General features: G+C 59.1%; 103 protein-coding genes and 1 tRNA gene (2 of these 104 running past the window's edge). 64 read left to right on the top strand and 40 right to left on the bottom strand.

The annotated features are described in order from the left end of the window. The 4 genes in view from HEP89_RS06480 to HEP89_RS06465 are tightly spaced (at most 19 nt apart) and all read left to right on the top strand, a layout consistent with a single transcriptional unit that may run on beyond the window. Positions 1 to 662, top strand: partial view of an N-6 DNA methylase gene (locus tag HEP89_RS06480; RefSeq protein WP_168691576.1) — the final stretch only. 871 nt of this gene lie to the left of the window's left edge; the window shows 662 of its 1,533 coding nt (coding positions 872–1,533); the start codon falls outside the window, past its left edge; its stop codon occupies positions 660 to 662. Next, entirely contained in the window at positions 659 to 1,978 is a 1,320-nt protein-coding gene (locus HEP89_RS06475; RefSeq protein WP_168691575.1) for a restriction endonuclease subunit S, read from the top strand. The genes HEP89_RS06480 and HEP89_RS06475 overlap by 4 nt, the downstream gene beginning before the upstream one ends. 19 nt (positions 1,979 to 1,997) lie before the next feature. After that, positions 1,998 to 2,618, top strand: a complete 621-nt coding sequence (locus HEP89_RS06470; RefSeq protein ID WP_209014466.1) for a hypothetical protein — start codon at positions 1,998 to 2,000, stop codon at positions 2,616 to 2,618. 13 nt (positions 2,619 to 2,631) lie between these two features. Then, positions 2,632 to 4,149, top strand: a complete 1,518-nt coding sequence (locus tag HEP89_RS06465; protein ID WP_168691573.1) for a GIY-YIG nuclease family protein — start codon at positions 2,632 to 2,634, stop codon at positions 4,147 to 4,149. 2 nt (positions 4,150 to 4,151) lie between these two features. Here HEP89_RS06465 and HEP89_RS06460 read toward each other — a convergent pair whose 3' ends face one another. Beyond that, complete coding sequence (locus HEP89_RS06460) at positions 4,152 to 5,237, bottom strand: site-specific integrase (protein ID WP_168691572.1); 1,086 nt, start codon at positions 5,235 to 5,237, stop codon at positions 4,152 to 4,154. 539 nt (positions 5,238 to 5,776) lie between these two features. Between HEP89_RS06460 and HEP89_RS06455 the strand changes: the two genes are divergently transcribed. Then, positions 5,777 to 10,456 (top strand): DUF3320 domain-containing protein, encoded by a 4,680-nt coding sequence (locus tag HEP89_RS06455; RefSeq protein ID WP_168691571.1) that lies wholly within the window; start codon positions 5,777 to 5,779, stop codon positions 10,454 to 10,456. Between the two features lie 85 nt (positions 10,457 to 10,541). After that, the gene (locus HEP89_RS06450; RefSeq protein WP_168691570.1) at positions 10,542 to 11,477 is read left to right on the top strand and encodes a restriction endonuclease; all 936 of its coding nucleotides are present in this window, start codon (positions 10,542 to 10,544) and stop codon (positions 11,475 to 11,477) included. A gap of 61 nt (positions 11,478 to 11,538) precedes the next feature. On the opposite strand, the gene HEP89_RS06445 is transcribed toward HEP89_RS06450, so the two are convergent. Next, entirely contained in the window at positions 11,539 to 12,522 is a 984-nt protein-coding gene (locus HEP89_RS06445; protein WP_168691569.1) for a site-specific integrase, read from the bottom strand. Positions 12,523 to 12,624: 102 nt separating this feature from the next. Next, positions 12,625 to 12,701 (bottom strand) — tRNA-Arg (locus HEP89_RS06440). 309 nt (positions 12,702 to 13,010) lie between these two features. Here HEP89_RS06440 and HEP89_RS06435 point away from each other — a divergent pair. Further along, positions 13,011 to 14,567 (top strand): cryptochrome/photolyase family protein, encoded by a 1,557-nt coding sequence (locus HEP89_RS06435; RefSeq protein WP_168691568.1) that lies wholly within the window; start codon positions 13,011 to 13,013, stop codon positions 14,565 to 14,567. Between the two features lie 358 nt (positions 14,568 to 14,925). On the opposite strand, the gene HEP89_RS06430 is transcribed toward HEP89_RS06435, so the two are convergent. Then, on the bottom strand, positions 14,926 to 15,342 hold the full coding sequence (locus HEP89_RS06430; RefSeq protein ID WP_075281742.1) for a septal ring lytic transglycosylase RlpA family protein: 417 nt from the start codon (positions 15,340 to 15,342) through the stop codon (positions 14,926 to 14,928). Between the two features lie 341 nt (positions 15,343 to 15,683). Here HEP89_RS06430 and HEP89_RS06425 point away from each other — a divergent pair, with 341 nt between their 5' ends. After that, positions 15,684 to 17,777, top strand: a complete 2,094-nt coding sequence (locus HEP89_RS06425; protein WP_077291061.1) for a GGDEF and EAL domain-containing protein — start codon at positions 15,684 to 15,686, stop codon at positions 17,775 to 17,777. Positions 17,778 to 17,840: 63 nt separating this feature from the next. On the opposite strand, the gene gyrB is transcribed toward HEP89_RS06425, so the two are convergent. The 8 genes from gyrB to mutM form a co-directional block, all read right to left on the bottom strand. Further along, on the bottom strand, positions 17,841 to 20,294 hold the full coding sequence (gene gyrB / locus HEP89_RS06420; RefSeq protein WP_055657055.1) for a DNA topoisomerase (ATP-hydrolyzing) subunit B: 2,454 nt from the start codon (positions 20,292 to 20,294) through the stop codon (positions 17,841 to 17,843). Positions 20,295 to 20,426: 132 nt separating this feature from the next. Then, positions 20,427 to 21,575: a DNA replication/repair protein RecF gene (gene recF / locus HEP89_RS06415; protein WP_168691567.1), complete on the bottom strand. Its 1,149-nt coding sequence runs from the start codon at positions 21,573 to 21,575 to the stop codon at positions 20,427 to 20,429. A gap of 38 nt (positions 21,576 to 21,613) precedes the next feature. Then, a complete protein-coding gene (gene dnaN, locus HEP89_RS06410; RefSeq protein ID WP_022999149.1) occupies positions 21,614 to 22,732 on the bottom strand; it encodes a DNA polymerase III subunit beta in 1,119 nt (372 codons plus the stop codon). A gap of 260 nt (positions 22,733 to 22,992) precedes the next feature. Further along, complete coding sequence (gene dnaA / locus HEP89_RS06405; protein ID WP_077291058.1) at positions 22,993 to 24,468, bottom strand: chromosomal replication initiator protein DnaA; 1,476 nt, start codon at positions 24,466 to 24,468, stop codon at positions 22,993 to 22,995. Between the two features lie 154 nt (positions 24,469 to 24,622). Beyond that, complete coding sequence (locus HEP89_RS06400; protein ID WP_197923155.1) at positions 24,623 to 25,033, bottom strand: rhodanese-like domain-containing protein; 411 nt, start codon at positions 25,031 to 25,033, stop codon at positions 24,623 to 24,625. Positions 25,034 to 25,707: 674 nt separating this feature from the next. After that, positions 25,708 to 25,974, bottom strand: coding sequence for a 30S ribosomal protein S20 (gene rpsT, locus HEP89_RS06395; protein WP_022999146.1), 267 nt, complete (start codon positions 25,972 to 25,974; stop codon positions 25,708 to 25,710). Between the two features lie 175 nt (positions 25,975 to 26,149). After that, complete coding sequence (locus HEP89_RS06390) at positions 26,150 to 26,923, bottom strand: enoyl-CoA hydratase (protein WP_022999145.1); 774 nt, start codon at positions 26,921 to 26,923, stop codon at positions 26,150 to 26,152. Positions 26,924 to 27,078: 155 nt separating this feature from the next. Next, positions 27,079 to 27,972, bottom strand: coding sequence for a bifunctional DNA-formamidopyrimidine glycosylase/DNA-(apurinic or apyrimidinic site) lyase (gene mutM / locus HEP89_RS06385; protein ID WP_077291057.1), 894 nt, complete (start codon positions 27,970 to 27,972; stop codon positions 27,079 to 27,081). A gap of 241 nt (positions 27,973 to 28,213) precedes the next feature. Here mutM and ubiE point away from each other — a divergent pair, with 241 nt between their 5' ends. Continuing rightward, positions 28,214 to 29,017, top strand: coding sequence for a bifunctional demethylmenaquinone methyltransferase/2-methoxy-6-polyprenyl-1,4-benzoquinol methylase UbiE (ubiE, locus tag HEP89_RS06380; RefSeq protein WP_022999142.1), 804 nt, complete (start codon positions 28,214 to 28,216; stop codon positions 29,015 to 29,017). 3 nt (positions 29,018 to 29,020) lie between these two features. Beyond that, the gene (gene ubiB, locus HEP89_RS06375) at positions 29,021 to 30,601 is read left to right on the top strand and encodes a 2-polyprenylphenol 6-hydroxylase (RefSeq protein ID WP_168691566.1); all 1,581 of its coding nucleotides are present in this window, start codon (positions 29,021 to 29,023) and stop codon (positions 30,599 to 30,601) included. Between the two features lie 23 nt (positions 30,602 to 30,624). Here the strand turns inward: ubiB and HEP89_RS06370 are convergent, their stop codons facing one another. Then, complete coding sequence (locus HEP89_RS06370) at positions 30,625 to 31,245, bottom strand: GntR family transcriptional regulator (RefSeq protein WP_168691565.1); 621 nt, start codon at positions 31,243 to 31,245, stop codon at positions 30,625 to 30,627. A gap of 82 nt (positions 31,246 to 31,327) precedes the next feature. Here HEP89_RS06370 and HEP89_RS06365 point away from each other — a divergent pair, with 82 nt between their 5' ends. Next, the gene (locus tag HEP89_RS06365) at positions 31,328 to 31,798 is read left to right on the top strand and encodes an OsmC family protein (RefSeq protein WP_168691564.1); all 471 of its coding nucleotides are present in this window, start codon (positions 31,328 to 31,330) and stop codon (positions 31,796 to 31,798) included. A gap of 61 nt (positions 31,799 to 31,859) precedes the next feature. Here HEP89_RS06365 and HEP89_RS06360 read toward each other — a convergent pair whose 3' ends face one another. The 3 genes from HEP89_RS06360 to HEP89_RS06350 all read right to left on the bottom strand — a co-directional run bounded on the left by HEP89_RS06360 (position 31,860) and on the right by HEP89_RS06350 (position 33,745). Then, positions 31,860 to 32,150: a hypothetical protein gene (locus tag HEP89_RS06360; protein WP_168691563.1), complete on the bottom strand. Its 291-nt coding sequence runs from the start codon at positions 32,148 to 32,150 to the stop codon at positions 31,860 to 31,862. A gap of 118 nt (positions 32,151 to 32,268) precedes the next feature. After that, a complete protein-coding gene (locus HEP89_RS06355; protein WP_168691688.1) occupies positions 32,269 to 32,892 on the bottom strand; it encodes an alpha-ketoglutarate-dependent dioxygenase AlkB in 624 nt (207 codons plus the stop codon). A gap of 19 nt (positions 32,893 to 32,911) precedes the next feature. Beyond that, a complete protein-coding gene (locus HEP89_RS06350) occupies positions 32,912 to 33,745 on the bottom strand; it encodes a hypothetical protein (RefSeq protein WP_168691562.1) in 834 nt (277 codons plus the stop codon). 355 nt (positions 33,746 to 34,100) lie between these two features. On the opposite strand from HEP89_RS06350, the gene dnaK reads away from it, so the two are divergent. The 30 genes from dnaK to pnp all read left to right on the top strand — a co-directional run bounded on the left by dnaK (position 34,101) and on the right by pnp (position 65,853). After that, the gene (gene dnaK / locus HEP89_RS06345; RefSeq protein WP_022999135.1) at positions 34,101 to 36,023 is read left to right on the top strand and encodes a molecular chaperone DnaK; all 1,923 of its coding nucleotides are present in this window, start codon (positions 34,101 to 34,103) and stop codon (positions 36,021 to 36,023) included. Positions 36,024 to 36,185: 162 nt separating this feature from the next. Continuing rightward, a complete protein-coding gene (gene dnaJ, locus HEP89_RS06340) occupies positions 36,186 to 37,316 on the top strand; it encodes a molecular chaperone DnaJ (protein ID WP_022999133.1) in 1,131 nt (376 codons plus the stop codon). A gap of 105 nt (positions 37,317 to 37,421) precedes the next feature. Beyond that, positions 37,422 to 38,084, top strand: a complete 663-nt coding sequence (locus HEP89_RS06335; protein WP_083660359.1) for an rRNA adenine N-6-methyltransferase family protein — start codon at positions 37,422 to 37,424, stop codon at positions 38,082 to 38,084. A 125-nt stretch (positions 38,085 to 38,209) separates the two neighbouring features. Then, on the top strand, positions 38,210 to 38,785 hold the full coding sequence (locus tag HEP89_RS06330; protein WP_055657064.1) for an NAD(P)H-dependent oxidoreductase: 576 nt from the start codon (positions 38,210 to 38,212) through the stop codon (positions 38,783 to 38,785). A 174-nt stretch (positions 38,786 to 38,959) separates the two neighbouring features. Next, the gene (gene hslV, locus HEP89_RS06325) at positions 38,960 to 39,520 is read left to right on the top strand and encodes an ATP-dependent protease subunit HslV (RefSeq protein WP_022999130.1); all 561 of its coding nucleotides are present in this window, start codon (positions 38,960 to 38,962) and stop codon (positions 39,518 to 39,520) included. Between the two features lie 6 nt (positions 39,521 to 39,526). After that, entirely contained in the window at positions 39,527 to 40,045 is a 519-nt protein-coding gene (locus tag HEP89_RS06320; protein WP_168691561.1) for a GNAT family N-acetyltransferase, read from the top strand. 3 nt (positions 40,046 to 40,048) lie between these two features. Next, positions 40,049 to 41,353, top strand: a complete 1,305-nt coding sequence (gene hslU, locus HEP89_RS06315) for an ATP-dependent protease ATPase subunit HslU (protein WP_022999128.1) — start codon at positions 40,049 to 40,051, stop codon at positions 41,351 to 41,353. A gap of 89 nt (positions 41,354 to 41,442) precedes the next feature. Continuing rightward, complete coding sequence (locus tag HEP89_RS06310; protein ID WP_031268712.1) at positions 41,443 to 41,937, top strand: universal stress protein; 495 nt, start codon at positions 41,443 to 41,445, stop codon at positions 41,935 to 41,937. A 190-nt stretch (positions 41,938 to 42,127) separates the two neighbouring features. Beyond that, entirely contained in the window at positions 42,128 to 42,685 is a 558-nt protein-coding gene (locus tag HEP89_RS06305; RefSeq protein ID WP_031268711.1) for a NifU family protein, read from the top strand. A gap of 180 nt (positions 42,686 to 42,865) precedes the next feature. After that, positions 42,866 to 43,543, top strand: coding sequence for a tRNA (adenosine(37)-N6)-threonylcarbamoyltransferase complex dimerization subunit type 1 TsaB (gene tsaB / locus HEP89_RS06300; protein ID WP_062492022.1), 678 nt, complete (start codon positions 42,866 to 42,868; stop codon positions 43,541 to 43,543). Next, positions 43,540 to 44,028 (top strand): ribosomal protein S18-alanine N-acetyltransferase, encoded by a 489-nt coding sequence (gene rimI / locus HEP89_RS06295; RefSeq protein WP_022999124.1) that lies wholly within the window; start codon positions 43,540 to 43,542, stop codon positions 44,026 to 44,028. Before tsaB ends, rimI begins: the two co-directional genes overlap by 4 nt. Before the next feature lie 54 nt (positions 44,029 to 44,082). Next, positions 44,083 to 44,532 carry a Fur family transcriptional regulator gene (locus HEP89_RS06290; RefSeq protein WP_031268709.1) on the top strand — a complete coding sequence of 150 codons (450 nt, stop codon included), beginning with the start codon at positions 44,083 to 44,085 and terminating at the stop codon, positions 44,530 to 44,532. After that, on the top strand, positions 44,525 to 45,391 hold the full coding sequence (locus HEP89_RS06285) for a lysophospholipid acyltransferase family protein (protein WP_077291048.1): 867 nt from the start codon (positions 44,525 to 44,527) through the stop codon (positions 45,389 to 45,391). The genes HEP89_RS06290 and HEP89_RS06285 overlap by 8 nt, the downstream gene beginning before the upstream one ends. Positions 45,392 to 45,625: 234 nt before the next feature. Next, on the top strand, positions 45,626 to 47,041 hold the full coding sequence (gene miaB, locus HEP89_RS06280) for a tRNA (N6-isopentenyl adenosine(37)-C2)-methylthiotransferase MiaB (RefSeq protein ID WP_286201031.1): 1,416 nt from the start codon (positions 45,626 to 45,628) through the stop codon (positions 47,039 to 47,041). A gap of 84 nt (positions 47,042 to 47,125) precedes the next feature. Next, positions 47,126 to 48,187, top strand: coding sequence for a PhoH family protein (locus HEP89_RS06275; RefSeq protein WP_022999120.1), 1,062 nt, complete (start codon positions 47,126 to 47,128; stop codon positions 48,185 to 48,187). Between the two features lie 16 nt (positions 48,188 to 48,203). Continuing rightward, positions 48,204 to 48,719, top strand: a complete 516-nt coding sequence (gene ybeY, locus HEP89_RS06270) for an rRNA maturation RNase YbeY (protein ID WP_168691686.1) — start codon at positions 48,204 to 48,206, stop codon at positions 48,717 to 48,719. A 35-nt stretch (positions 48,720 to 48,754) separates the two neighbouring features. Continuing rightward, the gene (locus HEP89_RS06265) at positions 48,755 to 49,951 is read left to right on the top strand and encodes a hemolysin family protein (protein WP_022999118.1); all 1,197 of its coding nucleotides are present in this window, start codon (positions 48,755 to 48,757) and stop codon (positions 49,949 to 49,951) included. A gap of 157 nt (positions 49,952 to 50,108) precedes the next feature. Further along, positions 50,109 to 51,725: an apolipoprotein N-acyltransferase gene (gene lnt, locus HEP89_RS06260; protein WP_209014464.1), complete on the top strand. Its 1,617-nt coding sequence runs from the start codon at positions 50,109 to 50,111 to the stop codon at positions 51,723 to 51,725. A 190-nt stretch (positions 51,726 to 51,915) separates the two neighbouring features. Continuing rightward, entirely contained in the window at positions 51,916 to 52,320 is a 405-nt protein-coding gene (locus tag HEP89_RS06255) for a helix-turn-helix transcriptional regulator (protein WP_023014432.1), read from the top strand. A gap of 112 nt (positions 52,321 to 52,432) precedes the next feature. Continuing rightward, complete coding sequence (metK, locus tag HEP89_RS06250; protein WP_022999115.1) at positions 52,433 to 53,605, top strand: methionine adenosyltransferase; 1,173 nt, start codon at positions 52,433 to 52,435, stop codon at positions 53,603 to 53,605. 80 nt (positions 53,606 to 53,685) lie between these two features. Beyond that, on the top strand, positions 53,686 to 54,372 hold the full coding sequence (locus HEP89_RS06245; RefSeq protein ID WP_062490913.1) for a tRNA (guanine(46)-N(7))-methyltransferase TrmB: 687 nt from the start codon (positions 53,686 to 53,688) through the stop codon (positions 54,370 to 54,372). A 301-nt stretch (positions 54,373 to 54,673) separates the two neighbouring features. Further along, positions 54,674 to 55,267, top strand: coding sequence for a ribosome maturation factor RimP (gene rimP, locus HEP89_RS06240; protein ID WP_031268707.1), 594 nt, complete (start codon positions 54,674 to 54,676; stop codon positions 55,265 to 55,267). Between the two features lie 67 nt (positions 55,268 to 55,334). Next, positions 55,335 to 56,990, top strand: coding sequence for a transcription termination factor NusA (nusA, locus tag HEP89_RS06235; RefSeq protein ID WP_022999112.1), 1,656 nt, complete (start codon positions 55,335 to 55,337; stop codon positions 56,988 to 56,990). Between the two features lie 140 nt (positions 56,991 to 57,130). Next, positions 57,131 to 57,766, top strand: a complete 636-nt coding sequence (locus tag HEP89_RS06230; RefSeq protein ID WP_168691560.1) for an RNA-binding protein — start codon at positions 57,131 to 57,133, stop codon at positions 57,764 to 57,766. A gap of 29 nt (positions 57,767 to 57,795) precedes the next feature. Continuing rightward, the gene (gene infB / locus HEP89_RS06225; protein WP_022999109.1) at positions 57,796 to 60,528 is read left to right on the top strand and encodes a translation initiation factor IF-2; all 2,733 of its coding nucleotides are present in this window, start codon (positions 57,796 to 57,798) and stop codon (positions 60,526 to 60,528) included. A gap of 245 nt (positions 60,529 to 60,773) precedes the next feature. Next, positions 60,774 to 61,199, top strand: a complete 426-nt coding sequence (rbfA, locus tag HEP89_RS06220) for a 30S ribosome-binding factor RbfA (RefSeq protein WP_055657070.1) — start codon at positions 60,774 to 60,776, stop codon at positions 61,197 to 61,199. A gap of 163 nt (positions 61,200 to 61,362) precedes the next feature. Then, positions 61,363 to 61,839, top strand: coding sequence for a DUF4198 domain-containing protein (locus HEP89_RS06215; protein ID WP_139314051.1), 477 nt, complete (start codon positions 61,363 to 61,365; stop codon positions 61,837 to 61,839). A 108-nt stretch (positions 61,840 to 61,947) separates the two neighbouring features. Continuing rightward, positions 61,948 to 62,892 (top strand): tRNA pseudouridine(55) synthase TruB, encoded by a 945-nt coding sequence (gene truB / locus HEP89_RS06210; protein ID WP_168691559.1) that lies wholly within the window; start codon positions 61,948 to 61,950, stop codon positions 62,890 to 62,892. A gap of 209 nt (positions 62,893 to 63,101) precedes the next feature. Further along, positions 63,102 to 63,371: a 30S ribosomal protein S15 gene (gene rpsO / locus HEP89_RS06205; protein WP_022999106.1), complete on the top strand. Its 270-nt coding sequence runs from the start codon at positions 63,102 to 63,104 to the stop codon at positions 63,369 to 63,371. Between the two features lie 352 nt (positions 63,372 to 63,723). Then, positions 63,724 to 65,853, top strand: coding sequence for a polyribonucleotide nucleotidyltransferase (gene pnp, locus HEP89_RS06200; protein ID WP_031268705.1), 2,130 nt, complete (start codon positions 63,724 to 63,726; stop codon positions 65,851 to 65,853). 81 nt (positions 65,854 to 65,934) lie between these two features. On the opposite strand, the gene HEP89_RS06195 is transcribed toward pnp, so the two are convergent. Continuing rightward, a complete protein-coding gene (locus HEP89_RS06195; protein WP_168691558.1) occupies positions 65,935 to 68,691 on the bottom strand; it encodes an EAL domain-containing protein in 2,757 nt (918 codons plus the stop codon). 501 nt (positions 68,692 to 69,192) lie between these two features. Here HEP89_RS06195 and dapB point away from each other — a divergent pair. The 6 genes from dapB to HEP89_RS06165 all read left to right on the top strand — a co-directional run bounded on the left by dapB (position 69,193) and on the right by HEP89_RS06165 (position 75,052). Then, a complete protein-coding gene (dapB, locus tag HEP89_RS06190; protein WP_197923153.1) occupies positions 69,193 to 70,005 on the top strand; it encodes a 4-hydroxy-tetrahydrodipicolinate reductase in 813 nt (270 codons plus the stop codon). Between the two features lie 29 nt (positions 70,006 to 70,034). Further along, a complete protein-coding gene (locus tag HEP89_RS06185; protein ID WP_022999102.1) occupies positions 70,035 to 70,655 on the top strand; it encodes a 2,3-bisphosphoglycerate-dependent phosphoglycerate mutase in 621 nt (206 codons plus the stop codon). Positions 70,656 to 70,930: 275 nt separating this feature from the next. Continuing rightward, positions 70,931 to 71,854, top strand: a complete 924-nt coding sequence (locus HEP89_RS06180) for a hypothetical protein (protein WP_168691557.1) — start codon at positions 70,931 to 70,933, stop codon at positions 71,852 to 71,854. A gap of 14 nt (positions 71,855 to 71,868) precedes the next feature. Then, the gene (locus HEP89_RS06175; protein ID WP_168691556.1) at positions 71,869 to 73,854 is read left to right on the top strand and encodes a VWA domain-containing protein; all 1,986 of its coding nucleotides are present in this window, start codon (positions 71,869 to 71,871) and stop codon (positions 73,852 to 73,854) included. Then, on the top strand, positions 73,851 to 74,528 hold the full coding sequence (locus tag HEP89_RS06170; RefSeq protein ID WP_168691555.1) for a hypothetical protein: 678 nt from the start codon (positions 73,851 to 73,853) through the stop codon (positions 74,526 to 74,528). The genes HEP89_RS06175 and HEP89_RS06170 overlap by 4 nt, the downstream gene beginning before the upstream one ends. Positions 74,529 to 74,659: 131 nt before the next feature. Continuing rightward, positions 74,660 to 75,052, top strand: a complete 393-nt coding sequence (locus HEP89_RS06165; RefSeq protein ID WP_022999097.1) for a hypothetical protein — start codon at positions 74,660 to 74,662, stop codon at positions 75,050 to 75,052. A 43-nt stretch (positions 75,053 to 75,095) separates the two neighbouring features. Here the strand turns inward: HEP89_RS06165 and HEP89_RS06160 are convergent, their stop codons facing one another. The 4 genes from HEP89_RS06160 to HEP89_RS06145 form a co-directional block, all read right to left on the bottom strand. Then, positions 75,096 to 76,901, bottom strand: coding sequence for an alpha/beta hydrolase (locus HEP89_RS06160; RefSeq protein WP_168691554.1), 1,806 nt, complete (start codon positions 76,899 to 76,901; stop codon positions 75,096 to 75,098). 152 nt (positions 76,902 to 77,053) lie between these two features. After that, positions 77,054 to 78,073 carry a DUF3137 domain-containing protein gene (locus HEP89_RS06155; RefSeq protein ID WP_168691553.1) on the bottom strand — a complete coding sequence of 340 codons (1,020 nt, stop codon included), beginning with the start codon at positions 78,071 to 78,073 and terminating at the stop codon, positions 77,054 to 77,056. Then, the gene (locus HEP89_RS06150; RefSeq protein ID WP_167579513.1) at positions 78,070 to 78,645 is read right to left on the bottom strand and encodes a LemA family protein; all 576 of its coding nucleotides are present in this window, start codon (positions 78,643 to 78,645) and stop codon (positions 78,070 to 78,072) included. Before HEP89_RS06150 ends, HEP89_RS06155 begins: the two co-directional genes overlap by 4 nt. 121 nt (positions 78,646 to 78,766) lie before the next feature. Beyond that, positions 78,767 to 79,477: a LuxR family transcriptional regulator gene (locus tag HEP89_RS06145; RefSeq protein ID WP_161633214.1), complete on the bottom strand. Its 711-nt coding sequence runs from the start codon at positions 79,475 to 79,477 to the stop codon at positions 78,767 to 78,769. A gap of 148 nt (positions 79,478 to 79,625) precedes the next feature. Here HEP89_RS06145 and HEP89_RS06140 point away from each other — a divergent pair, with 148 nt between their 5' ends. After that, on the top strand, positions 79,626 to 80,951 hold the full coding sequence (locus HEP89_RS06140; RefSeq protein WP_168691552.1) for a hypothetical protein: 1,326 nt from the start codon (positions 79,626 to 79,628) through the stop codon (positions 80,949 to 80,951). A gap of 114 nt (positions 80,952 to 81,065) precedes the next feature. Beyond that, positions 81,066 to 81,533 (top strand): hypothetical protein, encoded by a 468-nt coding sequence (locus HEP89_RS06135; protein ID WP_077291035.1) that lies wholly within the window; start codon positions 81,066 to 81,068, stop codon positions 81,531 to 81,533. A 42-nt stretch (positions 81,534 to 81,575) separates the two neighbouring features. On the opposite strand, the gene HEP89_RS06130 is transcribed toward HEP89_RS06135, so the two are convergent. The 3 genes from HEP89_RS06130 to HEP89_RS06120 all read right to left on the bottom strand — a co-directional run bounded on the left by HEP89_RS06130 (position 81,576) and on the right by HEP89_RS06120 (position 85,067). Further along, positions 81,576 to 82,298, bottom strand: coding sequence for a transporter substrate-binding domain-containing protein (locus HEP89_RS06130; protein ID WP_168691551.1), 723 nt, complete (start codon positions 82,296 to 82,298; stop codon positions 81,576 to 81,578). 131 nt (positions 82,299 to 82,429) lie between these two features. Beyond that, positions 82,430 to 84,604, bottom strand: a complete 2,175-nt coding sequence (locus HEP89_RS06125; protein WP_168691550.1) for a xanthine dehydrogenase family protein molybdopterin-binding subunit — start codon at positions 84,602 to 84,604, stop codon at positions 82,430 to 82,432. A gap of 1 nt (position 84,605) precedes the next feature. Then, positions 84,606 to 85,067 (bottom strand): (2Fe-2S)-binding protein, encoded by a 462-nt coding sequence (locus HEP89_RS06120; protein WP_075281718.1) that lies wholly within the window; start codon positions 85,065 to 85,067, stop codon positions 84,606 to 84,608. Between the two features lie 300 nt (positions 85,068 to 85,367). Between HEP89_RS06120 and HEP89_RS06115 the strand changes: the two genes are divergently transcribed. Together HEP89_RS06115 and HEP89_RS06110 are read left to right on the top strand one after the other, a co-directional pair. Beyond that, a complete protein-coding gene (locus HEP89_RS06115) occupies positions 85,368 to 86,087 on the top strand; it encodes a response regulator (RefSeq protein WP_075281717.1) in 720 nt (239 codons plus the stop codon). Continuing rightward, positions 86,084 to 87,490 (top strand): HAMP domain-containing sensor histidine kinase, encoded by a 1,407-nt coding sequence (locus tag HEP89_RS06110; RefSeq protein ID WP_197923152.1) that lies wholly within the window; start codon positions 86,084 to 86,086, stop codon positions 87,488 to 87,490. Before HEP89_RS06115 ends, HEP89_RS06110 begins: the two co-directional genes overlap by 4 nt. Before the next feature lie 115 nt (positions 87,491 to 87,605). On the opposite strand, the gene HEP89_RS06105 is transcribed toward HEP89_RS06110, so the two are convergent. Genes HEP89_RS06105 through HEP89_RS29815 form a run of 3 tightly spaced genes read right to left on the bottom strand, consistent with a single transcriptional unit; the run spans position 87,606 to position 88,451 of the window. After that, complete coding sequence (locus HEP89_RS06105) at positions 87,606 to 87,755, bottom strand: hypothetical protein (protein ID WP_168691549.1); 150 nt, start codon at positions 87,753 to 87,755, stop codon at positions 87,606 to 87,608. Further along, a complete protein-coding gene (locus HEP89_RS06100; protein ID WP_286201030.1) occupies positions 87,739 to 88,200 on the bottom strand; it encodes a dihydrofolate reductase family protein in 462 nt (153 codons plus the stop codon). Before HEP89_RS06100 ends, HEP89_RS06105 begins: the two co-directional genes overlap by 17 nt. Next, complete coding sequence (locus tag HEP89_RS29815; RefSeq protein ID WP_286201023.1) at positions 88,134 to 88,451, bottom strand: hypothetical protein; 318 nt, start codon at positions 88,449 to 88,451, stop codon at positions 88,134 to 88,136. Before HEP89_RS29815 ends, HEP89_RS06100 begins: the two co-directional genes overlap by 67 nt. Before the next feature lie 439 nt (positions 88,452 to 88,890). Here HEP89_RS29815 and HEP89_RS06095 point away from each other — a divergent pair, with 439 nt between their 5' ends. Then, positions 88,891 to 89,733, top strand: a complete 843-nt coding sequence (locus tag HEP89_RS06095) for an alpha/beta hydrolase (protein WP_228148114.1) — start codon at positions 88,891 to 88,893, stop codon at positions 89,731 to 89,733. 48 nt (positions 89,734 to 89,781) lie between these two features. On the opposite strand, the gene HEP89_RS06090 is transcribed toward HEP89_RS06095, so the two are convergent. The 3 genes from HEP89_RS06090 to HEP89_RS06080 are packed head-to-tail and all read right to left on the bottom strand — an operon-like array spanning position 89,782 to position 92,916. Then, positions 89,782 to 91,878, bottom strand: coding sequence for a PAS domain S-box protein (locus HEP89_RS06090; RefSeq protein ID WP_168691548.1), 2,097 nt, complete (start codon positions 91,876 to 91,878; stop codon positions 89,782 to 89,784). A 14-nt stretch (positions 91,879 to 91,892) separates the two neighbouring features. After that, positions 91,893 to 92,264: a response regulator gene (locus tag HEP89_RS06085; protein WP_022999083.1), complete on the bottom strand. Its 372-nt coding sequence runs from the start codon at positions 92,262 to 92,264 to the stop codon at positions 91,893 to 91,895. Then, positions 92,254 to 92,916: a response regulator transcription factor gene (locus tag HEP89_RS06080; RefSeq protein ID WP_022999082.1), complete on the bottom strand. Its 663-nt coding sequence runs from the start codon at positions 92,914 to 92,916 to the stop codon at positions 92,254 to 92,256. The genes HEP89_RS06085 and HEP89_RS06080 overlap by 11 nt, the downstream gene beginning before the upstream one ends. Positions 92,917 to 93,080: 164 nt before the next feature. Between HEP89_RS06080 and HEP89_RS06075 the strand changes: the two genes are divergently transcribed. From HEP89_RS06075 to HEP89_RS06050, 6 genes are all read left to right on the top strand, one after another. Next, complete coding sequence (locus tag HEP89_RS06075; protein WP_168691547.1) at positions 93,081 to 93,941, top strand: alpha/beta hydrolase; 861 nt, start codon at positions 93,081 to 93,083, stop codon at positions 93,939 to 93,941. Positions 93,942 to 94,169: 228 nt separating this feature from the next. Continuing rightward, a complete protein-coding gene (locus HEP89_RS06070; RefSeq protein WP_055657103.1) occupies positions 94,170 to 94,619 on the top strand; it encodes a DoxX family protein in 450 nt (149 codons plus the stop codon). A gap of 127 nt (positions 94,620 to 94,746) precedes the next feature. Further along, entirely contained in the window at positions 94,747 to 95,856 is a 1,110-nt protein-coding gene (locus HEP89_RS06065; RefSeq protein ID WP_197923151.1) for an alpha/beta fold hydrolase, read from the top strand. 102 nt (positions 95,857 to 95,958) lie between these two features. Then, positions 95,959 to 96,846: a DMT family transporter gene (locus HEP89_RS06060; RefSeq protein ID WP_168691546.1), complete on the top strand. Its 888-nt coding sequence runs from the start codon at positions 95,959 to 95,961 to the stop codon at positions 96,844 to 96,846. Between the two features lie 308 nt (positions 96,847 to 97,154). Next, positions 97,155 to 98,246: an efflux RND transporter periplasmic adaptor subunit gene (locus tag HEP89_RS06055; RefSeq protein WP_158514218.1), complete on the top strand. Its 1,092-nt coding sequence runs from the start codon at positions 97,155 to 97,157 to the stop codon at positions 98,244 to 98,246. Positions 98,247 to 98,261: 15 nt separating this feature from the next. After that, entirely contained in the window at positions 98,262 to 101,429 is a 3,168-nt protein-coding gene (locus HEP89_RS06050) for an efflux RND transporter permease subunit (RefSeq protein WP_168691545.1), read from the top strand. A 118-nt stretch (positions 101,430 to 101,547) separates the two neighbouring features. Here the strand turns inward: HEP89_RS06050 and HEP89_RS06045 are convergent, their stop codons facing one another. From HEP89_RS06045 to HEP89_RS06020, 6 genes are all read right to left on the bottom strand, one after another. Further along, positions 101,548 to 101,943 carry a cupin domain-containing protein gene (locus tag HEP89_RS06045; protein ID WP_168691544.1) on the bottom strand — a complete coding sequence of 132 codons (396 nt, stop codon included), beginning with the start codon at positions 101,941 to 101,943 and terminating at the stop codon, positions 101,548 to 101,550. A 28-nt stretch (positions 101,944 to 101,971) separates the two neighbouring features. Continuing rightward, on the bottom strand, positions 101,972 to 102,610 hold the full coding sequence (locus HEP89_RS06040; RefSeq protein WP_168691543.1) for an NAD(P)-binding domain-containing protein: 639 nt from the start codon (positions 102,608 to 102,610) through the stop codon (positions 101,972 to 101,974). 50 nt (positions 102,611 to 102,660) lie between these two features. Then, on the bottom strand, positions 102,661 to 103,422 hold the full coding sequence (locus HEP89_RS06035; protein ID WP_168691542.1) for a carboxymuconolactone decarboxylase family protein: 762 nt from the start codon (positions 103,420 to 103,422) through the stop codon (positions 102,661 to 102,663). A gap of 112 nt (positions 103,423 to 103,534) precedes the next feature. Further along, complete coding sequence (locus HEP89_RS06030) at positions 103,535 to 104,431, bottom strand: LysR family transcriptional regulator (protein ID WP_168691541.1); 897 nt, start codon at positions 104,429 to 104,431, stop codon at positions 103,535 to 103,537. 87 nt (positions 104,432 to 104,518) lie between these two features. Further along, entirely contained in the window at positions 104,519 to 105,529 is a 1,011-nt protein-coding gene (locus tag HEP89_RS06025; protein ID WP_197923150.1) for a PQQ-dependent sugar dehydrogenase, read from the bottom strand. Continuing rightward, positions 105,519 to 105,974 carry a cupin domain-containing protein gene (locus HEP89_RS06020; protein ID WP_168691540.1) on the bottom strand — a complete coding sequence of 152 codons (456 nt, stop codon included), beginning with the start codon at positions 105,972 to 105,974 and terminating at the stop codon, positions 105,519 to 105,521. The genes HEP89_RS06025 and HEP89_RS06020 overlap by 11 nt, the downstream gene beginning before the upstream one ends. 379 nt (positions 105,975 to 106,353) lie before the next feature. Here HEP89_RS06020 and HEP89_RS06015 point away from each other — a divergent pair, with 379 nt between their 5' ends. Continuing rightward, positions 106,354 to 106,707, top strand: a complete 354-nt coding sequence (locus HEP89_RS06015; RefSeq protein WP_197923149.1) for a cyclophilin-like fold protein — start codon at positions 106,354 to 106,356, stop codon at positions 106,705 to 106,707. Positions 106,708 to 106,892: 185 nt separating this feature from the next. Continuing rightward, the gene (locus HEP89_RS06010; protein WP_168691539.1) at positions 106,893 to 107,645 is read left to right on the top strand and encodes an SDR family oxidoreductase; all 753 of its coding nucleotides are present in this window, start codon (positions 106,893 to 106,895) and stop codon (positions 107,643 to 107,645) included. Positions 107,646 to 107,708: 63 nt separating this feature from the next. On the opposite strand, the gene HEP89_RS06005 is transcribed toward HEP89_RS06010, so the two are convergent. Beyond that, complete coding sequence (locus HEP89_RS06005) at positions 107,709 to 107,936, bottom strand: hypothetical protein (protein ID WP_168691538.1); 228 nt, start codon at positions 107,934 to 107,936, stop codon at positions 107,709 to 107,711. Positions 107,937 to 108,027: 91 nt separating this feature from the next. Here HEP89_RS06005 and HEP89_RS06000 point away from each other — a divergent pair, with 91 nt between their 5' ends. Beyond that, a complete protein-coding gene (locus HEP89_RS06000) occupies positions 108,028 to 108,285 on the top strand; it encodes a hypothetical protein (protein ID WP_197923148.1) in 258 nt (85 codons plus the stop codon). 154 nt (positions 108,286 to 108,439) lie between these two features. Beyond that, positions 108,440 to 109,792, top strand: a complete 1,353-nt coding sequence (locus HEP89_RS05995) for an amidase family protein (RefSeq protein WP_167579511.1) — start codon at positions 108,440 to 108,442, stop codon at positions 109,790 to 109,792. Between the two features lie 49 nt (positions 109,793 to 109,841). Here HEP89_RS05995 and HEP89_RS05990 read toward each other — a convergent pair whose 3' ends face one another. The 3 genes from HEP89_RS05990 to HEP89_RS05980 are packed head-to-tail and all read right to left on the bottom strand — an operon-like array spanning position 109,842 to position 112,542. After that, on the bottom strand, positions 109,842 to 110,843 hold the full coding sequence (locus tag HEP89_RS05990) for an adenosine kinase (protein ID WP_022999064.1): 1,002 nt from the start codon (positions 110,841 to 110,843) through the stop codon (positions 109,842 to 109,844). A 32-nt stretch (positions 110,844 to 110,875) separates the two neighbouring features. Then, complete coding sequence (locus HEP89_RS05985) at positions 110,876 to 111,766, bottom strand: prephenate dehydratase (RefSeq protein WP_168691537.1); 891 nt, start codon at positions 111,764 to 111,766, stop codon at positions 110,876 to 110,878. Between the two features lie 29 nt (positions 111,767 to 111,795). Beyond that, positions 111,796 to 112,542 (bottom strand): 3-deoxy-manno-octulosonate cytidylyltransferase, encoded by a 747-nt coding sequence (locus tag HEP89_RS05980; RefSeq protein ID WP_022999062.1) that lies wholly within the window; start codon positions 112,540 to 112,542, stop codon positions 111,796 to 111,798. Between the two features lie 185 nt (positions 112,543 to 112,727). On the opposite strand from HEP89_RS05980, the gene HEP89_RS05975 reads away from it, so the two are divergent. Beyond that, on the top strand, positions 112,728 to 113,279 hold the full coding sequence (locus tag HEP89_RS05975) for a cytochrome c family protein (protein WP_022999061.1): 552 nt from the start codon (positions 112,728 to 112,730) through the stop codon (positions 113,277 to 113,279). A 157-nt stretch (positions 113,280 to 113,436) separates the two neighbouring features. Further along, positions 113,437 to 113,793 carry the start of a diguanylate cyclase gene (locus tag HEP89_RS05970; protein ID WP_208997791.1) on the top strand. The gene runs 1,065 nt beyond the window's last position, so only the first 357 of its 1,422 coding nucleotides appear in the window; it begins with the start codon at positions 113,437 to 113,439; the stop codon falls past the right edge of the window.

Genomic DNA, 113,793 nt, shown 5'->3' with positions numbered 1-113,793 from the left:
GCCCGGCTGGCGGCGCTCCAACCCGTGATGACCTGACGGTGACAGCAAGCGTCTCTTCCTATCAGCTACCCTTCGTCGAGCATTGCATTCGCTCCCTGAAGCCTGGCGGCCGGGCAGCAATCGTCGTTCCGGACAACGTTCTGTTCGAAGACGGGCGCGGCAAGGCGTTGCGCCAAATGATGATGGACTGGTGCGACCTGCACACCATCCTGCGTCTGCCAACCGGCATCTTCTATGCGCAAGGCGTGAAGACCAACGTCATCTTCCTGACAAGAGGGGCGAACGAGACCGGCAACACGGATGAGGTCTGGGTCTATGATCTTCGCGCCCAGATGCCGAAATTCGGCAAGACCAACCAACTGACCGAAAATCATTTCAAGGACTTCGAGACGGCTTTCGGCACGGATCCGCAGGGCAATGAACGCGGCGACGATCAGGGCAAGGAGGGCCGTTGGCGCTGCTTTACACGTGAAGAAATCGCGGCGCGAGGAGACAATCTGGACATCGCTTGGCTGCGCGAGGCGGAGGACGAGGCAGAAGAGGGTCTTACCGAGCCGGAGGACATCGCAGCGGCTATACTCGGCCACCTTCAGGCTGCGATGGTCGAGATCGAGGCGCTGAGTATCGAGCTGGAAGAGGGCTCTGCGGAGGCGGCGGAATGAGCGACGACCAGCTTTCAGGAAAATGGCCGGCGGTTGAACTGCCAGAGGCCTGGGTATGGACGAAGTTTTCTGACTTCTGGAGCGACTATACGGACACTAAAAAGAAAATCCCACAAAAGCAGTATTTGCCGGAAGGGCAATTTGCTGTTGTTGATCAGGGTGAGGCGTTGATTGGAGGCTACACCAATGACAAAGAGCTGCTTTCGAACGCCCCTGTTCCTTCAATCGTCTTTGGTGATCACACTCGTGCGGTGAAGTTTGTCGAAGTGCCATTTGCGCAAGGTGCTGATGGCGTTCGCGTACTCGGCACGCCTAGTGGAATCGAGCCCAGATTTGCCTACCAAGCGCTTCGAGCAGTTGATCTGCCCAACAAAGGTTACAGTCGGCACTTCAAGTTTCTGAAGGCGACCGAATTTCCCCTCCCGCCCCTGGCAGAGCAGAAGCGCATTGTCGCCAAGCTGGACGCCTTGAGCGCCCGCTCCGCCCGCGCCCGCAAGGACCTCGCCCGCATCGACACCCTCGTCAAACGCTACAAGCAAGCCGTGCTCTCCAAAGCGTTCTCAGGGGAACTAACAAAGGATTGGCATGGTAAGTCAACTGCTTCCCCAAGCTTGGGTTCGATAGACGGAATTCTAGAAGTGCCGATTCGCAACGGTTTATCTGTTAAAGGTAGCGATACGCCACCAGGTGTGCGAGCGCTGAAGTTAAGCGCTCTAAGAGGCCAGTCCGTCAACATGAGCGACGTGCGGTACCTGCCTATCGATGATGAACGGGCTCGGCGATTTTTGCTCGAGAGCGGAGACATCTTGGTGAGCCGAGGAAACGGCACCAAAGAGTTGGTCGGTATCTCTTCTCTCGTTCCCCCTCATAATGAGCCAACAATTTTCCCGGACACAGCGTTCCGCATTCGCGTGAACATCCAACGAGCGCTGCCGTACTGGCTCACGTACATCTGGAACGCGCCGCAATGCCGTTCCCAAATCGAAAAGGCGGCAAAAACGACAGCGGGTATTTGGAAGATTTCTCAAAAGGACTTGTCTGGAATCGAGTTGCTAATCCCAAGCTGTGAAGAACAAAAAGAAATCATCCGCCGCATTGAAGGCATGTTCCATAAGATTGACTTGCTGGCAGCCGAAGCAAAACGAGCACTGGACCTAACCGACAAGCTGGACGAAGCCATCCTTGCCAAGGCCTTCCGGGGAGACCTTGTCCCCCAAGACCCCAACGACGAACCCGCCAGCGTCCTCCTGGAGCGTATCAAGACCGAACGGGCAGCGGCACCTAAGCCGAAACGGGGCCGGAGGAAGAAGAGCTGATGGCTGGGAGGAAGGCGCAGTGAGAAAGCCGGGGTCCATGAGTGCGCTGGAAGAGTTGGGACGAGTGCGACTGTCCGAGAACTTCTACATGCGGGACTTTCTCTATTCCGAGATCTCAAACTTCTATGGCATTCCCAACATACCGCACCATCCGAATGTTGCCATCGAGGCAGGCACGAATCTCTGCCGCGAGCTTCTGGAGCCGTTGCGCTATGCCTTCGGCCATGTTGCGATCCGTTCCGCGTACCGCTCGCCGGAAGTTAACGCTTTTGGCAATGAGAAGGGCCTAAACTGCGGCAGTAACGAAAACAATCATGCCCATCACATCTGGGATTACCGCGATGCAGTCGGGCGGCTGGGCGCGACCGCCTGTGTTGTGGTTCCCTGGGTCTGGGATCGGCACCAGAATGAAGGCGACTGGCGCAAGCTTGCCTGGTGGATCCATGATCATCTGCCTTACAACTCGCTCTATTTCTTTCCCAAGCTTTGGGCGGTGAACCTGAACTGGCGCGAACAGCCCGAACAGCGTATCGACAGCTATGCCGAGCCGAAGGGAACCCTCACCAAACCTGGAATGGCTAACCATTCCGGTGATCATGGAGAGAGTTACGAAGGATTTCCATTATTTCGTGATAGATAGTTGAGAACAATCGATGAAGCCTCCTGCCGACTATTCTTCAGAGGAACTGAACAACCTCATTTTCAATTACCGGCGCCTGAAGAAAACCGACGATCCGTATTATGCTGAACTTCTCGACGAGAGCGGACGACGTACGGGCAAGGGACTGGATTTCGACACCACGATGCGTGCTGTCCTGAAGGCCGCAAGGGACGGAAGGTTCATCTCCTACGGCGAGCTTTCTGAAGCAAGTGGTGTCGATTGGTCGACAGTGCGCTACGCCATGAATCGACATCTCCAGGAGCTCATCGAGTACTGTCACCACCAGGATTGGCCGCTGATAAGTTCTATCGTTGTGACCAAGGACAACCTGCAGACAGGTGCGATGGACGAAGGAACACTCAATGGCTTCGTAGCCGGATGCAAAACGGTAGGCTACGTTATCGCGGATCCCGAAGCGTTTCTCCGTGAACAACAGAATAAAGTGTTTAAGTGGGCGGCGGAATTCGAACAATTTGAAGAGCTTACAGAAGAGCCCCAGCAAGAAAAGAAAATGCATTCAAAAGCTGACGTATCCGAGGAGGCCGATAGTTCTGTAGCCGTCGAGAAAGGTGCGGAAGTGCCGAAAAAGGCGAAGATCTCGAATCCTATTGAAGAAGGCAATCGTGATCAGAAGGAAAACTTTGGCAAAGTCTTTTTCACCTACGTCTGGGGCGCTCCTGGAAATCCGGCGTGGCCATTGACCTTCGCCACCAAGGCAGCGCGAAGTCATGCCAGGGCGGTTTTGCAAGAAGGAGACATCGTGTTCACCGTAGGCACGCGCACTGACCCGACTGCCCCAGAACACAAGGGACGTGTCGTTGGAGCCTATCGTGTCTCGGACATGGAAGTGAATACGCGCGACTATGTCGACTTGTTGGATGAGGAGCGCAGAAGCGAAGATGCAATCGATAGATTCCCTTATGCGCTTCACCCACTGGAAGTTTGGGAAATCGCCGGTCAGGAAAACATGTTTTCAGAACTAGTCGGCCCATTGACCGGAAGACATCATCTTCAGGCCCGCGACAAGGTGATCGAGCTTGATGCATTGACTGCGGAACCGTTGCTGGCTCTTGAGCGGACCCCCGTGATGGTCGTTGAGCCGAAAACGATCCTTGGTCGCGGAAGAGTAGCGCTCAAAAACAGCAAGCTTGCTCCGAAACACGAAGGCGACTTTCAGGGCTCCTTCGGCCATCATGAAATCTGGTATGTCTATGTTCTCGCGTTGCGTGACCAACGCGGTAAGGATCTGGCTTTCAAGATTGGCTACGCTCACGATCCAAAGAAGCGTAGGGATGAACACAACAGGCCTTTGGCAACTGAAGTCACCGGATTGGAGTGGCACGTCGCTTTGAAGCAAGAAACATCGAGCGAAGATGATGCGCGTACCGTCGAACAGGCGCTTCTGAACAAATACCGGGAGCGCTGTCTACGGAGTAACGGTGAAATTGTCTCCGGTGTGACTGTGACGGACATCTCGCTTTCGCTCGCGTCCGTGTTGCGAGAGACCTGAAATCACACGCTGTCTACCGTGCAAAAGTCCAGTTGGTCGAGCGTTTTCGCCGCAGCCTTGGCCGCACTCTGGGGCAGCAGCCGGGCATACTTCTGCGTTGTCATCACATTGGTATGCCCGAGCAAATCCCGGATTTCGTGGAGCGTGTGTCGCCCAGACTGGGCGAGAAGAGAAGCATAGGTGTCACGCAGTGTGTAGGTGGTCGCCTCGCCGCCATAGCGCTCGACCTTCCACGGCTCGTTGAGACCGGCCCTGTCCATCGCCCGTTTGATGGCCCTGCATTGTCTTCTGGGGCCGCCATTTATCCTGTCCGGAAAAACGTATTGGTCACGTGCTTCGGTAAAACGGCGAGACAGCATCTCATGAAGCACGTCGCTCATCACAAGGCCGGTCCAGAGTGGCGTGAGTGATTTGAGACGCCTGACTTCGATGGTTCGTGTTTCCAGATCAATGTCGTCCCACGGCATCTGCAGCGCTTCACTGGGGCGGCAGCCGGTGTGTAACAGGAAAATGGCAAGATCGAATGCGTCCTGAAGATCCTGCTTGAGTGCACCTGTACGGTATTCAGCATCGGGCCAACGGCAAATTTTCCGGTTTGGGTCCAGCTGCTCGAAGAGGGCGATTATCTCTTCCTGTCTGAGGAAGCGGGATTTCTTGTTCGGAATGAGCCGCTTGTCGGTCCTGGAGGTTGGCCAGTTCAGGTGTCCGGGTGTTGCGTACGCACCTCTATGGAACCTTTCGGTCCTTCGTAGGATGCTGAGTTCGGCAATAATCGTGGCGGCGGCAATCCCCTCTGAAAGCCGCGCATTGACGCAAGCCTTGAGATGACGGTCGCTAAGATCGTGCAGCAACAGCTTTCCATCCCATTGCCACTGTCGGCGTCGTTCGTAAGCCCGGTCTTTTCGGATGGTTTTTCGCTGCTCTCCAAACATGACGCGGATGCTGCCTTCGATCCGGGAAGAATCCCGAAGCTTGGATCCGTATCGGAGCCACCATTCCTGCACCGCCTTGCGCAATGTGATCGACCTCAGTTTTTCCATCTGGATTAAGTCAAGCTCACGCCTCTTGGTGACGACCTCGACCAGCAACGCTTCTTTCCGGTTGGTCCTCTTTGTCGACCGCTTGATCCGCCTCCCATCGACGACGAAATCCATAACGTAGTACCTGCGCCCAGCGGGTCTGTAGACCGTCATTCTGCCTCTCCCAACTGTGACTGTCAGCAGCAGTTTTGCATCTCAAGTGACAGGTGTAAACAAAAAAAATTAATGATTACAGTAGTTTAGTCTCCGGAAAGTGCTGAACTTGCCGCGACTTTCCGTTCTGAAAACAACAGCTGCCGTTTGATTTTCATTGCGTCCAGGTTTGCGGGTCCTGAATTGAACCTGATGGCACGGATAGAAACCTGCACACATCCGGACTTCTTCGAAATTGCTGCATCCGATCAGCGGCAGCAGGGTTGCGCGTCATAATTGCACTTTCGCGCATTGTGACGGCTATGAACTTGTGGCTATAAATAATCTAATGAATTCAGGGGTCTTTGGGGGAGCTCGATTTCATCAACACCCTTTAAAGTCGAAATTCAGCTTTTTGCTGAGCGAAACACATTCGAATTTGGCGTTTACCTGCGATGACGATCCACGACACAGCATCAACCCAATCTTCAAAAAGCCTCTCGGATTACCTTGCCGAGGCCCGCCGACGGCTCGTCGAAACGGGCACCCGTAATCGTCTTGTTCACGTCAACCGGTCCGCAAAGAGGGCAAACGCTCTCAACATCATCAATGAGCGGTCAGACGACATCTATGAGCTTCTGCGCGTCAAAGGCCGCAAGATGAAGTTCCTGGCCACCGGCAGCGACGATCCAGAGGCCGATGAGGGCCCAGATCTGTCTGTGGAGGGTGATGCAGCGTTTGATGAAGGGCGATACCAGGACACTTTTCTGGAGACATCGCTCGGTTCTGATGCCTTGCAGAAGAGACTCCTTCGGCTTTTTGCAGACGCGAAGACTGCCGAGGAAGAGCAGGGCATCAACATTCTGTATCTGGCAATGGGTTTCTTGAAATGGTTGGAAGACAAGAGCTCGGCAGTTCCGCGTGAATCCCCCCTTATTCTAATTCCTGTTGAATTGAAGCGAAACGAACGCGGCTCGTCATTCGACATTTGTGTCCGCGACGACGACATCGTCACGAACCTGCCACTGCAAGAACGTCTGCAAAGCGATTTCGGGATTACGCTTCCGGAAATTGACGACAGCACGGAATGGGCTCCCGGCGGGTATTTCGACCGAGTTGATGACGCAATAGAAGGCCGCGAAGGTTGGGGAATTGATCGCGACGGAATGCAGGTCGGGTTCTTTTCCTTTGCCAAACTTCTGATGCTCCGGGATCTGGACCCGGAGAACTGGCCTGAAGCGGCTTTGTTGGAGAGCACACTGCTTCGCGGGGTACTCAAAGAAGGCTTCGAAACCGAAGCTCCGCTTTTTCCCGATGGCGTGTCTCTTGATAGCCGTCTGAAACCTTCAGACATAATTCAGGTCGTGGACGCGGACGCCTCTCAAACGAAGGTCATTGAGGAGGTACGTGCGGGGCGTAACCTCGTGGTTCAAGGGCCTCCGGGAACGGGCAAATCCCAGACCATCACCAACATCATCGCATCGGCGATCCATGACGGCAAAAGTGTTCTCTTCGTTGCGGAAAAGATGGCTGCTTTGGACGTGGTGCACAGTCGCCTCGTCAAGACCAATCTTTCAGATGCTTGTCTTGAGCTGCATTCGAGATTTGCGAACAAGAAGGCTTTCCTCCATGAACTGGGGCGAACGCTGAATGCTGGTCTGGGTTCGTTTCCTTCGAGCGCTGATACCTCCAGTTTGGAAGAGATCCGCAATCGCCTCAACCGGATTGCTTCCACCCTTCATGACCGTGTCCCGGGACGCAGCTATACGCCGATCTCGGCTATGGCCCAGATTTCGCGCCTATTCGGAAAGAAGATCCCTGCCCCTTCAATCGCGGTCGAAAACGCGGATGCACTGGATGACGATGCGGTCAATCAACTCGCTGAATTGATTTCCGCTTATGCAGCGGCGCTTGAGAAAATAGGTTCACCTGCCGAACACCCGTTCTACAGTGTTGAAAAACTGAACTTGCAGCCGACAGACCAGCAGCGCCTGGAAGTGAAAATTCGAGCCGCTCACGACGGGCTGCAACGGCTGCAAGACACGGCCGCCAACCTCTCGGAGGCACTTTCGGTTTTAGCTCCGCAAACGCTTAAAGAGGCAAGAAATCTGGGGCAGTTGCTTGGTGCGGCAGAGAGCGCCCCAGTGGGTCATGACGATCTTGTCACCGCTGTTTTGCCACATGCGGATGACACGCGGCTGACTGAGGCCCTGGTCGCCGGGGCTGATTGGAAGAACGCGCAAGAGGTTCTTTCCGAGACCTTCTCCGAAGCCGCTTTCACGGCTCCGGTCGAACACATGCGACATGGTTTAGCTGCAGGGCTGGGGTCATTTTTCTCACGCCTTTTTGGCCCCTATCGCAGGACATCCAATGAGTTCGCGACTCTGTTGAAAGGTCCTCTGCCCAAGACTGCGAGGGAGCGTGTTGCTCTCCTCGATAGTTTGGTCGCCGTCCAGAAGAAAAGAAAGGTCCTTGCGGAAGACGAGGGGTATCTGCAGGAAAAGCTTGGTGGGCTCTTTAGAGGCGAACGCACACGGTTTGCGGAACTGGTCGCCGTGGCCGCCTGGCTAAAAGCCCTAAAAAGTCTTGATGGTGAGATCCAGCTTGAAACCTGTCGAAAGCTTATGGACATGCGCGAAGACGCAGCCAAAGCCAAGATCAAACTTGAAGATGAAATTCGAGAAGTTGAAAGCAAACTCACTGAAATCATCAAGGAACTGCAGTGGCAGCGCTTTTTAACAATTGCTTTTGATGATGTCCGTTTCGAAGATTTCTCAGCATCGTTGAGCAAAGTTGCTCAGTCCATGCCGCTTTATTCTCAATGGGTGGATACTGCCCATAAAGTGGCGCGGTTAAATGAAAACGGAATGAGCGCCTTTGTGTCAGCTTTGGATGAGGGCAAGCTCTCTGCAGCAAGTGCTGTCGATGAGTTTCGATACGGCATCGCTGAAGCCCGATGGAACAATGCGCTCAAGACAGTTTCAGACTTGTCTGAACTCGCACGATTAAACCGCCATCAGCTTGTTGATGTTTTTCAGACGCTTGAAAAACGCCGATTTGTTGAGACTGCCGATCAGATCAAGTCGAAGCACTTGTCACAAATGCCCAAAGGGGCTGCTGGTCCTATGGGGTTCTTGCGAGCAGAAATCGCCAAGAAGACCAGACATCGGTCTATCCGCAAGATCATGGAAGCCGCTGGCGACATGGTACAGCGCATCAAACCTGTCTTTTTGATGAGCCCGATCTCCGTCGCCCAGTACTTGAAACCAGGCACGTTGAACTTTGATCTTCTGGTAATTGATGAGGCCAGCCAGGTGCGTCCGGAAGACGCGCTGGGAGCAATCGCACGATGCGGTCAAATCGTGGTCGTGGGAGACCGCAAGCAGCTTCCCCCCACCAGCTTCTTCGACAAACTGGCTGGCAATGCTTCAGAAGAAGAAGATGAAGACGCAATTCCGGAAACATCCGGTGCCGTCGAACTGGAGAGTATTCTGACCGCTTGCGAAGCGCGTGGTCTTCGGTCCGCAATGCTGGAGTGGCACTATCGCTCAAGAGACCCGTCACTCATTCAGGTCTCAAATGCCGAGTTCTATGAAAGCCGATTGGTTTTGCCGCCGTCACCGGTGCAATTGGACGAAAATTTTGGACTTCGTTTCAATCGTGTTGAAGGCGTCTATTCAAGTAAGAGCAAAGGCAACGGACGAGCTGGAACGAACATCATAGAAGCGGAAAGGATTGCGGAAGCCATTACCCGGCACGCACAGCAGACGCCCAATCTGTCGCTTGGCGTCGTCGCTTTTTCCAAAAGCCAAGCGGACATGATCACGGAGGTTCTTGAGGTCCAGCGGCGGACGAACTCGACCCTCGATGATTTCTTGCGGGAAGGCCGTGCCGAGGATGTCTTTGTAAAGAACATTGAAAACGTGCAGGGAGACGAACGAGACGTGATCCTGATCAGTGTCGGCTATGGCCCGCACGAACCAAATGGCCGTCTGGCATCGATGAATTTCGGTCCGGTGAACGGAGAAGGTGGGGAGCGGCGGCTAAACGTGCTTTTCAGTCGTGCAAGGGTGCTCTGCGATGTGTTCTGCTCGTTCGACCCCGGCGACATTGATCCGCGCAAGGCAACTCGCGATGGTCCAAGAATTCTGAAAAGGTTTCTGGAGTTCGCCAAGTCTGGACAGATCGAAGAAGCCAGCAGCACGGGGTTCGGCCCAGACAGTCCGTTCGAAGAGGATGTTGCTGAAGTTATCCGGGGACTTGGCTATCCAGTTGACTACCAGGTCGGTAGCTCAGGCTTCCGGATCGACCTTGGTGTAAGGCACCCAGACAAACCCGGCCAATACATCCTTGCGGTAGAGTGCGATGGAGCGACTTACCATGGAGCCCTGTGGGCACGTGAACGCGATCGTTTGCGTCAGGCTGTTCTCGAAGGCCTCGGCTGGAAGTTTCATCGTATTTGGAGCACCGATTGGTTTCATCGGCGAACGGATGAGATTCAGCGTCTTCAAGAAATGTTGGCAAAAGCGATCGAGGCATCCGATGCAGTGCTGAAGATCGCTGGCGCGAATGAAGGTGGAACGCAGAAGGCAGAAGAGCCGGAACAACTTGTTTCTGATTTCACCGGTCTCGATGAGACTGAACTAACGGCTGCGAAGTACCGAAGAGCAAAAATCATCGTCGTTGATGCAGAGCCTCATTTAGTTCAGCCCTGGCGCATGGCTGGGTACGTAACGTCCATTGTCGAACAAGAAGGCCCGATTCATTCAGATGAAGTAGCTCGACGAATTGCCTATGCTTTCGGAAAAAATCGTGCCGGTGGGCGAATTCACGACGCGGTGGTGTCAGCGTTGAAAATTGCGGCGAACAAAAAAAGCATCTGTCATGAGTCGTCATTCTGGTTCACTGAAAGTCAACGAGACGAACCGCCGATCCGGAGCCGCTCAGAAGAAAGTTCCCCCACGACCAAGGCTGAGTATCTCTCACATTTGGAGATCGAAGCAGCCGCGAAGCTCATTCGAACGGAATGCGGAGAACTTGAGGAAGACGAGATGGTCAGGGCGGTCTGTCGGCTGCTGGGGTATTTGCGAGCAGGTCCGGATCTGCAATCGCGTATCCGGACGGTACTATTTTGAAAACCACACCGCTCGGATGGAGTCTTCTCTAGGCGAATTTCGCCCAATCCCCGGCGTTCAACACGTGCCAGTGACGTAGGATAAAATGACGATACCCGACTATCAGGATCTGATGCTTCCTGTTCTTCGTTACGCTGCAATGGGCGAGCAACGCGTTCCGCATGTGTCGGAAATGATTGCGGACGACCTGGGGCTGTCTGAAAACGAGCGAGAGGAACTTCTGCCAAGCGGGCACCAGAGAATTCTGCACAATCGCGTTCATTGGGCAAAGTTTTACATGAGCAAAGCAGGGCTGATCGACAGTCCTGCGCGTGGAAGGTTTGTCGCTTCGGAAGCTGGCAAGCGATTGCTCGAAACCAATCCGGAAAAACTCAACACACAGGTATTGCTGCAGATCCCTGAGTTTGCCGAATTCTACCGCTCCAGCAATAAGCAAAACACGGGAAGTACAAGCGCCGGAACTACGCAAGACGAACCCGTGAGCTCCGAAACGGCAACGCCAGAGGAACAAATTGAGTCCGCCTATCGTTCGCTAAACGCGGCTTTGCGGGCCGATCTCCTTGACAGAATACGGGAGAATTCTCCTGCATTCTTCGAGAAGCTGATCGTCGATCTTCTCGTGGCGATGGGTTACGGCGGTTCGCACAAGAACGCTGCCGAACAACTCGGTCGAACCGGTGACGGTGGGATAGATGGTGTCATCAATGAAGATCGTCTCGGTCTCGATAGAATTTACGTTCAAGCGAAACGCTACGCCGAGGAAAACACTATTGGACGTCCTGCGGTGCAAGGCTTTGTAGGGTCTCTTGTGGGGTTCGGGGCCACGAAAGGTGTCTTCGTAACAGCTTCGAGCTTCTCCAGCGGTGCAATCAACTATGTGAAGAACTTGCCGCAGCGAGTGATCCTGATTGATGGAACGCGGCTTGCCGATCTAATGATCGAGCACGGAGTCGGGACAAGAGCCCATAGAACAATCCAAATTCAGCGCCTGGATGAAGACTTCTTTTCTGAGGATGGATAGGTGGGCTGCTGAGCCCAAGTATTCCCTGTCGGGGTATGTGCCAGCAGCCCGAGGGTTTGCGTTATAGAGACAGTTTCCGCGCTACGTCGGTTGCCTTGGGGTGTGTATAGCGGAACAGCATCCGGGGATCCTTGTGCCCGCTAATCATGGCGACCTCTGGAACGTTGAGACCCATTTCAAAGAACCGGCTGACCGCCTCATGTCTGAGATCATGAAATCTCAGGTCATCGAGTTCGGCTCGTGCTTTTGTCCGCTCCCAAGCCAGACGCAAGGCGTTAGCGGAGATCGGGAACACAAGACCGGTTGAAGTCGCACAATCCTCAAGCACCGCTAAGGCTGACTTGGAGAGCGGTATCGTTCTGGGATCTCCATTCTTTGTTTCCCGGATCTTTGCGGTCCGACTGTCCTTGTCTATGTCCGCCCATGTCAGCTTGAGGATTTCTCCTCGGCGCATTCCTGTCGCCAGGGCAAACTGAATGACTGGTTTGACAAACTTGTTGCGGCACTTGTCAGCGGCAGTCAGAAGAGCCTGGAGTTCCTTGGGAGAGAGTCTCCGCTCACGTGCCTTGCCGTCAGAGGGAACCTGGATGTTATGAACCGGGTTTTCCTTGAGAGGTGCGTCCCATTCCTTGCGAGCGACCTCCAGACAGTGGCGCAGGATAACAAGCTCCCGCCTGACACTTGAAGGGCTCACAACGCGAAGCCGTTCGTCACGGTAACGCGCAATGGCGGAAGAGGTGAGTTTGCTGATCGGGATCCGCGCGATGTCATGCTGCAGCAGTGTCTTGAGCCTGTACCTTTCGGCCACCTCGCCGCGCTTCCTGGGGGTGATTTCCTTCCGATAGCGAAAAAGCAGGTCGGACAGGGGTGGGGATTTTTGTGCACGTGGCATTATCCCGAAGTCTTCCCGGTCCAGGGCAACTTCTGTCTGTTTTGCCCAGAGCTCTGCGTCGGCTCTCTTGAGGAATGATTTTGTAATGGGCGCATGGCCCTGACGGCGGACCTGGGCTTGCCAGCTCTGTCCGCGTTTTCGAATGGTAGCCATTCTCGTCTCCGTCACTGTGACACCAGTGTGACAGACCGATCTGAGTTGGCTTTCGAGGGTATCGAGTGATCTTCCAAGTAGTTGAAATTACTTGTCAAATCATGGCGCACCCGACAGGATTCGAACCTGTGACCTCTGCCTTCGGAGGGCAGCGCTCTATCCAGCTGAGCTACGGGTGCTCTTCGCGCGCGCAAGGTCTGCGCGGCGGATAGAGGGGTCTGATACAAGATCCGGCGATCCGGGGCAATCGCTTTCTGAAATTTTGGACAAGATATCGGCGGGGGTGTCGGGGTTGGATGAACGCTTGGTTATCTGCGCATACGCCGGTGGTTTTTTGGGTGCTCGAGCCTGGCTGGTTAGGGAGAAACTGGCCGGACAGAGTAGGGCGGGTCGCGTTTGATCCGGGAGCGCGAGGAAAAAAGCCGCAGAGGTGATAGGGCGGCGGGGTTTGTGCGTAGGAAGGCCTGAACCGGAAAAAACAGAGCCCCATGACCGAGACCAACCACTGCCGTTCGCTTGTACTTGTGCTGGGAGACCAGCTGAGTCTTGACCTGTCCAGCCTGAAGCGGGCCGATCCAGCCCACGACAGGGTGCTGATGGTCGAGGTGATGGTGGAGGCCACTTATGTGCGCCATCACAAGAAGAAGATTGCCTTCCTGTTTTCCGCCATGCGCCACTTCGCCGAAGAGCTGAAGGAAGCCGGCTGGACGGTGGATTACGTCAAGCTGGATGACCCTGCCAACAGCGGCAGCTTCAAGGGTGAGGTGAAGCGGGCCTGCGAACGCCTGCGGCCACAGCGGATGGTGGTTACCGAACCCGGCGAGTGGCGGGTCTTGGAGGACATGCGCTCCTGGTCCGACGCTTTCAGCCTTCCGGTGGAGATCCTGACCGACACGCGGTTCTTCTCAACGGTGGCGGATTTCCGGGCGTGGGCGAACGGACGCAAGCAATTGCGCATGGAATATTTCTACCGCGAGATGCGCCGTTCCACCGGCCTGCTGATGGACGGTGACAAGCCGGCGGGGGGCAAATGGAACTATGATGCGGACAATCGCAAGCCTGCGCAGCCGGACCTGTTCATGCTAGAGCCGAAACGCTTTAAGCCGGACGCAATCACGCAAGAGGTGCTGGACCTGGTCGCCAGTCGATTTTCCGGGCACATAGGCGACATTGAACCATTCTGGTTCGCAGTGACCCGCAAGGACGCGGAAGAGGCCTGTGAGCACTTCCTGGCCGACATGCTGGCCGATTTCGGAACCTATCAGGATGCCATGCTGAGCGGCCGGAAGTTTCTGTTCCACTCGGTACTGTCGGCCTATCTGAATGCCGGCCTGCTGGATGCCAAGGTGTTGTGCCGGAAGGTGGAAGAGGCATGGAAAGCGGACGAGGTTCCGCTCAATGCCGCCGAAGGGTTCATCCGGCAGATCCTTGGCTGGCGGGAATATGTGCGCGGCATCTACTGGCTGAAGATGCCGGACTATGTCGACAGCAATTCACTTGGTGCCGACCGACCGTTGCCCGATTTCTACTGGACCGGACAGACACGCATGCGCTGCCTGTCGGAAGCGATCGGCCAGACGTTGGAAGAAGCCTATGCCCACCACATTCAAAGACTGATGGTGACAGGCAATTTCGCCCTGCTGGCGGGCGTCAGGCCGAAGGAAGTGCATGAATGGTATCTGATGGTCTACGCCGACGCCTATGAATGGGTGGAAGCGCCCAACACCATTGGCATGAGCCAGTTTGCCGATGGCGGGCTTCTCGGCTCCAAACCCTATGTATCGAGCGGCAACTATATCGACCGGATGTCGGACTATTGCGGCGCATGCTCTTATGACGTGAAGCAGAAGACGGGGCCGAAGGCCTGTCCGTTCAATGCGCTTTACTGGGACTTTCTGGACCGCAACAAGGAGGTGCTCAAGGGCAATCCGCGGCTCGGTCAGCCTTACGCGTCCTGGCACAGGATGGGGCCGGAAAAACAGCAGTTACTCAAGGAAAGTGCTGCGGACTTCCTGAAACGTCTGTTTGAGGGGGAGGAGGTCTGAAACTGGCGCGTCCGCGTAAGCAAAAGCAGAGGCTATCGAGGGCAGTTTCGAGCCGGTTACGGCGGGATGAGGAATGTTACAAAAAAAACGCGCAGCCGTTAGACTGCGCGAATAAAGTTACTGTGCACGTGGCCCCATCGACCACGGCGGCAACTCTAGCGGCATCTTTCTCGATTGTCATTACCGTAAAATATTTTATTTTTTGATTCACTGTAATGCGACTGATCGTTATTCATACTGAGTCATATATGAAATAATGTGTCGTACAAATTAATTCATTAAATTCAGCGCTTTAAATTTGTCATACAATTTGGAAGCGCCGTTGCGGCAAGGAAATGTTGTCTTTCCTGCCGCAAATTTATTGGCAAATTTGCTTATATTCGGAAGAAATTTTCCCGGCTTTGCTGGAAAGTTTTACGCGCGTGATGCCTCTGCGGACAAAACCGAGCTCTTTTGCTGCCGCCCAGGTCACATCTATAACACGGCCCTTGGCAAAGGGGCCCCGGTCGTTGATACGCACCGTGACGGTCTTTCCGTTGGCAAGATTGGTCACATCCACCAGCGTACCGAAGGGCAGGCTCCTGTGGGCTGCGGTCAGTTGGTTGGGGTTTGCGCGTTCACCACTGGCGGTGGTGCCGCCGAGCTTGTACCAGGACGCTTTCCCGCATTGTTGATAGACGCCCGCCTGAGCACCGCTGACGACACCTGCTGCTGCAAGCAAGGCACCCGCCAAGGCAACGCGCGATAAATGCCGCGCGAGAACAATTCTCTTCATGATAGTCCCCCTGGGGCAAGTGAGCCCGCCCCGATCGATCTTGAACACAGTTTCGTGACGACGCTGGTAACATTCCGCAGCGGCGCCTTTGCGTCGTGAGGGTGATCAAAATGTGGCAGTTTTCGGGGCAAATGAGGCGCTAGTATAAAATAAACATAAAATTTTAAATACATTTGCAATAGTCGAATTAATTTTTGATTTACTATAAAAATTCTAAGAGTTGTGGGTAGTTTTTCTGTTTCGGTTTTGCCAACTGAACTGTGTTAGTAATTTTTACATAGGAGCGGCGCATGTGTGTATTGATTAGCGCCATTTTAACGGCAATTTGAAAGGGCGGTCTGGTGCAAGTCAGCCATCGGTTCTTAAGCGACCGGCTGGAACAATCCGGTCGTGCGGAAAATAATAATCTTACAGGCTTCCACACGTCCCTGCTGGAGGTTCTTCCCCATGCTGCGGCCTATGTCGCGCAGGATGGCAGCGTCCTTGTTCACAACAAGCAGATGAAGGCGCTTTGCGCCGCAAAAGGCGTCTTTCCGGTGCCGGTCAGCCTGCCGTCGCTTTTGTCGGAAACAAGCTGGCGGCGGTGCGAGGCGGTTCTGTCAGCGGCTTTCAGCGGTGTTCCCGCGCAGGCGAGCGGGGCCATCGTGCTGCAGTCGGGCGAAACCTTCTGCCACCACATGATTTGCACATCCTTTGTCTCTCTCTCGGGCGAGCGCCAGGCTGTCCTGGTCCAGTTCGATCTGGAAGAACACGGCCAGGACGAGATCGTTACCCTGCCAGAGCCGGCGCGAAATGAAATCCGCTCCGCAAAGTCCGCAAGGGATCTCGATCTTCTGGAGCATTTTCCGGACGACGTTCTTGTGTTCGACGGTTCCGAAAGCCTCGATGAAATGGCGGGAAAGCTGCTGAAGCTGATCAACAGCGACTATGAAATGGACCTCTTGGCCGAAGCCCTGGAAAATCTGGAAGGCGAACTGCCGCAGACCTTCTATATTCCGGAAAATCGAAGCTTCCAGGCAGCAGGTTACGTGACCGATCGCCAGATGTGCGAAGTGCGGCTCGTTCCCATTCCCGGTTCGGTGAAGAGTAAGCCGGGCATGGGTGCCTCAATGGCGGTTATCCGGCGCAATGTCGACTGCCCTCAGGAAACCGCCGAAAACAGGCGCCTGGCGTATCTCGACCCGCTGACGGGCCTGGAAAACCGCCGTGCCTTTACCAAGGCCTTGAAACGTGAGCTGACCCGGCTTGCCGCAGAAGATGAAATCGGCCTCGCTGTTCTTTATATCGATCTCGACGAGTTCAAGAAGGTCAATGATCTTGGTGGCCACGACGCGGGTGATGACATGCTCCAGCGGGTCGCGGCTTGCCTGCGCCTGACCTTGGGTGAATTCGGGACAGCCGCCAGGATCGGCGGTGATGAATTTGCCGGCATGGTGCCGGTGGTCAACGAGGAAGCCGCTCTCGATATCGCCGAGGAAATTCTGGCCGGTTTTGACCGTATCCGCCTGGAGGTGGGGGACCGGGTGTTCACCATTGGCGGGTCCATCGGTGTGGCGTTCCTCGACAGCAATGTGAAGCTGCGTGAAGGCGATGCGGCAGCTCTTCTGGGGCTGGCCGATCGGGCATGTTTGCGCGGCAAGCGATTTGGCGGCCGTTCCGTGCAGGTTCATTCGGTGCAGCCGCAGGATTGCGAAGGCGCGGGTGGTGAGCTGGCGGATCTACCCGAGCCGGGAAGTTTCCGCGGCAACGAGCTGACGCTCTATGCGATGCCCATCGTCTGCCTGAAACGGAACAGGGCCTGCGGTTCCGAAATCCTTCTGCGCCTGCAGGGAGATCGTGCCCGGGGCCTGTCTTCACGTGCCTGGATCTCGGCTGCCGAACGCTCCGGGTTCATTGCACAGGTGGATGCCTGGACGCTGGACAAGGTGCTGGACGCGGCAGAGCGCAATCCCGACCGTACCATCCTGACGATGAACGTCTCGGCTGAATCCGCCCGCGATCCGATTTTCCGTGACGGGCTCTATCATCGTTTGTCGGTCAATCCGCTGCTGGCATCCAAGCTGTGCCTCGAAATCGCGGAAAAGGATTTTTTGCGGGAGCCGGCGAGTGTTCAGGCGTTTTTCAAGTTCGTGAACGAACTGGGGTGCCAGACCGCCATTGACGATTTTGCCGGACACTGGCCGGTTCTGTCGCGGTTGACCAACCTGCGTGTCGAATGGCTGAAGCTTGAATCGAGCCTCACTCAGCAGGTGGTGGAAGAGCCCGCCAAAGCGGCCATCCTGAACGGGCTGGTTCGCGCCGCCCACGAGCTCGGCATCAAGGTGATCGCCAAACATGTGGAAACGGCGGAAGAGGCCAGTCTGCTGAGGGAGCTCGATATCGAGGCGGCACAGGGCTACTTCTTCGGTCGGCCCGAACCCTGGCCCGGCGGTTGAGCGAAACCTGAAATCGTAAAAAAGCGGCGCAAAGCGCCGCTATTTTGTTTGTTTGCCAAGGCCTTAGATGTCGAGGTTGGCCACGGCCAGGGCATTTTCCTGGATGAATTCGCGCCGCGGATCGACCTCGTCTCCCATCAGTTTGGTGAAGATGTCGTCGGCGTCGTCAGCCTCGCGCACCTTCACCTGCAGCAGGGAGCGGACATTCGGGTCGAGCGTCGTTTCCCAGAGCTGTTCCGGGTTCATCTCGCCGAGACCCTTGTAGCGCTGCAGCGAGATACCCTTCTGGCCGGCGGCGTAGATCTGGTTCAGCAAGGCGCGAGGCCCCCGAATTTCCGTCGAGATATCCTTGCGCCGCAAGACGGCGGCCTTGCCGTAGATCTCGTTCAGATGGGCTGCGTGTGCTGCAAGGCGGCGTGCGTCCGTGGAGCCAAGCAGGGCAGCGTCAATCGTTGCGGCTTCCTGCACGCCGCGAACCATCCGTTTGAACACTAGGCTGCCGTCGTCCCGCGCTTCGCCGGTCCAGCCCCGTTCGAATTCGTCGGCCAGGATGTCCATCCGGCGGGCGATATAGGCGGCAGCTTCCTCAGCCTTGCCCTGATCGTCCAGGATTTCCGGTGTCAACGCACCTGCAATCGCGGCCTGTTCGACAACATCGCGGTTGTAGCGTGAATGCAACCCGTCGAAGATGTCGGAAATGGTCCGTGCGGTTTCGGCGACGGCACGAAGGTCCTGGCCGGTGCGAACCTCGCCGTTGGCAAGCGTCAGCGAAGCTTCGTCCAGACCCTGTCCGATCAGATAGTCTTCCAGCGCCTTCTGGTCTTTCAGGTACTGCTCGGACTGGCCGCGCTTGACCTTGTAGAGCGGTGGCTGCGCAATATAGATGTAGCCGTTTTCGATCAGCTCCGGCATCTGGCGGAAGAAGAACGTCAGAAGCAGGGTGCGAATGTGCGCGCCGTCCACGTCAGCATCGGTCATGATGATGATCTTGTGATAGCGCAGCTTCTCGACGTTGAATTCTTCCTTGCCGATGCCGGTTCCAAGCGCCGTGATCAGCGTGCCGATTTCGTTCGAGGACAGCATCTTGTCAAAGCGTGCCCGTTCCACGTTGAGGATCTTGCCGCGCAGAGGCAGCACGGCCTGGTTTTCGCGGTGACGGCCCTGTTTGGCCGAGCCACCTGCGGAATCACCCTCCACCAGGAAGAGTTCGGCCTTGGAGGCGTCGCGCTCCTGGCAATCGGCAAGCTTGCCGGGCAGGGAGGCAATGTCGAGGGCGCCCTTGCGGCGCGTCAGCTCGCGCGCCTTGCGGGCGGCTTCACGCGCGGAAGCCGCTTCCACCACCTTGGAGACAATCGTCTTGGCCGGCGCGGGGTTTTCCTCAAGCCATTCGCTTAGGATCTGCGAGATCAGGTTTTCGACCACCGGACGCACTTCGGAGGAAACCAGCTTGTCCTTGGTCTGGGACGAGAATTTCGGATCCGGCACCTTGACGGAAAGAACGCAGGTCAGGCCTTCACGGCAGTCATCGCCGGAAAGGTTCACCTTTTCCTTCTTCATCAGGCCGGTTGCTTCCGCATAGCCGGTGACCTGCCTGGTCAGCGCAGCCCGGAAACCGGCAAGGTGGGTACCGCCATCGCGCTGCGGAATGTTGTTAGTGAAGCACAGCACATGCTCATGATAGCTGTCGTTCCACCACATGGCGGCTTCGACCGTGATGCCGTCACGCTCGGCCCGCATGTTGATCGGCTCCTCGATCAACGGATGTTTGGCACGGTCCAGATAGCGCACGAACGCTTCCAGGCCACCTTCGTAGAACAGCTCCTCGACCTTGTCCTCAACGCCGCGCTTGTCCGTCAGGATGATGCGGACGCCGGAGTTCAGGAAGGCCAGCTCGCGCAGCCGGTGTTCCAGCGTGCTGAAATCGAACTCGGTCTTGGTGAAGGTTTCCGGTGACGGCAGGAAGGTCACCTCGGTCCCTTTTCTGCCGTTGGCCGGGCCAACCACCTTGAGCGGTGCCTGGGCATCGCCATGGGCAAAGGTCATGGAGTGTTCTTCGCCGTTGCGCCAGATGCGCAGTTCCAGCTTTGTCGACAGTGCATTGACCACGGAAACGCCCACGCCGTGCAATCCGCCGGAGACCTTGTAGGAGTTCTGGTCGAATTTACCGCCCGCGTGCAGCTGGGTCATGATGACCTCGGCAGCCGACACGCCTTCTTCCGAGTGCAGGTCCGTCGGAATTCCGCGGCCGTTATCGGATACCGTAACCGATCCGTCCGGGTTGAGCGTCACGGTCACATGGTCGGCATGGCCGGCCAGCGCTTCGTCGATGGCGTTGTCGACCACCTCGTAGACCATGTGGTGCAGACCGGAGCCGTCATCGGTGTCGCCGATATACATGCCGGGCCGCTTGCGCACGGCATCGAGGCCCTTGAGGACCTTGATGCTGTCGGCGCCATATTCGGCACCGCCATTGGTTTCGGGGGTCGGGCTGCTCTCAGGCGTGGACGTGTCGCTCATGCGAATCAATCACCAATCGATTTATCTTTTCCACCCCCGTTATACGGGGTTCCGGCGGGGGTTCAACCACGTGCCGGCCATAGCCAAGCCAGCGAAGGGATTCTGGTGGAAAACCATAAGATTCCGGCGGATTTAAGGGGCCTCGCCTCGCTTCAGCAGGCGGCCCTGGTGCTCCCGGATCTCAAACACTTCGGCTTCCGCCGGCAAAGCCTCGAAAAGGGCCTCGTCCGTGCCGGTCATGAAGACCTGTCCACCAAGGGAATCCAGCTTCGAAAACAGGGCCGAACGACGGTCGGGATCGAGATGCGCGGCGACTTCATCAAGCAGCAGGACAGGCGTCATTCCCGACACCTTTGCCGTCAGTTCGGCATGCGCAAGGATAAGGCCTATCAGCAGCGCTTTCTGTTCCCCGGTCGAGGATTGCGAAGCCGGCATCGCCTTGGCTGCGTGATGAACGGTGAGATCGCTCAGATGCGGTCCGTTGAGCGTGCGCCCGGCGGCCCGGTCGCGGTGTCGGCCGTCCTGCAGCATCTGGCGGTAGCGATCCTCCCGGTCGGAGGCGCTCAAACCGGCGGTTTCCGCCTCGAAGGCACCGTCAAGGGAAACCGAAGCATGGGGAAACGGCAGGTCCTGGGCCGCCTGGCCGGCAATCATCCGGCTGAGCAGATCAACGGTCTCTGCCCTGGCGATGGAGACAGCGGTGCCGAGTTCGGCGACCTGCTGTTCCAGCGCACTGAGAAAGGCATCGGAGCCACCCTGATCGAGAAGGCGGTTGCGCTGACGAAGGGCGTTTTCGAAGTCGCTGACCCGGCGGCCGTGGGTCGGGTCGATCGCCAGCGTCAGCCGGTCAAGAAAACGGCGACGGTCGGAGCCGGGGCCGGTGAACAGTCCGTCCATCGACGGCACGAGCCAGAGCACCCGCATGTAGTCCAGAAGACTTTCCGAGCCGCGAACTTCCTCGCCGTCGATACGCACCTTGCGCCCGGAGGTGCCGGCCACCAAACCTGTGCCGATTTTGGTTTCGAACCCATCCAAGAGAACTGTTGCGGCAACACTCCAGCTGCCGTCGCCGTCCTTGCGCGCAATGTCGGCAAGGGCCACCCGGCGCAGGCCGCGGCCGGCAGTCAGAAAGGATATGGCTTCCAGGATATTGGTCTTGCCGGCGCCATTGGGACCGACGAAGGCGACCATCCTGGCCGCCATCGGCAATGTCAGCGTGCTGTAGTTGCGGAAGCCGGTCAGCGACAGACGGGTCAGCCGCGCCGTCCGGTAATCTGTCATGACCCCACTTCCGCTACTGTTTGGGCGTGCCGGCTAGATCAGACCCGCATCGGCATGAGAACGAACAGGCAGTCGTCGACCGTGTTGTCCTGAATGAGGGTCGGCGAGCCGCTGTCCGCCAGACGGAACAGGGCCGTATCGCTCGACAGCTGGTTGGCAATGTCGAGCAGGTATCGGGAGTTGAAGCCGATTTCCAACGGATCGGCATCATATTCGACGGCAAGTTCTTCCGTCGCGCTGCCCGAATCCGGGTTGTTCACGGTCAGCACCAGGCGACCTTCGGTCAGCGATAGCTTGACGGCACGGCCGCGTTCGGAGGAGATCGTCGACACGCGGTCGACAGCTTCCTTGAACTCGTCCCGGTCGACGCGCATTTCCTTGTCGTTGTTCTGCGGGATCACCCGGCCGTAGTCCGGGAAGGTGCCGTCAATCAGCTTGGACGTCAGGATGACGGAGCCGGTCGTGAGGCGGATCTTGGTATCGGAAAGCTCGACCTGGACATTGGCTTCCGGGTTCTCGAGCAGTTTCTGGATCTCGCCGACGGTCTTGCGCGGCACGATGATGCCCGGCATGCCGGCCGAACCGGAAGGCGCCGGCACTTCTGCCTGGGCCAGACGGTGGCCATCTGTTGCAACAGCGCGGAACTGGAGACCGGAGCCCGCGTCTACCGTGTGCAGGTAGATACCGTTCAGATAGTAACGGGTCTCTTCGGTCGAAATCGCGAACTGGGTCGCGTCGATCAGCTTGCGGATATCGGCGCCTGTCAGTGCGAAACCGTGGCTGAAGTCACCCGCGGTCAGGTCTGGGAAGTCGGTTTCCGGCAGCATCTGCAGGGTGAACTTCGAGCGACCGGCGCGGATTTCCAGCGTGGCGTTGTCGCTGGTGGTTTCCAGAACCACCTGCGAGCCTTCCGGCAGCTTGCGAACGATGTCGTAGAACATGTGTGCCGGAACGGTGGTCGCGCCCGGCAATTCAATCATGGCCGGAACGCTTTCGACGATTTCCAGATCGAGGTCCGTTGCCTTCAGGTTGATCGCGCCGCCATCGGCGCGCAGAAGAACGTTCGACAGGATCGGAATGGTATTCCGGCGTTCGACCACGCGGTGAACATGGGTCAAGGACTTGAGGAGGTCGGTCCGCTCGAGGGTCGCTTTCATACTCTCGTTCCGTACTCATGAAGCGCCTGGCTGAACTGCCGGGCTGATTGAATATTCTTGGCTCCGGTGTGGAGCGGGGTGGACGACACTGCCCTTAACCGGCTCCAAAAGCAAGGGGGCGTTCTGCCCGAACGCCCCCAATTTTGGTAGAATATCGTGTATTTTAACCTTGGTTTAGCGCGATCCGGGATCAGGCTGGCGGATGCCCGTTTGAATTCAGGCAGGCATCCGCAAAAGACCCGTTTCCGAAGCTTGCCGCCTCAGGCGTCAAGCATGCGCTTGAGCAGTTCCAGCTCCTGCGCCAGGGCATAGTCGGCACGCGCCATTTCCTCGATCTTGCGGACAGCGTGCAGAACCGTTGTGTGATCCCGGTTGCCGAACCGGCGACCGATTTCCGGCAGTGAGCGCGGGGTCATCACCTTGGCAAGATACATGGCGATCTGGCGCGGGCGAACGATGGTCCGGGTACGCCGGGCCGACAGCAGATCCGCCTTGGTGACATTATAATGCTTGGAGACCACCCGCTGGATGTCCTCGATCTTCACCCGGCGCGGCTCGCTGGAGCGAACCAGGTCGCGCAGGGTCATCTCGGCCATTTCCTGCGTGATCGGCTGGTTGGTCAGCTGGTTGTGCGCGATCAGCCGGTTGAGCGCGCCTTCAAGGTCGCGGCCCGAGGAGGCAACATGACGCGCGACATAATCCAGCACACCTTCCGGAACGTCGAATTGCGGGTAGGTCTTGCGGGCCGTATCGACGCGCGTGGCCAGGATGTTCCGGCGCAGTGCGAAATCCGGTTCCTGAATACCGACCACCAGACCGCCGGACAGGCGTGAGCGGACACGGTCGTCGAGAGTATCAAGTTCGGAAGGCGCGCGGTCTGCGGCCACGATCACCTGGCGGGCCCCGTCGATGAGGGCGTTGAGGGTGTGGCAGAACTCCTGCTGCACCTGCTTGCCGTGCAGGAACTGCATGTCGTCGATCAGCAGAAGATCGATCGTGCGCAGGTTCTCCTTGAAGGCCAGTGCGGACTGGGACTTCAGGGCGGCAACGAATTTGTACATGAAGTGCTCGGCCGTCAGGTAGAGCACCTTTCGGCCGGACGCCCGGGCCTTTGCGGCCACGGCCTGCATCAGGTGGGTCTTGCCCAGACCGACGGAGGCATGCAGGTAAAGCGGATTGAATGTGACCGCGCCGCCGGCGGCAACCTGCCGGGCCGCAGCCAGGGCCAGATTGTTGGACTCGCCTTCGACAAAGGTCTCGAATGTGTATTTCGGATCGAGCGCCGCACCTTGCAGGACGTCACGAGCGTTGTCCGAGCTGGTCTCACCACGGCCGAGAGCCGCGGTTGCCGCCTGGGCCCGGGTTACCTGTGCCGCGTCGGAAAGTGCGTCGGAACGGGTTTCTGCAGTCGCCGGCTTGCTGCCCTGGGGTGCTGCGAGGCTCGGCTTGGCAATCGGGGTCTGACGTGGGCGGATTGCGCCGCGTACCGTCAGTTCGATGCGGTGAACGTTGTCACATTCACGCTGCCAGAGACCCATCAGCTGGTCGTTGTAGTTGTTCTGAATCCACTGTTTCAAAAACCGGGTCGGAACAGACAGACGAACGGTGCCGTCCTGGTGCTCCTCGAGGTCTACACGTGCAAACCAGCTGGTAAAAACATCATCGCCCAATTCTGCGCGAAGCTGTTTCTTCACCCGTTTCCACTGTTCGGAGCCGCCTGCCTCCTGAACCTGCATGTTATCTGCCTCCTGTAAATGTGAAGAACAGTCCGCCACAGCCGTTCTTCGACGCCTTGCTGCTTTTGCAGCATTATAATGTCCCTTTTGGGACGGTTATTTATATGGCGAAGGAAAATCTCCCTTCACCTGACCCTGTCGATGGGCAGGGTAACTAACTTTGAATCCAGGGCAATCCGGCGGCCTTCCAGCCGGACTGGGTCCCACGGTGGCCATCCGGGCCGAGTGGGCCCTCGAAACCATCGGAGATATTGAAGCACTGCGTAAAGCCGGCCTGCGTCAGGGCGATCGCAGCTGCCTGGCTCCGTGCTCCGGAGCGGCACAAGAAATAGATTGGCGCGTTCCGGTCAAGTCCTTTTTTGACGAGAACATCAGAAACCGATTCCGCGAATGCCGGATTGGGTCCGGTCGACGGAAAGCTCTGCCATTCGGCCAGGATCGGCTCCTTGCCGAGCGGACGAAGGTCCGGCACCCCGACAAAGGACCATTCGGCCTGTGTGCGCACGTCGACAAGAGTTGCTTCCTGCTGCCCGGCAAGGCCGTCAAAGGCCTCCTGCGCAGTCACGTTTCCTGCATATCCACCCTGAAATTGCAAAGCCGCCCCCTTCAATAGCGTGACGCTATTGATCAAAAGTATTCTTCAAGATTTTCTTGAGAAAGAAGTAGGTTACTTCAGGCTAAATGCCTGAGTGTTCGAATACGCTAACGTATTCATTCCGTGAACTGGATTTGATGTGCTCAGCGATGGTCCGGTTTAACTTTTTCATTGTTTTCCAAGCACCGTTTTTAAGTTGGTCGCTGGTCTTACCCGCCAGCCGTATTGTTAATATACAGACCGCGACCGAAGGGGCAACAGCGGGTTTTTGCGAATGGCGGAAAGTGCCGGTTTCTCCCCCCGCGTCACTGTGTTTTTGGCCCCTGCTGGCGAGCGAGCAAATGTGTTTTACCGCAATGACTTTTCGCTCTGAAGCGCCCTGTCACATTTCAAAAACAACAATTTCAAAAAAAATTTCGGAACTGATAGCTTGACTCGTATCGAATCCGGATTGATCGCCTTCTCTCAATGGTACATGTGCGTAAATATCTGAAAAATAAACGTTTTTCCTGACACTATTATACTCGGTAGAAATTGCAATATTGCGCGTATGAGTTGTCAAATTTCGTCATCCACAAAATTGCGTGGCTAAAAAAAACCCGGCACTGTGGCCGGGTCTTTTTAACGGTCGTATGACGGCTCGGTTACGCGCTGAGTGCCTTGATACGGGCATTGAGGCGGGAAACCTTCCGGGAGGCCGTGTTGGCATGCATCGTGCCTTTGCCGGCAGCGCGCATGATTTCCGGCTGCGCAACCTTGAAGGCTTCGTTTGCAGCGGCCTGATCGCCGGAAGCAATTGCTTCCTCAACCTTGCGCAGGAACGTGCGCACGCGGCTGCGACGGTCTTTGTTCGTGGCCGTCCGGCGGGCAATCTTGCGGGCCGCCTTCTTGGCCGATGGTGTGTTGGCCATGGGCTCTATCCTGATCGGTAATTGGGACTAGTGTCCGGTGGCGATCGGGACAAGGGAGCCAAAGCTGCAAGACCCGATCAAAAAACAACGGCGGCGGAAAACCGCCACCGATTGGGCGCTGCTTATAATCGCGCTTTCGGACGCCGTCAACGGCTTTATCGTTGAACGCCGTAGTTTATTTGTTCCGGAACTGCGGCGTACGTTTCTCGGTGAAGGCGCTCATGCCTTCGTTCTGGTCTTCCAGGGCGAACAGGGCCTGGAACACGCGCCGTTCGAAGCGAACGCCTTCCGACAGGGTGGTTTCATAGGCGCGGTCGACACTTTCCTTGGCCATCATGACGACAGGCAGAGAGAAATCGGCGATCTTTTCAGCGGCCTTCAGCGCTTCTTCAAGCAGGTCGTCCGCCGGTACGATGCGGCTGACGAGACCGCTGCGCTCGGCTTCTTCCGCGTCCATCATGCGGCCGGTCAGGACCATTTCCATGGCTTTGGACTTGCCGACGAACCGCGTCAGGCGCTGGGTGCCACCGGCACCCGGAATAACGCCGAGCGTGATTTCCGGCTGGCCGAACTTGGCCGTGTCCGCGGCAATGATGAAGTCGCACAGCATGGCCAGCTCGCAGCCGCCGCCAAGCGCATAACCCGCCACGGCGGCGATGATCGGCTTGCGGTTGCGCGAAACCCGGTCGAAGGGCGTGATCAGGTCCGTCTGATAGGCGGACGAAAAATTGTGCGGCTGCATTTCCTTGATGTCGGCACCGGCGGCAAAGGCCTTTTCCGAGCCGGTGATGACGATACAGCCGATCCGCTCGTCCGCATCGAACCCGTCAAGCGCCGTGCCGAGTTCGGCAACCAGGGCCGAATTGAGTGCATTCAAGGCTTTCGGCCGATCCAGAGTGATCAGACCGACTTTTCCGCGTTTTTCGACGCGGATGTTCTCATATCCCATGTTGCCCGCTCCCAGTGCTGGAAACCGCGCCGGGCCGGATGACCAGGTCTTTCTCGAGCCCGGCTCCTGGTGCCTGCGGTTTCCTGGACGTGTACTTCACCGGCAATGCCTACCCGAGGTCGGGCGGGTCTGGCAAGCTTGACCGATAGGACAAGTCAGCTCTGGCAGGCCGGGCAGTGGAAGGTTGACCGGTTGGACTGGACCAGCCGGGCGACGGTGCCCTTGCAGCCTGGTGTCCGGCAGGCTTGGCCTTCGCGGTCGTAGACGGCAAACGAGTGCTGAAAGTAGCCAAGTGTGCCGTCTGCCTGGGTGTGATCGCGCAGCGAGGACCCGCCCGCCCGGATGGCGTCTTCCAGGGTGGCGCGGATATTGGCGGCCAGTTCTTCCGCCTTTTTTGTCGGCTTGCCTGTTTTCGTCACCAGCGTGCCGGCAGCCCGTTCCGGGCTGAGCCCGGTGCGCCAGAGCGCTTCGCACACATATATGTTGCCAAGGCCCGCAATCAGTTTCTGGTTGAGCAGGGCCGCCTTCAGCGGCGTCTTCCGGCCATTGAAAAGCCGCGCCAGTGTTTCGCCGCCCAGATCGTTGCCGAGAGGCTCCAGGCCGAGCTCACGGAAAAAGGGATGGTCTGCGAGCACGGGACGGGCAATGAGATCCATGAAGCCGAACCGGCGCGGGTCGTTGTAGACGATCCGGGCTCGCCCGCCGTCAACGGTCTCCAGATGGAAGACGACGTGGTCGTGTTTCGGGTCCTTGCTGCGCGCATGGACAAAGGCGCCCGGCGTATCCGCGGAAAGATCGTTTTCGATCCGGAACGATCCAGACATGCCAAGGTGCATGACCAGCACATCGCCGCTGTCGACATCGCCCAACAGGTATTTCGACCGGCGCGACAGCACGGTCAGCCTTCGTCCGGTCAATCGATCGGCGAAACCGTCAGGAAAAGGAAAGCGCAGGTCCGGCCGGTTCTGGTCGACCTTGGCAATCAGAGCCCCTTCGAAAGTGGGGGCTAGGCCGCGCTTGACGGTTTCGACTTCCGGGAGTTCGGGCATGAGAGGTCTGGTATCCGCTGTCATGGCAGGCTATAGGCCTGCGGCATATGGTTTTTGGTGGCCGGCACAGATAGCGCTCGCCAATGGCTTGTACTATGGTCCGGCGCACTTTGAAGATAGTTTCGAAACGGCAATCCGCCAGCTCTTTCAACAGGTGGCTTGTCCAACGGGTAAGAAGTGATCGAACCCGCCGCCGCCCGGCAGTCTTGTCGCGGCGCGGGGTGATCTTGGAGGCGCTTTCATGACGCAACAGGCACAGGGGCATTCGGCCAGGTCGAACCGCGCACCGGAAGAAATGCCGACCAGTTTCGGCTTTACCAAGGTTGCCGAAGGGCAAAAGCAGGCACTGGTGGACGATGTGTTTCACAAGGTTGCCGAGCGCTACGACCTCATGAACGACCTCATGTCCGGCGGCCTTCACCGGGTCTGGAAGGATGCCATGGTCTCGTTCCTGGCACCGCCCAAGACAGCTGCCTCCAACTGGCGGCTGCTGGATGTGGCCGGCGGAACCGGCGACATCGCCACCCGCGTGGTTCGCCGGTCCAATGACACGGCCCGTGCCGTGGTGTGCGACATCAACGAAAGCATGCTCGGCGTCGGCCGCGACCGGGCCGAAAAAGCTGGTCTGTCGGATCTTATCACCTTCAGCCAGGGCAATGCCGAGGAGCTGCCGTTTCCCGACAAGAGTTTCGATGCCTATACGATCGCTTTCGGCATCCGCAACGTGCCGGACATTCCCAAGGCGCTGCGAGAAGCGCGCAGGGTTCTGAAGCGGGGTGGCCGCTTCATGTGTCTGGAGTTCTCCGAAGTCGACGTGCCGATGCTCGACAAGGTCTATGACACCTTTTCCTTCAACGCGATCCCAGCCATGGGCCGCTGGGTGACAGGGGACGGTGACCCTTACAAGTATCTGGTGGAATCGATCCGCAATTTCCCGAACCAGGAACGTTTTGCGGACATGATCCGCGAAGCCGGGTTCGAGCGTGTCGGCTACCGCAACTACTCCGGCGGTATCGCCGCCCTGCATTACGGCTGGAAACTCTGATACATGGCCCTTCCCGTGATGCCTTTTCTCCGCCTGGCGCGGGCGGGTTTCGTGATGGCGCGCGAGGGCGTTTTCGGCCTCGTTTCGCTTCCGGACCTGCCGGCCGGGCCTCGGTTTGCCATTGCCATGGCGCGGCTTCTGGAGCGTCGGTCGGTTCGCAACAAGCGGGCAGACCTTCGCCTGTCCGACGCGCTGAACAAGCTTGGGCCGTCCTATGTGAAGCTTGGCCAGTTCCTGGCGACCCGGGCCGATGTGGTCGGCAAGGAAGCCGCACGCGAACTGTCAGCCCTTCAGGACCGGTTGCCGGCGTTCGATCATGATGCGGCCTGCGCCGCGGTAGCCGAGCAGCTCGGCAAGCCGCTGTATGAGGTCTTCGTGTCCTTCGGCGAAGCCGTTGCCGCTGCCTCGATTGCCCAGGTTCATCCGGCCGTGATCCTCGATCAGGACGGCACGGAGCGAAAGGTTGCGGTCAAGGTGCTGCGGCCGGGCGTTTCCCGCCGCTTCCAGCGCGATCTTGAAAGCTACTACCTCGTCGCTCGCCTGGCCGAACGGTTCCATCCGCCCTCGCGGCGCCTTCGGCCGGTTGCGGTCGTGGACACGCTGGCCCAGTCGGTCGCGATGGAAATGGACTTCCGTCTGGAGGCCGCGGCCCTGTCGGAAATGGCTGAGAACACCGCTGAAGATCCTGGGTTCCGCGTTCCGGCTGTCGAGTGGCTGCGCACCGCCAAGGGCGTGTTGACCATGGAATGGATCGACGGCCGCAAGATGTCGGACGTCGAGGGCCTCAAGGAAGATGGCCATGACCTTGAAGCACTGGGGGCTGCCGTCATCCAGAGCTTCCTGCGCCACACGCTGCGCGACGGCTTCTTTCATGCAGACATGCACCAGGGCAACCTCTTCGTTGAGCCCGACGGCACCCTGGTTGCTGTCGACTTCGGCATCATCGGTCGTCTCAACAAGCGCGAACGCCGGTTCCTGGCAGAAATCCTGTTCGGCTTCATCACCCGCAACTACCGACGGGTGGCAGAGGTGCATTTCGAGGCCGGCTATGTGCCCGCGCATCAGGATGTCGACATGTTCGCCCAGGCGATCCGTGCCATCGGCGAGCCGATCCACGGTCACGATGCCAGCGAAATCTCCATGGCCCGCCTGCTGACCCAGCTGTTCGAAGTGACGGAACTCTTCGAGATGAGCACCCAGACCCAGCTGATCATGTTGCAGAAGACCATGGTCGTGGTCGAAGGCGTGGCGCGTTCGCTAAATCCCAATCTGGACATGTGGCGGACGGCGGAACCCGTTGTCGGCACCTGGATCAAGGACAACCTTGGCCCGGTCGGCAAACTGCGTGATGCCGGTGATGCGCTGTCGGCACTGGCGCGCATTGCCAACGACATGCCGCTCTTTGCCGACCGGATCGGTCGGATGTCGGAAGAGCTGGAAAGGATGACACAGGGCGGCCTCAGGTTCGATGACGAGACCGCAGAAGCAATTGGCCGTGCAGAGGCACGTCATACCCGCTCGGGGCGGGTTGCCTTGTGGGTCATTGCCGCCTGTGCGGTCGTGGCGACCTACATGCTTTTCTGAGGCTCGGCCGGCACGCTGAAGGTTCAGCCGGGCATTGCGTCCAGCAGTGTCTGTCGCGCGTCCGCGATATGGCGGGCCAGAATGTCTGCCGCCTGGTCTTCCGCGCGTGACTTCATCGTTGCCACCAGGTCTTCATGGTCCTTCAGCCACCTGTGGGTGAGTGTCGGCAGAACGCCGTAGCCGACAATGTGAATGCGGCAGGTCCGCCGAAGATCCTCGATCATCGCCAGCTCTCTTGGGCGTCTTGCAGGTATGTAAAGGCTCTTGTGAAAGGCCCAGTCGCCGTCGGCCCACCGGTCGGTTGCCGCGTCGATGCTGGAGTGGGCAAGGGCTGCTCCAATCTTCGCAAGATCGTCTGCTTCCAGCCGCCGGATTGATTGCCGCAGGCAATCGGTCTCCAGAAGCACGCGCAGATGGTAGACCTCATCAATCTCCGCGTGGGTAAGACTGATCACTCGAGCCCGTCGATTGCGCTCAAGGTCGATCAGGCCCCGGGCGGCCATCAGCTGCAGGGCGTCGCGCACGGGAATGCGACTGACCGAAAAGCGAGCAGCAAGCTCTCCCTGTTTCAGTTCCTCACCCGGCCGGAAAATCCCGGAGACGATATCGGTTTCGAGCGTGGCTGCGATTTTTTCTGCGGACATGGCGCCTCCCGAAATTTCCAATAGAGCCTTGACAGCAGCCTGTAAATCAAAAATGTATAAATGTATACATTTTGGAGGAGGCATGAGCAAAGAGCACGGCTACACATCCCTCATCCACTGGACGGGAAACCGGGGCGAGGGGACGAAGAGTTACAGGTCCTATGACCGAAACTGGGAGATACGAACACCTGGAAAGCCTCCGGTCTCCTGTTCGAACGACCCGCTACTGGGCGGAAATCCCACGCTCCATAATCCGGAGGACTTGCTCCTGTCCTCCCTGGCGAGCTGCCACATGCTCTGGTACCTGCATCTGGCAAGCGATGCGGGCATTGCCGTCATGGGATACGAGGACGCGCCGGAAGCGATGGGGGAAACAGAGCCCTCGGGTGCTGGCCGTTTTCTGCGCGCTGTGCTGAAGCCGGTCATCACCGTGCCCAAGGGTACGGATCTGGCAACGGCCGACGCGATCCACCACGAGATCCACAAGGTCTGCTTCATTGCCCGCTCGGTGAATTTTCCGGTGAGCTTCGAGGCGACTTATCGTGAAGCCTGATGGCGCATGCCGAAAGGCCGCAGAAGAAGCCCATTTTCAAGCAAACCCGGAGGTTGGAAACCTATCTGTTCTGCTTTTTGTGGGCAGCGCTCTGCCTGCGTGCCTTGCCGCCACGAGGCAAGTGTTCCCGTTGTGCAAGCAGTCGCTTCACTTCTTCAAAGGCGGTTGACCAAAGTTCAGTATTCTTGAAGGCAATCAGTCCGGCTTGCTCGACCGCATTGCGCTCCTCAAGCAGCCAGTCGCTGGCTTCAAATGTGGCGTGCAAGCTTCTCAAGCGCTTCAAGCGGCTGAGAAGCCTGCCGGTATGCATCTTTTCCAATTCCTCGATTGGTACCGGCTTGAGCGTCTTCAAATGCGCAATGTTCACGTTCATGAATTTGTGCCTTCAAGACAATCAGCGGTGCAATCCGGACTTCCTGGCAGAACGATAAAAACCGTCTCGAGTTGGCTGACTGGTTGATCCCGCATTTCTATTCCGCCGTGACGCGCCGAAGGGTCAGGTTGATACGGCCGCCGTTTTTCAGAAGCGTCGAAGTTCCCTTCAACACGCGATCGATACCGTGAAAGGCAAGTCGAGCCTCGCCGCCGAGTACGACGACGTCACCGGATTGAAGGCGGAAGGATTTGGTCGGATCCTTCCTGTTCACGCCGCCAACACGGAAGGTCGCAGTGTCTCCCAGGGAAACCGAGACGACCGGGGCTTCGAACATCTGTTCATCCCTGTCCTGGTGCAGGCCCATGCGGGCACTGGGATCATAGAAATTGATCAGGCAGGCTTCGGGTGGTGGCGCCGTTCCGGCAACTTCCTTCCACAGGTGCGTCAAGGCATCCGGCATGGCTGGCCATGGCCGGCCGGTTTCGGGGTGCGCCGGCTGGTAGCGATAGCCTTGGATATCCGACACCCAGCCGAGCGGCCCGCAGTTACTCATGCGCACTGAAAAGGGCTTTCCGGTTTTCGGCATTACCGGCTGGAACAAGGGCGCTTCGGCGACGATCGCGCGAATATGTGCCAGGAGCTGTTCCTGGCCCTCGCGGTCGAAATAACCCGGCAGATAGTAAAGCCCGCTCAGGCCGTTTATGGGAATTTCCTGCATGGTCAATTGTCGCCGGTCGTCAGTCGCCCCCGCCGCAACCGCTGCAGCCGGAGCTGCCACCGCCGCCTCCGTCACCGCTGCTGCTGGTGCCGCAGCCTGAACTGCATCCGGAAGAATTTCCACCGGTCGATTTCTTGAAGAGGATGATCAGCACCACGGCGATGATAAACAGGGAAATCAGGAATTCGGCCGTGTGCATGGTGGCCCAGTGCCAGACCATGTTGCGCAGTCGCTCGATGAGAGTATCGCCTTGCGCCTCACCATGGGCAAAGGCCAGCCTGGTGCCCAGAAGCAGTGACATGGCGGCCAGCAGGGCGCAGTGGACGGCGGTGGGCGCATTCGCAGCCTTCCTGGCAAGTCTTGTAAGCTGGTTCGGCCAGTCCGGCTTGCGGATGATCCACACATCCTGTGCATTTACCCGGACGAAACCCGGCGCCTTGCCGAAACGGATGTCTTCCGGCGGCCAGATATCCTGCGGCGGTTCGCCGAACTCGGTTCGGTAAAGCCGGAGCGTTCTTGCATAGGCCTGCCGGAACCGGACTTCCTGTTCCGGGCCACCCTTTGTCGGCATGTGGTGCAGCGGACCTTCGAGCGCTTCCTTGAATGGGCCCCAGTAATGTCTGGTGTAGGTCAGGTGCAGATGCCAGGCCTGGTCCACTTCGTCGCTCGGCGTCACGATGCCTTCACCAAGCCGGCTGAGATAGGCAAACCGCAGATATTCGACAACGACCCGTCCCGCAAAGCTTTTGCTCCAGCCATTGTCTCGGGCAAGGCGCGCGGAGAACGGGAAATCCGCTTCCACATCGTCCGGGTGGCAGGCTTGAAGCCGATTCCAGAGGCTGGGATCTCGCAATTCGGGTCTCCTTTCCGCGTTGCCATTGCGGTGACGGGGCGATGTTAACCGTATTGTCTGCAAGGTTTGAGCAAAACCTCGCCTCCATGTGCCGATTGCATGTGGAATTCGCAAAGCTGACAATGCTGGTAACGATCTGGGAAGAAATATCGGCGAAGAACGGAAGGTCTGTGAAATGTCAGTGGACAGATGTCTTGCAGGCAAAGTTTCATCCACCTATATAGCGGTCAAGCTTCGCGCCAAATCATGAGCCTAGCGTTCTGGCGCGATGTCCGGGGGAACCCGGAACCCAACTGAGAGGAGCCGGAATGACGCCTTTTTGGGTCTATCCGGTTTGCTAGAAAGAGAGGCAGATATGGCAAAGGTCATTGGTATCGACCTCGGCACGACGAACTCGTGCGTCGCCGTCATGGACGGCAAGGATTCCAAGGTAATTGAAAACGCAGAAGGCGCCCGCACCACCCCGTCGATGGTGGCCTTCTCCGACGATGGCGAGCGTCTCGTCGGCCAGCCGGCAAAACGCCAGGCGGTCACGAACCCGACCAACACCCTTTTTGCAGTCAAGCGCCTGATCGGTCGCCGGTACAGCGATCCGACCGTCGACAAGGACAAGAAGCTTGTCCCGTTCGAAATCGTCAAGGCCGACAATGGCGACGCATGGGTGGAAGCCAACGGCGACAAATACTCCCCGTCCCAGGTGTCCGCTTTCATCCTTCAGAAGATGAAGGAAACCGCAGAGAGCTATCTCGGCGAAAAAGTGACCCAGGCGGTCATCACCGTTCCGGCATACTTCAACGACGCGCAGCGCCAGGCAACCAAGGATGCCGGCAAGATCGCGGGTCTTGAAGTCCTGCGCATCATCAACGAGCCGACGGCAGCAGCGCTTGCTTACGGTCTCGACAAGAACGACGGTAAAACCATCGCGGTCTACGACCTTGGTGGCGGTACGTTCGACGTTTCCGTCCTGGAAATCGGCGACGGCGTCTTCGAAGTGAAGTCCACCAACGGCGACACCTTCCTCGGCGGTGAAGACTTCGACATGGTTCTCGTCGACTACCTCGCGTCCGAGTTCAAGAAGGACCAGGGCATCGACCTGAAGAACGACAAGCTGGCCCTGCAGCGCCTGAAGGAAGCTGCGGAAAAGGCGAAGATCGAACTGTCGTCCTCTTCCCAGACCGAAATCAACCTGCCGTTCATCACGGCGGACGCTTCCGGTCCGAAGCACCTGACGCTGAAACTCACCCGCGCCAAGTTCGAGTCGCTGGTTGAAGATCTGGTCAAGCGCACCATCGAGCCGATGAAAGCCGCTCTGAAAGACGCAGGTCTTGCTCCCGGTGAAATCGACGAAGTGGTTCTGGTCGGCGGCATGACCCGCATGCCGAAGATCCAGGAAACCGTGAAGACCTTCTTCGGCAAGGACCCGCACAAGGGTGTGAACCCGGATGAAGTCGTGGCCATGGGCGCTGCGATCCAGGCTGGCGTTCTGCAGGGCGACGTCAAGGACGTTCTGCTGCTCGACGTGACCCCGCTGTCGCTCGGCATCGAAACGCTTGGCGGTGTCTTCACCCGTCTGATCGACCGCAACACGACGATCCCGACCAAGAAGAGCCAGGTGTTCTCGACCGCTGAAGACAATCAGACGGCCGTGACCATCCGCGTCTTCCAGGGTGAGCGCGAAATGGCTGCGGACAACAAGATCCTCGGTCAGTTCGACCTGGTCGGCCTGCCGCCGGCACCGCGCGGCGTTCCGCAGATCGAAGTCACCTTCGACATCGACGCCAACGGTATCGTCAACGTGTCCGCGAAGGACAAGGGCACCGGCAAGGAACAGCAGATCCGCATCCAGGCCTCCGGCGGCCTCAGCGACAGCGACATCGACCAGATGATCAAGGACGCTGAATCCCACGCCGATGAGGACAAGAAGCGGAAGGAACTGGTGGAAGCCAAGAACCAGGGCGAATCCCTGGTCCATTCCACCGACAAGTCCCTGAAGGACTACGGCGACAAGGTTTCCGAGGACGACAAGTCCGCCATCGAGACCGCGCTCGCCTCCCTGAAGTCTGCTCTTGAAGGTGAAGACCTGGAAGACATCAAGGCCAAGACCCAGGCTCTGGCAGAAGCTTCCATGAAACTTGGCGAAGCCATGTATCAGGCAGCTCAGGCTGACGCCCAGGCAGAAGACGGCGAGGAAGCCGATCCGAAAGCCAAGGCCGAAGACGATGTCGTTGATGCGGATTTTGAAGAAGTCAAAGAAGACGACGACAAAAAATCCGCATAACCGAAAAATACCAGCCAGCCGGGTTCCGGCTGGCTGGTCCAATCCTGGCGCCGGTCGCTCGACTGCCTGATGAAAGGGCACTTGTGCGCGGCGCCTTCGCCGTAATTGGCGCCGGCATTTGCCAGGCCGCCAGCGGTGCAACAACAAGACCGGAAGATCTTGATGTCGAAACGTGATTTCTATGAGGTGCTGGGTGTTTCGCGTGAGGCGGACGAAAAAGCGCTGAAAAGCGCCTACCGCAAGATGGCCATGCAATTTCACCCGGACCGCAATCCGGGCGACGAGGCCGCCGAAGCCAAGTTCAAGGAAGTCAACGAGGCCTATGACACGCTGAAGGACAGCCAGAAGCGTGCAGCCTATGACCGTTTCGGCCATGCGGCCTTCGAAAACGGTGGTTTTGGCGGCGGCGGTGCCGGCGCCCACGACTTTTCCTCCACCATGTCCGATATCTTCGAGGAATTCTTCGGCATGGGTGGCGGCGGTGGCCGCCGGTCGGGCGGACGCGAGCGCGGTGCGGACCTGCGCTACAATCTGGATATCACGCTGGAGGATGCCTTCACCGGAAAGACGGTGGAGATAGAGGTTCCCACCAGCGTTACCTGCGACGATTGCTCCGGTTCGGGCGCAAAGCCCGGAACCAGCCCGACGACCTGCCGCACCTGTGGCGGGGCAGGCCGCGTGCGTGCCGCGCAGGGCTTCTTCACGCTGGAACGCACCTGTCCAAGCTGTCAGGGACGCGGCCAGGTGATTACCGATCCGTGCGAAAGCTGTAGCGGCTCCGGACGCAAGACCCAGGAGCGCACGCTGTCGGTCAACATTCCGGCCGGTATCGAGGACGGAACTCGTATTCGGCTGGCAGGTGAAGGTGAAGCAGGCGTGCGCGGTGGCCCCGCGGGCGATCTCTATATCTTCCTCTCCATAAGGCCGCACGAGCTTTTCCAGCGCGACGGCGCCGATCTTTACTGCCGCGTGCCGATTTCCATGTCGACCGCGACCCTGGGTGGTCAGTTCGACGTGCCGACGGTCGAAGGGTCTACCAGCCGCGTGAAGGTGCCCGAAGGCACCCAGACCGGAAAGCAGTTCCGGTTGCGTGGCAAGGGCATGCCGATCATGCGTTCCAGCCAGCACGGCGACATGTATATTCAGGTCACGGTCGAAACACCGACCAATCTGACCCGGCGCCAACGTGAGCTTTTGGCGGAATTCGAGAAGGAATCCTCCGGTGAAAACCACCCGGAATCGGCTGGGTTTTTCTCCAAGGTGAAGGATTTCATCGATAATCTCGGTGCATAAGCAGTCTGCAAAGGGTGACGTATGCGTGCAATATGTGCGCTTGCCCATGGCATCTTATTGCAATCACTCCTATATTCCCCGCGTGGGGGATGTGAGTGAGGAAAGATGCTGAAACGCAATAGCTCGCGCCGGGAAGCTTTTCGGGAAAAGCTTGAGAAGGCAAGTGCCGTTCGGGCGAAGGTGCTCGATGAAGTCAAATTCATCCGTTCCTGGGCTCAGAACCCGCTTCGAACCGGTGCCGTTGCCCCTTCCGGCCCAGAGCTCGCCGCCAAGATGGCGTCCTTTCTGACACCGCGTCCCCATTCAAGAGTTGTGGAACTCGGGCCGGGAACCGGCGTCGTCACGAAGGCGATTCTGGACCGTGGATTTTCCTCCCAGCAGCTCAGGCTCATCGAGTATTGCCCGGAATTTTGCGAACTGCTGACCCGCAGATACCCCGGCCTGAAAATTGTCCAGGGTGATGCCTACGCCCTTGGCGCCACCCTCTCGCGCGCCGGTGATACGCTGTCGGCTGCGGAAGACCAGCGCCATTCGCTTGACGGCATCGTCTCGTCCCTGCCGCTGCTGACGCGACCGGAAACGGTCCGCAAGGCGCTGCTGGCGGAAGCTCTGGAAATTCTGAAACCGGGCGCGCCCTTCATCCAGTTTTCCTACGGGCTGGTCGCTCCGGTGAAGCCGGACAACCGCTCTGTCTCCGTCTTCAGTTCGGACTGGGTCTGGAAAAACCTGCCTCCGGCACGCGTCTGGGTTTACCGCAAGGCCCATTGAGGGCTCAGACGGCAGGGGACAGCGGGCAAGAAGCACTCCCATTTCCCGAAAAGCGCCCTAAACTTGCTCTCAGGCGGTTCACCGCGGTGCCACGCGCGAGCCGGACACTTGTAGGGTAGGTTCTGATGCGCAATCCGAAGATCCTCGTTTGCTCGGGCTCGGTCCGAAGCGGTTCCTTCAACGGCAGACTGACGGCGCTGGCCGCCAAGAAACTTGCGATCCTGGATGCTCAGGTGACGCATCTGTCGCTGAAGGACTATCCGTTGCCGATCTACGACGGCGATCTGGAGGATACGAATGGCGTTCCGGAAAATGCCAGGAAACTCAAACGCTTGTTCCTGGCGCAGGATGGCATTTTTCTGTCCTGTCCGGAATATAACGCCGGCATCTCGCCGCTGCTGAAAAACACCCTGGACTGGATCAGCCGCGTGAAGGAACCGGGCGATCCCTACAAGACCAAGGTCTTTGCGCTCGGTGCAGCTTCGACCGGCGCGTTCGGCGGCATGCGCGGTCTGATCGGCATGCGCACCATTCTGGAAGTCGGCCTTGGAGCAATGGTCCTGCCGCAGATGGTGGCCGTACCCAAAGCGGCGGGCGCGTTTGACGACAAGGGCGAACTTTCCGATGAACGGGCAGGCGGCCAGCTCGACAAGCTGGTGGACGCACTTTTGCGGGCAACCCGGATCGAGATGTCGCACTGAGGCTTCGAATTGCCGGCAGAAATCGCCCTGAAAATGTGTGTCTTGAGCCGATTTCGGCCGGCTTCATAGCCGGGCTTAACAGGGCCGCATCCCATTGACTGCTTGGAAATACCGGATTTGCCGCCTACATAGGGCGGCAGACAAGTTGACCATGAAGATTGCCAAGAGGATTGAATGAGCGAAACGCGCGAACCGGCCCAGTGGCACGGTACGACGATCATGATGGTGCGCAAGGGTGGCAAGGTGGTGATCGCCGGTGACGGCCAGGTCTCCCTCGGCCAGACCGTGATCAAGCACACCGCCCGCAAGGTACGCCTGCTGGCCAAGGGCGAGGTTATTGCCGGTTTTGCCGGTGCAACCGCCGATGCCTTCACCTTGTTCGAGCGCCTTGAAGCGAAGCTGGAACAATATCCCGGCCAGCTGATGCGCGCCTGCGTGGAACTTGCCAAGGACTGGCGGACCGACCGCTATCTGCGCCGACTGGAAGCGATGATGCTGGTGGCCGACAAGAACGTGTCGCTGGTGCTGACCGGTACCGGCGACGTTCTGGAGCCCGAAGGGGGTGTCATGGGTATAGGTTCAGGCGGCAACTATGCACTTGCGGCCGGACGTGCCCTGGCAGATACCGACTTTGACGCAGAAACCATAGCCCGCAAGGCGATGGCGGTTGCAGCCGAAATCTGCGTTTACACAAACGCCAGCGTGACGGTCGAGTCGCTGGATACGGCCGAGTAAGGGCCGATGATTTCGTTTCGCCCCGTCACCGCCGAGGATTTGCCCATGCTGGCGAATTGGTTGGTGCGGCCGCACTGGCGGCAATGGTGGGGCGATCCGGACGAAGAGTTGAGCAACATCCGGGACATGGTCGAAGGCAGGGATACGACCCGGCCTTTCATCTTTCAGGAAGACGGCACCGACAAGGGCTATATCCAGGTCTGGTTTGTCGGCGATCAGCAGGGAAGCGCATTTGCGGCGGATTATCCCTGGCTGGAACGGCTGCCGGCAGAGGCTGTCGGTGTCGACCTCTCGATTGCATTCGAGGAAGATCTGTCCCGGGGACTTGGAACAAGAACTTTGCAGGCGTTTGTCCGCCAGTTGCGCGAGGAAGGTCACGAACGGATCATCATCGATCCGGATCCGGCCAATCTCAGGGCCCTGAAGGCCTATCGCAAGGCGGGCTTTCAGGAGATCGAAGCGCTTCTGGGACGCACCGGCGACTGCCTGCTGATGGAACTCGTAAGTAAAGAAGGCGTGTCTTAAACAATGTCCGATTTTTCTCCGCGTGAGATCGTTTCCGAACTCGACCGCTACATCGTCGGCCAGAAAGATGCCAAGCGCGCGGTCGCAATTGCATTGCGCAACCGCTGGCGCCGCCAGCAGCTGCAAGGCCAGATGCGCGAGGAAGTTCTGCCGAAGAACATCCTGATGATCGGCCCGACCGGCGTCGGCAAGACCGAAATTTCCCGCCGTCTGGCAAAGCTGGCAAATGCCCCCTTCACCAAGGTGGAAGCCACCAAGTTCACAGAGGTCGGCTATGTCGGCCGCGACGTGGAGCAGATCGTCCGTGATCTGGTGGAAGCCGGCATCACGCTGGTGCGCGACCAGAAGCGAGAAGCGGTGAAGGCCAAGGCACACATGCTGGCCGAGGAACGCGTGCTGGATGCGCTGGTCGGCAAGAACGCAAGCCCGGCAACCCGGGACAGCTTCCGCACCAAGCTGCGCAATGGTGAGATGGACGAGAAGGAAATCGAGGTCGAGGTCCGGGCCCAGGCACAGATGCCGAGCTTTGATCTGCCGGGCATGCCGGGTGCCAGCGTCGGGGTGATGAATGTTTCCGATCTGCTGGGCAAGGCGTTCGGCGGCCAGACCAAGACCAAACGCACCACCGTTCGTGACAGCTACCAGCTCCTGATCAACGAGGAATCCGACAAGCTGCTCGACGACGACAAGGTGGTGGAAGAGGCAATCTCACTTGTCGAGAATTCCGGCATCGTCTTCCTGGACGAGATCGACAAGATCTGCGCCCGTGAAGGGCGTGCGGGGGCCGATGTTTCTCGTGAAGGCGTGCAGCGCGACCTGCTGCCGCTGATCGAAGGAACAGTCGTCTCCACCAAGCACGGACCGGTCAAGACCGACCACATCCTGTTCATCGCTTCCGGTGCATTCCACGTCGCAAAGCCTTCGGACCTTTTGCCGGAGCTGCAGGGCCGCCTGCCGATCCGGGTCGAGCTGCGTGCGCTCGACAAGGACGATTTCCGCGCGATCCTGACCGAACCGGAAGCCAGCCTCATCAAGCAGTATGTGGCTCTGATGGAAACGGAAAAGGTCACGCTGAACTTCACAGAGGATGCCATCGACGAGATCGCCTCGATCGCGGTTGATCTCAATGCCTCTGTCGAGAACATCGGTGCCCGCCGTCTGCAGACGGTGATGGAGCGCATTCTCGACGAGATTTCCTTCACGGCGCCGGACCGTCCGGGTGAAGAGGTGGAGATCACGGGCAAATTCGTTCGCGACAACATCGGCGACCTTGCCAAGAACGTCGACCTGTCGAAGTTCATCCTCTAGGAGGCATGCGGAAAGACACCGGTTGAGCGCTTCGTGCGCGGCGATTTCGCCGCTTGCGGAGTGCGCGGACCGGTGGCAGCATGCGGCCCATGGTAGCTATCAGAAAAAGCAACGAGGAAGGCCACCGCCGGAAGTTTCTGGTCGTGGTCGACGAGACGCCCGAATGTGACCGGGCGATCGTATATGCCGCAAAACGGGCGGCCCGGACCGGCGGCGTCGTGACGCTGGTCTTCATCATTGCGCCTGGCGACTTCCAGCATTGGCTGGGGGTTGAAGACATCATGCGAGCGGAAGCCCAGGAAGAAGCCGAGGCAGCGCTTGCGAAAGCTGCCGAGCGCGTGCGGTCCGTTGCCCGTACCGAACCGGAATCGGTGGTGAGGGAAGGGACTAAGGCCGAGGAGATCATGGAGCTGATCGAGGCGGATGCCGACATCGCCATCCTGATCCTGGCCGCCAGCACGGGCTCTGAAGGGCCGGGACCGCTGGTGTCGTCGATTGCCGGAAAATCCGCGGGAACCTTCCCCATTCCGGTGACGATCGTGCCGGGTAACCTGGACGATGATTCCATCGCCGCGCTGGCTTGACGAGCGATCGCAGGGCGGCCGGATTCAAGAAGACGGCTTGACCAGGCAGGATCTGCACCTATCTAGTTTTTAACGGTTCCAAACTGCCGAGAGATACGTTAGAAACATTCATCGGCGTTTTGCGATGGAGGTGAGGCGCAAAACGAAGCCGGCAACATGGGCGCGACCTGAAGCGCAAGGACGAGACAAGATGTTCATTCAAACCGAAGCCACTCCCAATCCGGCGACACTGAAATTCCTGCCGGGACGGGTTGTCCTGCCGGAGGGAACCTACGATTTCCGCTCCAGGACCGACGCCGGGGTGTCGCCTCTTGCACAGAAACTGTTTGACGTGCCGGGCGTGGTGGCGGTCTTCTTCGGCCACGACTTCGTGACCGTGACCAAGGACGAAACCGACTGGCAGCACATGAAACCCGCCATCCTGGGCGTGATCATGGAGCAGTTCATGTCCGGACAGCCGGTCATGGCTACCAGCGAAGCGGAAAATATCGAGGAAGGAGAATTCTTCGAGGCAGGTGACGCAGACACCGTCAGCACCATCAAGGAACTCCTGGAAACGCGGGTGCGTCCGGCTGTGGCGCAGGATGGTGGCGACATCACCTTCAAGGGCTTCAAGGAAGGCGTGGTCTATCTGTCCATGCGCGGTGCCTGCGCCGGCTGCCCGTCATCCACGGCAACACTGCAGCACGGCATCCAGAACCTGCTGCGTCACTTCGTTCCGGAAGTCGAGGAAGTCCGCCCGATCTGATCGGAGCATTCCTGAAGAATTTCAAAGGCCCGGCCTCTTGTCCGGGCCTTTAATATTTTCGACTCCCATTCTTTGTGGAAGGCAAGCCCCCCTTTGGACTTAGGTCCAAAGCCCCGCTCGACTCGCGGGCCGGGGCGGGGTAGTGGCATGTGGGACACGAAAACCATGAGCCAAACCGGAATGCGCGTCCTCGCCATCGATACAGCCCTTGCCAATTGCGCCGCCGCCGTTCTCGACGACGGTGTCGAAACCGCGTGTTTCGAGGCGTGCGGCGAGGAGATCGGCCGCGGCCATGCCGAGAAGCTGATGGACATGATCGGTGAGGTCATGGCCGAGTCGTCCACCACCTTTTCCGAGCTCGACCGCGTTGCCGTGACCATCGGACCCGGCAGCTTTACCGGCCTTCGCGTCGGACTGGCGGTTGCCCGCGGCTTTGGTCTCGTGCTCGGAAAGCCGGTTGTCGGCGTAACGACACTGGCAGCCATTGCCCGTTCCGCCGTACCAGGGGATGACGGCGGTCCCGTGCTGGTGGCACTGACGGGAAAGGCAGACGAGGTCTACTGCCAGCTTTATCATGCGTCCGGCACCGCTGCCGATGAAGCCGGTGTCCGTACCATCGCAGATCTTGCGGCGAACTTGCCCAAGGACATAAGATTGGCAGGATCGGCATCGGAAAAAATCGCGAGGGAGCTTGGACTTCCGGAAAGCGCGATATTGTCCCGCAGCACTTTCCCGGGTATTCGGGATGTCGCGGAACTGGGGATCTCCGCCGATCCTTCGAGGTCATCCCCTTCGCCACTCTATTTGCGGCCGCCCGATGCGACGCCGCAAACGAAGGGAAGGATAGAACGGCAATGAGTTTTTGGTGGTTCTGGACCCAGCCGCCGGTGATAGAAGAGGCGCTGGACGAGGATCTACCGAAGATTGCCGACATCCACGCGCTTTGTTTCAAGCACAAATGGAATACGGACGAGCTTGCACGGATGAAAGCGCACGCGGGAACGATGTTTCTGGTGGCACGCCGGGCGAGCCCCTATGGCACGCGCGCACCGCTTGGTTTCCTGATCGTGCGCACCGTTGCCGATGAAGCCGAAGTCATCACCATTGCGGTTCACCCGCGCCAGCGCGGCCGTGGCATCGGCAAGAAGCTGATGGAAGCCGGCCTGTTCCGGCTATACGGTGAACGTTGCAAACATCTTTTTCTGGAAGTGGACGCAGCCAACGAACCGGCTCTGCTGCTGTATCGGGCGCTCGGCTTCAAGGAAGTCGGCAGCCGCAAAGGCTATTACAGCGACAGTGGAGGAGACGGCACCGCGCTTGTCATGCGCGTCGATCTTGGTTAAGCGCTGTAGCGGAAACGGATACGGTATCGGAAACAGACAGCGGACGGCATCGCAATGGCGGAAGAGCGGCAATCAACGCTAGCGGACTTGTGCATCGAAAAAGGTATGCGCATGACCGAACAGCGTCGCGTCATTGCCTCCGTCATCGAAGCCGCGTCCGACGAGCACCCGGACGTCGAGGAACTCTACCGCCGCTCCGTGGCGATCGATCCCGGCATTTCCATTTCGACGGTCTATCGCACGGTGAAGCTGTTCGAGGACGCCGGCATGATCGAACGGCACGATTTTCGTGATGGTCGGTCGCGTTATGAAACCGTTCCGGACGAGCATCACGACCATCTGATCGATCTGCGCTCCGGCCAGGTCATCGAGTTCCGCAACGAGGAAATCGAGGCTTTGCAGGAATTCATCGCCAAGAAGCTGGGTTACCGTCTGGTCGATCACCGGCTGGAACTTTATGGCGTCCCGCTCGATGTCCCGAAGGATAATCAGGGCGATGGCTGAGCTCAAGGCCGGGGTTATCATCTTCCTTCTGACGCTGGTCTCGCTGGTGCTGATCCCGCTTCAGTGGCTGGCGGTGAAGCTCGGGCTGAAGATGCAGCGAAAACTGCCCCAGCTCTGGCACCGGATCGCCACCCGGCTTGTGGGCATCAAGATCGAGCAGATCGGGGCCCCTGCCGTGGACCGGCCGTTGCTGATCGCCTCCAACCACGCATCCTGGGTCGATATCACCGTGGTCGGCTCGCTGATGCCTCTCTCCTTCATCGCCAAGTCCGAGGTTTCCGGCTGGCCCATTTTCGGTCTGTTCGCCAAGCTTCAGCGCACGGTGTTCGTCAATCGCACCCGGCGCACGGAAACCGCCCAGGTTGCCGATGCCATCGCCGTTCGCATGGCTGCCGGCGACGCGATGGTCCTGTTTGCCGAAGGTACCTCCAACGACGGCAATTGCGTCCTGCCGTTTCGCTCGGCCCTACTGGGCGCCGCCACCCGTGCGGTCGGCGAGGACGAAACCTCGAAAGTCTGGGTGCAGCCGCTTTCAGTCGCCTATCAAGGCTTCTACGGCCTGCCGATGGGTCGGGCCCATCGGCCGCATGTCGCCTGGTATGGCGATATGGAACTCGCCGGCCATCTGTGGGGCATCTTTTCGCGCGGTGCACTCGACGTGGTGGTGCGCTGGGGCGAGCCGGTTCTGGTTGATCGGACAACGGACCGGAAAGCCCTGACCCGCCGTCTGGAAACGGAGGTTCGGGCCATGACGATAGCCTCGCTGCTGCAAAAGCCGGTCGACACCGAAGATTTCAGCGAAATCGAGACACTCGAGTTCTTCTCAAACGCGGAAAAAACCGCTAAAGCTGGCGCCTGAATTTGCAAGGTGTCGTCCGCCGCCGGTCTCAGGCGCGGGTCCCGGGCATGAAGGACGGATCGATCCTGTGCCTGTGCCGGGTGAACTGCCCGATGAAGGTACCGACATTCACGACATCCGGCCGCCTGAAAAAGGCCAGCGTATCAAGGCCATGAGGAGCCCCACGAGGAGCGAATGACAAGCCGCCCTGAACAAGACATGGAAACGAACGTCACCACCGTTTCCGCCGCCGATATGACAGACGCCCGCAAGGGCGGGAACAACCGCAAGGTGTTCGTGCGTACCTATGGCTGCCAGATGAACGTCTACGACAGCGAGCGCATGACCGATGTGCTGGCACCGGAAGGATTCGAGGCGACGGACGATCTGGAAGACGCGGATCTTGTCATTCTGAACACCTGCCATATTCGTGAAAAGGCAGCCGAGAAAGTCTATTCGGAGCTTGGCCGCATTCGCAAGGTCAAGGAAGAGCGGGCAAAATCCGGCAAGGACATGATGGTGGGTGTCGCTGGCTGCGTTGCGCAGGCGGAGGGCGAGGAAATTTCTCGCCGGGCTCCGATTGTTGATCTTGTGGTAGGCCCGCAGAGTTATCATCAGCTGCCGTCCCTTCTGGAAAAGGCCCGCGCAGGCTCCAAGGTCGTCGAGACCGAGTTTGATATCGACGCCAAGTTCAATCACCTGTCGGAACGAGCCGAAAAGCAAGTTCTCAAACGCCCGCCGTCCGCCTTCCTGACCGTGCAGGAAGGCTGCGACAAGTTCTGTACCTTCTGCGTCGTTCCCTACACGCGCGGGGCCGAAGTCTCCCGCTCTGTCGAGCAGATCGTCAGCGAAGCCCAACGCATGGCCGCGGCCGGGGTACGCGAGATCACGCTGCTGGGCCAGAATGTCAACGCGTATCACGGCACATCGCCGGACGGTGCCGTCTGGGGTCTTGGCCGGTTGCTGCGTCGTCTGGCGGAAATCGACGGTCTGGACCGGCTGCGCTACACCACCAGCCATCCGCGCGACATGGATAATGACCTGATCGAGGCGCATCGGGACCTGAAAAGCCTGATGCCGTATCTGCACCTGCCGGTGCAGTCCGGGTCCGACAAGATCCTGAAGGCGATGAACCGCCGGCACACGCGCGATGAGTATTTCCGCCTGATCGACCGCATTCGCGAGGTCTCTCCCGACATTGCGCTCTCAGGCGATTTCATCGTCGGTTTCCCGGGCGAGAGCGACCAGGATTTCGAAGACACGATGGATCTGATTCGACAGGTCGGCTATGGCTCGGCCTTCTCGTTCAAATACAGTTCCAGGCCCGGTACGCCCGGCGCAACCATGGACGAACAGGTGCCGGAGGACGTCAAGTCCGCACGGCTGGCCGCGCTTCAGGCGCTGGTTGCCGAGCAGCAGAAGGCGTTCAACGCCTCGCGTCTGGGCATGACCTGCGATGTGCTTCTGGAGAAGACCGGCCGCAATCCCGGACAGCTGGTCGGCAAGTCGCCGTGGTTGCAGCCGGTGCAACTGGATGCACCTGAAGACCTCATCGGGTCGATACAAGCGGTGGAAATCGTCGACATCGGGTCCAATTCTCTGTTCGGGCGGCTGATTGCGGGGCAAGATGATCTTGGAAGGTCCGGACGCATCCCGGCTCCGGCGGCCTAAAGGAGACGTCATTTGACGCGCGACAGCCACTCTTCATCCCGCAAGTCTTCGGTACAATCCTCTGCGGCCGGTTCGGCCTCCGACATGACCCATATTGTTCTTGCCTTTGAAGATAACCGGCTGATCGGAGATCTGTTTGGGCAATTCGACCAGAACCTTGCGCTGATCGAGCAGCGTCTCGGCATCGACGCGATTGCTCGTGGCAACCAGGTGACACTGAAAGGCAGCCAGGTTGGCTGCGCCCAGGCGCGCACGGCTCTGGAAGCCATGTATCAGCGTTTGCTGCAGGGGCAGGAAATCCACCCGGGTGATGTCGACGGCGCGCTGCGCATGGCAGCGGCTGCGGAAGCGCAGCTGCCGTTGCCGACGCTGGAGCCGAAGTCCCGGCTGGCCTTCGCCCAGATCGCGACCCGCCGGAAAACGATCGTCGCCCGCACACCGACCCAGGATGCCTACATCCGGTCGATGGATCGGGCCGACCTGATTTTCGGAACCGGCCCGGCCGGTACCGGCAAGACCTTTCTGGCGGTTGCCTATGCAGCAGCTCTTCTGGAGCGCGGCGATGTGGCCCGTCTGATCCTGTCCCGTCCTGCCGTGGAAGCCGGTGAGCGCCTCGGCTTCCTGCCGGGTGAAATGAAGGACAAGGTCGATCCGTACCTGCGGCCGATCTACGATGCGCTTTACGAGATGATGCCGGCCGAAAAGGTCGATCGTGGCTTGCAGTCCGGCATGATCGAAGTGGCGCCGCTCGCCTTCATGCGCGGCCGCACGCTCTCCAACGCGGTGGTGCTGCTCGACGAGGCACAGAACACGACCTCCATGCAGATGAAGATGTTCCTGACGCGTCTTGGGGAAGGCTCGAAGATGATCGTCACCGGCGATCCGAGCCAGATCGACCTGCCGTCAGGGCAGATGTCCGGTCTGCGCGAAGCGCTGGGGCTTTTGACGGACATTCCGGAAGTTGCCCATATCCGATTCAACGAGAAGGACGTTGTCCGTCACGAGCTGGTCGGACGCATCGTGACCGCTTACGACAACGCCTCTCGGGAAGAATCGGAAGCGCGCGAGCGCCGCTTTGCCGAGCGACAACGTGGTGCGGACCGCGACGGTGCCTCTGCGCGCCCTCGTGAAGCCGCAAATTCCTGAAAAGCCCTTGCCGACGATGCCAGACCGATTGCCTGATAGTTTTCAGATAGACCTGTCGATAGAAGCGGGTGATTGGCCGGCGGAAAGCCAGTTGGAGGCAATAGCTGCAAAGGCAATCACCGCTGCCTTTGCGGGGGCGGATCTGGAAGTGCTGGAGGGAACCGAAGTCTCGCTGCTGTTTACCGATGACGCGTCGATCCGGCAGCTGAACGCGAAATGGCGCGACAAGGACAAGGCAACGAACGTCCTGTCCTTTCCCGGCAGCGATCCGCAAGGCGACGTTTATGGCCCCCTTCTGGGGGACATCGTTTTCGCCTATGAAACCGTCGCAGCGGAAGCTGCAGACCTTGGAATTGAATTTTCCGATCACCTTACCCATCTGACTGTTCACGGTTTGCTTCACCTTTTCGATTATGATCATCAGGAAAGTGAAGAGGCGGAACTGATGGAAAGCCTTGAGAAGTCCATTCTGGCGTCTCTTGGCATCGATGACCCTTACGCGGACAGGCCACTTGTGGCCGACGGCGGTTAAGTGGCATCATGGGATGTGATGTTCTTGATTGATGGATGATGAACTCAATTGAACCGCAAAGTCCGGCAACCGGGCAGAAGCCTGCCAGCACCGGACAGGACCAGGACGGGGAAGACCCGCAACAGCTGAAGCCGCAGAAACCTGCGGCCTTTCTCGATCTTCTCAAACGCTTCCTGCGCTTGGGCCGCCAGTCTTCGAGCTTGCGCGAGAACCTGGAGGACGAGCTTGCTCGCGAAGGTGGTGATGCTGCCTTCTCGCCGGAGGAGCGAATGCTCCTCGGCAACATTCTGAGACTGCGCGAATTGCGCGTCGACGACGTCATGATCCCGCGTGCGGATATCGACGCGGTCGATCTGGAAACCAGCCTGAGCCGCGTCATGGAACTGTTCCAGACGAGCGGGCATTCGCGCATGCCGGTTTACGAAGAGACGCTCGACGATCCGCGCGGCATGGTCCACATCAAGGATTTGATGGCCTATATCGCGGAACGTGGCGCTTCGAACCGTCCTGCAACTTCTGTGGACAATGAAAACGATACAACCGGCTTTCAACCGTCCAATTCGAATGCGCCTGCGCGGAACGGTCACAACATGCCCGACCTGGACCTGTCCTGCGTCGACCTGTCGGTCTCGCTGAAGGACACGGATCTGCTGCGCAATCTCTTGTTCGTGCCGCCGTCGATGCCGGCGACGGACCTGATGGCGAAAATGCAGGCCGATCGTATCCAGATGGCGCTGGTGATCGACGAATACGGCGGAACCGACGGACTTGTGTCGCTGGAAGATCTTGTCGAGGAAGTTGTTGGTGATATCGAAGACGAACACGACGAGGACGAGGAAGCCATGCTGGCTGCCGCCGGCGAGGGCGTGTGGATCGCAGATCCGCGTCTGCCGCTTGAGGAACTCGACGAAGCGCTCGGCACGCAGCTGAACGACGGCGAGATTTCCGAGGACGTCGATACGCTCGGTGGTCTGCTCTATGTCTCCGTTGGCCGCGTACCGGTCCGCGGCGAGCTGCTGCTGGTGCCGGATGAAGTGCCCGGGTTCGAATTCGAGATAATGGATGCGGATCCGCGCCGCATCAAGCGCCTGAAGATCCGCCGCCGCCGCGCCGACGCGCGCCCGCCGGATCTTCGCCGCCGTCCAAAGCGGACCGATTCCGTTTCCGGCGAGAGCAGCCAGGACAGCGAAAGCACCAAGACCAAGGTTGCTGCGTCCAGCGGAAACGGATGAGCGGCCGGACGCCGAAACCAGCCAAAAGGATGCTTGCCAACGGTGCCGATGGCCCGTCGTCTCGAAGCCACTTCTTCGCGCGCCGTTGGTATTAACCCTTGACCCCACTGCGGCGAGCCGACAAATCTCCTGACCGCAAGTATGGGGAAGCTCTTTGATGCAATGGTTGTCACACCGCCTGTCGGCCCTGCCAAATACCTTTCTTCTGGCATGGGGCTGGCAGCGCCGTCTCTTGTGCGCCGCCTGCGGTGCGCTGACGGCCTTTGCGCTTCCCCCTTATGACTTCACTTTCGTGCTTCTGGTCACGTTTCCCTGTCTTGTCTGGATGCTGGACGGAGCGGTCGATCCCGCACCCGGCAAGCGGGTTCAGCGGTTTCGCACGGGCTTCGCGCTCGGCTGGTTGTTCGGCTTCGGCTATTTTCTCTCGGGCCTTTGGTGGATCGGTGCGGCGTTTCTGGTGGAAGCGGAGCGCTTTGCCTGGCTGATGCCCTTTGCCGTGCTGGCAATGCCTGTCGGACTGGCGCTGTTCACGGGCCTTGGGGTGGCACTGGCCGCGATATTCTGGAGTGACCAGTTTCGCCGCATCCTGGTGCTTGCTACCGGCCTGACCCTGACGGACTGGCTGCGCGGCCATGTCCTGACCGGGTTTCCCTGGAATGCCTTCGGCTATGGCGTGTCCGGATCGCTGAGCGTGTCGCAGGCGGCAAGTCTTGTCGGGCTCTATGGTCTCACCTTCTTCGTGGTTGCGGTCTTTTCGACGCCGGCCGTTCTGGCCGACGCTCGCCCGTTTCGCCAGCGCGTGACGGCCGTTGTCGCTGCCGCGGTTGCCCTAGCCGCGGTTGCGGGTTATGGCGCCGTCAGGCTCTGGCAGACGGCATTGCCCGTTGCCGATCTCGACATCCGAATCGTACAGCCATCGATCGATCAGAAAGACAAATGGCGGCCGGAGCTGCGCGACGAGATCTTTCAGACCTTCCTCGACATGACCGAAGCGCCGCTTGGCGGTGCCGCGCGCGTCGGACAGCCGCGCATGGTGGTCTGGCCGGAATCGGCCGTTCCCTTCCTGCTGACACAGGAGCCGGGAGCCTTGTTCCGGATCGGTCAGTCGCTCGGTGACAAGACCGAACTGGTGACCGGTGCAATCCGGGCCGAGCCCGGCATGAGAGGGGCTGATTACTTCAACAGCGTCTTCGTCATCGGCACCGAGGGCACCGTCCAGGGCATCTACGACAAGGTTCGGCTCGTGCCTTTTGGCGAATACGTTCCGTTTAAACCTCTGCTTGAATCACTGGGAATTTCTAACCTTGCGGGCCCCATGGATGGGTTCGAGGCCGGGTATCAACCGCGTGTACTGACCACCTCCGAAAGTTTTAGTTTTCTACCCATGATTTGCTATGAGGCAATTTTTCCGGGATCTCTGGACGGTGTTTCCAGAAGGCCGGACTTTCTGCTGAACGTTACCAACGACGCCTGGTTTGGCCGGACGCCCGGCCCTTATCAGCATCTCGCACAGGCTCGTTTACGTGCCATCGAAACCGGCCTGCCGCTGATTAGAGCTGCAAATACAGGCATTTCAGCGGTGATTGATGCCAAAGGTCAGGTGGTCGCGAAACTCGCGATATTCGAAAAAGGTCTGATCGATTCCAAGCTTCCGCAGAGACTAGACAATACTCTCTACGGCATTTTTGGCGATCTGCCCGTGCTCGTTATCTCGTTTCTTATCGTAGTATTTGCCTGGTTTTACCAATACAACCGCGATTCGCGTGTAAATTGATATTTTTTGTTTGAGTTGAGTGAAGAAACTGTGATACAACCGTGAAATAGCCGATTGAAGGCTGCTTCATGTACAAGTGAAAGGTTGCGGGCAAACTTCGGTCTCTTGAGCCTGTGGGGGGATGTCAGGAGAGCTTGTGCAAACGAAAACGAGCGGGCTTTTTCCGCGAGAAAAAGAAAGAGCGACACAGATGCCCAGTAAAAAGTCTCCGAATCCGATCGATATTCATGTTGGCAGCCGCGTCCGGCTTCGCCGCATGATGCTAGGCATGAGTCAGGAAAAGCTTGGCGAAAGTCTGGGCATCACCTTCCAGCAGATCCAGAAATACGAAAAAGGCACCAACCGTATCGGTGCCAGCCGGTTGCAACACATCGCAACCGTTTTGAAAGTCCCGGTTTCCTTTTTCTTCGAAGATGCGCCCGGTACGCCTGAAGAGGCGGAAGGCTTCGGCGAAACGCAGCCGACCTCTTATGTCGTCGACTTCCTGTCTTCTTCCGAAGGCCTGTCCCTGAACAAGGCATTCGTGCGGATTGAAGACCCGAAAGTACGCCGCCGGATCGTCGATCTGGTCCGGTCTCTGGCTGGCGACGACTGACAAAATTCACGCGCGCGCTTGACGCGGCGAAGAACTTCTAAGATTGATGCAGACGGAGCGGCGATGACAATCGCCGCTCCTGTCATATTCATTCCCAGAAGGACGATCGCCAATGGCACGTCAGAATTACCTGTTTACCTCCGAGTCCGTCTCCGAAGGGCATCCGGATAAAGTATGCGACCGTATTTCCGATGCGGTTGTAGATGCCTACCTCAAGGAAATGCCGGAAGCGCGCGTTGCCTGTGAAACCCTGGCAACGACCAACCGCATCGTGATCGCCGGCGAAACCCGCGGTCCGTCAACCATCACCAACGATTACATCGCTCATCTTGCCCGCATGGCCGTCAAGGATATCGGCTACGAGCAAGATGGTTTCCATTGGGAAAACTGCGATATCGCCGTTCACCTTCACGCGCAGTCAGCGCACATCGCCCAGGGCGTTGATGCTGCCGACAACAAGGACGAAGGTGCTGGCGATCAGGGCATCATGTTCGGTTACGCCTGCCGTGAAACCGAAGAATTGATGCCGGCGCCGATCCTGTTTTCGCACAAGATCCTGCGTCTTCTGGCCGACGTCCGCAAATCCGGTCAGGAGCCTGCGCTCGGTCCGGACGCAAAGAGCCAGGTAACCGTCCGCTACGTCGACGGCAAGCCGGTCGAGGCAACCTCGATCGTTCTGTCGACCCAGCATCTGGATCCGGCCCTGACCTCCTCCGACGTGCGCGCCATTGTCGAACCTTACATCCGCACTGCACTGCCGGAAGGCTTCATCACCGGCGACACCGTCTGGCACGTCAACCCGACCGGTGCCTTCGTCATCGGCGGCCCTGACGGCGATGCCGGCTTGACTGGCCGCAAGATCATTGTCGACACCTACGGTGGTGCGGCTCCGCATGGTGGCGGCGCATTCTCCGGCAAGGATCCGACCAAGGTGGACCGTTCGGCAGCCTACGCGGCGCGCTATCTTGCCAAGAACGTTGTTGCAGCCGATCTGTCCGACCGCTGCACCATTCAGCTTTCCTACGCCATCGGCGTTCCGGAGCCGCTGTCGGTCTACGTCGACCTGCATGGCACCGGCCGTTGCGATGAAGCCAAGCTGGAAAAAGCGTTGCGCGATGTCATGGGCCTCAGCCCGCGCGGCATCCGCCAGCACCTGAAGCTGAACAACCCGATCTATGAGCGCACCGCCGCTTACGGCCACTTCGGCCGCGAACCTGAGGCCGATGGCGGCTTCAGCTGGGAAAAGACGGATCTGGTTGACGCGCTGCGCCCGCTTGCGGGATAAGCTGCGCCTACGCTGAACATGGAAGAAGTGAAGCAGATCGCCGGTTCAGTGCCGGCGATCTGTCGTTTTGAAGTTGAATTATGACTGACCGCTACGAAGGTTCCTTTTACGGCCGCCGCAAGGGCAAGCCGTTGAGCCCGCGCCGTGAGGCGCTGATGGAAAACGAACTGCCGCGCCTGGCGCTGGACCTGGCAACACCCGCTCCGGAGGATCTGAAGACCCTCTTTGATGCGGATGTCGACGAGGTGTGTCTGGAGGTCGGTTTTGGCGGCGGTGAGCATCTGCTTCACCGGGCCAGAACCAATCCGCGTGTCGGCTTCATTGGCGTCGAACCTTTCGTCGGCAGCATGGCCAAGGCCGTGAATGCCGTCGTGGGGGAGGGGTTCCGCAATATCCGCCTTTACGATGATGATGCCGTCAATGTTCTGGACTGGTTGCCCGAGGCAAGTCTCGACCTAGCCTATCAGCTCTATCCGGATCCCTGGCCGAAAAAGCGCCATTGGAAGCGCCGGTTCATCAACGAACAGAATCTCGATCGCTATGCCCGGGCCATCAAGCCCGGCCACGAGTTCCGTTTTGCCAGCGACATCGATACCTACGTCGACTGGACACTGCGCCATTGCCGCGACCATGCGGCGTTCGAATGGGCGGCGGAAACAGCGTCCGACTGGAAAACACCCTGGGAGGGCTGGCCAAGTACACGCTACGAGGCGAAGGCCATCCGCGAGGGGCGTATCGGACGGTACCTGACTTTCTGCAGGGTGTAGCGGCACATCGCGGAGAACGGCGCGTTTGCTGCCGTTTATCGGGGGATTCCGGACTGGCGCTAACTTCTTTGAGGAATTTGGCCCGGCCTCTTGCCTTTTTGCCCCCTTTGGCGTTATACAGCCCGTGTTTCACCTCAAACGGCTTATCTGAGCACTTTGAGAGTGGGCCCGCCGGGGACCCGCTCTTTTTTGCTTACATAACCGGAAACCAACGAGTTCGAGCAGGACTGCCCTATGTAAATCGACAATCAGGTGCATCTGATGCTCAAGAGCCGGTAACGGCCGCCAACAGGAGCCAAGTGTGAGCGCACACGAACCGAGAATTGTGACGGAACAGGGTCTTGATGCCCGTGTTGCCGCAATTGTGGAGCCGGTCATCGAGGACCTCGGCTACCGACTGGTGCGTACGAAGATCAGTGCTCAGAACGGCTGCACCCTGCAGATCATGGCGGAGCGCCCGGACGGCACCATGACGGTCGAAGACTGCGAAACCATCAGCCGGGCCGTGTCGCCTGCGCTCGACGTCGAAGACCCGATCAACCGGGCATATCATCTAGAAGTTTCATCTCCAGGTATCGACCGTCCGCTCGTGCGGGCCGGCGATTTCAATCGCTGGGCCGGCCATGAGCTGAAGGTCGAGATGGCCGTCATGCTGGATGGCCGCAAGCGATTCCGGGGCAAGCTCCTCGGCGCGGAAGACGGCAAGGCCAACCTTCGGCTGCCCGATGTGCGGGAAGGCGAAGAGGACACCGTGGCGCTGCCGCTGGAGAACATCGGCGAAGCCAAGCTGGTTCTGACCGATGACTTGATTACCGCAGCTCTTCAGGCGGAAAAGGCGGCGCTTGCCGCCCGTGGCCAGGATGACGAGCTGTCGCAGGACAACATGCCCAACTGAGCCACAGGCTCTAAGGGAAAGAAGAAGAACGCGCCCGAACCGATCCTTGGCGCAAGAGGAGTGGAATATGGCAATCAGCGCGAACCGGCTGGAACTGCTGCAAATCGCTGACGCGGTCGCACGGGAAAAATCCATCGACCGGATGATCGTCATCAATGCAATGGAAGACGCGATCCAGAAGGCAGCCCGCTCCCGCTATGGTACGGAAACGGAAGTCCGCGCCGAAATCAATCCGAAGACCGGCGAGATCCGTTTGCAGCGCCTGCTTCAGGTCGTAGACACTGTCGAGAACGTTTCCACAGACATCTCTCTTGATGATGCACAGGCCCGCAATCCGGAAGCCAGCATCGGCGACTTCATTGCCGAGCCGCTGCCGCCGCTCGATTTCGGCCGTATCGCCGCCCAGTCCGCCAAGCAGGTTATCGTGCAGAAAGTGCGCGAAGCCGAGCGTGACCGTCAGTACGAAGAATTCAAGGACCGCGTCGGCGAAGTCGTCAACGGTGTCGTCAAGCGCGCCGAATACGGCAACGTCATCGTCGATCTTGGCCGCGGCGAAGGCATCGTCCGCCGCGACGAGCTGATCCCGCGCGAAATCTTCCGCACGGGCGACCGCATCCGCGCCATCATTTACGACGTTCGCCGCGAACAGCGCGGCCCGCAGATCTTCCTGTCGCGCACGCATCCGCAGTTCATGGCGAAACTGTTTGCCCAGGAAGTTCCGGAAATCTACGACGGCGTCATCGAGATCAAGTCCGTTGCCCGTGACCCGGGTTCGCGCGCGAAGATCGCCGTGATTTCCAAGGACAGCTCCATCGACCCGGTCGGCGCCTGCGTGGGTATGCGCGGCAGCCGCGTCCAGGCCGTTGTTGGCGAGCTCCAGGGCGAAAAGATCGACATCATCCCGTGGAACGAAGAAGCGGCAACCTTCATCGTCAACGCCCTGCAGCCGGCCGAAGTTGCCAAGGTTGTTCTGGACGAAGACGCCGAACGTATTGAAGTTGTCGTTCCCGATGACCAACTATCACTGGCGATCGGCCGCCGCGGCCAGAACGTGCGTCTGGCCTCACAGCTGACCGGCTGGGCCATCGACATCATGACCGAGCAGGAAGAAAGCGACCGCCGCCAGAAGGAATTCCTGGAGCGCTCGCAGCTGTTCATGGAAGCCCTCAACGTGGACGAGATGGTCGGACAGTTGCTGGCGACCGAAGGCTTTACCTCGGTTGAGGAAGTTGCCTATGTGGAGCTCGACGAGATCTCCATGATCGAAGGCTTCGACGACGACACCGCCGTCGAAATCCAGGCACGTGCCCGGGATTACCTGGCCGAGCTGGAAGCAAAACTCGACGAAGAGCGTATTTCGCTCGGTGTTGCCGACGACTTGAGGTCGATTGATGGCCTGACAACGGCTATGCTGGTTGCCTTGGGCAAGGACGACATCAAGACGATGGAAGACCTCGCCGGTTGCGCTGCTGACGATCTCGTCGGCTGGACCGAACGCAAGGACGGCGAAACCAAGCGCTTCGAAGGTGCTCTTTCGGAATTCGACATGTCCCGCGCTGAAGCGGAAAACGTCGTGATGGCCGCCCGTCTGGCCGCCGGCTGGATCACCGAGGAAGAACTCGCAGCTCAGGCTGAGGCAGAAGAAGCCGAAGAAGAAGACGAGGCCGAAATGGCCGAGACCGTTGGAGAAGAGCCGCAGGGCGGCGCGATCCTGAACGGGTAACGAGAGAGGCAAAAGCCTCCTGTATGAAGCTTCCGGTATGGCCGCGGCCGATCGGCAGCTTCGAATTCGCAAGTTCGATCAACTTTTCTGCGCCGAAGGTGTTCGCACCGGAAAGCAGGTTGATCTAAAGGAGTGGCAGCGTGCCCAGGAAGAGTGAGCCGACCGAACGGCATTGTGCCGTGACCCGGGAGGTTCAGCCCGTCAGTGCGCTGATCCGGTTCGTCCTCGACCCGCAAGGCGAGGTGGTTCCGGATCTGAAGCGGGTTCTTCCAGGGCGTGGTGTTTGGATAACCGCCACGAAAGAAGTCGTGGCTGTTGCCGAAAAGGACCGGAAAAAGGTCTTCGGCAGGGGTTTTAAAGGGGAAGCCTCTGTCGAGCCGGGACTGGCGGATCGGGTTGATGCGCTCATGGAACGATCGGCGCTGCAAGCGCTCTCCATGACGCGCAAGGCCGGCGAGCTGGTAACGGGATATGCGAAAGTTGAAGCAGCTCTGCGGCAGGAAGATGTCGCCGGGCTGGTCCATGCCTCGGACGCTGCAGAAGACGGGGTAAGGAAGCTGGCGGCACTGGCTGCCGGCACTCAGGAACACGCAAACGGATGCCAAATCGTCCGTTTGTTCGATTCGGACCAATTGGATTTGGCATTGGGCCGGTCAAATGTGATACATGCTGCACTGCTTGCGGGGCAGGCGAGCGAAAACTTCCTGTCGCGGGTGCGTGACCTGGAGCGTTTTCGCAACTCCTCCGGGGCAAGCAGCGATAATGGCAACGCTTGAAAAGGCGGTTGCGCAGGACTGAAGGCAATATGAGCGATACGAAAAATCCAGGCGACAAGACAATCAGCGTTGAGCGTGGCAAAACGCTTGGCCTAAAGCGCGGCGGTGGCGATCAGGGAACTGTTCGGCAGTCCTTCTCGCATGGCCGGACCAAAGCCGTCGTCGTGGAAAAGAAGAAGCGTCGTGTTGTACTCCCGGGGCAGGAAGCGAAAGCAGAAGCTCCTGCGCCGACAACACAGCGCCTCGAGCGGCCGGCTGAAGCGCCGCGTACGCCGCCACAGCCAGATCCACAGGCGACCAAGCAGGCCCGCCGGTCTGCCTCCGGCCAGCGCCAGAAGGGCAACGGCAACGTTCTGCGCACCCTGACCAAGGAAGAAGCGGCAGCACGTGCGGCAGCCCTTCAGATGGCGAAGGTGCGCGACGAGGAAGACCGCAAGCGCCGCGAAGAAGAAGACAAGCGCCGGGCTGTTGAAGCCGCGCAGCGTCAGGCCGAAGAAGAGGCCCGCGCCAAGGTGGAAGCGGAAGAGCGCGCAAAGCGTGAAGCCGAAGAAGCTCTCCAGGCTGCGGAACAGGCCAAGGCCGAACCGAAGAGCGAACCTGTTGCCGAAGCGGCAACGGAAGCTGCTGCGCCTGTGCGCAAGGAAGCAACCGGTCGCACCGTGGTTCGCAAGCCGGCTCACGCCGACGGCGGCAAGCCGCCCAGCCTTGACGACATGGGAAAGCGCAAGGCGCCGGAAGCTCCGGCCGCACGTGCGAAACCCGAGCGCGGAGAATCCGAAGAAGACGATCGCAACAACAAGAGTGTTCGTGCGGTCAAGCGTCCGAAGCAGGCTCCGGCTCCCGCCGCGCGTCCGCGCACCGGCGACGACCGCCGCCGCTCCAAGCTGACCATCTCCGCCGCCACCGGTGGCGACGACGGTCAGCGTGCGCGGTCTCTGGCCTCCATGCGCCGTCGCCAGGAAAAGGCGAAGCGCGGGCAGCAGCAGGTCGTGCGTGAGAAGATCATGCGTGAAGTCGTTCTGCCGGAAGCCATCACGATCCAGGAACTCGCCAACCGTATGGCAGAGCGCGCTGTGGACGTGATCAAGCTTCTCATGAAGCAGGGCCAGATGCTCAAGATCAACGACGTTATCGACGCCGATACCGCCGAACTGATCGCCGAGGAAATGGGCCACACGGTCAAGCGCGTGTCTGAAGCAGACGTTGAAGAAGGTCTGTTCACCACGGAAGACGAACCGTCCACCCTGCTGCCGCGTCCTCCGGTCGTGACCATCATGGGTCACGTCGATCACGGCAAGACCTCGCTGCTCGATGCGATCCGCAAGTCGAAGGTTGTCACCGGCGAAGCCGGCGGCATTACCCAGCACATCGGCGCCTATCAGGTCGATCAGGACGGCAACAAGATCACCTTCATCGATACCCCGGGCCACGCTGCGTTCTCGCAGATGCGTGCTCGCGGTGCAAAGTCGACCGATATCGTGATCCTTGTTGTTGCTGCCGACGATGGCGTCATGCCGCAGACCAAGGAAGCCGTTGCGCACGCCAAGGCTGCCGACGTGCCGATCATCGTGGCCATCAACAAGATGGACAAGCCGGAAGCCGATCCGAACCGCGTCCGTACCGAACTTCTCAGCGAGAGCCTCGTTGTGGAATCCATGGGCGGTGACGTGATCGATGTGGAAGTCTCGGCCAAGAGTGGCCAGGGCCTCGACAAGCTTCTGGAAATGATCCTGCTGCAGTCCGAAGTTCTGGAACTCCAGGCCAATCCGGACCGCAAGGCGGAAGGTATCGTCATCGAAGCGCAGCTCGACAAGGGCCGCGGTCCGGTTGCAACCGTTCTGGTGCAGAAGGGCACTCTCAAGCCGGGCGACATTCTTGTTGCCGGTGCCGAGTGGGGCCGCGTCCGCGCCATGCTCGACGAGAATGGCAACCAGGTGAAGGAAGCCGGTCCGGCCAAACCGGTCGAGGTTCTGGGCTTCCAGGGCACGCCGGAAGCCGGTGACATGGTTGCGGTCGTCGACAACGAAGCCCGCGCCCGTGAAATTACCGATTACCGTCAGCGCCAGATCCGCGAGAAGGCCTCCGTGGTCGCCTCCGGTACGCGTGGTTCGCTCGAGCAGATGATGAACCGTCTGCAGGAAACGGGCAAAAAAGAGTTCCCGCTGGTGCTCAAGGCCGACGTGCAGGGCTCCGCGGAAGCAATTGCCCATGCGCTCAACGAACTCGGCAACGAGGAAGTCGGCGCACGCATCCTGCTCTCCGGTGTCGGTGGCATCACCGAAAGCGACGTCACGTTGGCGCTCGCTTCCAAGGCGCCGATCATCGGCTTCAACGTGCGTGCCAACAAGCAGGCTCGTGAAGCGGCAAGCCGCGAAGGCATCGAGATCCGTTACTACAACGTGATCTACGACCTGGTCGACGACATCAAGGCGGCCCTGTCGGGCATGCTGTCGCCGGAGCGCCGCGAGACCTTCCTCGGCAATGCGGAGATCAAGGAAATCTTCCACATCTCCAAGGTCGGCAAGGTTGCAGGCTGTCTGGTCACCGAAGGTGTCGTGGAACGTGGCGCCAACGTTCGCCTCATTCGCGACGACGTGGTCATCCACGAAGGCGAACTGGGCACGCTCAAGCGCTTCAAGGACGAGGTCAAGTCTGTCGAGTCCGGTCAGGAATGCGGCATGAACTTCGTCAAGTACCAGGACATGCGTCCGGGCGACGTCATCGAGTGCTTCCGCGTCGAGCAGATCGCACGGACACTCTGATCGAAGTCAGAAATCTACTTGAAACTGATGTCAGCGGCTTATTCAATTAAGCCGCTGACGTCGTATCTGGTCGCAGGTAACTCCGTTATGCCATGGCTCGGCCGTGGTATTCGCACCATCCAGATGGTCTCGCCACCGTCCGCGCTTCAGGCCCGGCAATGGCGCGGATCGCTGGGACCGGTCCGCCAACGGCGCCCGAATACGTCGGGACGGAATGCGCTGCCAGAGATGCAGGAACAACAACAATGGCAAGACAACACGGACAGGACAGCCGCGGCCCTTCCCAGCGCCAGTTGCGCGTTGGCGAGACGGTCCGCAAGGAGCTGTCCGATATTCTGACCCGGGGACGGTTCTCCGACCCTGATCTCGACGGGGTGATCGTCACGATCCCCGAAGTGCGCATGACGCCGGACCTGCGCCTGGCCACCTGCCTGGTGATGCCGCTTGGGGGCGTCAACGCCGAAAATGTCGAAAAGGCCCTGAACCGCAGCGCCAAATATCTGCGCGGCCAGGTGTCCCGCCGGCTGACCATGAAATACATGCCGGACCTGCGCTTCGTTCTCGACACCAGGTTCGACGACGACGACCGCATCGGCACGCTGCTGCATTCCCCGGAAGTCTCCCGCGATCTCGACGCGGACGAAGAGGACGGCGACCCAGCCAAGGATTGATTGCCGCGCTGAAACCACAATTCACGGTTCAATTTGAAATTGCGTGAATTCGAGTTCTTAGCCCTCGGTAATTGTAGCCTCGCCGGGAAATGGAAAACTGAATTTGTCTGGTCGGTCGACTTGAATGTGTGCCGTGTCTGCAAGTCACTCGATGTGAAAGAAGATGGCGCTCTTCAGAACTATCGCAGCAATCGCACTTGGTGCAGCGACCTCTGCATGTGTCGTGTTTCCCGTTCCACGCGTCCTCGCGCCTGAGGTTTCGGGCGTGCTGTTAAACGATGGTATGCCGGTTGCAAATGCAGAGATTGAGTTGGTGGCAGCATTGGCTCCATCAGACGCATCAAAAGATAACCCGCCAGGGTCAAGGCATGCAGTCACCAGAACGGATGCAGATGGCAAATTCAAAGTGGGGCCGTTGTCAGGAATCAAAACGGTTCATGTGTATGGCGACGAACTACTTGGGTACTATCTCGTTATCAGGGCTGGGAGCACCGAGTTGATAGGCTTCTCTGATAGTGGAACAGGAAGTGTCCCTTCAAAGATAAGTGGGGCATGCGACTTGGCGAAGGCGCATAAAGTTGGAAACCAGGTGACTTACTGTGACCACAACAGACTTGAAAAACTCGAGAATGATCGCTGACGAAAGCTGATGTCTTCAGGGTCTCGCTGTTGCGCATGGATGGTGGGGCCGACAGTCAGTGTTTCTTTTGTCGCCGTAAAACAATTGCAATCGTATTGAAACGCACTCATGGCACGCCAAAAACAATTCAAAAGAAAAAAGAACGCAATCAACGGATGGCTCGTGCTGGACAAGCCATATGGCATCTCCTCCAACGAGGCGCTTGGCAAGATCAAGCGGATCTTCTCGCCGGAAAAGGTCGGCCATGCCGGAACGCTTGATCCGCGCGCGTCCGGCCTCCTGCCGGTTGCCTTCGGCGAAGCCACGAAAACCGTGCCCTTCGTCATGGATGGCCGCAAGGTCTACCGTTTCGAGGTGACCTGGGGCGTGGAAACCAATACCGACGACACCGAAGGCGAGGCGGTTGCAACGTCCGACGTGCGGCCGAGTGCGGATGAAATCTCGGCCGTCCTTGGCGAGTTTGTCGGCACGATCATGCAGGTCCCGCCGAAATTCTCCGCCATCAAGGTCGCCGGTGAACGGGCGTATGATCTGGCGCGTGACGGTGAGGAAGTCGAACTGGAAGCCCGCCCGATCGACGTGCACCGGCTGGATCTGGTTGAACGTCCGGATGAGAACCGCGCCGTCTTCGAGGCTGAATGCGGCAAGGGGACCTATGTGCGGGCAATCGCCCGCGACCTCGGCCGCCGTCTCGGCACCTGTGGTCACGTTACCGAACTGCGAAGATTGCTGGTCGGGCCGTTCGGCGAAGACGACCTGATCGGGCTGGACGAAATCCTGGAAGCATCCGAGGCACTTGAGGAAGGCGCCGGCGTCGAGGCGCTGGTCGAGGAGTTCGTCCTGCCGGTTCGCGAGGCGATGGACAATCTGATCGAGGTACCCGTTTCGCTCGATGACGCGGCAAAAATCCGCAAGGGCATGGCCGTGTTGCTGCGCGGCCGCGATGCACCGCTCAACACGGAAGTCGCCTTTGCCAGCCACGCCAGCGTGCCGGTCGCCATCGGCTCAATTGACAAGGGCCGGTTCCAGCCGACCAGGGTGTTTCACCTGTAAATTCGGGTGTGGCGAAAAAACCTGAGAAACCTCTGGATTCTCGCAAGGTTTTCCGCCATATTCCGCCGCCATTGGGCACTGATGCTCAATTCGTCCGGAAGGATCCTTTGCTGAACGACATCTCGGCTCTGGAAACGTCCGGATCAGGCCGGTCTCCGGCATTTCAACGTGTCCGGTCAACGGACCCCACTCTTTGAAAGGAAAGAGCGATGTCGATTACTGCAGAGCGCAAAGCTGAGCTCATCAAGGAATACGCCATCAAAGAAGGCGACACCGGTTCCCCGGAAGTACAGGTCGCGATCCTCACCGAGCGGATCAACAACCTGACCGAACACTTCAAGGGTCATGGCAAGGATAACCACTCCCGCCGCGGTCTTCTGAAAATGGTTGCGCAGCGCCGGTCCCTTCTGGACTACACGCGCGGCAAGAGCGAAGAACGCTACAAGTCGCTGATCACGCGTCTTGGCATTCGCCGCTAAGAACTCAGAACCTGAAAGCGCGGTGGGTGAGAACCCGCCGCGTTTTTGTATTGCGTGACGGCATTTGCCGGACGCAGCTCTTGCGGGCAAAACACTGATCCACTTCGGGTCTTTGTTCCGCGAAAGAGCTTTGAGTGTTTCAAATTCGAATGGAACGCTCTATAGAGACCTCGTGACACGTCATGGGGCAGGATTGCCGGCTTCTTTCCGTCTTGAGCCGAAAGCAGCTCGTCGTCTTGCCCGTGACCTGTCCGCCGGTAACCGGCCCATACGGGGCCGACCGGGAATGTGTCTGCCATGACCGTGCTGTACCGAAAGCAGCCAAAGGCAGGCAAAGCTGTAAGGACAGATGATGTTTGATATTCATCGTGTAGAAGTCGAGTGGGGCGGACGCCCGCTCGTCCTCGAAACGGGCAAGGTTGCCCGTCAGGCCGACGGCGCCGTCATGGCGACCTATGGCGAAACGAAGGTTCTGGCGACGGTTGTTTCCGCCAAGTCTCCGAAGCCGGGCCAGGATTTTTTCCCGCTCACCGTGAACTACCAGGAAAAGGCATTTGCCGCTGGTAAGATCCCGGGTGGCTACTTCAAGCGTGAAGGCCGTCCGTCGGAGCACGAGACGCTGACGTCCCGCCTGATCGACCGTCCGATCCGCCCTCTGTTCGCAGACGGCTACAAGAACGACACCCAGGTGGTGATCACCGTTCTGTCGCACGATCTGGAAAACGCTCCGGACATCCTGGCGATGGTGGCTTCTTCCGCTGCACTGACCCTTTCCGGCGTTCCGTTCATGGGGCCGATCGGCGGCGCGCGCGTTGGCTACATCAACGGCGAATACGTGCTGAACCCGCTGGTCGACGACATGCCGGAATCCTCGCTGGATCTGGTTGTTGCCGGTACCAATGACGCCGTTCTGATGGTTGAATCCGAAGCCAAGGAACTGAACGAAGACATCATGCTCGGCGCTGTGATGTTCGGCCACAAGGGCTTCCAGCCGGTGATCGACGCGATCATCAAACTGGCTGAAACCGCTGCCAAGGAACCGCGCGAGCTGGTCCTGCCGGATCATTCCGAGCTGTTCGGCAAAGTCAAGGCTCTGGCCGAGGCAGAGCTTGTTGCCGCTTACAAGATCACGTCCAAGACCGACCGCAAGAACGCAGTCGACGCTGCCAAGGCGAAGGTCGTTGAAGCGCTGATCACCAACGCTGCCGAAGGCGAAGCCGTCGAAAGCACCGTTCTGGGCGAGCAGTTCAAGAAACTGGAAGCAGAAATCGTTCGTGGCGCGATCCTCGACACCGGCACCCGTATCGACGGACGTGACCTGTCGACCGTCCGTGCGATCTCTTCAGAAGTCGGCATTCTGCCGCGTGCGCACGGTTCCGCACTCTTCACCCGTGGTGAAACCCAGGGCCTGGTCGTTGCCACCCTCGGCACCGGCGAAGACGAGCAGTTCATCGATCTTCTGGAAGGCACCGTGAAGTCTCACTTCATGCTGCACTACAACTTCCCGCCTTACTCCGTCGGTGAAACCGGCCGCATGGGCTCCCCGGGACGCCGCGAAATCGGTCACGGCAAGCTGGCATGGCGTGCAATCAACCCGATGATGCCTCCGCATCACGAGTTCCCGTACACCGTCCGCGTCGTTTCCGAAGTCACCGAATCCAACGGGTCTTCTTCCATGGCAACCGTCTGCGGCACCTCGCTGTCGCTGATGGATGCCGGCGTTCCGCTGAAGGCACCGGTTGCCGGTATCGCCATGGGCCTGATCAAGGACGGCGACCGTTTTGCGGTTCTGTCCGACATCCTGGGCGATGAAGATCACCTCGGCGACATGGACTTCAAGGTCGCCGGTACCCAGGACGGTATCACCTCGCTGCAGATGGACATCAAGATCGACGGTATCACCGAAGAGATCATGAAGGTCGCTCTGGGTCAGGCCAAGGACGGCCGTATCCACATCCTCGGCGAAATGTCCAAGGCCATCACCGAGGCTCGTGCCGAGCTTGGCGAACATGCCCCGCGCATCGAAGTGATGAAGATCCCGGTCGACAAGATCCGTGAAGTCATCGGTTCGGGCGGCAAGGTCATCCGTGAAATCGTGGAAAAGACCGGCGCGAAGGTCAACATCGAAGACGACGGCACCGTCAAGATCGCATCAGCCGACGGCAAGGCGATCAAGGCCGCCGTCAACTGGATCAACTCCATCGCCGCTGAGCCGGAAGTGGGCATGATCTACGAAGGCACCGTCGTCAAATGCGTTGATTTCGGCGCATTCGTGAACTTCTTCGGTGCGAAGGACGGTCTGGTCCACATCTCCCAGCTGGCTCCGAAGAAAGTTGCCAAGGTCACCGACGTGATCAAGGAAGGCGACAAGGTCTGGGTCAAGCTCATGGGCTTCGACGAGCGCGGCAAGGTCCGCCTGTCCATGAAGGTTGTCGACCAGGAAACCGGCAAGGAAATCGAAAAGAAGGAAGAAGCTGAATAAGCTTCCGTCCGACTGACACAAGATATGAAACGGGGACCGAAAGGTCCCCGTTTTTGTTTGTCTTGAAGCGAGAAAGCCTGGTCAGCCGGCCCGGGCCGCAACAGAATCGACGCCGTTCATCTTGGCGAGATAGCGGTGGAAGTCGACGCCGGAAAGCGGGCGCGAAAAGCTGTACCCCTGGATGAGCGAGCAGCCGAAGGAATGGATCAGCTCACATTGTTCGTGCGTTTCGGCTCCCTCGCACACGACTTCGATATGCAGCGAGCCGGCCATTGAAATGATCGCTTGAACCAGTGCCTGGCCGTCCACATCCCGCTCCAGGCCCATGATGAAGGTCCGGTCGATTTTGAGCGTGTCGATCGGCAGGCGCTTCAGGTAGCTGAGCGACGAATAGCCGGTGCCGAAATCATCCAGGGAGATCTTGATGCCGAGGTTGCTGATGGCTTCCAGAATTTCGACCGGGTTGACGCGCTGGTCGTCGAACATCACGCTTTCGGTGACTTCCAGCTGCAGGCGGGCCGGGTCCATGCCGGTCTCGTCGAGGATTTCTCTCAGCCGAGGCAGGAAATCCGCATCCCTGCACTGGCGCGGCGAGATGTTGACGCTGATCCCGTCGAGCTGCAGGCCATTGCGGTTGCAGGACTGGAAGAATTCGCAGGCCTCGCGCAGCACCTGTTCGCCAAGCGGCACGATCAGCCCACAGTCTTCGGCCACCTTGATGAATTCGGTCGGCGGGACGACACCCAGCTTGGGATCGGTCCAGCGTGCCAGGGTTTCGCAGCTCACCACGCGGTTCTTTTCATAGTCCACGATCGGCTGGAAATTCAGGTGCAGCTCACCCTTGTCGATGGCTTGCCGGAGGCAGATCTCGATCTGGCTTGCGCGGGCGGCCTGTTCATTCATGCGCGTGGCAAAGAACCGGTAACTGGCACCGCTATCGGCCTTGGCCTGCAGCATGCTGGTGTCAGCCTGCATCAGCAGCGCTTCCTCGTGTGTGCCGTCGTGCGGGCAAACGGTAATGCCGAGACTGCCGGCAAGCACGGCTTCATTGCTGTCTTCCAGTTTGATCGGGTCACCGATCGCCTTCAGAATGTCACGGGCGGTCTGTTCGATCTGCCAGCGGTCTTCCGGGTTCGACAGGATAATGGCGAATTCGTCTCCGCCCATGCGGGCCACGGTCTGGTCCGGACCAAGGGTCCTGGTCAGACGCGCGGCTATGGTTTCGATGACCTTGTCCCCTGCCTTGGGACCATAGGTTTCGTTGACGGTCTTGAACCGGTCGAGGTCGAGGATCATCAGCGCCGTCAGGTCGCCCATATGTTTGCCGCGCTGGATCGCCTGGCGCAAACGGTCCATGAACAGGCGCCGGTTCGGCAGACCGGTCAGAATGTCGAAATTGGCATTCTTGGTTGCCAGTTCCTCCTGGCGCTTGCGCTCGCTGATGTCTGTGATGGTGGCGTAATAGGCGCGTTCTCCACGCCATTCGGTCAACCGAACATGCTGCTCCAGCCAGATGGTCTCGCCATCCTTGCGGATTCCCTTGACCTCATAGGTGCGCGGCGCGCCTTCGCCATTTTCACGCATGTTGTAATAGCTGCGCAGCCGGCTGTGCTCTTCCGGCGCGTAGATCACCAGCGTGGGGGACTCGACAAGCTGCTCGGGTTCACCGGGGGCGTAACCGCACATTTTCAGTAGGGCGTCGTTCACATAAAGGATGCGATGATTGGCATGAACAAGCACGCCGTGCATCGAGCCGTCGATCATGTCCTTGAACTGGGCATCGCGGTCACGAACGGATTCAAACGCCGCCTGGAACATGGTCGCCAATTTGTTGAATTCGAAGATAAGCCCGGGCGGCGGCGGCGACACCACCCTGTCCTGCCGCAGCCCCATCGCGTAGTTCAGCAGCCTGCCCAGGCCGGCCGTGGTGATGCGATTGACCAGAAGCGCTGCACCGATTGCCAGTATCGCCGTATAAAGCAGGAACGGTGTGAACAGTTGGCTGTAGGTTTCCTCGACCTTTTGCAGGGTGTCCACGGGCTGCTTGATCACGGTCGCAAGCATGTGGCCGTCCAGACCCTGCATCAGCGGAGCAAAAACGAAAAGGTTCTCTCCGTTCAGCGCGTAATTGACGTCGTCAGGTGTAGCGTAGAGCCGTTCGGGAAGGACTTCCGTGGTCAGGTCGCCCATGCCCGCCACAACATCCTCATGGTGATAGAAGGCGATATCTTCCACCCGTAGCGCCTTGGCGAGGACACCCGGCAGGGAGAAGGAATCGGTGATAGTCGTCCCGCCATAAATCCTGCCGAGGACTCGGCCGGTATCGGGATCGAGAACCAGAACAGAGAGCGCTGCAGTGATCTGTATGGGATCGGAATCATGGTCCGCGTAAGTTACCCAGATGTCGGGCGGCATGGCGGCACGTATCTTCACCGGCAATTGGTGGCTCAGGTCGATCAGGCCGAGACTGCCGTTTACCCAGCCGTTTTCACCTGGAAGATCGATCAGGAGAATGTCCAGAACCGCGCTGGTCATGCCTTCGGAAGCGCGTTCTATTATGACCTTGGCGGTCTCCTTGTCGTAGTTCAAAAGAGCCTGCCGGATATCCGGGTGTGCTGCGACCGCGCGGATCTGCGTTTCGAGTTTGTCCAGATGCTGGGTGAAGACGAGCCTTGCGAGCGTTGCCTTGGATTTTGCGCTGCGGGCAATTTCATGTTCGGCAATCGACAGGCTGCCAAGGTACGTAATCCAGAAGAGCGCGATCGCCGTTCCCATAAGGCCGAACGCAAACAGAGCCATGACAAGGCGGCTGAAGGGAATGGAAAAACTGGCCTTCAACGAAGCGCTCCTGAACCGGCGGGCATCATCTGACGGGTAAATCGAACATGACGGGAAGCAAGGCGGCGCGGGGTCCTTCTCGGTTGGAACAACAGGTTGTTGCTGGTCTTGCAAGTACAAGGCACCCGGCGGCGGGTGTGGACAGCTTCGGGAAAAGACAGGTTGTGACGAACCGATGCGTCCATAAGCACAGTATCATGAAACCTGCCTCCTGTTTTGCAATTGCAAGAAAAAACACTTACAGACTCAAACGTAACTGCTCGAGGTTTACCTTTGGTGAATTGGAATGGTGAAGATATTGCCTTTTTATTGTCAATTTAACTTGCTGTTCATCAATAAAGTTGGGATTGAGTATAGTAATATTTGACAGGAGCCATTTCTATTGAGTGCTGCTGTCCCCTTGCATGATCGGACGTTTGCCTCCCCCGGCGAAACTGGTATACCCCCAATCGTGAAGTGAATTGGGGTCGATTGGCCTATTGCGGAAGACGGAGCCACTTGATGGGGCAGATGCGCTTGGTAGTCGTTGGAGCCGGTGGCCGAATGGGCCGGGCATTGACGCGGGCGGTCACGGAAACAACGGGTGCTACCGTCGTCGCGGCGATCGAACGCGAGGGCTCCGAGTTTCTTGGCAAGGATGTGGGCGACCTGGCTGGAACAGGTTCCTTGGGCGTTCCTGTCACCGACGATCCGTTGACAGCCTTTGCCGCCTCTGACGGCGTCCTGGATTTCACGGCTCCGGCGGCAAGTCTCTGGTTTGCCGAACTGGCCGCGCAGGCTCGCATCGTCCATGTCATCGGCACCACCGGTTGGGCTGAAGGGCAGGACGAACCTCTGAAGGCGGCTGCCCGTCATGCCCGTATCGTCAAATCCGGAAACATGAGCCTGGGTGTCAATCTGCTGGCGAGCCTGGTGCGCAAGGCTGCCGCCGCGCTTGATGCGGATTTCGACATCGAGGTTCTGGAAATGCATCACAAGCACAAGGTGGATGCCCCCTCGGGCACGGCGCTGTTGCTTGGCGAAGCGGCTGCGCAGGGCCGGGGCCTGGATCTGGCCGCCCATTCGGTCCGTTCGCGCGACGGTATCATGGACCCTCGCAAGATCGGCGACATAGGCTTTGCAACCCTGCGGGGCGGGTCGGTCATCGGGGAGCATTCAGTGATTTTTGCAGGTGAAGGCGAGCGCATCGAACTCACTCACCGGGCGGAAGACCGGCAACTGTTTGCCCGCGGGGCCGTCAAGGCGGCACTGTGGGGATTTGACCAGAAGCCCGGGTTTTATTCGATGGCCGATGTCCTCGGCCTGGATTCTTGAAGATACGCATTTAGCTTGAGGAGAATGGCATGGACCGCCTTCTTGTGCTTGTCCGTCACGGACAGAGCGACTGGAATTTGAAGAACCTGTTCACCGGCTGGAAAAATCCGGACCTGACCGAGCAGGGCGTGGCGGAGGCTCACAAGGCCGGCGAGCAGCTCAGGGATCTGAAGCTGTCCTTCGACGTTGCTTTCACCTCCGATCTGTCGCGCGCACAGAAGACGCTGGACATCATCTTGGAAGAACTGGGCCAGACCGGCCTTGAAACCTTCAAGGATCAGGCTCTCAACGAGCGTGACTACGGTGACATCACCGGCATGAACAAGGACGAAGCGCGCGAGAAATTCGGCGAAGAGCAGGTCCATATCTGGCGCCGCTCCTACGACATTCCCCCTCCGGGCGGTGAAAGCCTGAAGATGACCGCAGAGCGCGTTCTGCCTTACTACAAGTCGGAAATTCTGCCGCGCGTTCTGGCTGGCAGCCGCACGATCGTTGCCGCGCATGGCAACTCGCTGCGGTCGCTGATCATGGATTTGGAAGATCTTTCACCGGAAGAAATCCTGAAGCGCGAACTGGGCACCGGAACGCCGATCATCTATCGCCTCGATGAAAACGGCGGCGTGGTCAGCGTCCAGGATCTCGCCGACTGAGGCCAGTCCGCATTGCCGAAATTCATGTCCCGCTGCTTCCAGGAGGCAGCGGGACTTGTTTTTGAAAGGCAGCCCGCCAGGTGCCTGCGTTGCCCGGGGCGTTATCGAATGAGCCTTTGAAGCGGGCATGTACCGTCTGCAATTCCCCGGCAATTTCTTTGCAAAAACAGTCCTGAATAGTGATTTGCATTCGATGTCTCTCCCATTTGAGGGAGGGCCGATCTGCAACGCCTCTATAGGCTTCCAGCCGTCGACCACGGTTGGAGCATTTTTAGATGGCCGAATGCACGAAAGTTTCTTCCCGCTTGCAGAAGCTGGTGCGCAGATCCGGGAAATCGGTACGTTCGCTATTTCAGGCAACTGCAGTTTTTCTGCTCGGCGCGGTTTCGGCGCAGGCCCAGACAGACCTGACAGCTGAAGAACAGGCCAGGCTGGCCGCAGCCGACAGCGGCCAGGCACCGACTGCCACCGCGATCGAACTTCCCTTCGAGGAGCCGTTTGACGGCAAGGATCTGGCCGGGCACTGGCAGCTCCTGAATGCTGACAAGGACTCCTTCGTTGTAGAAAACGGCATCCTGCTTGCGCTCACGAGTGGCGGCAAGAACAGTCTGCGAAATGCGGATACGAACAACATCTTCGAGCTGCAAGGCGTGCCGCCTGAGGGAGACTTCGATCTTGCTATCAAGGGCAAGCTCGATCCGAAAACCGGTTACGACGAAGTCTGGCTGGGACTTCGGGAAAGTCCGGACAATTTCATAGCAGCCCATCTTTATGTGCTCACCAAGGGGTGCGGCCCTGCACTGTTCCTGCGGACTGTCGCCAATCAGCCGGTAATGCCGGAAGGAGAGCCGGTTTTGACCGCCGCCAACCACAGCCTGTTTGACGGTCCCATCATCAAGTCCGTTTGCGACAAGGCCGGCCGGCCTCTCGGGGATCAGATCCTGTCGAACCTGTTTGCAGAAGGTTTTGAGCTGACCCTTTCCAGAAGAGGGTTGCGCTACCGGACCTCCCTGACATTGACCGTTCCGGACAGAGGGGCGCAAAAGCCCGCCGGTCTCGAGACCGTTCACACCAACTGGATTGCCCGCATGGCGCCTTTCGGCAAACCGGTTTTCCTGCTTGGCCAGGGCAGCCGCGCCGGCAGCGGTGAAACGCTGGCCGAGTTCGACCACTTCAGCATCCGCCGTCCGCAACAATGAGCCCGGAGTTTCCCATGTCTGCTCTTCCCTCTCGGGCACGCGTACTGCGGCTCGTGGTTCCTTTCTCGCTCGCCCTTTGTGCCGCTTTACCTTCTCATGCTCAGCAAGGTGATGTCGCCGCCGCAGAGAACCTCGTGCGGCTGTTTTATGCCGAACATTCGAAGCGGTTCAACGACGGCGATACGCCGCTCCTGAACGACGCTCCGGCCGCAAAGGAGTTCCTCGTCGACGGTCTCGTGCAAGGGGAGCTTCAGGGGATTTTGCAATTCGATCCGGTCTATGATGCACAGGACGCGAGTATTTCCGATCTCAGTATCCGGCCCGATCCAGACGCACCCCTCTTGCAGGGCGCTGCCCGGATAAAGGTGACTTTTACCAACTTCGGAATGCCGATCCGGCACATCTACACGCTGATAACCGTGCCGGACGGTTCCTGGCAGATCAACGACATCTATTCCGAAACAAACGACTGGTCGCTATCCGATCTCCTGCAGTCGGCCGGTGTGGACATCACATCGGATCCAGGTTCCGAGATCACGCTCAAGGGCAGTTCAGCGGCCGGGTCCACTGTTGGATCGGGGCAGACACAAGCTGCAAATGGCGGAGACGCCGAGGTACCCGGCATGGAGGAAGGAGACCTTCCCGGAAACGGCCTGTCCTCTGAAGGGAGCGATCTTCTGTTCGTTCTGGACGGTTCAGGCTCCATGTGGGGGCAGGTCGACGGTGTTGCCAAGATCACCACTGCGAAGCAGGCGCTGACAGGTCTTATCGGTGACCTGCCGGCTCAGACCAATGTCGGCCTCATGGCCTACGGACACCGCCGGGAAGGGGATTGCGGAGACACCGAGATCCTGTATCCGGTTTCCAACTTCGATACCGAACGTCTGAAGCCGGTTATCGACGCGATTACGCCTCGTGGAAAAACCCCCATCGCAGCCGCCCTGCAACAGGCGGCTTCCGCCATGCCCGCCTCCAACCGGCCGGCAAACGTACTTCTGATTTCAGACGGGCTGGAAACCTGCGGCGGTGACCCATGCGCCGCGGCCAAGGCATTGGCCGAGCGGGGTATCAACACCCGCGTCCATGTGGTCGGGTTTGACCTGACGCAGGAAGAGAACCAGGCCCTTCAGTGCATTGCCGAAAATGGCGGCGGCAACTATTACGCCGCCAACAATGCCGAAAGCTTCATCGAGGCCGTCAAGCAGGCAGTCGCGGACGCAGGCAAGGCAGCGGAACCTCCCGCACCGGCGCCGGAGGCTGAAGAGGTCGTTCCGGCCAGCACCCTTGTGTTTGAAGAAACGTTTGACGGCCCGGAGCTGGCAGCCAGCTGGCAGACACTGAATGGAACCGACAGGCTGACCAGGTTTACGGGAAGCGGCACCCTGTTTGTCTCCGCACTGGGGGGCGACACGATCTACGACAACAAGAACGCGCTGAACCGCCTCGTTCTTGACGAGCCGCTGCCTGACGGTGATTTCGACCTGAGTCTCAAGTTCAAGCTGCATGAACAAAGCGGCCATGAAAGCGTATCGTTGTCGCTGCTGGAGGATACGAACAATCAGATCGGTGCAATGGCCTGGATCTGGACGAAAGGCTGCGGTTCTTATCTGAACCTGTCCTTGACCCGCCTCTCCGGAGATCCCGAAGGCAAGCCTGAAGTATCGCGTTTCGATGTCAATTTGTTCAGCAAGCAGATCGTCAAGACAGTGTGCGACAAGGCGGGCAGGGCCTATGGCAACAAGGTTCTGGAATCGCTTTCGACCGATGGTGCTCTGCTACGTCTGAAACGGCGAGGACGCGCGCTTTCCGCTGCCATCGAACTGGAACTGCCCGCTGCTGACGGTCAGGAGGGCGGTCCCTACGTCCTTGAGACCGATCCGGTTACCGTGCTGCGCCTTGCCGGCAAGCCGAGCGTGCTTGCCGGTCAATGGAACAAGGCCAAGTCGCAAGAGAGCCATTTCGAGTTCGACAGGTTTGCAATCGAGCTGGTTTCGCAATGAGGCTTCGTCCTCGCCGTGCTTATCTGGCCTTTGTAATCGTCTGGTTCCTGTCGGAAGCGGTCTTCGCGCAAGGTCCCGGGGTCCAGGCCCCAGGTGTCGAAGACCTCGCTTGTGCGGCGGGGTATGGCTGCCAAGGCGTTTCGTCTTCGCAATGCGACGTCCTGGCGATGCTGGGCTTGATGACGACGGGAGAGGCCCGGGACCTGTTCGCCCAGGCTTATCCCGCACGGTTTACGGAGGTGGCAAGAAACGCAGACTTGCCACCGTCCGAATGCCTGCAGGCTGCCGGATCCGGTATAGGCACCGGCGCGGGCAGCCTTTCAAGTTCGGGTACCGAGGACACCGGCGCATCGCCGAATGGCAGCGGTGCACAAGCCTTGCCCGACTTCGCAAGTCTCGACGGGTTTTCAGAGGCACCATGCCCGGGCAATGTGTCCGTCGATCCGCTCTTCGTGCAGGGGCAACCGGACATCCGGGTGCTCGCCTGTTTCAAGGGAGCGAACAATCGCTACAGCGAATGCGGCAAGGCACCCGCCCGTGCCTATTGTCTGAAATTCGGTCAGCCGGACGTTGCCTGTTTCGGCGACATCAAGCTCGTCGGCAAGGCCGCCACTGTCGACGCCTATTGCGAAGCTGGCGGGTGTCCCGCTTTTGGTTTCATTGTCTGCAAATAAGCGCCGTCCGGTGCCGGAACCGCATCGATGCTCACCCAAATGGGAGAGGCTTCAGCCGGATCGAAACGTCAGTCTTGCGTCATCGACATGTCTCGCCAACAAGACCGGAGACTGAAATGCGGAAGATTTGGATGATACTTTTTCTGGCACTGGGGACGAGTTTCCTGCTGCCAACCTTTTCGGCGCAGGCCAAGACGATCTGCACGATCCAGGCGGAGAGCGCTTTCAGCAAGGGTCACAAGACCCGGGCAGGTGCCGAGGCAAGAGCCTGGGTAAACTGGCAAGGCAAGATGAGGAACAGCCATGGCCGCCGGTTTGCCGTTTCCATGGCCCGGGTGACAAAAGGCTATCCCAAGTTCGATGGCACCCGGTTTAACCACAGGGTGGTGGTTCGCGCCCAGGGTTGCTACGTCAAAGGCGTTTCCTGTCTCACCGGCACCGGGATCACCCCTTCCTGCGAGTGCCAGAGCGACCGTCGTGCCGCCTTGAAGCAGGGATGTTCCGTCTACGCTGCTGGCAGGTGACAGGCGCTAGGAATTCTTCCCGAATGGAATGCGTGCGGAGGGTCTATTTCAACCAGCCGACAGGCCCGGCCATCAGCCGGGCCACAAGCTCCGACTGACTGTGCACGCCGATTTTCTGGAAACTCTTTTTAAGATGCCCGCGTGCCGTGCTGACCAGAATTCCCTGGTTGTCTGCAATCTGGTCCAGCGATCGTCCTTCGGCGATCTCGAGGGCAATCTCCGCTTCCTTGCCGGTCAGGCCATAGGCCAGTTCGATCAGGGTCTTTCGGGTTTCGGAGGTGTCTTCGCCGGTCTGTACCCTCAACAACAACAAACTGGCAGGCCCGTGCCTTTGAAGGCTGGTCTGTTTGAGGGCGGCCGGAAAAAACTGAAAGCCGACAGGCTTGCCCTCATGGACAATCAGTCTTTCCCCGTTCTGGCGAGAAATGACTGCCGCTTCGTTTTCTGCCAGAAGCGACTTTACCCGCGCTTTCGCGGTTTCTTGAATTTGACAAGCGTCGTCCTGCGGCAACAGGCTCGAGAGCGATGTTTCGAAGGCGCCGTTGCAATGCAGGAGGTCGTTTTGCCTGTCCAGCAGGGCAACACCGATCTGCAGCCGCTCGATCACGCTTTCCAGAAGAACGCCGAGCGTCGCGCTCATCATGACCTGCTTGTTCAGGTTGAACGCCCGTTCCCAGTGCGGCATCAGCCGGCTGATGCGCACGTGCAGTTCCTCCTCGTTGACGTTCCCGGAGAGTTCTGCCTCATGGATCATCCGGTAGATGATTTCCGTCCATCGGCTGTCGTCGTCGATCGCGTTGTAACAGAGCTCGACAAGTTCATCCGGCTCCAGCTGCCGTGCGCCGGTTTCGCTGATCCGGTTGAGGATGTCCGAGGCAAGCTCTTCCACGCCGACTTCCCTGATATCGGCCTCAGGGCGTCTGTTTTTCTGGACCCAGTCCAGGATCCGTCCGCTGATCGAGAATTTGTCCTCTTCCAGAAACAGCGCCGACCGGGCTCCGTCGACACGTTCGGAGGCAACGTCCTCGATGCCAATCCGCGACAGGAAGCGCTCTATGGGCGGCAGGAAACCGCCGTCGCGGAGCATTGCATCTTCGCCGCCGAAGACGACAAGGCACCGCGTGCCCGGTTTCATCTGAGCGTCACGCGGCCACGACCACGCACTGAGCATGCCTTCGAAAATCTGCTTCCAATATGCGGGTGTCGGTGTCGGCCAGCCATGCGGATCTTCCAGGACCTGCTGAATGACGCGGTGATCCGTACTCATGACATCGGCAAGGTGCCTGCGATCCTTCAGGTGCGCGCCAAGGAAGGAATAGAGATGGTGCAGGGTCTGTTCGTCGGGCGTATCCGCCCCTTTCAGGCGGATTCGAACCTCGGAAAAAGTCTTGCCGAACAAGGCCAGCGTCTTCTGGTTGGGCGGCGGCGAGATGAACACGATGTGCCGGGCAAGGTCCGGCCAGGTCTTCATGACTTCCAGGGTCAGCAGGGCGGTGATATTGGGAACGACGATCAACCGGTCCTGCCAGGGCGTGTCCTCAAAGCTCCGCTCCAGCAGGTGCCGCATGTCTTCTACAGCGGATTTCCAGCCGTCTCGCGGATCCAGGTGCCCGGCAACCGAGGTCTTGTCGAAACTCTTGCCGTGTCCCCGGATATCGCCGGAGTGGACGTCCCAGCCGGAGGCGCGGAATCCCGCTGCGAGTGGCTGCAGCATTCCTGAATGCGTTGGTTGGCTGTGGCCCAGGAAAACGGTTCTCTTTCCCGAATAGAGACGGCGCGTCACGTTGACGGGCCAATGACGGTAATAAAGCGAAGGCCCGTCAGGTCTCGGTAGGTATTTTGCTTCCATGCGCAGATCTCGTCTCAGAACCACATCTGCCCAATGTGTCAAAAGTCCCCTTGCAGACGCCCGCCGCGAGACTGCAGCAGAAAGCCGCCGTTGCAAATCTATGAAAATCCATAGTGTCTGGCTGCAAAAGCGGCGTTTCATGCCGAGAGCCCCTATTCGACGGTATTCTTGACAGAGAACTTTGCAGCCTCGAACTCGGTCAGCAGGTTGGCGAGATGTGCATCGACCCGGTCCGGGTGCGCATTGGCACCGACAAGCTTGTCCTGTGCCAGAAAGAACAGGACATCGTCGTCAATCACGAAGCCGACAGTATGATACCGCTCAAGCAGATCGAGCAGGGTGGTCTGAGTAGCAGGTGTCAGGATGCTGAGAACGGCAAGGTCCGCATCCGTTCCGGCACCGTTTGAACAGGAGACATGGAATGCCTCGTTGAAGGCGATGGACTCCGTCTTGATGTCCCGATCCAGAGGGCCCTTGTGGAAGAGGTTCTCCGGTCGAACTGCAGCCCGGACGCCTGTCTTGCGGTCAAGTTTGTAAGCGCCCAGGAGGGAGTAGAACACGCCGAAGCCCCCTCTACCGCCACGGGCGTCACGCCTCAGGGCAGGATTCGCCGCAAGGCCGGCTTCCATTTCCATGGCACCGATTGCGACCCAGAACGGCAATCCGTCGTTGCTGCTTGTGCCCCAGAATTCGCCATCGAATTGGGCACCAACAAAGGACCCGACCTGAAGCCTGGTCAGTTCCGGGACGCGGTCTTCCACGGCAAGCGCTCTTTCGGATTTGACCAGGTGCGTTCGGCGATCCGCGCCGTCCGATGTCATGACGGTGCCGAATTCACGCACGCGCTCCATGAGCTTGCCGGTGTAGCTCCAGCCTTTCCTGCGTGCGAGTTCGACCCGGCGCTTCAGCTGTCGGCCGTCCCTGTTTTCAAGCTCCCCCGCCAGAAACATGAGCGCGAACATCACGGTCGTGACCGCAACAGGCACAAACGGAAAGCCGTCCGTCCAGAAGCCCTGCACCATGGTCCACAGAAGGGCAAGGATCGCCCCTATCGGCAGCATGCGCCGGACCGGAGCCGGCAGAACAACACCGGATCGGATGTCGGAGACGTCGGGGGTCTCAACGGAGATTTCACCCTTGATCGGGTCCCAGTGCGTGACGCGCCCACTCATGACGGCGCTCTTGTCAGGTCGATTGGCGGTACGGCTTCAGCGGACTTCAACTGGTCTGCATCGAGTGCGAAAAACGCTGCCCGTTCGAAGCCGAGGAGCGCGCCGACCCAACACGATGGGATGGCATCCAGCAGCGTGTTGTAGCGATCCACATTGCCGTTATAGAGCCGGCGTGCGGCACTGATCTGGTCCTCGGTTTCCTCCAGCTGTTTTTGCAGCTGAAGGATGTTTTCCGTCGAAGTCACATCTGGATGATGTTCCGTGTAACCAAGGAAGGTGCTCAACCCCGCGGTCAGGTCGCCTTCGGCTCGTTCGATGTCTTCCAGGCTGCCCTGCCGGACCGCAATCGCCTTCTCCCGTACTTCCAGAAGACGGTCGAAGACATGGTTTTCCTGACGGATGGCGGAGCGGACCGCGCTCACCAACCCGGGAACAAGGTCATGCCGCCGCTTGAGTTGAACCTGAATGCCGGAACGCCCGTTCGCAACGGCATTTCTGGCCGCTGCAAGGCGGTTCTGCAGGTAGACGAACCCGCCAAGGCTCAGGATCAGTAGGATGAAAAGCGTCGTCATGCATGTCTCCGGAAAACCCATGTCCGGACGACAACAGAACAGTTGGGGTGACACGCGCCCTCTCCCATTTAAGGGAGCTTGAACACGTGAAAGGCACAGGACACCTTTTCCACATTCCTGACTAAGGGGAAATCAGCCCGTTGAGCAGCGCGATGGCAATTGCCTGTTCGCGGGTTGCGGCGCGAAGTTTTGTGCGGGCGTTCTTGAGATGAAGTTCGACGGTAACCGGCCTGAGGCCGAGCTTGTCTGCAATCTGCTTGCTGCGCAGGCCTTGCGCGACCCAAAGGAGGCATTCCTTTTCCCTCGGGCTCAGCGCGATGTCCCTGTGCTCGTTTTCCAGCGCGGCCTGCAGGCGCTGGTGCGCAAAGAAGGCTGTCAGCCGGAGCAGGTCGGCATGTTCTGAAAATATCTTCTCGATTTCGTGGCGCGGCAGGCTTGATCCGAGGTTCCAGCCACCAGCTCCACCAGGGCCCGCTTGCCGCACGATACAGGACATGCCGGCACGCATGCCGGTTTCTCCAGCTTCCTGAATGAGTTGGCGCTGGGCAGTGCACAGATACGGGTAGTCCGAAAGATAGTCGATGCCTGTCCCCATAGGAGTAGTCGAGGTGCAGCAATAGGCAAAGAAGGGGTCGATCCGCTCATAGGCGGCTGCGCGGTAATGAGAGGTCCAGCTTTCCGGAAAGGTAGTGAACATCGACAGACCCGCCATCGTGCGGTCGATGTAAATGAGCTTGTCGAAGCCAAAGGATTCGAAGAATTGTGCACTGGCTGTCCAGGCACTGTTGGAAGAAATTCCTTCAGGCAATTTCTCGATCAAACTGGGCGGCACTGCGTCTGTCCAAGCATAAACTATGGTTTTCCATATATTGGAGATCATAGGGTGCCGGGTTACATCGGACAACGGTTAGAGTTCACGGGGATTTTTACCTGACCAGGGCCCGTCGGACGGAAAACGTTTTCGAGGGGCCGCTTCTGACGTGACAGGTACGGGATCACAGACAATCGTTCTTGGAACGCTTCTGCTGGGACCGCTGGTTTACGCCTTCTGGCGCAGCCGCAAGGGAACGCGAGCCGACTACATTTTCAACTCGGGTCGCACGGGTTTACTGGCCACGGTCGCCGGTATCATCTGCGGCAATATCGGCATCGGTACATTCGTTGCACTGGTGCTGTTTTCCGCCGCAAGCCCGGTCATCGGCCTGTCGCTCGCGCTGGCTTACGGCACCGGGCTGCTGATGTGTGCCCTTGTCGCTACGGGTGTGCACAGACTGTCGCAAAAATACGGGGTGAGGGGACTGATCGACCTCATCGTGGTCACCCACAATGTGCGGCACCCGATCCTGATATTGGGGCCGGTTGCCTTTGTCTTTCTTCTGCGGGCCTCGGTACAATTGATTGCCCTGGCCGTTATCCTGACGGCTGTCCTTCCAATCCCGCCGCTTGCGGCAGTCGTGCTCGCAACATTCTTTGCAGGGGCCTATACGGCGATTGGCGGCTACAGAGTGGCAACGGAAACCGACATTCCGCAGGCCGTGGTCATTCTCGTCGGCATTGCGATCCTCGGGATGTGGAACATGGAAGCGCCTTCGCGGGAGCTCGTGTTTTTCGACCTTGGTCCCTACCGCTTTCCGATCCTGATCGGCATCTGGCTGTTCATACCGGCAAGCGCTGTTCTGGCAGTCGACAACTGGCAGCGGATGGCGACCGCACGCGAGCCGTCGGTTGCCCGGAGCGCATTCCTGCTCGGAGCCCCGATATGCCTTGCGGGATACCTCATTATCGTCTGGCTCGGGCTGCACAGCATGCCTGGCGGGGACGTGATGCAGATCCTGCACACGTCGGTGCCGCAGACCTGGACATGGCTTGTCGACCTGATGCTCATCGCCGTGGTGATGTCGACGATGGACACGTTCGTGATGCCGCTGATGGCCGGTCTGGAACGGACAGAACTGTCGCTGGGGAGATTGCAGCTTATCGTTGCCGCGCTGTTCACGTTGCTCGGTCTTTCAGCGGCCTTGTTCGCGGATGTCCTGAACTCGATCATTTCCGCCTTCAGTTCGCTGGCGGTGTTCTTGCCGGTTGTCTGGGCGTCGGTTCGCGGCCGACGTGTGAGTGCGCCGGCGGCAATCGTGTCCCTGAACGTCGGGATCGCGGTCACCGTGCTGCTGACAACGGTGGACCTGAATTCCGCGGCGTTGGCTGGCTTTCTTCTGTCCTGGCTGCTGTATGAGACAGTGTCACGCCTTGCCCCGGGCCAGTCCCTGGCGCTTCGCAAGGTTGCTGAAAGAGACGCGAGAGTTTGATGCTTCGCCGCCTAAGTAACTGCGATTTCCGCTCAAGCTCTCCCATATGGGACATTTGCAGTCTGCAAGGATCGCCTACTCCTTCCCGAGTTTCGGCTCAAAGGAGACAATCTGATGAAATACGCCTACGCTCTTGCAGCTGGCCTTCTGCTGGGTCTGCCGGCAGAATTTGCGACAGCACAGTCGCGCTCCAATGAGGGAGTGACAGGTCAACCACAGGCCTGTCCGTTCAACCATCCTGTTGGTTGCTTCATCAAGACCGGTTCCAAAGGGCCGGTGAAGTCCGTCTACTTCTTCAACGACTACAAGCAAAACCGGTGCGGGGTTCATACGCAGGTCTGCCCCGAAGGGCGCAAATGTTTCACGCGCACGGAGAAACTGAGCCTGAACACAGCGACGGGAGAATTCTATTCAAGCCGGATCAATGGAGCGGTCACCGTGACGAACAGTTACGGGTTCTCCACCAAGACGATTGGGTCCGGTTATCCCGCCTTCATGCGGGCGAAGGTCAAATATGTCGGGAAAAACGGCAAGGCGAGAACCAGCACATTGTCCTTCAAGGCGTCGTCTGAAGGGTGCTGACCGGCCTCTGCAGCAGGCCCGGACAGTTTGCGAAACCTTTCGTCAGTTCAGCCTTTGAACCTTGCTCAGCGCACCTTCCGTCTGCAGCCGGGAGACCGCTTCCTTGATGCGGGTCCTGACCGCTCTTCCCACATCGCATTTCGGTGTCCAGGCAAATACCGACACCTTTCTGACGGGAGTTGCGTGGAAGGTCTTGTCGAGATCGACACAAATCTCGGCGTCCTGGCTTTGCAGCAAGTTGCAGTTCGGCCGGAGGCCAACGATGGCGCTTACGCTTTGCCGGGACAGCATGTCGACCATCTGGTCCGGATGCTCGACCTCGACCTTCGCAATCTTATCGTTGGCGTTTATTTCCGGTAGGAGCTCGGAGCCGAGCAGCAGGCCGACCGAATTGCCTTCAAGCTCTTTCAAGCTGCCGAGGGGATCCAGTTTGTTCGAGTAAAGAACGACTTCCATGTCCCAGAGGCGTGCAGCCTCCTCCGAGCTGGCCCGGATTTCGGGGTGATCCGGCATCACCACAAATCCCTTGAAACAGCCACTGGCCACCGTGTGCACGCGCTTGTAGGGCATGACGATGAACTCGGGTGTAGCTCCCATCTCATCTGCGATCATTGCGGCGACGTCGACGAGCAAACCGCTGGGAGGGTTCGAGTTTTTTCCCCAGGGAGGCACTTCTATCGTCGGTACCTTGATAGTGTCGGCAATGGAAACGCCCGGGAGCAGAAAAACGCTCATGGCGACCAAAAACGCCGATAGTCCCCGCATGCCGCTCCTCCTCACCCGGTTCCGAGCCGATTACAGCGAGATCATTGCGTAGTGGACCTTCCATGACAATTGTCGAAACTCTGAAGGTTTGGCAAAAAAGGCCGCCATCTCTGGCGGCCTCCGGGGCATGTTTAAGTGGATATGCCTCTTGTGAAGGGGAGGGTCCGTATGCGGGAGCCGGTGAGCTTTTTCCAGGCATTGGCGACAGCGGGAGCAACAGGCGGTACACCCGGTTCACCGACCCCGGTCGGGTCGGCCTGCGATTTGATGATCGAAACCTCGACTTCCGGCGTTTCGGACAGCCGCAACGACCGGTAAGTGTCGAAGTTCGACTGTTCCGGCTGCCCGTCCGCATCAATGGTGATTTCGTCATACATGGCAGCGCCTAGAGCGTAGCCGACCCCGCCTTCCAGCTGAGCCCGGATCAGGTCCGGGTTGATGGCAACGCCGCAGTCGATCGCGCACCAGACCTTATGCACCCTTGGCAATCCGTCCTCGCCGCGCGAGACTTCGGCGATTTCTGCAACGTAGCTGCGGAAACATCTGGTGATTGCAACGCCCATCGCCCTGTCGTCGCCGCTGCTGGCACCGGACCAGTTTGCCATGTCGGCGACCTGCTCGAGAACTCTACGCAACCGCGGCTCTTCTTCGGAGATCAAGGCAAGGCGACCGGCAACAGGGTCGCGCCCGCCAAGTTCCAGAAGATCATCGAGGAATGTCTCGACCGCATAACACGTGTGACTGCTGCCGACAGAACGCCAGAAATTGGTGCTGACCCCGTTTTCCATCAGATGCAGCCCGACACGAAGATTTGGGATTGCATAAGGCATACCCATCGCACCTTCGACGGCGGATCTGTCGATTCCGTTGCGCACGGCTCCATCAAAGGCTGTTCCTTTCAGAAAGGACTGAACGGCGATGACCTGGTCCCAGGCCGAGATGTTGCCAGCATCGTCCACACCGCCGCGCAATTTGTGAACGCACATCGGCCTGTAGCGTCCGCCTCGGATATCGTTTTCCCTGTCCCAGAGATGCTTGACCGGTCCCTGACCCCAGACCTTGGCAACGCCTACGGCTTCGGCAGCGAATTCCGCATCCGGTGTTCCAAGGCGCCCGAAGCTGCCGCCGGCAAGCATGGTATGAATTTCGACCTGCTCCGGCTTGAACGCGAGCACTTTCTCTATCTCGCGCTGATCACGTGTGACGAGCTGGCTGGCCATCCAGATGTCGACCTTTTCCGGTGTCAGGTCGACCACCGCACCCATGGGTTCCATCGGTGCATGAGCGAGGAAAGGGAATCGGTATTCCGCTTCGATCTGCCGCGCGGCGTCCTTCAGTGGCATGTCACCTTCACCACGCTTTTCAGCTTCTGCACCAGGGGTCTGGGCAGCCGCGGCGTAGGTTGTGAACATCTCTTCGCTGCTGCGCGTTTCAGCCTTGGTCAAATCCCATTCGACCTCAAGAGCCGCCTTGCCCTGCATGGCGGCGTAGCGCGTGCGGGCAATCACCACAACACCGCGTCCGACTTCGTGAACGGCCAGCACGCCCGGCAGGCCGAGCGCGGCCGCGGCATCGACGCGTGATACCGTTGCGCCAAAGACCGGCGGGTGCAGGATTGAGCTGTGGACCATTCCGTCCAACGTCATGTCGATGGTGTAGATTGCCTGACCTGACGATTTTTCGAGACCATCCACACGCCTGAGATCGCTGCCGATCAGCGTGAAGTCGGCAGGATCCTTGAGAACCGGCTCCTTGACGGGCGGCATCTGCGCCGCGGTTTCGGCGAGGGCTCCGAAGCCGGATGTCCGGCCACTGGGCGCATGACGCACGATCCCGGATTTCACGTCGATTTCCTTTTCCGGCACGTTCCAGAGACGCGCGGCAGCGGCAACAAGCATCGCCCGGGCAGCCGCGCCTGCCTTGCGCATCTGATAATAGCTGTTGGCCATCGCCGATGAGCCGCCCGTTCCCTGCATGCCCATGTTGAGATTGGCATAAAGCTCGACATCCGCAGGCGCTGCCTCGACGCGCATCTGGTTCCAGTCCGCATCCAGCTCTTCGGCAGCGAGTGTCGCTAGACCGGTGAATGTTCCTTGTCCGAATTCGATATGCTTGGAAATCACGGTGACGGTGTTGTCGGGAGCGATTTTCAGGAAGGCATTCGGTGCTGCCGGCAGATCCCGCATCTCTGCGGGGCTCATCCGCCGGATCGCCTGACCGAAGCTTTGGCTTGGAAGCACCATGGATATGACAAGCCCGCCGCCGATGCGGGTCAGGAAGGACCGTCGTGTCAGCGTTGTGTTCATCTCAGGTCCTCAGGGTTTCAGCGGCACGCTGGATTGCATGGCGAATGCGGACGTAGGACGCGCAGCGGCAGATGTTGCCGGACATGGCGTCGTCGATATCCTCAACGCTCGGGTTCGGATTGTGTTGCAGCAGATCGATGGCGGACATCACCTGACCGGACTGGCAATAGCCGCATTGGGGAACATTGAAGTTGCTCCAGGCATCCTTGACCGCCACGGACACCTCGTCGACGAGACCTTCGATCGTCCGCACGGACTGACCGTCGATGCTTTCGACCGAAGTGATGCAGGCCCTCTGGCCCATGCCGTCAACGTGAACGGTGCAGGCGCCGCACTGGGCAATGCCGCAACCGAATTTCGTTCCGGTGAGACCGTATTCGTCCCGGATCACCCAGAGAAGAGGCGTTTCCGGGTCGCCGTCATACGTCACCTCTTTGCCGTTGAGTTCGAATGTCACAGCCATCCAACAACTCCTTTGCTGTCGTTGATGCCAACACCTGGCCGTTGCCGGCGTGGTCATCGACAAAAACTGAGGGAGAGACGTCGCAGGGATGTGCCGGGAGAGCGAGCGTTTGTATCGTTTGTATCGCGGCGCACACGCGGCCACCTGTGCCGACGAGGGTGACCGGGCAAGCAAAGCTGGTCTCAGTTGGCACCCGGAACCGGCATCAACCGGACATGTATGCCACATTTGATACATTTGCCGACGTGGCCGGCGCTTCGATCTGGGCTATTCATGGGGTGTTCTGCCGGGATAAGCATCATGAAAGACAAGCCCCATATCGTCATCGTCGACGACCACCGGGAAATCCGCGACCTGATCGGGGACTACCTGACAGGCCATGGCTACCGAGTCAGTCTTGCCGATGGTGGGGACGCGCTCAGAAAGGTGCTGAAGTACAACGCCCCGGATCTCATACTGCTCGATGTGATGATGCCGGGTGAAGACGGACTGGAGATCTGTCGCAACTTGCGGTCTGAGACGCAGGTTCCGGTCATCTTCCTGACTGCTCTTGCCGAGGATACGGACAGGATCCTGGGTCTGGAAATGGGAGCCGACGATTATGTCGTCAAACCCTTCAACCCGCGGGAAGTTCTGGCCCGTATCAGGGCGGTGCTGCGCAGAGTGGACAATGTACCCTTCAATCGTGGCAAGTTTTCCAAGGAGACAATCCGTTTCGATCAGTGGACGCTCGACCTCGGCAGGCGTGAGCTGGAGCGGAGTGATGGTCTGACGGTTGCACTGAGCACGGTCGATTTCCGGCTTCTGAAAGTGTTTCTGGAAAATCCCAAAGCGGTGCTGACCCGGGAAAAGCTGCTGGATCTTACGGTGGGCAAGGAAGCCGAACCCTTCGATCGCAGCATCGACAATCAGGTCAGCCGGCTGCGCAAGAAGATCGAGGCCAATCCAAAGAACCCGAGGATCATCCAGACCCACTGGGGCGGTGGCTACAGCCTCGGCGTGGACGTGGAAATAACATGATCAGCTGGTGGAAACGCAGTCTCGGCCGGCAGATCATCGGCCTCATGCTGATCGCGCTGGTTCTTGGTCAGTGCATCGGCTTCGCGCTTTCCTGGAACAGCCGCAGGGCGGCCCTCAAGGAAGCCGCCGAAAGTGAGTTCGTCAGCCGTACGTCAGCGCTTTGCGAAGTGATCCAGTCGATGACGGAGGACTTCAAGACAAATGTCCTGCTTGCCAGCGCGACGACCTACACGAGGTTCTGGCGAAGCGCCGAAGATCCGAGACCGGAAGGACGAAACTGGTACATCGTTGCCCGAAACGAGCTTCTGACGCCGCTCTCCGATATACTGAAGACACCCCTTCAGGCAGCAACGGTGAGCAATACGGCTTCCGAGGAATTCGTGCAGCGAAAATCCTTCGAGGGCTGGTCTGCCATGGAAAACCCGCTGTGGACCTGCCCGCAAGCGGCAAGCGTCCTGCCGTTCAGGGACCAGATCGGTCTTGGCATCGTCGTGGAACTTGCCGATGGAAGCTGGCTGAACGCGGTTTTCTACAAGACCCACATCCCCAACGACGGCACTTATCAATCGCTCGTCTCGACTGTTGCGACAGGGATTGCTCTTTGTCTGTTCGGCATCTTTGCGACCCGCCGCATTGCCCAGCCTCTCAGTGCGCTCGCCGATGCGGCGGAAAAAATCGGCCGCGGTGAGGAAAGCGCGCCTGTGCCGGAACGCGGGCCCAGCGACATTGCAAGATTGTGCGGCACCTTCAACCAGATGCAGGAGCGGCTGCGCCGGTTCGTCGAAGATCGGACACAGATGCTGGCGGCAATCGGCCATGATCTCAGGACCCCGCTCACGACAATGCGGTTGCGTGTCGAACAGATTGGGGACCCTCAACTGCGTGACCGGCTGACCGAAACCATCGACGACATGAAATCGATGACCGATGCCACGCTGTCTTTCGCCAGAGCGGATGCCGCCACCGAAAAGACAAGGCTGGTGGATATGGGCTCGCTCCTGGAGAGCCTTTGCGATGACATGAGGGAACTCGGTCTCGATATCGACTTTGAGGAAGCAGACAGGATCTCCTGCCGGTGCCGCCCGGACGGCATCAGGCGCGCCGTTCGTAATCTCGTCGAGAACGCCTGCCAATACGCAGGCAAAGCTTCCGTTTCCTGCAAAAGGACACCATCGGCAGTCGTGATCACCGTCGCCGACACCGGGCCGGGGATTCCGGACGCGGATCTTGAACAGGTCTTTCTGCCTTTTTTCCGGTTGGAACAGTCAAGAAACCGGGACACCGGTGGCACCGGCCTCGGCCTGTCGATTGCCCGCGCCGTCGCCCGCCAGCACGGCGGCGACATTCGGCTGGAACCGAACAAGCCGGGCCTGCGTGCCGTTTTGACCGTACCTTGTCAGTAGGGACCCATGCCTGGCGTTCCGTCGTTACGGTGCGTGCCTATCCACACTCTTGACGTCAACAGGCAGGGGGTGGTCGCCCCCCCCTGCGCAAAAGCGCAGGGAGCACCATAAATCATCAGCGAGATGCCGACGACAGGTTCAGTTCACGTGTCATCGCTTCCAGCGTCGTCAGCGGCGCGGTGAAGACGACGAGTGCAAGGAACGTCGCGAAGGCTATGATGATCAGGGCCCCGGCAGGGGGATGAGATTCAGATGTCACTGTCATTCCGGTCTCGATGGGACGTGTCCCGGATCACCTTGTGGCGGATCCAGATGGTTCCGTCGTCGAATGTGCTGGAGGAGATGAGTTCGAGCCTGCGGGCATCACACGGTTGCGTATGCTCGTAAATGGCTGGAATGCCGCTCTGTCCATCAATAACAGGGAAGACGAGTGTGCTGGTTTCATCGATCATGTCGGCTGCCAGAAACGCGCCGTTGAGAGTACCGCCGCCTTCCAGCAACAGACGCCGGCAATCGAAGGCTTCCGAAATCCTTGCCAGCGCACCGGACAGGTCTGTTCCCTCCGCACCGGCAAAGAAAACGGAAATGCCGCGGGCGTACAGGTCCTGGACATGGTCGTCCGCAACTCTTTCCGAGAGCACGATCACAAGATGATCGCTGTCGAGGTCTCCGGTTTCGGGGCGTAGACGTCCGGAGCGGTCAAAGCAGATTGCGACCTTGTTTCCAGAAGAGCCGGCATGAGATCCGGACGCGGAACCGGACCTGTAGAGATGCAGGGTTCAGCTGAGGCAATGAAATCTTCCATTGTGCGCCGACCGACAATCCAGCCGTCACTGTCCAGACGTTCGGCAGCGCTTTCATAGACTGTCATGACTTCTTCATCGCTGGCCGGCCAGCGACCGGGAAGGAGGCGGCCGTCGAGAGAGGTGATCATGTGGCAGATGATGAAAGGTCGTTGCATTTGATGCGTTGCTTCCGGTTTCAAGGCGCTTGGGAGGCAAGTCGAATTTGGAGCTGACACATTACCCCGCAGACCGGATGGAAAATATGCCCTGAGCCCAACTTGCACTGATGAGAAGGACTCATGAAACAAGCCGGCTTTCGTCGACGAAATTGGCTCAACACCAGCTTCAATCAAACACGGGGCTCAACGCAACCATACCGATGTATGAGCGGTAAGACCTGCCGTACAATGGTTCCACGGTGCCCTTTCCCGCAGGCTGATGACGTCACCGCAGGCACCGCCTGCATCAGCTACGGGGAACAACATGTCCATGAAATCTGTCACGCGACGCTTCGTTCTTGAAGGACTGGCATCGGCCCCCGCGATCGGCGGGGCCGTATCCATAGTTATGCAACCGACCCCCGCCACGGCGGAAGAAATCAGGGGAACAAGCCAGATGACCGCGCAATTCGTTACCACCGCAGACGGCACCGAAATTTTTTACAAGGATTGGGGTCCGAAAAATGCCCAGCCGATCCTGTTTCACCACGGCTGGCCGCTTTCTGCCGATGACTGGGACGCCCAGATGATGTTCTTTCTGGCGAAGGGGTACCGGGTGCTGGCGCACGACCGGCGCGGCCACGGCCGTTCGACCCAGACCTTCGACGGCAACGAGATGGACACTTACGCCGATGACGTGAAGGCGCTGGTGGAAGCGTTGGACCTGCAAAACGTCATCCACGTCGGCCACAGCACCGGCGGTGGCGAGGTGGCCCGCTACCTCGGCCGTCACGGCACAGCCCGTGCTTCAAAGGCCGTGCTGCTTGGCGCTGTGCCGCCGTTGATGGTCAAGACAGCGGCCAACCCGGGCGGTCTGCCGCTGGAAGTGTTCGACGGTTTCCGGGAAACCTTTCTGGCCAACCGTTCTCAGTTCTTCCACGATATTCCGGCAGGCCCGTTTTACGGTTTCAACCGGCCGGGTGCCGTTGTCAGCCAGGGCATCGTCGACAATTGGTGGCGCCAGGGCATGATGGGGGGAGCAAAGGCTCATTACGACTGCATCAAGGCGTTTTCCCAGACCGACTTCACGGAAGACCTGAAAAAAATCGATATTCCGGTTCTGGTCATGCACGGCGACGACGACCAGATCGTCCCGATCGGGGCCTCGGCGCTGGAAAGCATCAAGCTGCTGCCGAAGGGCACGCTGAAGGTCTATGAGGGGCTGCCGCACGGCCTTGCAACGACCCATCCGGACATCGTCAATCCCGATCTTCTGGAGTTCTTCGTCCAGCCGGCGTGAGGACTTGGTTTCAGCCAGATAAACGGGAGGACGGCAGCGTCCTCCCGATCATGTTTGCACCGTTGCAGAGGCAACGGGCAGCTCCACCTGGAACCGTGCCCCGCCGAGCGGTGAACCGTCCGCCAGGATCCTGCCGCCATGACCTTCCACGATATTGCGGCAGATGGACAGGCCGATGCCAAGTCCGGTCTGTTTGGTGGTGTAGAAGCTTTCGAATATACGCTCGCGCATCTCCGCCGGAATGCCGGCACCGGTATCTTCCACGCGGATGACAACCCTGTTGTCCACCCGAGAGGTCGTGACTTCGATCAGCGGGAAGGGAATGTTCTTGCGGGCAAGTTCCTGGACGGCGTTGAGAATGAGATTGACCACCACCTGCTGGATCTGCACCCGGTCGACAAGGACATCCGGCAGGCCGTCCTTCAGCGCGGTTCGTGTATTTGTGCCGTGGGCTTGCAGCTCGTGGGAAAGAAAAACCAGAGCCTCCTCGATGATCCGATTGACCGGTGCTGCAAGCTGCTGGGTCTCCCGCTTGGTGGCCATGGAGCGGATCCTGGACACGATGTCGGCCGCGCGCCTTGCGTCGCAGACCATCGCCTCGTTGATGGCCATCAGTTCCTCAAGATCGGGGTCGGGCCGCTTCAGCCAGCGGCCGGCGGCTGACCCGTTTGCGGCAATTGCCGCCAGCGGCTGGTTGACCTCATGGGCGATGGAGGCTGCCAGTTCCCCGAGCACCGAAAGCCGGGAAGCATGCGCGAATTCGGCCTGAAGCTTTTGCAAGGCGGACTTTGCCTCGACTTCATCCGTGATGTCGACGAGCCCGACAAGCGTCATCTTCCTTGCCCGCAGGATCGGCGAGGCATTGACCAGAAACATCGTGTCGAACTCGCTTCCGTCGAGGCGGCAGTTCCGGGCGCGGACTTCGAACGGGGTTGCCGAGGCGAAGCTGTGCTGAAGCACGGCCCGGAAGGCCTCATCACCGGACGCAGGCCAGAAGCGGGATACTGTCTGGCCTATGAGGTCCTCTGCCGTTTCCGCACCAAGTATCTTGAGAGCAGCTGTATTGACCTCAACGATGAGGCAGCCCTCCATGGCGCGCCTGAGATCCTCCGGATGGTCGTCAAGATGAGCGCCCATGTCGGTAATGCCTCGGGCATGCAAGTCGTCATAGAAGCCAAGCAAGCCCGCAGTGTCGAGCTGGAACAAGGCCGTGGACATGGCCTGGAAAAGATCGCGGAAACGCAATTCCGACTGTCTCAGTTCCTCTTCCGCCTTGACGCGGTCGGTAAGGTCAATGACACCGACCAGAACCGAGCCACGACCATGATGGCCCTCCGGCCAACACACGGTGAAGAGCGCATCGATCAGCTGCCCGTCGAGCGTCGACAGCCGGGTTTCGGTCTGCAGGTTGGGTTCACGCCGCAGGGCGGCCAGCAAGGATCGGGCATAGATGGTCCGGCTTTCCTGCGGCCAGAATGGCGAGATGTTCCGGCCGATCATGCCGTCCCGGTCCTTGCCCCCGAACAGCCGCACGGTCGCATCGTTGACATCCAGGATTGTCGTGCGGGCAATGGCCTCGTCGATAAACTCGGGATGGTTTTGAAAATAGGCCGCGAAATCGGTGACGCCGGATTGCAGCAGGCCGCCGATCATCTGGCGGACTTCGGTGAAGTCCAGTTCCCAGAACGAGGCGGCCATGGCCTGGAACACGTTCGTATACTGGTGGGTGAGTGTGCGGACGGAGATTTCCGCATCACTCAACGCAGTGATGTCGCGTCCGTATTCGATGATCCACTCGGACTGCCCGTCTGCCGCTGGCACCATCGCCCAGGTCGTTTCGACGGTGAGAGTGTTGCCGGAGGCGGTGGCGCGTTCCAGATCACCGTCCCAGGCCCGGTGCGTTGCGAAAGTCTGCTGCAGGGCCTGGACGGGTTGTGGATGCCGGCTTTGCAGCAGCGTGTTCAGCTCCTGTCCGAGTACTTGAGCCGATGTCCAGCCATAGAGCGTTTCGCTCGCCCGGTTCCAGTAGGCGATGCGCCAGGTTCGGTCGCACAGGACGACGCTTTGCGGGGCATGGTCCAGAAGGGCGGTTGCTGCCGCGTCAGGGCGCTGCAATTCAGAAAGAGGGATAGGTCCTTCCAGCATGCGGCATCTCCCGTTCAGTCGGCAAGGGCCTGCTCGATCGTGTTGAGTAAGTCGTCGGTATCGAAGGGTTTCCGGAATACCGAGTAGGCTCCCGAGGCCTCCGCCCGGTCAAGCAGATTCTGCTCGGTCTTGGCGGTGATCATGATCACGGGGACCTGGCAGTCCAGATCGTCTAGCCGGTCTTTCAACTCGATGCCGGACATGCCCGGCATGTGAATGTCTGTAATGATCAGATCGGTGTCGCCAAGCACCGCGCGGTTCAGGAAAAGGTCGGCGGTGGCAAAGGTTGAAACGCGCATTCCCACTGAACGCAGCAGCGACGAAATGGCGTTGCGTAGCGATTCATCGTCATCGATGACCGCCACGCAGGCTGCCTCAGAGGTCATGACTGTCGAGCCTCGCCAATCCGGAGGCATCCACATGAGGGTCTTTCAGACCGAGGATCTGGGCCATGCGCACAAGGTCGGCCAGGGTTCTGGCTCTCATTTTTTTCATCATCGTTCCACGGTGGATCTTTACTGTGATTTCGCTGAGGTCGAGATCCGCTGCGACCTGCTTGTTGAGGCGTCCGGCACAGACACGCGTCATCACCTGACGTTCGCGCCGGGTCAGGCTTTCGTACAGAGCCTGCAACTGGTCTTTTTCCCGATTGTCGGTCCGATTGCGGCTATCGCGTTCGATTGCAATTGCCACCGCATCCAGAAGGTCCTGATCCCGGAAAGGCTTCGGCAAAAAGTCGACTGCACCCGCCTTCATCGCGCTGACGGACATCGGGATATCTCCGTGGCCGGTCATCATGATGGCCGGCATACGGATCCCGAGATCCTCCAGTTGGCGTTGAAAATCGAGACCGCTCATGCCGGGCAGGCGCACATCGAGCAAAAGACACCCCGGAGTGTCGTTGTTGCCGGCCTCAAGAAAAGCCGCGACGGACACATAAGGCCTCGCCTCAAGACCAACGGACCGGAACAGCCGGACCAGGGCTTCGCGTAGCGAGGTGTCATCGTCGATGATGTGAACAATCGGATTGTCAGTCATGGCCAAGTCCTCGCATGGGCCTGCAGTCCGTTCAATCATACGCCAGTATGAGTGCAGCATCCCGGCAGATAATGGTTCCGGGACCCGTCTTGGCTCACCTTCTAGCCATCAGCCGGAAAGGCAAGCGATCCGGCGCAATTCGGCAAGGAGCAGAGGAGACGGACATGCTCGACAAGATTGCAGAAAATGATGCCCTGACGGCACCGACCCAATTCATCGAAACCGGTGGCAGAACCCTGGCTTACAGGTCTATCGGCAAAGGCAAGCCGATCCTGCTGGCAACGCGCTTTCGCGGCACTCTGGATCTCTGGGATCCGGCCTTCCTGAACGGGCTTGCCGAAAACGGCTTTCGTGTCATCACCTTCGACTATTCCGGCCTTGGCCTGTCCACTGGCACACCCAGTTACAATCCCCTGGAGATGGCCGCAGATCCGCGTGATCTTATCCAGGCGCTGGGCCTGAAGGACGTGATCCTGCTCGGTTGGTCGATCGGCGGCATGGCGGCCCAGGTGGCGCTGACGCTTTATCCGCAGGAGATCAGCCACCTTGTGCTCTTGGGCTCGACACCTCCCGGCGATCTGGTGAAACCGGCAGAGCAGCTTTTTTACGATCTTGCCGGCAAGGACGTGAACGACTTCGAAGACGTGGTTGCCCTTTTCTTCGAACCGAAATCGGCTTCAAGCCGTGCGGCCGCAAGCCGGTCCCAGGCACGCATCGAAGCGCGCGAGGGCGATACCAGCCCGGCGGTTCCGATAGATTTTGCACGGGCTCGCATTGCCGGTGGTCCAGCCAATCCGGCTTTCCCGGCGCCGCCGGTGATGGAGATGCTGAAGACGACCAGCGTGCCGATCCTGCATATCGGCGGAGATCACGACATCATCTTCCCGGTCGAGAACTGGTACGCGCTGAACGGGGTCCTGCCGACAGTCACACTGGTGACTTACCCCAGTGCAGGCCATGGCCCCCAGCATCAGCATCCTGAACTGACGGCGGACATCATCGCCAGTTTTGTCCGCGACGCCTGATGAAGGTTGAAACTTCGGCGCCGGCAGATTTCGGTTCGAAATTGCCGTCGCTGAATCTCCCGGGCGCACAGATCTCATCCCGCCATTTACGGCAGGTCGGATTGGATTGTTCAATAATCGATTACAATGTGATCCGATTTTGGTGACTTATAATCAGAAAAGTAGACGATATCTTTTAACCAGGCCCGGACGAATAAGGAAAGGTCCGGCAAAACAGGAGTACTGAAAATGGCAAATCTCGATGTATCGGCCGCACCTGAAGGCGGCTCCGCACTCACCCGCAGTCTGGACGGCGCCGTGCCGCTGGCCGCACGCCTGCTGATCGCCCCTTTGTTTCTGCTTTCCGGCATTTCCAAACTTGGGTCTGCAGAAGCTACCATCGCCTGGATCGATGCGGCAGGCCTGCCCTTCGCAACGCTTGCCTATATCGGCGCAGTTGCAGTTGAAATCATCGGCAGTCTGGCGCTGATCGCGGGTTATCAGACCCGTCTCGTTGCCGCAGTCATGGCACTCTTTACTGTTGCAGCAGCTCTGGCCTTCCACAATCAACTCGGTGATCAGAACCAGTTCATCCACTTCTTCAAGAACATATCGATCGCCGGTGGACTGTTGCAGATCGTAGCCTATGGCGCCGGCCGCTTTAGCGTCGATGCCCGGATCGGAACTCGACTGCAGTAATCGCGTCCCTGTAAAAACTGAAAAACGCTTCACGGCCTCCGCCCATCCCGGAGGCCGTGCGCGTTTGTGCCGGGTGCAGTGGGGCGTGAAATGAACCGCAATCGCGCCAAGGCAATACTGTGCCCCCATGCGAAGAGATGTCATACTCCTGCCCATGATGCGGCGTGGAGTTCCAAAACAAGACATCTTCTTTGTCACCGCCAAAGATGGTGCGCGCATTGCCTGCGCCTCGTCAGGGCGTGGGCCGACCATCGTTCGAGCCGCGCACTGGCTGACCCATATCTCCCGCGATCTTGACAGTCCCGTCTGGCAACACTGGCTTGCCGAGTTGACTGGCTTCGGACGTCTCGTGCGATACGACCTTCGCGGCTGCGGTCTTTCTTCGCGAAACATCTCCGAGATCAGCTTCGAGGCCTGGCTGTCGGACCTGGAAGCCGTGACCGAAGCAATCGACGAACCCTTTACCCTGCTCGGCATGTCTCAAGGTGCCGCGCTTTCCATCGCTTACGCGCTTCGCCATCCGGACAAGGTGGAACGACTGGTCTTGATCGGCGGTTACGCGCGCGGACTGTTGGCTCGCGACACCAGCGACAGGGCGAGACTGGAAGCGGCCACGCTGACCAACCTGATGCGGCTGGGGTGGGGCAGGGACGATACTGCTTTCAATCAGGTTTTTACGCATCTCTTCATTCCGGACGGAACGCTTGCGCAGCACAAATGGTGGCGGTCACTTGAGCAAGACACCGCATCTGCAGATATTGCAGCCCGCACCATGGAAACGCTGCATCGTATCGACGTCCTGAATCTGGCTGCGCAATTGAAAGTGCCGACGCTGGTGCTGCACGCAAATGGCGACGCACGCGTTCCCTTCGCTCAGGGACGCGAGCTTGCCATGACCATCCCGGATGCCAAATTCGTGCCCCTGGACAGCAACAATCACGTATTGCTGGACACGGAACCTGCGTGGAACGTTCTTCTTTCATCCTTGCAGGACTTCCTCGGAACCGGCGCCGACCTCGCGGTATCCGACACGGACTTCGGTCTCACCACCGCGGAGGAACAGGTGCTGACTTTGGTGGCGAAAGGGCTGAGCAATTCGGAAATTGCGGAGCTTCTGGACAAGAGCGAAAAGACGGTGAGAAATCAGGTCTCTTCGCTCTTCGACAAGGTTGGGGTGCACACCCGTTCCGAGTTGATCGTGCGCGTCCTGTCGGCACAGACGGGACAAACACCCTAGGCAATACGTCACTTTATCAAGCGCAGCGGGACATCGATCTCATGTGCGCCGGTCGGTTTTGGCGTCTGATCTCCACAGATCAAGCCGAAGGATGACCGGAAGATGAGACAAGCAATCCAAAAAGACACCACGGCGGCAATTGCCGCGCTCGTTTTTGCGACCCTGTTCTGGTCGGGAAACTTTATCGCCGGGCGTGCGATCCGAGGTGAGATCACGCCGCTGGAACTCAACACGATCCGATGGGGTCTTTGCCTGGCGATGATGCTGCCTTTCACGTTGCGAGGCCTGATCTCCTATCGCCGGGAGCTTGTTGCATCATGGCGCGTGGTCGCATTGCTTGGGATCACCGGCATCGCCGCGTTTCACACGATGGTCTATCAGGCGCTCTCGCAGACAGCGGCGGTGAACTGTCTCCTGATCCTGGCGCTGGCTCCGGTCGCGACTGTTGCCGGTGGAATGATCTGGAGCGGGTTCCGGCCGACCTTGTTCCAGATCGCCGGGCTGCTTGTGTCGCTGCTGGGTGCCTCGGTTCTGGTCCTGGCTGGCGGAACCGTCGGCGTGTCCCTTCTTCAGGTTGATACCGGCAAGGCCTGGATGCTCGGCGCGATTTTGATCTGGGCCTGGTATACGCTGTTGCTGCGCCACAAGCCGTCCGCCGTGCCGCAGAGCGTGACACTGGTGGCAAGCATTCTAGTGGCGCTTTGCGTGATGGCGGCTTTCCTCCTCGTGCGCGGGGTGGAACGGCCTGAGTTCACCGAAGAGTCGCTGCTGGCTGTCGCCTATATTGCGGTTTTTGCGTCGGCGATCGGGTTTCTGCTCTGGTCCTACGGCATTGGCATCATCGGCCCGGAACGCGGCGGGCAGTTTGTCCACCTGATGCCGATCTTCGGCAGCATCCTGGCAGTGCTCCTGCTGGGGGAGCAGCTGACTTTTTCACTTCTTGCAGGAGCGGCATTCGTCGTCGCCGGGATCGTACTTGTCAATCGATGAGTGACCCGGAACTTGGCGAAGTCCAGCCTTTGCACGGTGATGTGGCATGCGGAAAGTGACGGATTTGAAGAAGCCGAAATTTGTCCTTGACCTCAACTTAGGTTGAGGTCTTAAGAAGGCGTCCGGGTCTGCGTCTACAGGCTCATCGGCGTGCCCAAACCTGCCGCCGGTACCTCGTACTCATTACCGGATAACCAATGCACGTCAGGCTCTTTCCCGACTTACTCCCGCTCCTTGCGGTTCTGATAATACTCAGTGGCTGCAGCCCTTCCGAAGAAACCTCGCATGCCAGTTTCCCGCCGCCGGCCGTGAAGACGATCACGGTGGCCGGCGAGGACATGCCGCTCAAGAAAGATTATCCGGGTCGACTGGTGCCCATTCGTCTGGCCGAAGTCAGGGCGCGGGTTTCCGGCATCGTACTGGAACGGCAATTCGAACAGGGTAGCGACGTCCACAAGGGCGACGTGCTGTTCGAAATCGACCCGGCCAAATTCGCGGCCGCCGTCGCTTCCGCAAAGGCGCAGCTTTCGCGGGCGGAAGCAGCGCTCAGCCTGGCGAACCAGCGGGCAGACCGGGTGAAGCGTCTGCTCGCGCGAAATGTCGCCAGCACGGAACAGCACGATGTTGCCCTGGCGGACCGCAAGCAGGCCCAGGCGGAAGTTGCCGTTGCCAAGGCCAATCTCCAGACCGCGGAACTTGAACTCAGCTATGCCTCGGTCCGCTCACCAATTGACGGTCATATTGGCGCTGCGCTGGTGTCCGAAGGCGCTCTGGTTCGCCAGGAGGACGGAACGCAAATGGCGATCGTGCGGGATATCAGTTCACTCTATGTGGACTTCATCGCGCCGCTCGCGGAATTGTCCAGGGTCCGCCGCGAAATCGATGCAGGCGACATGCAGCCGGTCGAAAGCAGCAATGCCATCGAGCTGATCCTTGACGACGGCAGCACCTATGAACATCCGGGCCGACTGCTGTTTTCGTCTGCCGTGGTCGATGAAACCACGGGTCAGGTTCTGCTCCGCGCCGAGTTCGAAAATCCGCAGGGCAAACTGTTGCCAGGCACCTATGTCCGCGTCCGTGTGACGGAAGGCGTCGCTCACCAGGCAGTGCTCGTTCCGCAAAGGGCCGTCCAGTGGGACACGCTGGGCCAGGCGAGCGTGATGACAGTCAGGGACGGCAAGGCGGCCGCTCAGCCTATCCTGACAAGTCGTTCTGTCGGCAACCGTTGGCTTGTCACCCAGGGACTGAAGTCAGGCGATCAGGTGATCGTCGACGGCCTCGATCGTGCGATGCCCGGTCAGCCCGTCTCGGCCGCTCCGGCAGAGGCTGCAGAAAAGGCCGCCGAACGCGGCACGGCATCAGACTGCAGTGCCGCAGAACCGTGCGATATCCCGAGCTAGAACAGGTCCTTCCAAATGCCGCAGTATTTCATCGAACGGCCCGTTTTTGCCTGGGTCATCGCACTTGCCATTGCCCTGGCAGGTGCGATCGCAATTCCGTTCCTGCCCATCTCCCAATATCCGAACGTGGCACCAACCACGATTGCGGTGACAACCAGCTATCCCGGCGCCACACCGGAAAATCTCTATGACAGTGTCACCAAGCTCATCGAACAGGAGATGAACGGCGCGACGGGGATGCTCTATTTCGATTCCGTCAGCGATGCGCAAGGCAGCGTGACCATCAACATCACGTTCGAAGCGGGCACCGATCCGCAGGTCGCGACCGTGGATGTGCAGAACCGGATCAGCCGTGTGGAGGCGCGCCTGCCGCCTTCGGTTCGCCAGCAAGGGGTGCGGGTCGAGGAAACGAGCAGCTCTTTTCTTCTCTTTGTCGGCCTTGTCTCGACGGATGGCCGTTTGAACGCTGTCGATCTGGGCGAGTTCGCAGCCAGGAATGTGATTGATGAATTGCGGCGTTTGCCTGGTGTCGGCAAGGCGCAACTGTTCGCAACAGAACGGGCGATGCGCGTCTGGATCGACACGAAAAAGCTCGTCGGCCTCAACCTGACAGCCAGGGACGTGACTGGCGCGATTGCTGGACAGAACGCCCAGGTGTCGTCCGGCAGCATTGGAGCCCAGCCGAGTGCGGCTGGCCAGGAAATTACGGCCACCGTCTCGACCACGGGTCAGTTGTCGACTACCGAGGAGTTTGCGGAAATCGTACTGCGGGCCAACCCCGATGGATCCGTGGTGCGCCTCGGAGACGTGGCGCGCGTGGAATTCGGCGCGCAAAGTTATGCGATCTCCTCGAGTATCAACGGTCAGGAAGCCGCGATGATCGGCATCCAGCTGAATGCGAGTGGAAACGCGCTGGTGACCGCCGACGCTGTCAAGTCACGGATGGCGGAACTGGCGGCAAACTTTCCCCAGGGCGTCAGTTTCGAGATCCCTTATGACACCACGCCCTTTGTTTCGATTTCCATCGAGAAGGTCATTCACACGCTGATCGAGGCGGTGGTGCTGGTCTTCGTCATCATGTTCCTGTTCCTGCAGAACCTCCGCTACACGCTGATCCCGTCGCTTGTCGTGCCGATCGCCTTGCTGGGAACATGTGCCGCGCTGCAGCTATTCGGGTTCTCGATCAACGTGTTGACCATGTTCGCGATGGTGCTTGCGATCGGTATCCTGGTCGATGATGCGATCGTGGTTGTCGAAAACGTCGAGCGCATCATGGCCGAGGAAGGTCTTCCACCCAAGGAGGCCACCGTCAAGGCGATGAAGCAAATCACGGGTGCCGTCATCGGCATCACGGTCGTCCTGATTGCGGTGTTTGTGCCGATGGCATTCTTTCCCGGGGCCATCGGGATCATCTACAAGCAGTTCTCCGTGACGATCGTCATGTCGATGGTGTTTTCGGCCTTCATGGCTCTGACCCTTACGCCGGCGCTGTGCGCGACGATCCTGAAACCAATCCCCGAAAGCCATGCCCATCACAAGAACTGGTTCTTCCGTGGGTTCGACTGGTTGATCGGCAAGACGACGAATGGCTACGGCCGCGTCGTCGGCGGGGCCGTGAAACGCAATTACCGCATGATGGTGATCTACATGGCGATCCTGGCGGGCCTGGCTTACACCTATGTTCGCCTGCCTTCCGGCTTTCTGCCGGTGGAAGACCAGGGATATGCTATCGCCGCGACGCAATTGCCGGCCGGGTCTACCGCGCAGCGGACCGCCGGTGTTCTCGATCAGGTCGATGACTTCTTCATGAACAGGTCAGGCGTCAGGAAAATAGTCTCGATCCTTGGCTTCGGGTTCAACGGCAACGGCCAGAACGCGGGGATCTCCTTCGCAACCTACGAGGACTGGTCGGAAAGAGGACCGGGGGATTCTTCCGAAGCCATCGTCGGTTCGGCCCTGGGAGCACTTGCCGGCATTCCGGAAGGCTCCGTGTTCACCCTGACGCCGCCGCCCATTGCAGCGCTCGGCAATGCCAGCGGGTTCAGTTTCCGTTTGCAGGACCGTGCCAATCACGGAAATGACGCGCTTGTGCAGGCTGCCAACGCCCTGTTGGGCATGGCCTGGCAAAGCCCGATCCTGCAATACCCTTACATCGAAGGTCTGCCACCTGCTCCACAGATCATGCTCGATATCGATCGCCGGCAAGCGAACGCCTACGGGGTCGCCTTCGATGAAATCAATGCGGTGTTGTCCACGTCGATCGGATCAAGCTATGTCGCGGACTTTCCGAACGCTGGCCGGATGCAGCGTGTCATCGTTCAGGCAGAAGCGGCCGAGCGGATGGACGTTGCGAGCCTGCTTGACCTGAACGCCCGCAACAGCCGCGGCGAGATGGTGCCGCTCTCCGCTTTCGCGAGTGCGCGCTGGGAACTGGGACCGACGCAAGTGGTCGGGTACAACGGTCTCCAGGCGATCAAGATCAGCGGCAGCCCCGCGCCCGGCCACACCAGTGGCGAGGCAATGGCAGAAATGGAACGGCTTTTCCAGTCTTTGCCGAATGGTTTCGGCTACGAATGGACGGGTTTGTCGTACCAGGAAAAGGCTTCAGGCAATGCAGCTCCCTTCCTGCTCGGCCTGTCGCTCGTCTTCGTGTTCCTGTGCCTTGCCGCGCTTTACGAAAGCTGGTCGGTTCCAATCGCCGTCATGCTGGTCGTTCCGCTTGGCGCCGTCGGGGCCATCGTTGCGGTCACCATGCGAAACCTGCCTAACGACATCTATTTCACGGTGGGGCTGATCACGATCATCGGACTGTTTGCCAAGAACGCCATCCTGATCATCGAGTTCGCCCGGGATCTCAGGAACGAGGGACGTTCCCTGCTGGAAGCAACGGTCGAAGCGTCGAAACTGCGCTTCCGTCCTATCCTGATGACGTCATTCGCCTTCATACTCGGCGTGGTTCCGCTTGCCTTTGCGACGGGCGCCAGTTCGGCCAGCCAGCGAGCAATCGGTACGGGTGTTCTTGGAGGAATGATATCGGCAACGGTGCTTGCAGTGCTTTTGGTGCCGACATTCTACGTCGTCGTTTCGAAGCTCTTCGGCCGCAGGTCCAAGGTCGCCGATTCCACTCCCCGGAGTGCCGAAGATGAGGAATTGCCTGACGGGAACAGCCGGCAATCGGCGTGAATACGTGAACGTCCTCCAACCGTTGGCGAACAGCACAGGGGACGTCAGTCGCAGGTGTCGGAAAACGGACATTCTCCGAGGCATGGCAGCCGGGCCCTTGGGCCCGGCTGGCGGTTGGTCAGCCGGTGTAGTCTTCGTCCGAGACCTTCTCCATCCAGGTGACGGGAGAGCCGCCGATGCTTTCCTGAATGGCGATGTGGCTCATGGCTGTGTCGGGTGCGGCACCGTGCCAATGCTTTTCTCCGGCCGGAAACCAGACGACGTCACCCTGGGAAATCTCTTCCACGGGGCCGCCTTCGCGCTGAACCCGGCCACGGCCGAAGGTCACGATCAGCGTCTGTCCGGCCGGATGGGTGTGCCAGGCCGTGCGTGCGCCGGGCTCGAAGGTGACATGGGCACCGCCGGTCCGGCCGGGTTCTTCGGCCTGGAAAAGCGGGTCGATGCGCACAGTGCCAGTGAACCAGTCGTCGGGCCCCTTGACGGACGAAGCAGTCCCGGAACGGGTGATTTTCATTTTCAACTCCCTGATGCTTGTTGCGCGGTCAGCCGCGCAGCTTTTCAAAACGGTAGGTTAAGGCAGGTCCCCCGGGTTGGCTGTAGGCCAACTCGGCGGTGACCATGGCAAAGGGTTCTGCGAAGCGGGCCGTGCGAAGCGGTCCGGCTTCAAGAGGATCGAAACCGATGTCCCGGATCAGGAGACCGGCGACTTCCTTCGCACCGGCATCGTCCCCATAAACCAGGACTTGCGACCTTGGTGTCCGTTCCTTTTGCGAAAAAACCGGCATGAAAGCCTCGGAGGGAACGGTGTTGAAACAGGAAACCCAGCGGGCCTGCGGCCGCATGGCCGCCAGCTCTTCGGCTCCGGACGACTGGATGCCGACCACCAGATCCGTGTTCGTCGGATCAAGGGGCACGCAGCAGTTCAGGACCACGGTTCCGGATAGATCCCCGGCTAGCGCAAGGACGTCGTCCACCCGCGACCAGTGCACGGCCAGCAGCAGCGCGTCCGCGTTCTCGACCGCGTCCGCCACCGACCCGTGCGAGGCGCCTGCCGCCTGGGCGAGACGCTCGAGCTTCGAGCGGCTGCGGGAATAGGCGAAGGTCACATCATGGCCGCAACGCGCCCAGAGCTGTCCGAGCTTGGCACCCATCAGACCCGACCCCAGAATGCCTATCTTCATGTCTCAATTCCGATCTTTCGTGCAGCAAGGCCGGCTTCGGCGGGAACCGGTTACTGCGCGCGTTTTTTGAATACGGCCTTGGCAACCGGCAATGCCGAAAACACTTTCGGCCAACCGGCATAGAATGCCAGGTGAGAAAGCATGGCACCGGCTTCTTCCTGTGTCAGGCCATTGTCCATGGCGCGGTTGAGGTGAAATGTCATCTGTTCGGGCTGACCGGCTGCAATCAAGGCGGCAACCGTCACGAGGCTCCGGTCGCGGGGTGCGAGATCGGGACGCAGCCAGAGATCGCGGAACAGCAGCTCACGCGTGTTGTCCACGACACCCATGCTCACATCCGCATAGTTGCCGCGTACGAGGTTTTCACGGGCAGCTTCGGCCTCTTCGTTGAGCGGCAGCAGGTCCGGGTCGGAGGCCGGGAGGTCTTCAATGGTGATCTCCCTTTCCTCAAACACTGGTGCGGCTGCTTCGGCCGCCGCGGTGGCATTACCCCAGCCTGTATAGAAGGCGAGATGGGTGATGGTTTCGGAGATCTCTGCCGGGGTAACGCCTGAATCGAGAGCCAACGACACATGGCTTGCAAGATTTCCGGTCTCGTGCCGCGTCATGAGGGCGGCAAAGGTGACCAGTGCCCGATCTCTCTTGGAAAGGCCTGCCCCGTTCCATTCCGCACCGAATAGATCGTCCTTCGCATAAGCTTCAAGTGCCGGGGCAACGCGGCCAACGGCTGCAGGCAAGGTTCCTGCCGCGTCCTGAGCGGCTGCAGTCGTGGCCATCAACGCCAGACCGGCTGCGGTGAGAATGGATTTCATCGGGAGCTCCCTTTCGGCAAGTGGGTAATTACCCTGCTAATCTGGAGCGCAAAAAACGTATCTTAATAACCGGGTCTTTCAAGCCACTCATGACGTCACCTCATGAGTGGGCTCAACCACGATCCCGCAGGGCATCCAGGACGACCTGGAAGGCGAACGAGGGCTTTTGCCGGCTGGGGTAATAAAGGTGAAAACCGGGAAACGACGGGCTGAAGTCATAAAGACATGTGCGCAAGGTTCCGGCCGCAAGATGTTCCTGCGCCAACATTTCGGGAACCAGTGCCAGTCCTTGACAGTCCACGGCCGCACGCATGACCGGGTTGATCGTATTGAAGCAGGCTTGTCCCTTTACCTTCACCCGGATTTCGTTGCCGTCCTTGTCTTCGAACTCCCAGGCATAGAGTGCGCCATGGGTGGAAAGCCGCAGGTTGATGCAACTATGGTCCGCGAGATCCTGGGGTGTTTCCGGCTCGCCAACCCTGTCCAGATAGTCGGGTGATCCGACACAGACCATACGCTCGTCCGGACCGATACGCATCGAGATCATGCCCTCGCTGACCTGTTCGCCATACCGCACACCTGCGTCACATTGGGAATCGGCAAGGTCCGTGTAACCGTAGTCCATGACGAATTCGACATTGACCAGCGGATGGGCCTTGAGAACCGGAGACAGCTTCGGCCAGAGGAGGCTTTCTATGGCGTATTCCGTGGCGACGATCCTCACTGTTCCTGTGGGCTGGTCACGTGCATCGTTGAGTGCCTGAAGCCGGGCTTCGATCTTTTCGAGGCATGGTGTCAAGGTAGCCAGAAGGTCTTCGCCTTCGATCGTGGGAGCGACGGAGCGGGTCGTCCGCGTCAAAAGCCTCAGGCCCAGGCGTTGCTCCAGTCCCTTGATCGTGTGGCTCAGGGCGGACTGAGACACGTTCAACCGCGCTGCGGCCCGCGTGAAACTGCGTTCTTCCGCAACAGCCGCAAGCGCGATGAGATCATTGATATTTTCTCGGAGCATGTGGGAGGTCCCGTTCTGATCATCCAGAATCATCACTGTCTCTCCCACATATATGTGCCGGGCTCATGAGGTCCATCGATTATGCAATCAGGGATCAAGCCGGATCAGCCTGTCTTCAGAAGCCCCTTCCCGCCGGGGAGACCGGTTTGTGGTGATTGCATAGATCACGCCATCCGACACAAGCACGTCCCGGATACGTTCTCCGGCCTGGTAGGCTTCGGATACCCGGCCTTCGGTGGTCACTTCCAGAATGCCGTTCACTCTCAAGCCCGCAAGAAGCAGCCGGTCACCGTCCGAGGTCAGGCCGGAAGGCGCCCAGGTGCTCTGGCCCGAATGCGCCAGCGGTGCGAGCAGGCCGTCGCGGGTTTCATCGCCCTGGATCAGCGGCCAGCCGTAGTTGCCGCCCCGCTCAATCCGGTTCACCTCGTCATGGCCGGACTGCCCGTGCTCGGCTGCGAAGAGCTGCCCGGAGGCGTCCCAGGCTAGGCCCTGGGGATTGCGATGGCCGAGCGACCAGACCGGTGAACCCGCGAACGGATTGTCCGAAGGGATTTCGTCGTCCGGCGTCACACGCAATATCTTCCCGGCAAGGCTGCCGAGGTCTTGCGGACGCTCCCTGTTTTCGGTCCAACCAGTGGTGACATTAAGCATGCCGTCGGGACCGAAGGCCACGCGTCCGCCGTTGTAAAGCGGGTGGCCCGGAATGGCGTCGACCAGCACCCGGGTCTCTTTCCATCGATCCCCGAGGCGTTCGGCCTCGATGACACGGTTCATCCGGGCGTCCGGGGTGCCGTAGTGCTGGTAGAGCACGATGCGGCCGGTGTCCGGGAAGTCCGGGCTGATGGCCAGACCAAGCAGGCCGCCGCCGCGGTCATCCAGGATCGGCTGACTGGTTTCGACGGGAAGGCGCGTGAAGGAACCGTCGGCAAGGATGCCGACTGTTCCGCTCTTCTCCGTCACATAAATCTTGCCGCCATGGGCTTCGATATCCCAGGGATAGTCGAGGCCGTTCAGCACGGTGTCCGCTGCAGAGGCGGACACCGGTACCAGCATCGCAAACAAGACGCCACAAAATTGGACGGCAAGCTTACTGGCCATATTCTTCGTCCGTCACATGATCGCCCCAGGCAACGGCGGACCCGTCAACCGTCGCCTGAATTGCGTAATGGGAAACGGCCGTGGTGTCGGTCGCGCCGTGCCAATGCTCGACATCAGGCGGGCACCAGACCACATCACCGGCCTGCATGATCCGCTTTTCCTGGCCGCGCTCCTGGACCCAGCCGGTCCCCGATGTCACGACCAGCATCTGGCCCGCAGGATGCGTGTGCCAGGCGGAGCGGGCTCCGGGCAGAAACGTGACGTGACCGGCGCTGACATCGTTCATGACAGGCGGGAAAACAGGGGCGACATAGGCTGTACCGGTAAAATAGTCGCCGCTTCCCAATTGGCCCGCCAGGGTTTCGGAGCGGGTTATTTCCATGGATTGTGCAAATGCAGCCGGAGCCGCAAGAACGAGTGCGAGCGTTGCAAGGGTGCGTTTCATCTCAGGTCGTCTCCATCAGTCGTGAGGCGGCCTTTCGGCCTTCCTCAAGAACGTAGGCAAGACGCACGCGTGGATAATGGTGGCTCTGTCGGAAGCAGTCATGAGGATCACTCATGAACCCGGTGGAGCTGTCCGTCTGTCCACGAGCTCCACTCCTTCCGGTGTGACCTGGATGCGGATTAATGAGTGCTGCTCATGAGAGGCAGTACCTGGAGGGGGCTTAATCCTTGTCGGTCTGGCGCCTAGATTGGAAGCAACAGAACGGAGGAACCCCGCAATGCCCGCTTTCAGGTCAAGATTGCTCTCGTTGGCAATGACACTGTTTTGCGCCGGGGCGGGGGCTTCCGGAAACGCAACCGAACCATCGAACGAGGCTCGCATGATCCGCATCAAGGTGATCGTAGAAGACGTTGTGCTTCCGGCGACGCTTGACGATACGCTCGCCGGCAGGGACTTCGCGGCCCTGTTGCCACTCGACCTGACCCTGACCGACTATCACGGGACAGAAAAGGTCGCGGACCTGCCACGCAAGCTCGATATCTCCGAAGCCCCGGCAAGCTACACGCCGCGAAAGGGTGACATCACGCACTACGCGCCCTGGGGAAACATCGCGATCTTCTACAAGCCGTTTCAGAATTCCCGCGGCCTCGTGAGGCTCGGCGCATTCGACGGGTCGATCGATGCCCTTCTGGGTGATGGACCGCTTTCGGTCCGCATCGAAGCGGCCGACTGATACGGCCAAAGATCGGCAAATTCTGGAACGGGCTGTCCACCCGTCGGGATTGCCTGACTGCAGGTGTCTTCATTTTCGACACCTTCGAAAACGCTTTCGCTTCGGCAGAACGGATCTGTCTGGACCCGGTGAACCGGGCCATTCCTCTGCCTGAACAAGAACACTCAGAACCCAAGGAGACTATCATGTCCGACAACATCAAGGGAAAAGTCGTCATCATTACCGGAGCCTCCTCCGGCATCGGCGAAGCAACCGCAAAGCTGCTGGCCAGCAAGGGGGCGAAGATCGTGCTGGGTGCACGGCGCACCGAAAAGCTGGAAACCATCGCGAACGAGATCAAGGCAGCTGACGGCGAAGCCATCTATCAGGAGCTGGACGTCACCGTACCGGCTGAAAACGAGGCTATCGTCAAACTGGCGAAGGACACTTACGGAAAACTCGACGTCATTTTCCTGAACGCGGGGCTCATGCCGTCCTCGCCGATTTCCGCACTCAAGACGAACGAGTGGGAGCAGATGGTCGACGTCAACGTCAAGGGCGTGCTGAACGGTGTTGCAGCCGTCATGCCCACCTTTGCCGAACAGAAGTCCGGCCATGTCATCGCGACCTCTTCCGTTGCTGGTCTGAAGGCTTATCCTGGCGGTGCGGTCTATTGCGGTACCAAGTGGTTCGTGCGCTCGTTCATGGAAGTCCTGCGGATGGAATCTGCCATGGAAGGCACCAACATCCGTACGGCAACCATCTACCCGGCGGCAATCAACACCGAACTTCTGAACACGATCAGCGACAAGGGCAGTTCCGAAGCGTTCCAGGCCCTTTACGACCAGTACGGCATCTCCGCCGACCGGATCGCGGCGGTCGTCGAGTTTGCAGTGTCGCTGCCGGAGGACACGACGGTCAACGAATTCACCGTCGGTCCGGCCAATCAGCCCTGGTAAGACCCGGTGAAATGACCGGTGGCGGCGGCAAATTTACGCTGCCGTCACCGGTCTCATACGCGGTTAAAAACCATGCGCATCCAATGAGGCATCGATACGGCCACGCCATTGCGGGTCTTTGAAGGGAAAAGCCTCCAGAAACATTTGCCTGGTCGCGTCGGCACGTCGGGACCGCACATCTTTCGCCCAACGCTCGGCCCGTTCGGTTTGTCCGGCCAGGGTTGCAAATGAAACGACGATCATGCTGACAAGGTAGTGGGCTCCCGGTGTCAGCGCACTGCGTTCGGCCATTTCGGCAGCATTGGGTTGCCTGATCGATCAGAACATCTCTCAGGCCAAAGAGCTCTCGGCAAGGATCGAAAACGAACCGCGGCTGCGGCTCATGGCCCCGACCGTGATCAATATCGTGAATTTTCGGTACGACCCGGGCGGAATGGACGAAGCTCCGCTGAAAGCTCTGAATACGGAAATCATGCTTCGCCTTCAGGAGGAAGGCATTGCAGCGCTCTCGGATACCACTGTCAGGGGCCGTCACAGCCTTCGCGTCGCCATTTGCAACCACCGCACACGAAGCGAAGACCTCGAGTTGCTTGTCAGGGAAATTTTGCGCGTTACAGACGCGATTGAAGTTGCCGCCTAACCGGGTAGGCCAACTTCATTATTTTTGAGAACAGCAAGTGACAAAGGCTGCAAACCAGCGATGATACGAAGGTTCCGATGCTTGGGGTGAAACCGACATGGATTTTTGGCGGCTGACAGTTGTTGAAGCAGTGGAGATGTTTCGAGGCCGCAGAATGTCCTGCCGAGACTATGTCGAGGCGTTGATTGAAAGATCAGAACGGTTCGTTGACCTGAATGCCTTCACCCAGTTTGCCCCGGAAAATATCCGCAGCGCTGCGCGCAAGGCCGATGAGCACCAGGCGAACGGTGGGCCCTTGGGGCCGCTGCATGGCATTCCCGTTGCCATCAAGGACTGCATCGACATTGCCGGCATGGCGACGACTGCTGCAACGCCAGGCCTGAAAGATCACGTGGTCAACAGGACCGCATCGGTGGTCACGAAACTGGAAAACGCCGGGGCACTGGTCTTCGGCAAGACCAACATGTACGAGCTCGCCTTCGGCATCACCAGCAACAACGATCACACTGGCCCCGTTCGAAACCCGCACGATCCTTCTCGCTCAGCGGGGGGAAGCAGCAGTGGTTCTGCCGCTGCCGTGGCCGCGGGTCTGGTTCCGGCTGCTCTTGGCACGGACACGGCAGGCTCGGTGCGAATTCCGGCATCATTTTGCGGGGTTTTCGGCTTTCGCCCCACAAGTGGCCGCTACAAGACTGACGGTGTCATGCCCTTGTTTCCAACGCGCGATGTGCCTGGTTCATTTACGCGATCTGCAGAAGATCTGTTGCTTCTGGATGCCGTTTTGTGTGGGCAGAGTGAGCGGCCTGCCATCGACCTTCGAAGCCTGCGGCTTGGTCTTCCCGGAAAGTATTTCCTGTCCGGCCTGGAAAGCGGCGTCGCCCAGGCGTTTGAGGAAACCGTTGACCAGCTTGTCTCTTGGGGTGTCATGGTGGTTGAGGCAGAGATGCCGGAGGTTTCAAGCTGGCTTGGCGAGATGTCGGAGCCAATCCGTGCGTGGGAGCTGGAAAGAGCGCTGGAAGCGTACTTGTCGGTTTCTGGCGCTGCCGTCGATGTTCGGTCGCTCGTTGCCGGCATAGCCGGGCAATACGTTCGTGAGGAATTTGACGGGGCTTTGCGTGGTGCGGACGCCAAGGACCTGGCAGCACGATACGAGCATGTGATTTCCGTGTCGCTCCCCCGGTGTCGCAAGCAATACTGCGCGCATTTGGAGCAGTACAAACTTGACGCGATCATTTTTCCAACGACACCGATTGCGGCAACGGCACTGGGTGAAGAAGGGCGTGTCGTCGTTGACGGCAAGGAAGTGTCTGTCTGGAAGACCATGCGCAACACGGTACCGGCAACATTCTTTGGTGCCCCTGGCGTTAGTTTGCCAATGGCACGGAGTGTTCGCGGAGTACCCGCAGGCCTGGAAATCGATGGGCTGCCGGGAGCAGATCGAAAGGTGCTGGCAATCGCGGCAGCGATTGAAGCAATGCAATCGAAGGAAAACGGCATGCGTCGGTAGCAGTTGCCGGTTCCGAAAAGGGCGGCCCGAAGGCCGCCCCTGAAAAGGTTCAGATCTCGAAGCCGCTCTGGCCGGCGATGTTTTTCAAGGCCCGTTCCGGCCGGGCGCCGACGTGGCTGATGACGCTCGCGGCGCACAGGCAACCAAGCTCGGTGGCTTCCGCGAGCTTGTAGTCGCGGGCAAGTCCGAACAGGAAGCCGGAGGCAAACAGGTCGCCGGCGCCTGTCAGGTCAACCACGTTGTCGACAGTCTGCGCGGGAACCTTGACGGTTTCCTCGCGGCTGATTGCCATCGCACCGTTCTCGCCGAGGGTCAGGGCGGTCAGGGCACCGGAGTCCCGGGCCGCATTTACCGCACTGTCCAGATCCGATGTTTCGTAAAGGGCTTTCAGCTCATGCTCGTTGGCGAACATCAGGTCGACGACACCATCGGTCAGAAGGGCCTGAAATTCGCTGCGGTAGCGGTCGACACAGAATGAGTCGGACAGGGTGATCGCGACCTGACGCCCGTTTGCATGCGCGATTTCCGCAGCTTTCAGGAACGCCTTCTTGGCGTCTGCCGGGTCCCACAGATAGCCTTCCATGTAGGTGACGGCTGCGGCGGCAACGACTTCCTCGTCAACATCGGCGATGCCGAATTCGGTGCATGCACCCAGATAGGTGTTCATCGTGCGTTCGCCGTCCGGCGTGATCAGGATCATCGACCGGGCGGTCGGCTTGCCTTCCTTGAGGCGGGGCGTGTTGAAATAGACGCCGGTGCCGTTCATGTCGTGATAATAGCTGTCGCCCAGTTCGTCCTCGGCAACCTTGCCGAAATAGGCAGGGCGTCCGCCGAGCGAGGCAATGCCAGCCGCCGTGTTGCCGGCGCTGCCGCCGGAAATGCGGACGGTCTGTCCCATCTTGTCGAACAGGCGTACTGCCTCGTCGGTGTCGATCAGGCGCATGGAGCCTTTGACGAGGTTTTCCTGAAGCAGGAAATCCTCTTCGACATGGGCGAAGACGTCGCAAATGGCATTGCCGATGCACAGGGCATCAAATCTTGTTTCAGTCATAGAGTTCCTCTGGTGGTGTCGGGTAGCCGCCGTTACGAGTAGGGATTGGGCCGGAGAGCACGGTTGGATTCCGGCTCCCTGATCTTGTCCCTGAACGGGCTTGCCCGGTAGACGCCGAGCATGTTCAGCTCGGCACAGAAGAAGGCCAGCTCCTCGAGCGCCAGGGCCACCTTCGGATCTTCCGGATGGCCTTCGACGTCCGCATAGAACATCGACGCGAAAAACTGCCCTTCAAGCTGATAGGATTCCAGCTTGGTCATGTTGACCCCGTTGGTGGCAAATCCTCCCAGGGCCTTGTAGAGCGCTGCCGGGACGTTGCGAACCCGGAAGATGAAGGTCGTGATGACCGGTTGGCCGTTGTGCGCGGCCTCCATCTTGTCGCGCGAGAGAATGACGAAGCGGGTCGTGTTGTGCGCCTCATCCTCCACATCCCGGCGCAGAATGTCCAGACCGTAGATTTCGGCGGCCATTTCCGGCGCAAGAGCGCCGACGCTCGGATCACCCAGCTCGGCGATCTGCCGGGCGGAGCCCGCGGTATCGCCGCCGACGACGGCCGTCAGGCCGAATTCACGGATCACGTTCCGGCACTGGCCAAGGGCATGCACATGGCTTTGCACCTTTTTCAGGTCTTCGATCTTTGCACCCTTGACCGCCATGAGCTGAAACCGGATCGGCATGAAATATTCGCCGATGATGTGCAGGTCCGATTTGGGCAGCAGGTGATGAATGTCCGCGACGCGGCCGGCAACGGAGTTCTCGATCGGGATCATGGCAAGGTCTGCCGACCCGTCGGCCATGGCCGAAAAGCAGTCCTCGAAGGTGGCGCAGGGGATGGCTTCGTAATCGGGATAAACGCTCCGGCAGGCCATGTGCGAGTTGGCACCGGTTTCTCCCTGGAACACGATTCTTTTTCTGTCGGTCATATGTCTTTCCGCCTTTCGGCAGTCTTTCGTCAGTTTGTCTGATAGGCCGCCCGGGCTCGTTCCAGATCTTCGGGCGTGTTCACGTCCATCGGCGCGCTGTCGATGACGGAGGCATCAATCCGCATGCCCGCTTCCAGGGCCCGCAACTGCTCCAGCTTTTCACGCTGTTCCAGCGGCGAAGGCGGCAGCTGGACGAATTTCGCCAGGGCTGCCCTGCGGTAGGCATAGATGCCGATGTGGTGGTAGTACGGGCCGTCACCGTGCGGGGCGACGGCCCTGGTAAAGTAAAGCGCGCGATGATGGCCGTGGCCGTTGGGTGTGGTGACTGCCTTGACGAAATTCGGATCGTCCCGGAAGGCGGTATTGGTGAACTCGGTCATGATGGTGCCCAGGTCGACATCGGCAATGGCGAGCGGTGCAAAGGCCGCCCGGATGGCTTCCGGTGCGATCAGCGGCACATCACCCTGCACGTTCAGGATGACATCGTGCTTTCCGTCCGGATCGATCAGTCCCGCTGCCTCGTGAATGCGATCAGATCCGGAAGCGTGGTCGGCACGCGTCATGACTGCCTTGCCGCCATGGTCCTGCACCGCTTCGAAAATGTCCTTGTCATCACAGGCAACGGCCACCGGACCGATATCCGCGTTGCGGGCCTGTTCCAGAACACGCACGATCATGGGTTTTCCGCAGATGTCGGCAAGCGGTTTGCGCGGCAGTCGGGTGGCAGCGAGGCGGGCCGGGATAATCACAAGAGCAGCGGTCAATCGGGTCTCCATGGAGCCGGACGGGCGGAAGAAATGCAAAAAAACACGTGCCGCGTCCGTTTGTCGTATCAGATGCCCTTTTAAAGCTATGGACAGCAAGGTCAAAAAATTTGTAGGTTCCGGCAAAATTCGAAAAGCTGATAGGGGTCGCAGCGACGCTGCGGGCCCGGACGCGTATGAGCTTGGAGCCGGAGAGAATGGATTCCTTCACGCTGAACAAGGCCGCTGGTGCGGTACTGATGGTTCTGATTCTGACTATGGGTGTCGGCATTGTCTCCGACATCATCTTCCATCCGACGATCCCGGGTAAACCGGGTTATGAAATCGTCGTGGCGTCTGCAGAGGATAGCACCTCGGAAGTCGGCGCGGTTCCGGAAGTGGTGCCGATCTCCGAGCGTCTGGTCGAAGCATCTGCTGAAGACGGCGCGAAGGTGGCCAAGAAATGCGCCGCCTGCCACGACTTCACGCAGGGCGGTGCCAACAAGGTTGGCCCGGGTCTTTGGGATGTCGTCGGCCGCAAGCCTGGTTCTCACGAAGGTTTCGGCTATTCTTCCGCAATGACCGCATTCGGTGAAGAAAATCCGGAGTGGACCTACGAAGAGCTGGATCACTTCCTGGAGTCCCCGAAGAACTTCATCTCCGGCACCACGATGGGTTTTGCCGGTCTGCGTAAACCGGAAGACCGGGCAGACCTGATTGCCTACCTTCGTGAACAGGCCGATTCGCCTGCACCGCTGCCGACCGAGTAAAATCTCGTCGACATCGCAGACGTGACTTGAATTGTAGAGAAGCCGGGTTAACTACCCGGCTTTTTTATTTGATTTATAAGAAAAATTAACAAATCTTACGTTACGTAGTTCTGTTGAAAGTGGGCTAAGGTCGGGCAAGGACCCTATGGGCATCAACTTGACGAGGAATGTATTTTCTAAGTCGAATGGAACGTGGATCGCTTCCATCGTTGCTGCCGTCTGTTTTCTCGCTGGTATCGCCGTCACTGCGCATGTCGGTCAACTGGTCCGCAACGAACTTGTTTCCCAGCACAAACGTCAGGCCGTCGCCTCGCTCTCCGAAGCGCGGGCGCGCCTTGAAGGCGAAATCAACCGGACAGTGGCCCACGGTCTCGGGATCCGGGCCTATGTGTCCCAGTTCGTCGAACAGCCATTCGATATGGAAGACTACCGGGAAATCGCGGTCGAACTGATCGAGGAAAATCCGTCCATCCGCTCTATCGGCCTGGCACCCAACAACATTCTTCGCGCGGTG

It is taken from the genome of Labrenzia sp. 5N (genome assembly GCF_012395805.1).
Taxonomy (GTDB): domain Bacteria; phylum Pseudomonadota; class Alphaproteobacteria; order Rhizobiales; family Stappiaceae; genus Roseibium; species Roseibium algicola.
This window is presented reverse-complemented; position numbering and strand designations above follow the sequence as displayed.

What these genes read in the sequence shown, in the direction of transcription:
- HEP89_RS06090 (WP_168691548.1), bottom strand. Translation starts at nt 91,878, where the DNA reads ATGCTGGAAGGACCTATCCCTCTTTCTGAATTGCAGCGCCCTGACGCG.
- HEP89_RS06035 (WP_168691542.1), bottom strand. Translation starts at nt 103,422, where the DNA reads ATGAAATCCATTCTCACCGCAGCCGGTCTGGCGTTGATGGCCACGACT.
- dnaK (WP_022999135.1), top strand. Translation starts at nt 34,101, where the DNA reads ATGGCAAAGGTCATTGGTATCGACCTCGGCACGACGAACTCGTGCGTC.
- HEP89_RS06255 (WP_023014432.1), top strand. Translation starts at nt 51,916, where the DNA reads ATGCCCAGTAAAAAGTCTCCGAATCCGATCGATATTCATGTTGGCAGC.
- HEP89_RS06215 (WP_139314051.1), top strand. Translation starts at nt 61,363, where the DNA reads ATGGCGCTCTTCAGAACTATCGCAGCAATCGCACTTGGTGCAGCGACC.
- HEP89_RS06050 (WP_168691545.1), top strand. Translation starts at nt 98,262, where the DNA reads ATGCCGCAGTATTTCATCGAACGGCCCGTTTTTGCCTGGGTCATCGCA.
- pnp (WP_031268705.1), top strand. Translation starts at nt 63,724, where the DNA reads ATGTTTGATATTCATCGTGTAGAAGTCGAGTGGGGCGGACGCCCGCTC.
- HEP89_RS06285 (WP_077291048.1), top strand. Translation starts at nt 44,525, where the DNA reads ATGGCTGAGCTCAAGGCCGGGGTTATCATCTTCCTTCTGACGCTGGTC.
- HEP89_RS06120 (WP_075281718.1), bottom strand. Translation starts at nt 85,067, where the DNA reads ATGGCTGTGACATTCGAACTCAACGGCAAAGAGGTGACGTATGACGGC.
- HEP89_RS06450 (WP_168691570.1), top strand. Translation starts at nt 10,542, where the DNA reads ATGACGATACCCGACTATCAGGATCTGATGCTTCCTGTTCTTCGTTAC.
- miaB (WP_286201031.1), top strand. Translation starts at nt 45,626, where the DNA reads ATGACAGACGCCCGCAAGGGCGGGAACAACCGCAAGGTGTTCGTGCGT.
- HEP89_RS06000 (WP_197923148.1), top strand. Translation starts at nt 108,028, where the DNA reads ATGGCCCCGACCGTGATCAATATCGTGAATTTTCGGTACGACCCGGGC.
- rimI (WP_022999124.1), top strand. Translation starts at nt 43,540, where the DNA reads ATGAGTTTTTGGTGGTTCTGGACCCAGCCGCCGGTGATAGAAGAGGCG.
- HEP89_RS06065 (WP_197923151.1), top strand. Translation starts at nt 94,747, where the DNA reads ATGCGAAGAGATGTCATACTCCTGCCCATGATGCGGCGTGGAGTTCCA.
- tsaB (WP_062492022.1), top strand. Translation starts at nt 42,866, where the DNA reads ATGCGCGTCCTCGCCATCGATACAGCCCTTGCCAATTGCGCCGCCGCC.
- truB (WP_168691559.1), top strand. Translation starts at nt 61,948, where the DNA reads ATGGCACGCCAAAAACAATTCAAAAGAAAAAAGAACGCAATCAACGGA.
- HEP89_RS29815 (WP_286201023.1), bottom strand. Translation starts at nt 88,451, where the DNA reads ATGCAACGACCTTTCATCATCTGCCACATGATCACCTCTCTCGACGGC.
- dnaA (WP_077291058.1), bottom strand. Translation starts at nt 24,468, where the DNA reads ATGCAGGTTCAGGAGGCAGGCGGCTCCGAACAGTGGAAACGGGTGAAG.
- HEP89_RS05990 (WP_022999064.1), bottom strand. Translation starts at nt 110,843, where the DNA reads ATGACTGAAACAAGATTTGATGCCCTGTGCATCGGCAATGCCATTTGC.
- HEP89_RS06265 (WP_022999118.1), top strand. Translation starts at nt 48,755, where the DNA reads ATGATGAACTCAATTGAACCGCAAAGTCCGGCAACCGGGCAGAAGCCT.
- HEP89_RS06075 (WP_168691547.1), top strand. Translation starts at nt 93,081, where the DNA reads ATGCTCGACAAGATTGCAGAAAATGATGCCCTGACGGCACCGACCCAA.
- HEP89_RS06445 (WP_168691569.1), bottom strand. Translation starts at nt 12,522, where the DNA reads ATGGCTACCATTCGAAAACGCGGACAGAGCTGGCAAGCCCAGGTCCGC.
- HEP89_RS06080 (WP_022999082.1), bottom strand. Translation starts at nt 92,916, where the DNA reads ATGACTGACAATCCGATTGTTCACATCATCGACGATGACACCTCGCTA.
- hslU (WP_022999128.1), top strand. Translation starts at nt 40,049, where the DNA reads ATGTCCGATTTTTCTCCGCGTGAGATCGTTTCCGAACTCGACCGCTAC.
- ubiE (WP_022999142.1), top strand. Translation starts at nt 28,214, where the DNA reads ATGACGCAACAGGCACAGGGGCATTCGGCCAGGTCGAACCGCGCACCG.
- HEP89_RS06025 (WP_197923150.1), bottom strand. Translation starts at nt 105,529, where the DNA reads ATGGCCAGTAAGCTTGCCGTCCAATTTTGTGGCGTCTTGTTTGCGATG.
- recF (WP_168691567.1), bottom strand. Translation starts at nt 21,575, where the DNA reads ATGACAGATTACCGGACGGCGCGGCTGACCCGTCTGTCGCTGACCGGC.
- hslV (WP_022999130.1), top strand. Translation starts at nt 38,960, where the DNA reads ATGAGCGAAACGCGCGAACCGGCCCAGTGGCACGGTACGACGATCATG.
- HEP89_RS06060 (WP_168691546.1), top strand. Translation starts at nt 95,959, where the DNA reads ATGAGACAAGCAATCCAAAAAGACACCACGGCGGCAATTGCCGCGCTC.
- HEP89_RS06125 (WP_168691550.1), bottom strand. Translation starts at nt 84,604, where the DNA reads ATGAACACAACGCTGACACGACGGTCCTTCCTGACCCGCATCGGCGGC.
- HEP89_RS06040 (WP_168691543.1), bottom strand. Translation starts at nt 102,610, where the DNA reads ATGAAGATAGGCATTCTGGGGTCGGGTCTGATGGGTGCCAAGCTCGGA.
- HEP89_RS05985 (WP_168691537.1), bottom strand. Translation starts at nt 111,766, where the DNA reads ATGACCGACAGAAAAAGAATCGTGTTCCAGGGAGAAACCGGTGCCAAC.
- dnaN (WP_022999149.1), bottom strand. Translation starts at nt 22,732, where the DNA reads ATGAAAGCGACCCTCGAGCGGACCGACCTCCTCAAGTCCTTGACCCAT.
- HEP89_RS06160 (WP_168691554.1), bottom strand. Translation starts at nt 76,901, where the DNA reads ATGGAAGCAAAATACCTACCGAGACCTGACGGGCCTTCGCTTTATTAC.
- HEP89_RS06015 (WP_197923149.1), top strand. Translation starts at nt 106,354, where the DNA reads ATGATCCGCATCAAGGTGATCGTAGAAGACGTTGTGCTTCCGGCGACG.
- HEP89_RS06170 (WP_168691555.1), top strand. Translation starts at nt 73,851, where the DNA reads ATGAGGCTTCGTCCTCGCCGTGCTTATCTGGCCTTTGTAATCGTCTGG.
- HEP89_RS05975 (WP_022999061.1), top strand. Translation starts at nt 112,728, where the DNA reads ATGGATTCCTTCACGCTGAACAAGGCCGCTGGTGCGGTACTGATGGTT.
- HEP89_RS06330 (WP_055657064.1), top strand. Translation starts at nt 38,210, where the DNA reads ATGCGCAATCCGAAGATCCTCGTTTGCTCGGGCTCGGTCCGAAGCGGT.
- HEP89_RS06305 (WP_031268711.1), top strand. Translation starts at nt 42,128, where the DNA reads ATGTTCATTCAAACCGAAGCCACTCCCAATCCGGCGACACTGAAATTC.
- HEP89_RS06430 (WP_075281742.1), bottom strand. Translation starts at nt 15,342, where the DNA reads ATGAAGAGAATTGTTCTCGCGCGGCATTTATCGCGCGTTGCCTTGGCG.
- HEP89_RS06335 (WP_083660359.1), top strand. Translation starts at nt 37,422, where the DNA reads ATGCTGAAACGCAATAGCTCGCGCCGGGAAGCTTTTCGGGAAAAGCTT.
- HEP89_RS05980 (WP_022999062.1), bottom strand. Translation starts at nt 112,542, where the DNA reads ATGGAGACCCGATTGACCGCTGCTCTTGTGATTATCCCGGCCCGCCTC.
- HEP89_RS06010 (WP_168691539.1), top strand. Translation starts at nt 106,893, where the DNA reads ATGTCCGACAACATCAAGGGAAAAGTCGTCATCATTACCGGAGCCTCC.
- gyrB (WP_055657055.1), bottom strand. Translation starts at nt 20,294, where the DNA reads ATGAGCGACACGTCCACGCCTGAGAGCAGCCCGACCCCCGAAACCAAT.
- metK (WP_022999115.1), top strand. Translation starts at nt 52,433, where the DNA reads ATGGCACGTCAGAATTACCTGTTTACCTCCGAGTCCGTCTCCGAAGGG.
- rbfA (WP_055657070.1), top strand. Translation starts at nt 60,774, where the DNA reads ATGGCAAGACAACACGGACAGGACAGCCGCGGCCCTTCCCAGCGCCAG.
- HEP89_RS06365 (WP_168691564.1), top strand. Translation starts at nt 31,328, where the DNA reads ATGAGCAAAGAGCACGGCTACACATCCCTCATCCACTGGACGGGAAAC.
- HEP89_RS06175 (WP_168691556.1), top strand. Translation starts at nt 71,869, where the DNA reads ATGTCTGCTCTTCCCTCTCGGGCACGCGTACTGCGGCTCGTGGTTCCT.
- HEP89_RS06130 (WP_168691551.1), bottom strand. Translation starts at nt 82,298, where the DNA reads ATGCGGGGACTATCGGCGTTTTTGGTCGCCATGAGCGTTTTTCTGCTC.
- HEP89_RS06045 (WP_168691544.1), bottom strand. Translation starts at nt 101,943, where the DNA reads ATGAAAATCACCCGTTCCGGGACTGCTTCGTCCGTCAAGGGGCCCGAC.
- HEP89_RS06135 (WP_077291035.1), top strand. Translation starts at nt 81,066, where the DNA reads ATGAAATACGCCTACGCTCTTGCAGCTGGCCTTCTGCTGGGTCTGCCG.
- dapB (WP_197923153.1), top strand. Translation starts at nt 69,193, where the DNA reads ATGGGGCAGATGCGCTTGGTAGTCGTTGGAGCCGGTGGCCGAATGGGC.
- ubiB (WP_168691566.1), top strand. Translation starts at nt 29,021, where the DNA reads ATGGCCCTTCCCGTGATGCCTTTTCTCCGCCTGGCGCGGGCGGGTTTC.
- HEP89_RS06475 (WP_168691575.1), top strand. Translation starts at nt 659, where the DNA reads ATGAGCGACGACCAGCTTTCAGGAAAATGGCCGGCGGTTGAACTGCCA.
- HEP89_RS06180 (WP_168691557.1), top strand. Translation starts at nt 70,931, where the DNA reads ATGGCCGAATGCACGAAAGTTTCTTCCCGCTTGCAGAAGCTGGTGCGC.
- HEP89_RS06155 (WP_168691553.1), bottom strand. Translation starts at nt 78,073, where the DNA reads ATGAGTGGGCGCGTCACGCACTGGGACCCGATCAAGGGTGAAATCTCC.
- HEP89_RS06085 (WP_022999083.1), bottom strand. Translation starts at nt 92,264, where the DNA reads ATGACCTCTGAGGCAGCCTGCGTGGCGGTCATCGATGACGATGAATCG.
- HEP89_RS06070 (WP_055657103.1), top strand. Translation starts at nt 94,170, where the DNA reads ATGGCAAATCTCGATGTATCGGCCGCACCTGAAGGCGGCTCCGCACTC.
- HEP89_RS06245 (WP_062490913.1), top strand. Translation starts at nt 53,686, where the DNA reads ATGACTGACCGCTACGAAGGTTCCTTTTACGGCCGCCGCAAGGGCAAG.
- HEP89_RS06030 (WP_168691541.1), bottom strand. Translation starts at nt 104,431, where the DNA reads ATGCTCCGAGAAAATATCAATGATCTCATCGCGCTTGCGGCTGTTGCG.
- HEP89_RS06020 (WP_168691540.1), bottom strand. Translation starts at nt 105,974, where the DNA reads ATGAAACGCACCCTTGCAACGCTCGCACTCGTTCTTGCGGCTCCGGCT.
- HEP89_RS06165 (WP_022999097.1), top strand. Translation starts at nt 74,660, where the DNA reads ATGATACTTTTTCTGGCACTGGGGACGAGTTTCCTGCTGCCAACCTTT.
- dnaJ (WP_022999133.1), top strand. Translation starts at nt 36,186, where the DNA reads ATGTCGAAACGTGATTTCTATGAGGTGCTGGGTGTTTCGCGTGAGGCG.
- HEP89_RS06150 (WP_167579513.1), bottom strand. Translation starts at nt 78,645, where the DNA reads ATGACGACGCTTTTCATCCTACTGATCCTGAGCCTTGGCGGGTTCGTC.
- HEP89_RS06355 (WP_168691688.1), bottom strand. Translation starts at nt 32,892, where the DNA reads ATGCAGGAAATTCCCATAAACGGCCTGAGCGGGCTTTACTATCTGCCG.
- HEP89_RS06320 (WP_168691561.1), top strand. Translation starts at nt 39,527, where the DNA reads ATGATTTCGTTTCGCCCCGTCACCGCCGAGGATTTGCCCATGCTGGCG.
- HEP89_RS06310 (WP_031268712.1), top strand. Translation starts at nt 41,443, where the DNA reads ATGGTAGCTATCAGAAAAAGCAACGAGGAAGGCCACCGCCGGAAGTTT.
- HEP89_RS06455 (WP_168691571.1), top strand. Translation starts at nt 5,777, where the DNA reads ATGACGATCCACGACACAGCATCAACCCAATCTTCAAAAAGCCTCTCG.
- HEP89_RS06105 (WP_168691549.1), bottom strand. Translation starts at nt 87,755, where the DNA reads ATGACAGTGACATCTGAATCTCATCCCCCTGCCGGGGCCCTGATCATC.
- HEP89_RS06465 (WP_168691573.1), top strand. Translation starts at nt 2,632, where the DNA reads ATGAAGCCTCCTGCCGACTATTCTTCAGAGGAACTGAACAACCTCATT.
- rpsO (WP_022999106.1), top strand. Translation starts at nt 63,102, where the DNA reads ATGTCGATTACTGCAGAGCGCAAAGCTGAGCTCATCAAGGAATACGCC.
- HEP89_RS06370 (WP_168691565.1), bottom strand. Translation starts at nt 31,245, where the DNA reads ATGTCCGCAGAAAAAATCGCAGCCACGCTCGAAACCGATATCGTCTCC.
- HEP89_RS05995 (WP_167579511.1), top strand. Translation starts at nt 108,440, where the DNA reads ATGTCCTGCCGAGACTATGTCGAGGCGTTGATTGAAAGATCAGAACGG.
- mutM (WP_077291057.1), bottom strand. Translation starts at nt 27,972, where the DNA reads ATGCCCGAACTCCCGGAAGTCGAAACCGTCAAGCGCGGCCTAGCCCCC.
- lnt (WP_209014464.1), top strand. Translation starts at nt 50,109, where the DNA reads ATGCAATGGTTGTCACACCGCCTGTCGGCCCTGCCAAATACCTTTCTT.
- ybeY (WP_168691686.1), top strand. Translation starts at nt 48,204, where the DNA reads ATGCCAGACCGATTGCCTGATAGTTTTCAGATAGACCTGTCGATAGAA.
- HEP89_RS06095 (WP_228148114.1), top strand. Translation starts at nt 88,891, where the DNA reads ATGACCGCGCAATTCGTTACCACCGCAGACGGCACCGAAATTTTTTAC.
- rpsT (WP_022999146.1), bottom strand. Translation starts at nt 25,974, where the DNA reads ATGGCCAACACACCATCGGCCAAGAAGGCGGCCCGCAAGATTGCCCGC.
- HEP89_RS06110 (WP_197923152.1), top strand. Translation starts at nt 86,084, where the DNA reads ATGATCAGCTGGTGGAAACGCAGTCTCGGCCGGCAGATCATCGGCCTC.
- HEP89_RS06435 (WP_168691568.1), top strand. Translation starts at nt 13,011, where the DNA reads ATGACCGAGACCAACCACTGCCGTTCGCTTGTACTTGTGCTGGGAGAC.
- HEP89_RS06115 (WP_075281717.1), top strand. Translation starts at nt 85,368, where the DNA reads ATGAAAGACAAGCCCCATATCGTCATCGTCGACGACCACCGGGAAATC.
- nusA (WP_022999112.1), top strand. Translation starts at nt 55,335, where the DNA reads ATGGCAATCAGCGCGAACCGGCTGGAACTGCTGCAAATCGCTGACGCG.
- HEP89_RS06185 (WP_022999102.1), top strand. Translation starts at nt 70,035, where the DNA reads ATGGACCGCCTTCTTGTGCTTGTCCGTCACGGACAGAGCGACTGGAAT.
- HEP89_RS06005 (WP_168691538.1), bottom strand. Translation starts at nt 107,936, where the DNA reads ATGGCCGAACGCAGTGCGCTGACACCGGGAGCCCACTACCTTGTCAGC.
- HEP89_RS06275 (WP_022999120.1), top strand. Translation starts at nt 47,126, where the DNA reads ATGACCCATATTGTTCTTGCCTTTGAAGATAACCGGCTGATCGGAGAT.
- HEP89_RS06390 (WP_022999145.1), bottom strand. Translation starts at nt 26,923, where the DNA reads ATGGGATATGAGAACATCCGCGTCGAAAAACGCGGAAAAGTCGGTCTG.
- infB (WP_022999109.1), top strand. Translation starts at nt 57,796, where the DNA reads ATGAGCGATACGAAAAATCCAGGCGACAAGACAATCAGCGTTGAGCGT.
- HEP89_RS06290 (WP_031268709.1), top strand. Translation starts at nt 44,083, where the DNA reads ATGGCGGAAGAGCGGCAATCAACGCTAGCGGACTTGTGCATCGAAAAA.